The 115,343-nt window shown below is 45.2% G+C and carries 95 protein-coding genes and 1 pseudogene (1 of these 96 only partly in view); 52 read left to right on the top strand and 44 right to left on the bottom strand.

The features are described 5' to 3' along the window. Positions 1 to 1,624 carry the 3' portion of a M14 family metallopeptidase gene (locus ACFPFU_RS02920; RefSeq protein WP_377061319.1) on the top strand. 929 nt of this gene lie to the left of the window's left edge, so only the last 1,624 of its 2,553 coding nucleotides appear in the window; its start codon lies beyond the left edge, outside the window; it ends in the stop codon at positions 1,622 to 1,624. A gap of 206 nt (positions 1,625 to 1,830) precedes the next feature. Here the strand turns inward: ACFPFU_RS02920 and ACFPFU_RS02915 are convergent, their stop codons facing one another. Then, a complete protein-coding gene (locus ACFPFU_RS02915) occupies positions 1,831 to 3,036 on the bottom strand; it encodes an NAD(P)-dependent oxidoreductase (RefSeq protein ID WP_377061317.1) in 1,206 nt (401 codons plus the stop codon). Positions 3,037 to 3,077: 41 nt separating this feature from the next. Between ACFPFU_RS02915 and ACFPFU_RS02910 the strand changes: the two genes are divergently transcribed. Beyond that, positions 3,078 to 3,677, top strand: a complete 600-nt coding sequence (locus ACFPFU_RS02910) for a methyltransferase family protein (protein WP_377061315.1) — start codon at positions 3,078 to 3,080, stop codon at positions 3,675 to 3,677. Next, the gene (locus tag ACFPFU_RS02905; protein ID WP_377061313.1) at positions 3,665 to 3,853 is read left to right on the top strand and encodes a hypothetical protein; all 189 of its coding nucleotides are present in this window, start codon (positions 3,665 to 3,667) and stop codon (positions 3,851 to 3,853) included. Before ACFPFU_RS02910 ends, ACFPFU_RS02905 begins: the two co-directional genes overlap by 13 nt. A gap of 51 nt (positions 3,854 to 3,904) precedes the next feature. Here the strand turns inward: ACFPFU_RS02905 and hemH are convergent, their stop codons facing one another. Further along, positions 3,905 to 4,951: a ferrochelatase gene (gene hemH, locus ACFPFU_RS02900; RefSeq protein WP_377061311.1), complete on the bottom strand. Its 1,047-nt coding sequence runs from the start codon at positions 4,949 to 4,951 to the stop codon at positions 3,905 to 3,907. A 243-nt stretch (positions 4,952 to 5,194) separates the two neighbouring features. Here hemH and ACFPFU_RS02895 point away from each other — a divergent pair, with 243 nt between their 5' ends. Further along, positions 5,195 to 7,348, top strand: a complete 2,154-nt coding sequence (locus ACFPFU_RS02895; RefSeq protein ID WP_377061309.1) for a cation:proton antiporter domain-containing protein — start codon at positions 5,195 to 5,197, stop codon at positions 7,346 to 7,348. Between the two features lie 16 nt (positions 7,349 to 7,364). Here the strand turns inward: ACFPFU_RS02895 and ACFPFU_RS02890 are convergent, their stop codons facing one another. The 3 genes from ACFPFU_RS02890 to ACFPFU_RS02880 all read right to left on the bottom strand — a co-directional run bounded on the left by ACFPFU_RS02890 (position 7,365) and on the right by ACFPFU_RS02880 (position 10,220). Beyond that, positions 7,365 to 7,955 carry a hypothetical protein gene (locus ACFPFU_RS02890; protein ID WP_377061307.1) on the bottom strand — a complete coding sequence of 197 codons (591 nt, stop codon included), beginning with the start codon at positions 7,953 to 7,955 and terminating at the stop codon, positions 7,365 to 7,367. Between the two features lie 170 nt (positions 7,956 to 8,125). Beyond that, positions 8,126 to 9,382: a cation:proton antiporter gene (locus ACFPFU_RS02885; protein ID WP_377061305.1), complete on the bottom strand. Its 1,257-nt coding sequence runs from the start codon at positions 9,380 to 9,382 to the stop codon at positions 8,126 to 8,128. A 10-nt stretch (positions 9,383 to 9,392) separates the two neighbouring features. After that, on the bottom strand, positions 9,393 to 10,220 hold the full coding sequence (locus tag ACFPFU_RS02880; RefSeq protein ID WP_377061303.1) for a universal stress protein: 828 nt from the start codon (positions 10,218 to 10,220) through the stop codon (positions 9,393 to 9,395). A gap of 256 nt (positions 10,221 to 10,476) precedes the next feature. On the opposite strand from ACFPFU_RS02880, the gene ACFPFU_RS02875 reads away from it, so the two are divergent. The 3 genes from ACFPFU_RS02875 to ACFPFU_RS02865 all read left to right on the top strand — a co-directional run bounded on the left by ACFPFU_RS02875 (position 10,477) and on the right by ACFPFU_RS02865 (position 13,575). Then, positions 10,477 to 11,463, top strand: a complete 987-nt coding sequence (locus ACFPFU_RS02875) for a D-alanine--D-alanine ligase (RefSeq protein ID WP_377061403.1) — start codon at positions 10,477 to 10,479, stop codon at positions 11,461 to 11,463. Positions 11,464 to 12,057: 594 nt separating this feature from the next. Next, positions 12,058 to 12,855 carry a polysaccharide deacetylase family protein gene (locus ACFPFU_RS02870; protein WP_377061301.1) on the top strand — a complete coding sequence of 266 codons (798 nt, stop codon included), beginning with the start codon at positions 12,058 to 12,060 and terminating at the stop codon, positions 12,853 to 12,855. 87 nt (positions 12,856 to 12,942) lie between these two features. Continuing rightward, on the top strand, positions 12,943 to 13,575 hold the full coding sequence (locus ACFPFU_RS02865) for a hypothetical protein (protein ID WP_377061299.1): 633 nt from the start codon (positions 12,943 to 12,945) through the stop codon (positions 13,573 to 13,575). Between the two features lie 19 nt (positions 13,576 to 13,594). Here the strand turns inward: ACFPFU_RS02865 and ACFPFU_RS02860 are convergent, their stop codons facing one another. Continuing rightward, entirely contained in the window at positions 13,595 to 14,419 is an 825-nt protein-coding gene (locus ACFPFU_RS02860; RefSeq protein WP_377061297.1) for an ion transporter, read from the bottom strand. A 325-nt stretch (positions 14,420 to 14,744) separates the two neighbouring features. Here ACFPFU_RS02860 and ACFPFU_RS02855 point away from each other — a divergent pair, with 325 nt between their 5' ends. Together ACFPFU_RS02855 and ACFPFU_RS02850 are read left to right on the top strand one after the other, a co-directional pair. Then, the gene (locus tag ACFPFU_RS02855) at positions 14,745 to 24,317 is read left to right on the top strand and encodes a non-ribosomal peptide synthetase (protein ID WP_377061296.1); all 9,573 of its coding nucleotides are present in this window, start codon (positions 14,745 to 14,747) and stop codon (positions 24,315 to 24,317) included. A gap of 56 nt (positions 24,318 to 24,373) precedes the next feature. After that, entirely contained in the window at positions 24,374 to 25,384 is a 1,011-nt protein-coding gene (locus ACFPFU_RS02850) for a hypothetical protein (RefSeq protein ID WP_377061294.1), read from the top strand. 142 nt (positions 25,385 to 25,526) lie between these two features. Here ACFPFU_RS02850 and ACFPFU_RS02845 read toward each other — a convergent pair whose 3' ends face one another. The 4 genes from ACFPFU_RS02845 to ACFPFU_RS02830 all read right to left on the bottom strand — a co-directional run bounded on the left by ACFPFU_RS02845 (position 25,527) and on the right by ACFPFU_RS02830 (position 28,186). Further along, a complete protein-coding gene (locus tag ACFPFU_RS02845) occupies positions 25,527 to 25,811 on the bottom strand; it encodes a hypothetical protein (RefSeq protein WP_377061292.1) in 285 nt (94 codons plus the stop codon). A gap of 11 nt (positions 25,812 to 25,822) precedes the next feature. Then, positions 25,823 to 26,371 carry a TetR/AcrR family transcriptional regulator gene (locus ACFPFU_RS02840; protein WP_377061290.1) on the bottom strand — a complete coding sequence of 183 codons (549 nt, stop codon included), beginning with the start codon at positions 26,369 to 26,371 and terminating at the stop codon, positions 25,823 to 25,825. 139 nt (positions 26,372 to 26,510) lie between these two features. Next, positions 26,511 to 27,749: an RNA polymerase sigma factor gene (locus tag ACFPFU_RS02835; RefSeq protein WP_377061288.1), complete on the bottom strand. Its 1,239-nt coding sequence runs from the start codon at positions 27,747 to 27,749 to the stop codon at positions 26,511 to 26,513. Positions 27,750 to 27,823: 74 nt separating this feature from the next. Next, positions 27,824 to 28,186, bottom strand: a complete 363-nt coding sequence (locus tag ACFPFU_RS02830) for a YciI family protein (protein WP_377061286.1) — start codon at positions 28,184 to 28,186, stop codon at positions 27,824 to 27,826. Between the two features lie 294 nt (positions 28,187 to 28,480). On the opposite strand from ACFPFU_RS02830, the gene ACFPFU_RS02825 reads away from it, so the two are divergent. The 4 genes from ACFPFU_RS02825 to ACFPFU_RS02810 all read left to right on the top strand — a co-directional run bounded on the left by ACFPFU_RS02825 (position 28,481) and on the right by ACFPFU_RS02810 (position 32,073). Then, positions 28,481 to 29,491, top strand: a complete 1,011-nt coding sequence (locus ACFPFU_RS02825) for a hypothetical protein (protein WP_377061284.1) — start codon at positions 28,481 to 28,483, stop codon at positions 29,489 to 29,491. A 215-nt stretch (positions 29,492 to 29,706) separates the two neighbouring features. Further along, on the top strand, positions 29,707 to 30,855 hold the full coding sequence (locus tag ACFPFU_RS02820; RefSeq protein ID WP_377061282.1) for a helix-turn-helix domain-containing protein: 1,149 nt from the start codon (positions 29,707 to 29,709) through the stop codon (positions 30,853 to 30,855). A 70-nt stretch (positions 30,856 to 30,925) separates the two neighbouring features. Beyond that, the gene (locus ACFPFU_RS02815; RefSeq protein WP_377061280.1) at positions 30,926 to 31,585 is read left to right on the top strand and encodes a class I SAM-dependent methyltransferase; all 660 of its coding nucleotides are present in this window, start codon (positions 30,926 to 30,928) and stop codon (positions 31,583 to 31,585) included. 5 nt (positions 31,586 to 31,590) lie between these two features. Next, positions 31,591 to 32,073, top strand: coding sequence for a hypothetical protein (locus ACFPFU_RS02810; RefSeq protein ID WP_377061278.1), 483 nt, complete (start codon positions 31,591 to 31,593; stop codon positions 32,071 to 32,073). A gap of 21 nt (positions 32,074 to 32,094) precedes the next feature. Here ACFPFU_RS02810 and ACFPFU_RS02805 read toward each other — a convergent pair whose 3' ends face one another. From ACFPFU_RS02805 to ACFPFU_RS02745, 13 genes are all read right to left on the bottom strand, one after another. After that, positions 32,095 to 32,628, bottom strand: coding sequence for a macro domain-containing protein (locus ACFPFU_RS02805; protein WP_377061276.1), 534 nt, complete (start codon positions 32,626 to 32,628; stop codon positions 32,095 to 32,097). A 95-nt stretch (positions 32,629 to 32,723) separates the two neighbouring features. Beyond that, positions 32,724 to 33,248, bottom strand: a complete 525-nt coding sequence (locus ACFPFU_RS02800; RefSeq protein WP_377061275.1) for an OsmC family protein — start codon at positions 33,246 to 33,248, stop codon at positions 32,724 to 32,726. 199 nt (positions 33,249 to 33,447) lie between these two features. Continuing rightward, on the bottom strand, positions 33,448 to 35,253 hold the full coding sequence (locus tag ACFPFU_RS02795) for an acyl-CoA dehydrogenase family protein (RefSeq protein WP_377061273.1): 1,806 nt from the start codon (positions 35,251 to 35,253) through the stop codon (positions 33,448 to 33,450). A gap of 285 nt (positions 35,254 to 35,538) precedes the next feature. After that, positions 35,539 to 36,714: a thiolase family protein gene (locus tag ACFPFU_RS02790; protein WP_377061271.1), complete on the bottom strand. Its 1,176-nt coding sequence runs from the start codon at positions 36,712 to 36,714 to the stop codon at positions 35,539 to 35,541. 211 nt (positions 36,715 to 36,925) lie between these two features. Further along, positions 36,926 to 39,331: a 3-hydroxyacyl-CoA dehydrogenase/enoyl-CoA hydratase family protein gene (locus ACFPFU_RS02785; protein WP_377061270.1), complete on the bottom strand. Its 2,406-nt coding sequence runs from the start codon at positions 39,329 to 39,331 to the stop codon at positions 36,926 to 36,928. Then, positions 39,328 to 39,786, bottom strand: coding sequence for a MarR family winged helix-turn-helix transcriptional regulator (locus ACFPFU_RS02780; protein WP_377061268.1), 459 nt, complete (start codon positions 39,784 to 39,786; stop codon positions 39,328 to 39,330). The genes ACFPFU_RS02785 and ACFPFU_RS02780 overlap by 4 nt, the downstream gene beginning before the upstream one ends. A 447-nt stretch (positions 39,787 to 40,233) precedes the next feature. Then, positions 40,234 to 41,994 carry an Ig-like domain-containing domain gene (locus tag ACFPFU_RS02775; RefSeq protein WP_377061266.1) on the bottom strand — a complete coding sequence of 587 codons (1,761 nt, stop codon included), beginning with the start codon at positions 41,992 to 41,994 and terminating at the stop codon, positions 40,234 to 40,236. Beyond that, the gene (locus tag ACFPFU_RS02770) at positions 41,991 to 42,818 is read right to left on the bottom strand and encodes a class I SAM-dependent methyltransferase (protein ID WP_377061264.1); all 828 of its coding nucleotides are present in this window, start codon (positions 42,816 to 42,818) and stop codon (positions 41,991 to 41,993) included. Before ACFPFU_RS02770 ends, ACFPFU_RS02775 begins: the two co-directional genes overlap by 4 nt. A gap of 58 nt (positions 42,819 to 42,876) precedes the next feature. Continuing rightward, positions 42,877 to 44,742, bottom strand: coding sequence for a tRNA uridine-5-carboxymethylaminomethyl(34) synthesis enzyme MnmG (gene mnmG, locus ACFPFU_RS02765; RefSeq protein ID WP_377061262.1), 1,866 nt, complete (start codon positions 44,740 to 44,742; stop codon positions 42,877 to 42,879). 109 nt (positions 44,743 to 44,851) lie between these two features. Then, positions 44,852 to 45,283 (bottom strand): rRNA maturation RNase YbeY, encoded by a 432-nt coding sequence (ybeY, locus tag ACFPFU_RS02760; RefSeq protein ID WP_377061259.1) that lies wholly within the window; start codon positions 45,281 to 45,283, stop codon positions 44,852 to 44,854. 2 nt (positions 45,284 to 45,285) lie between these two features. Next, complete coding sequence (locus tag ACFPFU_RS02755; RefSeq protein WP_377061257.1) at positions 45,286 to 45,687, bottom strand: ATP-binding protein; 402 nt, start codon at positions 45,685 to 45,687, stop codon at positions 45,286 to 45,288. 43 nt (positions 45,688 to 45,730) lie between these two features. Next, positions 45,731 to 46,492: an exodeoxyribonuclease III gene (locus tag ACFPFU_RS02750; protein ID WP_377061255.1), complete on the bottom strand. Its 762-nt coding sequence runs from the start codon at positions 46,490 to 46,492 to the stop codon at positions 45,731 to 45,733. Further along, the gene (locus ACFPFU_RS02745) at positions 46,489 to 46,851 is read right to left on the bottom strand and encodes a hypothetical protein (RefSeq protein WP_377061253.1); all 363 of its coding nucleotides are present in this window, start codon (positions 46,849 to 46,851) and stop codon (positions 46,489 to 46,491) included. The genes ACFPFU_RS02750 and ACFPFU_RS02745 overlap by 4 nt, the downstream gene beginning before the upstream one ends. A 180-nt stretch (positions 46,852 to 47,031) precedes the next feature. On the opposite strand from ACFPFU_RS02745, the gene ACFPFU_RS02740 reads away from it, so the two are divergent. Further along, positions 47,032 to 47,727, top strand: a complete 696-nt coding sequence (locus tag ACFPFU_RS02740) for a ComF family protein (protein WP_377061252.1) — start codon at positions 47,032 to 47,034, stop codon at positions 47,725 to 47,727. 5 nt (positions 47,728 to 47,732) lie between these two features. On the opposite strand, the gene ACFPFU_RS02735 is transcribed toward ACFPFU_RS02740, so the two are convergent. The 5 genes from ACFPFU_RS02735 to dapF are packed head-to-tail and all read right to left on the bottom strand — an operon-like array spanning position 47,733 to position 54,472. Further along, positions 47,733 to 48,503 (bottom strand): S1/P1 nuclease, encoded by a 771-nt coding sequence (locus tag ACFPFU_RS02735; RefSeq protein ID WP_377061250.1) that lies wholly within the window; start codon positions 48,501 to 48,503, stop codon positions 47,733 to 47,735. Positions 48,504 to 48,527: 24 nt separating this feature from the next. Continuing rightward, the gene (locus ACFPFU_RS02730) at positions 48,528 to 49,718 is read right to left on the bottom strand and encodes a M20 metallopeptidase family protein (RefSeq protein WP_377061248.1); all 1,191 of its coding nucleotides are present in this window, start codon (positions 49,716 to 49,718) and stop codon (positions 48,528 to 48,530) included. Continuing rightward, positions 49,705 to 50,247, bottom strand: a complete 543-nt coding sequence (locus tag ACFPFU_RS02725) for a hypothetical protein (RefSeq protein WP_377061246.1) — start codon at positions 50,245 to 50,247, stop codon at positions 49,705 to 49,707. The genes ACFPFU_RS02730 and ACFPFU_RS02725 overlap by 14 nt, the downstream gene beginning before the upstream one ends. A 12-nt stretch (positions 50,248 to 50,259) precedes the next feature. Further along, positions 50,260 to 53,637 carry a preprotein translocase subunit SecA gene (gene secA, locus ACFPFU_RS02720; RefSeq protein WP_377061244.1) on the bottom strand — a complete coding sequence of 1,126 codons (3,378 nt, stop codon included), beginning with the start codon at positions 53,635 to 53,637 and terminating at the stop codon, positions 50,260 to 50,262. Between the two features lie 37 nt (positions 53,638 to 53,674). Then, on the bottom strand, positions 53,675 to 54,472 hold the full coding sequence (gene dapF / locus ACFPFU_RS02715) for a diaminopimelate epimerase (RefSeq protein ID WP_377061242.1): 798 nt from the start codon (positions 54,470 to 54,472) through the stop codon (positions 53,675 to 53,677). A 433-nt stretch (positions 54,473 to 54,905) separates the two neighbouring features. On the opposite strand from dapF, the gene ACFPFU_RS02710 reads away from it, so the two are divergent. The 20 genes and pseudogenes from ACFPFU_RS02710 to ACFPFU_RS02615 all read left to right on the top strand — a co-directional run. After that, on the top strand, positions 54,906 to 55,673 hold the full coding sequence (locus tag ACFPFU_RS02710; protein ID WP_377061240.1) for a superoxide dismutase: 768 nt from the start codon (positions 54,906 to 54,908) through the stop codon (positions 55,671 to 55,673). A 194-nt stretch (positions 55,674 to 55,867) separates the two neighbouring features. Then, positions 55,868 to 56,638 carry a hypothetical protein gene (locus ACFPFU_RS02705; protein ID WP_377061238.1) on the top strand — a complete coding sequence of 257 codons (771 nt, stop codon included), beginning with the start codon at positions 55,868 to 55,870 and terminating at the stop codon, positions 56,636 to 56,638. A 391-nt stretch (positions 56,639 to 57,029) separates the two neighbouring features. Beyond that, positions 57,030 to 57,500 carry a pyrophosphohydrolase domain-containing protein gene (locus ACFPFU_RS02700; RefSeq protein ID WP_377061236.1) on the top strand — a complete coding sequence of 157 codons (471 nt, stop codon included), beginning with the start codon at positions 57,030 to 57,032 and terminating at the stop codon, positions 57,498 to 57,500. 2 nt (positions 57,501 to 57,502) lie between these two features. After that, positions 57,503 to 58,621, top strand: coding sequence for a DmpA family aminopeptidase (locus tag ACFPFU_RS02695; protein ID WP_377061235.1), 1,119 nt, complete (start codon positions 57,503 to 57,505; stop codon positions 58,619 to 58,621). 183 nt (positions 58,622 to 58,804) lie between these two features. After that, complete coding sequence (locus ACFPFU_RS02690; protein WP_377061234.1) at positions 58,805 to 62,275, top strand: PKD domain-containing protein; 3,471 nt, start codon at positions 58,805 to 58,807, stop codon at positions 62,273 to 62,275. 1 nt (position 62,276) lies between these two features. Then, positions 62,277 to 63,299, top strand: a complete 1,023-nt coding sequence (locus tag ACFPFU_RS02685; protein ID WP_377061232.1) for a PorP/SprF family type IX secretion system membrane protein — start codon at positions 62,277 to 62,279, stop codon at positions 63,297 to 63,299. 472 nt (positions 63,300 to 63,771) lie between these two features. Next, positions 63,772 to 64,317 (top strand): LemA family protein, encoded by a 546-nt coding sequence (locus ACFPFU_RS02680; RefSeq protein ID WP_377061231.1) that lies wholly within the window; start codon positions 63,772 to 63,774, stop codon positions 64,315 to 64,317. 3 nt (positions 64,318 to 64,320) lie between these two features. After that, positions 64,321 to 66,249: a DUF2207 domain-containing protein gene (locus tag ACFPFU_RS02675; protein ID WP_377061229.1), complete on the top strand. Its 1,929-nt coding sequence runs from the start codon at positions 64,321 to 64,323 to the stop codon at positions 66,247 to 66,249. Positions 66,250 to 66,974: 725 nt separating this feature from the next. Next, positions 66,975 to 68,099 (top strand): hypothetical protein, encoded by a 1,125-nt coding sequence (locus ACFPFU_RS02670; RefSeq protein ID WP_377061227.1) that lies wholly within the window; start codon positions 66,975 to 66,977, stop codon positions 68,097 to 68,099. Between the two features lie 36 nt (positions 68,100 to 68,135). Next, complete coding sequence (locus ACFPFU_RS02665; RefSeq protein ID WP_377061225.1) at positions 68,136 to 71,549, top strand: hypothetical protein; 3,414 nt, start codon at positions 68,136 to 68,138, stop codon at positions 71,547 to 71,549. 18 nt (positions 71,550 to 71,567) lie between these two features. Next, positions 71,568 to 72,026 carry a hypothetical protein gene (locus ACFPFU_RS02660; protein ID WP_377061223.1) on the top strand — a complete coding sequence of 153 codons (459 nt, stop codon included), beginning with the start codon at positions 71,568 to 71,570 and terminating at the stop codon, positions 72,024 to 72,026. After that, positions 72,023 to 76,621: a DUF6443 domain-containing protein gene (locus tag ACFPFU_RS02655; protein ID WP_377061221.1), complete on the top strand. Its 4,599-nt coding sequence runs from the start codon at positions 72,023 to 72,025 to the stop codon at positions 76,619 to 76,621. The genes ACFPFU_RS02660 and ACFPFU_RS02655 overlap by 4 nt, the downstream gene beginning before the upstream one ends. A gap of 11 nt (positions 76,622 to 76,632) precedes the next feature. Further along, positions 76,633 to 76,869: a hypothetical protein gene (locus tag ACFPFU_RS02650; RefSeq protein ID WP_377061219.1), complete on the top strand. Its 237-nt coding sequence runs from the start codon at positions 76,633 to 76,635 to the stop codon at positions 76,867 to 76,869. A 107-nt stretch (positions 76,870 to 76,976) separates the two neighbouring features. Next, positions 76,977 to 77,702, top strand: coding sequence for a hypothetical protein (locus ACFPFU_RS02645; RefSeq protein WP_377061217.1), 726 nt, complete (start codon positions 76,977 to 76,979; stop codon positions 77,700 to 77,702). Between the two features lie 37 nt (positions 77,703 to 77,739). Beyond that, a complete protein-coding gene (locus ACFPFU_RS02640) occupies positions 77,740 to 78,099 on the top strand; it encodes an RHS repeat domain-containing protein (protein ID WP_377061215.1) in 360 nt (119 codons plus the stop codon). Between the two features lie 741 nt (positions 78,100 to 78,840). Continuing rightward, positions 78,841 to 79,332 carry a hypothetical protein gene (locus tag ACFPFU_RS02635; RefSeq protein ID WP_377061213.1) on the top strand — a complete coding sequence of 164 codons (492 nt, stop codon included), beginning with the start codon at positions 78,841 to 78,843 and terminating at the stop codon, positions 79,330 to 79,332. A gap of 2 nt (positions 79,333 to 79,334) precedes the next feature. Further along, a complete protein-coding gene (locus ACFPFU_RS02630) occupies positions 79,335 to 79,715 on the top strand; it encodes a hypothetical protein (RefSeq protein ID WP_377061212.1) in 381 nt (126 codons plus the stop codon). A gap of 229 nt (positions 79,716 to 79,944) precedes the next feature. Further along, positions 79,945 to 80,814, top strand: coding sequence for a T9SS type A sorting domain-containing protein (locus tag ACFPFU_RS02625; RefSeq protein ID WP_377061210.1), 870 nt, complete (start codon positions 79,945 to 79,947; stop codon positions 80,812 to 80,814). 286 nt (positions 80,815 to 81,100) lie between these two features. Continuing rightward, positions 81,101 to 81,334: a hypothetical protein gene (locus ACFPFU_RS02620; protein ID WP_377061208.1), complete on the top strand. Its 234-nt coding sequence runs from the start codon at positions 81,101 to 81,103 to the stop codon at positions 81,332 to 81,334. 86 nt (positions 81,335 to 81,420) lie between these two features. After that, positions 81,421 to 81,633: pseudogene (locus ACFPFU_RS02615) on the top strand (type II toxin-antitoxin system RelE/ParE family toxin); the annotation flags it as partial. 145 nt (positions 81,634 to 81,778) lie between these two features. Here the strand turns inward: ACFPFU_RS02615 and ACFPFU_RS02610 are convergent. Next, the gene (locus ACFPFU_RS02610) at positions 81,779 to 81,946 is read right to left on the bottom strand and encodes a DNA-binding protein (protein ID WP_377061206.1); all 168 of its coding nucleotides are present in this window, start codon (positions 81,944 to 81,946) and stop codon (positions 81,779 to 81,781) included. Between the two features lie 109 nt (positions 81,947 to 82,055). On the opposite strand from ACFPFU_RS02610, the gene ACFPFU_RS02605 reads away from it, so the two are divergent. The 4 genes from ACFPFU_RS02605 to ACFPFU_RS02590 all read left to right on the top strand — a co-directional run bounded on the left by ACFPFU_RS02605 (position 82,056) and on the right by ACFPFU_RS02590 (position 83,187). After that, positions 82,056 to 82,361 (top strand): hypothetical protein, encoded by a 306-nt coding sequence (locus ACFPFU_RS02605; protein ID WP_377061205.1) that lies wholly within the window; start codon positions 82,056 to 82,058, stop codon positions 82,359 to 82,361. A gap of 108 nt (positions 82,362 to 82,469) precedes the next feature. After that, positions 82,470 to 82,604, top strand: a complete 135-nt coding sequence (locus ACFPFU_RS02600; protein WP_377061203.1) for a hypothetical protein — start codon at positions 82,470 to 82,472, stop codon at positions 82,602 to 82,604. Positions 82,605 to 82,655: 51 nt separating this feature from the next. Next, on the top strand, positions 82,656 to 82,895 hold the full coding sequence (locus ACFPFU_RS02595) for an addiction module protein (protein ID WP_377061201.1): 240 nt from the start codon (positions 82,656 to 82,658) through the stop codon (positions 82,893 to 82,895). Further along, positions 82,876 to 83,187, top strand: coding sequence for a type II toxin-antitoxin system RelE/ParE family toxin (locus tag ACFPFU_RS02590; RefSeq protein WP_377061199.1), 312 nt, complete (start codon positions 82,876 to 82,878; stop codon positions 83,185 to 83,187). Before ACFPFU_RS02595 ends, ACFPFU_RS02590 begins: the two co-directional genes overlap by 20 nt. Positions 83,188 to 83,435: 248 nt before the next feature. Here the strand turns inward: ACFPFU_RS02590 and ACFPFU_RS02585 are convergent, their stop codons facing one another. The 7 genes from ACFPFU_RS02585 to aroQ form a co-directional block, all read right to left on the bottom strand. Then, positions 83,436 to 84,689 (bottom strand): M56 family metallopeptidase, encoded by a 1,254-nt coding sequence (locus ACFPFU_RS02585; RefSeq protein ID WP_377061197.1) that lies wholly within the window; start codon positions 84,687 to 84,689, stop codon positions 83,436 to 83,438. A 252-nt stretch (positions 84,690 to 84,941) separates the two neighbouring features. Next, positions 84,942 to 85,316 carry a BlaI/MecI/CopY family transcriptional regulator gene (locus ACFPFU_RS02580; protein ID WP_377061195.1) on the bottom strand — a complete coding sequence of 125 codons (375 nt, stop codon included), beginning with the start codon at positions 85,314 to 85,316 and terminating at the stop codon, positions 84,942 to 84,944. A 323-nt stretch (positions 85,317 to 85,639) separates the two neighbouring features. After that, a complete protein-coding gene (locus tag ACFPFU_RS02575) occupies positions 85,640 to 86,449 on the bottom strand; it encodes a cyclase family protein (protein WP_377061193.1) in 810 nt (269 codons plus the stop codon). A gap of 207 nt (positions 86,450 to 86,656) precedes the next feature. After that, complete coding sequence (locus ACFPFU_RS02570) at positions 86,657 to 88,780, bottom strand: hypothetical protein (RefSeq protein ID WP_377061191.1); 2,124 nt, start codon at positions 88,778 to 88,780, stop codon at positions 86,657 to 86,659. 506 nt (positions 88,781 to 89,286) lie between these two features. Beyond that, the gene (locus ACFPFU_RS02565; protein ID WP_377061189.1) at positions 89,287 to 89,865 is read right to left on the bottom strand and encodes a MarC family protein; all 579 of its coding nucleotides are present in this window, start codon (positions 89,863 to 89,865) and stop codon (positions 89,287 to 89,289) included. A 265-nt stretch (positions 89,866 to 90,130) separates the two neighbouring features. Beyond that, positions 90,131 to 91,192, bottom strand: coding sequence for an aminotransferase class V-fold PLP-dependent enzyme (locus tag ACFPFU_RS02560; protein ID WP_377061187.1), 1,062 nt, complete (start codon positions 91,190 to 91,192; stop codon positions 90,131 to 90,133). Positions 91,193 to 91,201: 9 nt separating this feature from the next. Then, positions 91,202 to 91,627, bottom strand: a complete 426-nt coding sequence (gene aroQ, locus ACFPFU_RS02555) for a type II 3-dehydroquinate dehydratase (protein ID WP_377061185.1) — start codon at positions 91,625 to 91,627, stop codon at positions 91,202 to 91,204. A 170-nt stretch (positions 91,628 to 91,797) separates the two neighbouring features. Between aroQ and xerD the strand changes: the two genes are divergently transcribed. From xerD to ACFPFU_RS02540, 3 genes are all read left to right on the top strand, one after another. After that, a complete protein-coding gene (xerD, locus tag ACFPFU_RS02550; RefSeq protein ID WP_377061183.1) occupies positions 91,798 to 92,697 on the top strand; it encodes a site-specific tyrosine recombinase XerD in 900 nt (299 codons plus the stop codon). Between the two features lie 65 nt (positions 92,698 to 92,762). Further along, a complete protein-coding gene (locus ACFPFU_RS02545; protein WP_377061181.1) occupies positions 92,763 to 93,305 on the top strand; it encodes a Clp protease ClpB in 543 nt (180 codons plus the stop codon). A gap of 175 nt (positions 93,306 to 93,480) precedes the next feature. Next, positions 93,481 to 93,945 (top strand): MaoC family dehydratase, encoded by a 465-nt coding sequence (locus ACFPFU_RS02540; protein ID WP_377061179.1) that lies wholly within the window; start codon positions 93,481 to 93,483, stop codon positions 93,943 to 93,945. Positions 93,946 to 94,067: 122 nt separating this feature from the next. Here the strand turns inward: ACFPFU_RS02540 and ACFPFU_RS02535 are convergent, their stop codons facing one another. The 4 genes from ACFPFU_RS02535 to ACFPFU_RS02520 form a co-directional block, all read right to left on the bottom strand. Further along, positions 94,068 to 96,503: a TonB-dependent receptor gene (locus ACFPFU_RS02535; protein ID WP_377061177.1), complete on the bottom strand. Its 2,436-nt coding sequence runs from the start codon at positions 96,501 to 96,503 to the stop codon at positions 94,068 to 94,070. 206 nt (positions 96,504 to 96,709) lie between these two features. After that, on the bottom strand, positions 96,710 to 97,318 hold the full coding sequence (locus ACFPFU_RS02530; RefSeq protein ID WP_377061175.1) for a superoxide dismutase: 609 nt from the start codon (positions 97,316 to 97,318) through the stop codon (positions 96,710 to 96,712). Between the two features lie 114 nt (positions 97,319 to 97,432). Then, positions 97,433 to 97,876, bottom strand: a complete 444-nt coding sequence (locus ACFPFU_RS02525) for a nucleoside deaminase (protein WP_377061401.1) — start codon at positions 97,874 to 97,876, stop codon at positions 97,433 to 97,435. A 5-nt stretch (positions 97,877 to 97,881) separates the two neighbouring features. After that, positions 97,882 to 99,012, bottom strand: coding sequence for a hypothetical protein (locus tag ACFPFU_RS02520; protein ID WP_377061173.1), 1,131 nt, complete (start codon positions 99,010 to 99,012; stop codon positions 97,882 to 97,884). 299 nt (positions 99,013 to 99,311) lie between these two features. Between ACFPFU_RS02520 and ACFPFU_RS02515 the strand changes: the two genes are divergently transcribed. After that, positions 99,312 to 100,496, top strand: coding sequence for a Na/Pi symporter (locus ACFPFU_RS02515; RefSeq protein ID WP_377061171.1), 1,185 nt, complete (start codon positions 99,312 to 99,314; stop codon positions 100,494 to 100,496). A 2-nt stretch (positions 100,497 to 100,498) separates the two neighbouring features. Here the strand turns inward: ACFPFU_RS02515 and deoC are convergent, their stop codons facing one another. Then, on the bottom strand, positions 100,499 to 101,161 hold the full coding sequence (gene deoC / locus ACFPFU_RS02510) for a deoxyribose-phosphate aldolase (protein WP_377061169.1): 663 nt from the start codon (positions 101,159 to 101,161) through the stop codon (positions 100,499 to 100,501). A gap of 183 nt (positions 101,162 to 101,344) precedes the next feature. Here deoC and ACFPFU_RS02505 point away from each other — a divergent pair, with 183 nt between their 5' ends. Then, positions 101,345 to 101,851, top strand: coding sequence for a hypothetical protein (locus ACFPFU_RS02505; protein ID WP_377061168.1), 507 nt, complete (start codon positions 101,345 to 101,347; stop codon positions 101,849 to 101,851). Between the two features lie 41 nt (positions 101,852 to 101,892). Here the strand turns inward: ACFPFU_RS02505 and ACFPFU_RS02500 are convergent, their stop codons facing one another. After that, the gene (locus tag ACFPFU_RS02500; RefSeq protein ID WP_377061166.1) at positions 101,893 to 102,198 is read right to left on the bottom strand and encodes a DUF4286 family protein; all 306 of its coding nucleotides are present in this window, start codon (positions 102,196 to 102,198) and stop codon (positions 101,893 to 101,895) included. 141 nt (positions 102,199 to 102,339) lie between these two features. Between ACFPFU_RS02500 and ACFPFU_RS02495 the strand changes: the two genes are divergently transcribed. The 8 genes from ACFPFU_RS02495 to ACFPFU_RS02460 all read left to right on the top strand — a co-directional run bounded on the left by ACFPFU_RS02495 (position 102,340) and on the right by ACFPFU_RS02460 (position 111,022). Continuing rightward, on the top strand, positions 102,340 to 103,005 hold the full coding sequence (locus ACFPFU_RS02495; protein WP_377061164.1) for a carotenoid biosynthesis protein: 666 nt from the start codon (positions 102,340 to 102,342) through the stop codon (positions 103,003 to 103,005). Between the two features lie 41 nt (positions 103,006 to 103,046). Beyond that, positions 103,047 to 103,496 carry a sterol desaturase family protein gene (locus ACFPFU_RS02490; protein WP_377061162.1) on the top strand — a complete coding sequence of 150 codons (450 nt, stop codon included), beginning with the start codon at positions 103,047 to 103,049 and terminating at the stop codon, positions 103,494 to 103,496. Further along, entirely contained in the window at positions 103,493 to 104,380 is an 888-nt protein-coding gene (locus tag ACFPFU_RS02485) for a MerR family transcriptional regulator (protein WP_377061160.1), read from the top strand. Before ACFPFU_RS02490 ends, ACFPFU_RS02485 begins: the two co-directional genes overlap by 4 nt. Before the next feature lie 280 nt (positions 104,381 to 104,660). Beyond that, complete coding sequence (locus tag ACFPFU_RS02480) at positions 104,661 to 106,445, top strand: PQQ-dependent sugar dehydrogenase (RefSeq protein WP_377061159.1); 1,785 nt, start codon at positions 104,661 to 104,663, stop codon at positions 106,443 to 106,445. Between the two features lie 19 nt (positions 106,446 to 106,464). Next, positions 106,465 to 107,220 (top strand): carbohydrate-binding family 9-like protein, encoded by a 756-nt coding sequence (locus ACFPFU_RS02475; RefSeq protein WP_377061157.1) that lies wholly within the window; start codon positions 106,465 to 106,467, stop codon positions 107,218 to 107,220. A 19-nt stretch (positions 107,221 to 107,239) separates the two neighbouring features. Beyond that, positions 107,240 to 108,490 carry an amidohydrolase/deacetylase family metallohydrolase gene (locus ACFPFU_RS02470; RefSeq protein WP_377061155.1) on the top strand — a complete coding sequence of 417 codons (1,251 nt, stop codon included), beginning with the start codon at positions 107,240 to 107,242 and terminating at the stop codon, positions 108,488 to 108,490. A 30-nt stretch (positions 108,491 to 108,520) separates the two neighbouring features. Beyond that, positions 108,521 to 109,744 (top strand): aminotransferase class V-fold PLP-dependent enzyme, encoded by a 1,224-nt coding sequence (locus ACFPFU_RS02465; protein WP_377061153.1) that lies wholly within the window; start codon positions 108,521 to 108,523, stop codon positions 109,742 to 109,744. 12 nt (positions 109,745 to 109,756) lie between these two features. Continuing rightward, positions 109,757 to 111,022, top strand: coding sequence for an amidohydrolase/deacetylase family metallohydrolase (locus tag ACFPFU_RS02460; protein ID WP_377061151.1), 1,266 nt, complete (start codon positions 109,757 to 109,759; stop codon positions 111,020 to 111,022). 123 nt (positions 111,023 to 111,145) lie between these two features. Here the strand turns inward: ACFPFU_RS02460 and ACFPFU_RS02455 are convergent, their stop codons facing one another. Together ACFPFU_RS02455 and ACFPFU_RS02450 are read right to left on the bottom strand one after the other, a co-directional pair. Then, complete coding sequence (locus tag ACFPFU_RS02455; RefSeq protein ID WP_377061149.1) at positions 111,146 to 113,764, bottom strand: ABC transporter permease; 2,619 nt, start codon at positions 113,762 to 113,764, stop codon at positions 111,146 to 111,148. A gap of 3 nt (positions 113,765 to 113,767) precedes the next feature. Then, positions 113,768 to 114,097, bottom strand: a complete 330-nt coding sequence (locus ACFPFU_RS02450) for a PadR family transcriptional regulator (protein WP_377061147.1) — start codon at positions 114,095 to 114,097, stop codon at positions 113,768 to 113,770. 146 nt (positions 114,098 to 114,243) lie between these two features. Between ACFPFU_RS02450 and ACFPFU_RS02445 the strand changes: the two genes are divergently transcribed. Then, complete coding sequence (locus ACFPFU_RS02445; protein WP_377061146.1) at positions 114,244 to 114,843, top strand: FISUMP domain-containing protein; 600 nt, start codon at positions 114,244 to 114,246, stop codon at positions 114,841 to 114,843. Positions 114,844 to 115,343: the final 500 nt, after the last annotated feature.

The raw sequence follows: 115,343 nt of genomic DNA, 5'->3' as shown, positions 1-115,343 counted from the left end.
CACTTATCCCGATGTACAAGGTGCAGTGGGTATTCTTTTTGAACAAGCATCTTCCAGAGGGCATTTGCAGGAAAATATCTTTGGGTCCATTGCTTTTCCCTTTACGATCAAAAACCAGTTTACCACAGCTCTTTCCTCGTTTGAAGCTGCTAAGGATATGCATGATGAGCTGAACCAGTATATGCTGGATTTCTATCAAGAGGCAAAATCAGAATATGAAGCCGACAATAACCGGGCCTATATTTTTGGTTCCAAAGACGACTATGGCCGGGTTTATCATCTGGTGGATATGATTCTTCACCACGATGTCAGGGTGTACAGTCTGGAAGAGGATGTTACTTTGAACGGGGTCCCGTTTGAAGCCAAAAAGGCATTTATCGTACCCCTCAACCAACCCCAATACCGGCTGATCAAGTCCATGTTTGAGACACGGACGGACTTTCAGGACAGCCTTTTTTATGATGTGTCTGCCTGGAACATGCCTATGGCTTTTAATCTGGATTACATGGCGCTTAGCAGCAGTATTTTGAACCTTGCCAAAGTGGAAGAACTGGAAAAAGACCTGGAGAGAGATAAGGGCCAGGTCATCGGGGCTGCCGGTGCCTATGGCTACGCATTCGAGTGGCAGGAATACTATGCCCCTAAAGCCTTGTATTACCTTATGGATAAAGGTTATCAAGTCAGGGTGAGCCATGAGCCTTTCCAGACCGATGTGGGACAGATTTTCAGAAGAGGAACAATTTTGGTAGATAAAGGCGCCTCTGAAAAAAGCGATGCTGTATTTTTTGAAGACCTGCAGGCTGCAGCCGAACAATCCAGCATCACCATCTACGCACTTACTACCGGCTACACTTCCGGCGTTAACCTGGGTTCTCCGAGTATCACCGTACTTGAGCAACCCTCTATCGCCCTCTTGGTGGATGAGGGGGTCGTCAGCAGCGATGCAGGAGAAATCTGGCATCTTTTTGACCAACGGATGGAGATCCCGATTACCCTTCTCCCCACCGGCCGCGTCGCTGCTGCTGACCTGTCCCGCTACAACGTCATTATTCTTCCCTCCGGCTCGTACGGTGTATTTAATAAAGGCGCGGTAGATAAATTAAAGTCATGGGTAGAAAACGGCGGTTCGTTGATAGCCAGAGGAACTGCCTTGAACTGGCTGACCCAGAACGATATGGCACCTTTTTCATTTCAGGTGGTGGAACCGGAAGAAACCGAAGGCCAGAGAAATTATGCCGATATGGCGAGGGAAAGGGGTGCCCGTATCACGGGAGGAGCTATTTTCAAAGGAAAGCTGGACATCAGCCATCCTTTGGGGTATGGATACAACAGTCCCGATATCCATGTGTTCAAGACTGGCAACCAGTTTCTCCACCCTTCCACCAATCCTTATGCCAACCCACTGGTCTACGATGATCAGCCTTTGGCCAGCGGATACATACATCCCACCAATTTGGCCCATATGTCCGGAAAAGGCGTCATACAAGTGGCAAGCAGGGGACGGGGAAGAATCATCGGCTTCGTCGACAACCCCAATTTCAGGGCATTTTGGTTCGGTACCAACAAACTTTTTCTCAACGCAGTTTTTTTCGGGCAGACGATTAACCCCGTGTCGGCCAGGTAATACCCACACACCTGAAGGCGTGGGAAAGCTTGTCAGGCTTTGCTCTGACCGGTATCTTGCCAATTAACAAACGATCTGTTTTTTGTTTGAGGATGTGAGAACATTCCGGGCCGGAAACTGGAAAAAAGGATGGTTGCGCTTTTCATACCTCCGCCACCTGAAAATTTGGGGAAAAGATGGAGCCCGGCGTCCCTGACCCAGAATCCCTATATCCCTCGGACATAATCCGCAAGATATTGAAACGCAGGTTTGAGCAGCCCATTGTCGGCAATGGTGGCATTTTCAATCATCTCCGCATCTCCTTTCAGCAATTCAGGAATGACGCTTTCGCTGAGCTGCCGACCAAAGTCTTCAGAAGCGTCCCGGGGAAGTTCACAAGGCAGATTGTCTATGGCCACCACTGAAATGCTGTTTTGTCTTCCAAAAGCAGGCAATTCTGAAAAACTTTCCCGGTCGATATCATATACAGGATCGTGGATGGTACTCGGTCTGATGGTCGTAGGTACTGATCCATTGATGTCACAGGTAATATCCGATATGACGGAGAGGCAGAAGTCGGGATTTGAAATATCCTCCATTTGGAATAGCCTCGGAGCCTTTGGATCCCAATATGCGGCGGCGATCAAGATGTCACTCACCTCTGCGTACGGCAAGAAGCACCCTTCATATCTTTCCGGATGCCGAAAAAATTCCCCTTTATTAAACCCTCCGTCCGTACGCCGCTGATTGTATTCCTCCACTCCCAGTTGGGTGTACACGGATTCTTCAAAATACCTTTGCAGATAGTCTTCCGGTAGGGTTCTCCGTATTTTTAATGCCTCCAGGATCTCCAGGACACCCGTGGCCACCTTTCCATCACCCGTAATGACCAACTTGATAGGAGGAAGTTCCACTTTTTTTAGCTCCTCAAACAATTCAGCACTGTCCCTGCACTGAAACGCGCGTCTCAGGGAATAAAGCCCCGACTTTTTACCATAAGCCCACAGGCTGTTGTACCCTCCTACTATACCCGCCCATCTGCCAAAACCAGCCGCTCTCCTCCCATCTGTAAGGTGCAACATTTCATAGTCTATAAGCCGTATATTCTTTTTGAGTACCTCCTGTAAAATCTTTCTATTGTAGACCTGTCCTTTGACCGTATGGGAAAAGAAAAAATAGGTTTTATCCGGTATCAGCTTTTCCGTAGGAACTTCTTTGATCCCCATCAACACTTCGCAATCAGAAACGTCCTCCGTCACCTCAATGCCCTTGGCTTCATATTCTTCATCACTGTAACAGCGGATCGGGCTTGGTTCTACTTTAAAGGAAACTCTATTCTCATAATATTCCTGCAACTGAAACAACTGCCTTGGGCTGAACGCCACTCGTTTGTCAGGTGGCAGCTTTTCCTCTCTGATTAAACCTATTTTCATATACGGGCTAAATTTTGGATATTCGCAGACAACATAAGCGGATGATGGAATATTTTGTTTTAAGTATAGGATGGATACTGTTTTACGGGACCCATACTTTACTTGCTGCCCTTAATATAAAAAGAAAATTCCGTGCAATCATGGGCAGGCGATACATATGGTACCGGATGTTATACAGTTTATGGTCCACGATGTTGATTTTAGCCATTTTCATTTATGCAGCCACCCTGTCCCCTGTTTGGCTGTGGCAACAAGGGGACTTGGGCACTTATCTGGGTTTTATGCTGGCCGCTTTCGGAACAATCCTGGCGGTCAAAAGCCTAAAAGGAATCGAATTATTCCGGTTCATAGGGTTCAGGCCCCATGATGATCTGAAGGAAAAGGATTCCCTTACCACCAACGGTCTCTATCATTATATAAGACACCCCTTGTACGCGGGCCTGATATTGATTTTCTTTGGATTTTTTCTTTACATCCCCAACCTGGCCTCTTTGGTACATCTGCTGGCCTTGCTGGTCTATTTGCCTGTGGGCATCTACTTCGAAGAGAAGAAACTTATCCAGCTTTATGGCGAAGAATATTCATCATATCGCCGGCACGTTCCCCCGATATTCCCTAAATTTACCTTATGGAAGAAGTGATCATCTATGGGATACTGTTTTTGGCATTATTGGCCCACCTGGTGTTTGCGGCGAGAATGTACCGAATTGTCCATCGCGACACGGAACTGTCCTTTCATCAGAAGAATGACTGGAAGCTAAAAGCCCTGATTTTCCCGGCTTATTATTGGATCCGATATAAAAACACCAAAAAGTGACCCTGTTCCATGGGTTCCGCAGCATCTCAAAATACCGGCCCTCTGTAATCATTATCCTGCTTGGCCTGTTTTTGCGGTTACCAGTTCCTTCACGCACGCCACCCAGCTGTCTCTGGAATTGAGGCTAGGTACCAGGTCCCATTTTTCGCCTCCCAGCGCTAAAAACTGTTCCTTATATTCCTCACCCACTTCAATGGTCGTTTCCAAACAGTCCGCCACAAAAGCCGGCGAAAAAGCCAGAACTTTCCTAACGCCTTTTGAAGCCAGCTCTTTTACCAAATCTTCCGTGTACGGCCTTATCCAGGGGTCTTTCCCCAATCTGGACTGAAAACAGGTGATGGTTTTTTCCTCAGGAAGCCCAAGTTGCTGCGCAATCAGCCTGGTGGTCAAAAAACATTGTGCCCGGTAGCAAAATTGGTTCTTTTTGGTATAATTGGTGCAACATTTATCATTGAGCTTGCAATAACCGTCCACAGAGGCCTTTTTGATTTGCCGTTCGGGAAGCCCATGATAGGAGAAGAGAAAAACGTCATAATTTTCGCCAGCAAGCATCTCATTTCCCAATTCCTCCCATGCCTTTAAAAAAAGGGGGTGGTCCACAAAATTACTAATGAAAGAGATATTGGGGATAATCTGCCATTTTCTGGCGATTTCCATTACTTTGTCCATGACAGAACCATTGGTAGCCGAGGCATATTGGGGAAAAAGCGGCAAAACGATGATTTCCTTCACATTGGCCTTGTTCAGTGCTGCAAGTCCCTGCTCGATACCCGGTGATTGGTAGCGCATGGCAATTTCAACCTGGAACAAAGCAGGATCCAAGGTTTTTATAAGTTTTCGCTTCAAATCCTCCGTATGGAAAAGTAAAGGGGAGCCCCTGTCGGTCCAAAGTTTACGGTATTCCTGTGCCGACTTAGGAGCCCTGAAGGGAGCAATGATCAGGTTTACAAGAAGCCATCTGGATAAAAAAGGAATGTCAATCACCCTCCGGTCCATCAGAAATTCTCTCAGGTATTTTCTTACATCAGCTGTGGCCGTGCTGTCAGGGGTGCCTAGATTTACCAACAAAACACCGGTTTTGGCTTTATTTTTAGTCATTTTCAATCCCATTCCTATATTTTCACCTGTTTAAAAACCAAAAGTACGGGCTTATGTTAGATAAAAGCAAAAGATTTTGTCATATCAGAAACCGGATTTTGGCGAGTGGGACCGGATGGCTCTGTCTTCCTCACCAAAATTAAAAGGGTTCATGCCATAATTATACGGGCGTAAAAGTTAATTTTGTATTCAAGCAACTTCAGGAAACCAAGGCAACACTGATGACAACTAACCTCCGATGCGATGATTTTACTCTCAGATCTGAACTTTACCCTTCCCCTGGAAAATCCGGTCTTGAAGTTCTCTATCATACTTTTTATCATACTTTTCGCTCCGCTTTTACTCAATAAAATCCGTGTGCCACAACTCATCGGATTGATCATTGCCGGTGCGATCATCGGCCCCAAAGGTGTGCACTTGTTGGAAAGAGACAGCAGCATCATCCTGTTTGGGACGGTAGGACTATTATACATCATGTTTCTTGCAGGCTTGGAAATAGATCTGGCCGATTTCAAGAAAAACCGCAATAAAAGTGTTGTTTTTGGCATGTACACGTTTATTATTCCCATGATATTGGGAAGTCTGTCAGGCCGGTATATCCTCGAATTCAGCTGGATGACCTCTGTCCTGCTCGCCAGCATGTTTGCATCCCATACTTTAATCGCCTATCCCCTGATAAGCAAACTGGGAATTGCCAAAAACAAAGCGGTAAATGTCACGGTAGGCGGTACCATGATCACCGATACCCTGGCCTTGCTGGTGCTGGCGGTGATTGCAGGGATGGCCACCGGCGAGATCACCAACGATTTTTGGATTAGGCTGATTGTTTCTGTATCGATTTTTGCAGCGATAGTCGCGCTTATATTCCCCTTGTTGGGCCGGTGGTTTTTCAAAAACAATGACGACAACATTTCCCAGTACATTTTTGTGCTGGGGTTGGTTTTTCTGGCTTCCTTCTTGGCAGAGGCTGCCGGTATTGAAGCGATCATCGGAGCTTTTCTGGCCGGATTGGCACTCAACCGTTTGATTCCCCATACCTCTCCGCTGATGAACCGGATCGAGTTTGTCGGCAATGCCCTGTTTATCCCATTCTTCCTGATAGGAGTAGGGATGCTGATAGATTTCCGGGTTTTTTTTCTTGATCTGGAAACCATCCTCGTAGCCATCGTGATGTGTGTGGTTGCAACCGGTTCTAAATTTTTGGCAGCTTTCCTAACCCAAAAAACTTACGGTTTCAGTACTGCTCAGCGGGATGTCATCTTTGGATTGAGCAATGCACAGGCTGCAGCCACTCTGGCTGCCGTGCTGGTTGGTTATAATATTATCCTGGGTGAAACGCAAGACGGCCAACCTATTCGCTTGCTCAATGATGTCATACTAAACGGAACCATACTGATGATACTGGTGACCTGTACCATTGCTTCATTTGTGGCACAAAGAGGTGGTGCCCTCATTGCGCTTCAGGAAATCGATGAAACGCCTGAAGGGGATGCGGACAGGGATGCTTCAGAAAAGATTCTCATTCCTATCAATTATCCCGAAAACATTGAGGAACTGATCAACTTAGGGATTACCATCAAATCAGAGAAAGCTAAAAAAGCTTTGATTGCGCTGAACGTGATTCCTACGGACACGGATGACGTAAAATTGGAAAAAGCCGCCCGAAAATTGTTGGAAAAAGCCAGCATCTCTGCAGCAGCCACCGATAACTACCTGACGGAACTCGTGAGGTATGATGCCAATATCATCAACGGGATCATCAACGTGGTTAAAGAACACAAGGTGTCCGACCTGATCCTGGGCCTCCACAAACAATACGGGCTTTCCGATTCTTTCTTGGGCAACCTGACCGAAGGGGTTCTGAACCGCTGCAATGTCACCACCATGATTTACAGGTTTACACAGCCTCTTAACACCATAAAACGTTATTTTATCATTGCCCCCGAAAATGCAGAAAAAGAGATCGGCTTTCCCTTTTGGTTATTGAGAATCTGGAACATCGGTAGAAATACAGGCGCCAAACTGATATTCTACGGGTCGAAAAGCTTCCTCCAATATGTGAAGGATGTGAACAAAACGCATAGTCTGGAAATCGAACTCAGGGAGTTTTCGGAATGGGAAGATTTTCTGATAATCTCCAGGGATATGGTAGAAAACGATGCTTTGTTTATCGTCATGAGCCGCAAAAATGAAATCTCTTACAATCCCATCGTGAAAAATATCCCCAAATACCTCAATAAGTATTTTCAGGATTTCAATTATGTATTGGTGTATCCCATGCAGCAGGGCCTTTCCGACTATCGCGCGGGAAATATCTTCAGCCCCTTTGTAAACAATATTGAAAGGCTGGATGACATTGGTAAGACCATAGGCACCTTGTTTGGCAGAAAAAGGTAACTCATTTCTATAAGGCTTACGGCACCGTATTGATCAATTTAAGTTTGAATTCTCCTTCTGTAATTGACAGTTCGGTATTACCTCTGCCAGTGGTTGGGCTGACAGGCCCGATTATATTGGCAGTAAAACTGCCCGTCACCATATCTTGGGAAATGCCGCTGAACATCAGTTGACCCTCATCTTTAATTTCCAAAGTTGGGAAAGCGCCTTTAAGCAACACGGCATTGTAAAGATCGCCGTTTTCATCCGCCCACGTAAATATAATCCGGGCGAGCGAAGCATTCTGATAAGAAATAGCCTCATGCATCCGGTACGATTTGTTGACTTCAAAAACAGTTTCGTTTCGAGTGATGATATTGATAAAGTTCTTCTTCCCATCGCTTCCCGGACCCAATACCTGCAGTATCGCTTGATAAACCGGACCGTTCTGATCAAAGGTAAAGGTTACCGGATTGAGGGCGTCAGTATTGTACTCCTTCTGCTCCCCGTTTACCTTAAATTTAATGTAATACTCTTCAGTGGGTTTCAGTTCTGTTTCACCGCAGGAAAACAGATGGAGCAAGGCAACAAAAACGGTCAGCGACAAATGGGATAGGGGCTTTTTCATCAGGTCGAGGGTTAACATGAAGAAAGATAAAGCGCATCCCGGTCATGTAAAATCCCCAATGATTATTCGATGTCAGGTATTGATTAACTGTGGAAAAAAGCCCTACGAACGCCGCCTCTCCTTGCTATTGTGCATTGATAAAACCTGTTTTATTTCGACGTTCTTAAGGTTTAATCCACCACCGGGTCCGGTAATTCTTCTGCCTTTTTGACGCTCCATTTCATCAAAGGGCCGCTGGACATGCTGGTTACAATGGCCATCACCACCAAAGCCACAAAGAGTTTCTCGTCGATCAGCCCGTTTTCCAAAGCGATCAAGCCCAGGATGATTTCCATCGCGCCACGGGCGTTCATTCCAAAACCCACCGCCATGGATTCTTTTAGGTCAAATCCTCCCCTTAATGCACCCAAACCGCTGCCGATAATTTTGCCGGTAAAAGAGATGGCCAAAACCGCCAAAACCAGCATGATGTCAAAACTGAGCACAAAGTTTATCTTCAGGCCAATGGAAACAAAAAACAAAGGAGCGAAAATGTTGTTGATAAACTGGTGCACGATTTCCTTGGCCCTTTCAGACATATGCTCGCTGTCCCCCAAGGCCACCCCTAAGAGAAAGGCCCCAAAAATGGCATGGATGCCCAGCCATTCGGTAAATGCCGCGGAAATAAAGCAAAAGACCATGGAAAGTGACAGTACTCCTCCCGGCCAGGCCAATTTTTTGTTGATCCAAGGTAACAGCTTGTTGATCAAGGCTTTTCCCACGGTAAGCATAAAAAAGGTAAACAACAGGGTAATACCCACAGTCTGTAAGAGAGACAGGGAGCTGGATTTTCCCATAAAAGAAAGGATCACAGAAAAGATCAACCAGCCAATGATGTCATTAACCATGGCTGCGGCCACAATCAACATCCCCATTTTTGATTTGAACAGGTTAAGGTCCATCAGGATCCTCACCACCACAGGTAATGCGGTAATCGACATGGCCGTGCCCATAAACAACGAAAAAAGCATCCTGTTGCCGTCCGCTAAACCGAAGAACTCGGGAAAAATATAGGGAAAAATGAATCCCAGGCCAAAGGGAATCACCAAGCCCAGCAAACTGATACTCAGCGCGGCCTTGCCCTGAGACCACACCAGGTGAAGCTCCACTTCCAGGCCGGCTATAAACAACAGCAAAATCACCGCGATCTGCACAAACCCATCCAGGGCCATGGTGGCAGAGGGATTGCTCATGAACAAGGAATTGAAAGTATCCGGAGAGACGGTACCCAAAATGGTGGGTCCCAGGATAATGCCCGCCAAAAGTTCCCCCACTACAGCGGGCTGCCTGAATTTTCTGGCAGCCTCTGCCAATAACCGGGCCAGCAGCAGCATGGCGGCCAGTTGCAGAAGTAAATTGATGACATCTGTATGGGTTAAACTGTTCATGAACCTGCCGTTACTTGATGATCAGAAGATTGCAGGGAAGATTGCCCAGAATGTCCTCAAGGTCATGAGGGAAGAGCCGATCAAAAAAAGTAAGGTTATCCTGACCCCCTACTATCAGCAAGTCAGCTTTGATGTTTTCGGAAAACCTGGCCAGTTCGGTCGCCCATCTTCCCGAAGTCACTTTGACGTTCACATTTAGACCCGCTGTGTCAATATTTTTAAGAATATTCTCCACGTAGCTGATTTCGTCATTCACCATATTCTTTTTCATTTTCGAGACCTCCTCCTCACTGCCCTCGCTGATGGTTGCCATTTTGAGCCCGTACATTTTGATTTCATTGAGGATGAAAATCTGACGGGCACTTTCCATCTTGCAGAATTCTATTCCGCGTTTGATTACATAAGGAGTTTGAGACAGCTGGGTTCCGTTGATCACCACTTTTTGAAAGCTGCCCGGATTGATCATAGGCTCGATCAAGATCAGAACAGAACATTTTGCCTTTCTGATAATCTTTCTGGCAATAGAGCCAATATAGTAGGTTAAAAGAAATTCTTTTTTTAACGCCCCTGCGATCAACAAATCCACCTGTTCTTCATTACATACCTGAAGTATCTTTTTTGCGGGCTTGCCTTCCTGCCAAATAATCTTAACCGCATCAGGGTCCACCATATGCCTCTGCAATAAGGAAAGCAACATTTCTTTATCCTCTGCCGTTTCCTTGCCCACATGGATCAATATCAAACTGGCCTCATGGATATCCTTTAGTCTTTTGGCCTCTTCGATCAAAGCTTCTAATCTGGGTGAAAAGGCAACAGCGAGAGCAATTTTTCTGTACATTCGGATAAGGAGATGGATTCATTTTTAAATAGACAAAAAAATTCGTTAAAAACCTCATTTGGTATGGACAAATTCGTGTTTCTGTTCAAATTAAATCACCGCTTATCATTGATGACTCCACCATGTGACCCGATCTATGGCGAGCGTGTGGTATGGGCAGGCCATCGGGTAATACCATCACTCCTATTTAATTTAGAGGGTTTTTGTCTTTATTTTCAGCAAAAATCATGTAATTCGCAGTTATAAAATTTGCATGATGAAAAAAATCCTTGCCTTGGTAACCGGAGGCTTTACAGGAGAATCCGCGGTTTCTCTTAAAAGCGCCACGGTTGTGGAGCAACATCTTGACAGGAAACGGTATGAGGTTTATAAAATCTATATCTATCCCGGCAATTGGTATTACGAAAGTACCACAGGAGAGAAATTTCCTGTCGATCTCAATGATTTTTCCATCACCGTAAATGAAGAAAAAATACGGTTTGACGGCGTTTTCAATATCATCCATGGCTCGCCGGGAGAGGATGGCAAACTCGCCGGCTACTTTGATATGCTGGGCATTCCTTATACTACCTGCGATGCCCAAACCTCTGCCATCACCATGAACAAAGGCTACACAAAGGCGGTCATCGATGGCATCAAGGACCTGCATGTAGCCAAATCGATCCATCTGTTCGGCAAGCGCCCCCGGCATACAAAAAAAGTTTTGGAGCAACTCCGGTTACCTTATTTTGTTAAGCCCAATAATGGGGGAAGCAGCATTGGCATGAGCAAGGTAAAAGCGGAGGAAGAGCTGGAGGCAGCCCTTGACCGCGCTTTTCAGGAGGATGGCCAGGTATTGGTGGAGGAATTTGTTTCCGGGAGGGAATTTTCTATCGGCATTTATCGGAGTGGCGGAAAAATCACGGTGCTGCCTGCTACGGAAATCATCAGTTCAAAAGAGTTTTTTGACTTTGAGGCCAAATACAGCCCCGGAGTTTCTGAAGAGATCACACCCGGCAGGATGGACGAAAGGGAGGCGGAACGGGTTACTCACATAGCTGAGGAAGTCTACCGGAAGCTTAACTGCAAAGGCGCTGTGAGGATGGATTATTTTTTGGAACATGAAACCGGCCGCTTCTATTTTATCGAGATCAATACCGTCCCCGGTCAGACGGAAACCAGCCTGATCTCCCAGCAGGTAAGGGCCATCGGTAAAACCTTGAAAGAATTTTATACGGAGCTGATCGAAGAAATGTGGCACTGACAAAAAGCCATGTCTTGAAACTGCCGCTTTATCCCCTTTCTTTGCTTCACGCTGCATTTCAAAGCAAAATTTTCTCTTTTCACTATGTTAACTCGGTATTCAGGAAACAGGAAATAGAGAACAGGGAACAGGGAACCGGACGAAAATTGATCCCACCTGCATTGGCGACTCCCGGAGCTCATTGCGGAATCCATATCCGAAGCCCCGTTCGCGAAAGCTGTTTTACATAGTAATCAAATAAATTATGTATTTTTTAAAAATAATGTATTTTTTAAACAATTACATTATATTTTTTTCATAATTAACCCTCCTTTACTAACTTTGTAACATCAAACAAAGACAAATGGTCTTTTATACTGTAGGATGATGAAACTGGCAGACATGCCCTCCTGTCTCGGGGGTGGGGATCACAGGACAAAGCAAATAGCGAGCTCGTATTTTGCCCAACTGCCCCGTGGAGGTTCGACTCCTTCTCCTACAGCTGGTTATTTTGGGTTTATTGTTAATTGACTAAGGCTATGGAACGGTGTTTCATAGCTTTTTTTTATTTTTACCACAACGCTTTCTTTCGCCATCTTTGATCTTTCAGCCCTTATGAACCACATATCCCCCTACCGAACTATTGTCTTACAGATGCTGCTGTTGGGCCTGTACCCTTATTGGGAAGGACAGGTTTGGGCCCAGGAATCCCTTCAAAAAAGCCATGGTGCCATTATTAGAGGTGACGTTTCCAAAAAACAGTTGACATTAATATTCACAGGGCATGAATACGCTGAGGGAGGGGAGAAAATTTTAGAGACCCTGCGCAGCCACAAGGTACCTGCTGCTTTCTTTTTTACCGGCGATTTTTACAGGAACCCTTCTTTTGCTTCACTTATCCGGACTTTGATCCGGGACGGACATTATCTGGGAGCACATTCTGATAAACATTTGCTTTATTGTGATTGGGAGGACCGCAGCCGGCTATTGGTGAGCAGACCGGTTTTTGAAAAGGACTTGATGGACAATTATGCGGAAATGAAAAACTTCGGGGTCAGCAAAGAAGACGCCCCCTATTTTCTTCCCCCCTACGAGTGGTATAATGACAGCATCAGCCAGTGGACCTCCGAATTGGGTTTCCAACTGATCAATCTCACACATGGTACCCGCAGTCATGCGGATTACACCCATCCCGGTATGCCCAATTATGTCGACAGCGACACCATCCTGGAGAGCATTTGGGATTATGAACAAAAGGATCCACACGGGCTCAATGGTTTTATGCTGCTGGTCCACATAGGCGCTGGGCCGGAAAGGTTGGATAAGTTTTATGACCGCTTACCCGATGTGATTACGGTGCTGCGAAACAAGGGTTACAACTGGGTAGCCCTGAAAGAACTAATAGACAAATAGCTCTTCCATAATTGTACCGGCCTGATAAAGAACCCACTTGCAGCTTTCGGATAATTCAACTAAATTTAACTGTGTCATGTCCGGTTGATGAAAAAAGCAATTGCCATAATGCCCATCGTTTTGTTACTGGCTTGTTCAGATGACATCACGCTTCCGGGAGCAGAGCACCCTCCTGAAGAACAGGTTCATCCGGTCGATAAAGATCCGGTATGTCATTTTGACCTTACTTCTGAGGAAGATGATTATGAACTCCTGGGAGAATGGGAATTTGTAGGTTTTCAAGATTTAAAGTCAGGGGAAATTTCCGGATATACATGCCTCGCCCGTTGGGCTCACGCGATTATTTCGGGTTATGAGAACAACCCATGGGATTATGACTATCCGCTCTTTTTGAACTTACGTGATGTTGCCTATTCAGGAAATGACCCGGCGTGCCAGGGCTGGCTGCAGATGGAAACCATTACCCATTCCACCCATTACATCGCATGTTTTCAGATTTTCAATGCAGACTCTTTACATTTTCAAATAGGAGAAGAACATATCAAATCAGATAGGAATATCTATACTTTCCCTGAAATCGATCACCATGACAATTATGTGCATGGACTGGAAAACACAACCCGCTTTGAAACAGAAGCCAACCGGCTCTATTTTTATTATGACAGCGACAAATACCGTATGGTATTTATTTCCATGATGAAAAACAAAGAAGAAGGGTAAACCTTCTGGCCTCAAAAAGCTACAGGATACGTTCCAATTCGCTCCCGCAAAATTTACAATACGCTGCATCCCGGTCGTGGTCCTTCAAATCGCAGGTCGGACATGTTTTTCTGATCGGTGATACGTTCTTGTATTTGGCAGCAGTAAGTTCAGAAGTCACGATACCTGTCGGCACCGCAATGATGGCGTAACCCAAAAGCATGATGACGGAAGCCAGAAATTTACCGAAAGGGGTAAGCGGTGTTATGTCCCCGAATCCAACGGTAGTAAGGGTCACTATGGCCCAATACATAGCCATGGGAATGCTGGTATATCCGCTCTCGGGACCCTCCACGATGTACATGACCGTCCCCATAATCAACACAATGGACAAAACGGAGCCAACAAAAAGCTGGATCTTTGCCTTACTGGCATACAAAGCCTGGGTAAGGAAATCCGCCTCGCTCACATATCTGCCCAATTTAAGAATACGGATGACCCGCAGTAAACGTAGGGAACGGATCACAATCAAATATTGCGTATTTACAATAAAAAGGCTTAGATAGGCCGGTATCGTCGCCAACAAATCCACCAGACCGTAAAAACTGAATACATAGCCTTTTTTATTCCGGCTTAGCCAGATGCGCATCAGGTATTCTATTGTAAACAAAATGGTAACACCCCATTCCAAAAACCAGAAAAGCGTTCCGTACGTCGCTCTGATCTCTCTGACAGAATCCAGAATGGTAACGGCAACACTCCCCAATATCAAAACCAAAAGCACAATGTCAAAAGTTTTTGAAGCTCTATCGTCAGATTCAAAGACAACGTGGGCAAGTCTCGCCTTGGAAGGTAAAAGAGGCATAGTGTTTGGATCAAGGTGGAAAATTAAATAATCAACCAGTAATATACAATCTGACAAGAATGATCTCAAAAAAATTCATGCCTATTGAACGAAGCGGAACTCAAAATATCCGGTTCCTGATAACCCAATGGACGAAAGGATAATTTGGATTCCTCACTTTTTCGCCAGCCATGGCATTTTTAGCATTATTATTGTTAAAAAATTTTACTTGGATCATTTATTAGATTATATTTGTATTTTAAATGCATATTTTTGAATTTCATAACAAACCCTTTCAATAGGTGAAGTTGAAATTCCATAGACCAAGGTAAATTATTCTTTATTGATGAAATATAGAGGCGGACTTAATGCATTATCGGAACATCAATATTTAGAGGCACCCCATACGGATATGCCCTCTTGGGTTTCTTCATATTTTGCCCTGGATAAAAATTTTTACCCAAACGACAGTTCATTGGCTTTATGGAATGAGACCGATGAATGGCTTGTCTATGCCGCTGTTTTCCGCATACTTTTATTCAGGTATGGCTATGAAAAAGGGCTGGGTATTGAAGCAAATGTGAAAACGCAATCTGAAACTGGGCAAAGCACCTCCTCCTCTTTCCTTATCAACCCGGAATTAAATGGTGAGGAGAATTTTCTACAAATTTTAAATCAGGTACAAACCTCCATTTCTTTAAATAAAATCCGGTCGATTTCCCCCAAATCCATCACTTCTTTTACACTCACGGCGGTATCTGTTGCTGAAGAAACAGCGGAAAATGCATCACCCGATGATGGGAATGATATCCATATTGGGCTTCTGTTTACAGCATGCCCCCATTCCAAGGACCAGAATGCAGCTTTCTTTTTCAATGCAGAGAAAAAGAGAAAACACTGGATATCAAGTATGCCCGAAACATTCCTTCAACTAATGGAATCCATAAACCAGCAGCCTGAAACAGCCATTGACCAACTTGGTATTTTACCGCTTCGTGAGAAAAAAATCATTGTTGAAGACTTTAATGCCCCTCTTGAAAAAATTGGACCGGAAAATACCGCCACGGTACTTGACCTATTTAAAGCCCGGGTACAGCAGCAACCCGATGCCACGGCCCTCCAATATGAATCCAATTCGTTGACTTATAGGGAATTGGATGAACTGTCCGACAAAGTCGGTTATGCGCTATTGGCAAAAGGGATCAGGAATGAGGCCCTGGTCCCCCTATGCATGGGACGCTCCATGGAATCGGTTGTGAGTCTATTGGGCGTATTAAAGGCAGGTGCAGCCTATGTGCCCATTGATCCTGCCCTACCGGCTGAAAGGTTACGATCCGTGATCAAACAAACCAACGCCAAGGTGGTGATCACCGATGGAGAGGGCCTTGCAGATATTGATTTTCCTATTGACCTTGAAATAGTCGGTTACCGCGCCCTGGTGGACCAAAATCACGGCCATAACCAGCTTCTCCCCGATATAATGTCGAACGGATTGGCCTATGTGATCTTCACTTCCGGATCAACAGGCGAACCCAAAGGGGTACTTATCGAACATGCCCAGCTACTGTCTTCTACCCTGGCCAGGCATCATTATTATCCCGGCAGCCCTTCGATCCTGCTTATTCCTTCTTTTTCTTTCGATGCTTCTATCGGAGCACTTTTTTGGGCGCTTACCAAGGGCGGTTCCCTGGTCATCAGTAAGCAAGAACATATTCAGGATATCCACTTTTTGCCTGGATTGCTGTCCAGGTCAAACACCTTGCTATGTGTCCCTTCTTATTATAGGTTTTTACTGGAGGAAGGTATTTTGGAAAAATCCACTATTTCGACGGTGATTCTAGGGGGAGAAAGTTTGACAGGGGATTTGGTAAACAGGCATTTTGATTTAAGCAGGAAAATAGACCTGTACAATGAATATGGGCCTACAGAAACTACGGTCTGGACTACAGTGGCCAAAGTCGAATCCAGAGACCAAACCATCACCATTGGAAAGCCCATCCGCAACGTGCAATGTTACATCGTTGATAAATCCGGTGACTTGGCCCCTATTGGTGTTTCGGGGGAATTATGTATAGCCGGAGCCGGTGTAGGCCGCGGCTATCTGAATAACGAGGCGCTGACTTTGGAGAAATTCATTCCGGACCCTTTCTCTGCTTCCGGAAATTCAAAAATGTACAGAACCGGGGATATCTGCCATTGGCTGGAAGATGGCAACATTGTCTTTGAAGGCCGATCAGACGATCAGGTAAAAATCAACGGATACCGGATAGAACTGGCCGAAATAGAAGCAGCCATTCTGCAGGAAAGTTCCGTGGACAACGCCGTGGTTCTGGCAGCAGCACAAAACAATGAAGAAAAAACATTGGTGGCTTACGTGGTGCCCAAAGCCGGATACGCGCAAAGCGCGATGGTTGCCGCACTTCGAAAAAAGCTGCCCCTGTATATGGTTCCCGGTTTCTGGGTGACCCTGGACCATATACCGCTTACCGCCAACGGAAAAATCAACAAAAAGGCTTTGCCCTCCTCCGAAACGGTTTTCACCTCAACAGACCGTTCTCCGGTTCCCTCAGATGAAACGGAGCAGGTGCTTTTTTCTGTTTGGAAAAGGCTGTTGCAAACCCACACCATAGGTATCCATGATAATTTTTTTGAACTGGGCGGCAATTCCCTCTCAGCCATGCGCTTGGTGGCCGCTCTTCAGCGGGAAATCGGCAAAACCGTAAAAATAGAAGAGGTATTCAAGTTCCCCACCATAGCGGGTTTGAAAAAATGCCTTGAAGAAAGCGCGTTCAGCGCTGCGCCGTGGACAAAAGCCATGCGGCCCCAAAGCGTGCCTGCATCATTCAACCAGAAAAGCCTGTGGTTTGTGGACCAGTTGGAAGGCAGCATCGCTTATCATCTTCCTATTGTCTACAAAATAGAGGGGAAGATAAACATCTCTGCCCTTGAATGCAGCCTTCGGGAAATAGTGAGCAGACATGAACCCCTGCGCACGGTCTTTGCAGAAAACCAGGGAGAGATAGAACAAATTATCCTGCCCGCCGATGACTGGTCGCTGGCGGTTCTTGATAAGCGCACTTATGATCTTTCCGAAAATACCCTCCACGAAGATGTGAAGCCGCTTTTCCAAAAGCCCTTTGACCTGAAAGCCGATTACATGCTTAGGGGACGCCTGGTCAGATACAGTGAGGAAAGACAAGTATTGGTTTTGACGGCCCATCATATCGCTTTCGATGCCTGGTCGCTGGCCGTATTTCTTGGAGAACTGGCATCCCTTTATCATTTTCATATCGGCAAAGATGGCCGGAAACCCGAGGCTCTCCCTTTCCAATATGCGGATTTTGCTTTGTATCAGCGGGAATGGGTTAAAAATAAATCCATTGAAGGTAAGATCAGTTATTGGAAAAATAAATTAACCGGTGTCAAGCCTCTTCAGCTGCCCACAGATTATCCCCGCCAACCCGCTCTAAGCCAAGATGGGGCAGTGGTCCGCTTTGTGATAGAAAAAGAAGTAAGGGAAGCTTTGACCCAACTTGGCAGCGGCGAGGGGGCCACTCTTTTTATGACCCTGCTTACTGCCTTTAATTTACTGCTCCATCGCTACACTTCAGAAGAGGACATTTGTGTGGGCACTGCGGTTGCCGGCAGGCAGCTGGCGGAAGCAGAAAGCTTGATAGGCTATTTTATCAACCCTTTGGCCCTTCGGAATGAAATAGATCCTCAGGCTTCCTTCAAAAAGGTTTTGGCGCAGGTAAAACAGTCCACACTGGCTGCTTATGAACACAGTGACGTGCCCTTTGAAGCTGTAGTGCGGGAGGTTTCAAAAGAAAGAAGCTTACAAAACAACCCGCTTTTCCAAATCATGTTTGTTTGGCAAAATATGCCGCCATCCGGGCCGTTGGAACTGACAGGTGTCAAAACCGCCCAGCTTGAGATAGATCCGGGAACTTCAAAATTTGAAATCACTTTTACGCTGGAAGAAACCGAAGAGGGTATAAAAGGTGCTGTAGAATACAGTACAGCACTTTTCCGGAACGCTACCATTGAAAGGATGGTAGATCATTACAGAAGATTGCTGGATGCCATCCTTCGAGAACCCGATAAAAAAACAGGCTTGTTGGATTTTTTGGGTCCTGAGGAAAAGAAATTTTTAATGCCCCAAATGGAGTATTTTATCGCGGACGACTCCTCCATTATAGAAAAATTTGAAATCCAGGCTGAAAAAAATCCGCAAAGCACTGCTTTGGTCTTCGGACACAAAACGCTGACCTACCATGAGCTGGACCAGCAAGCCAATGCGCTCGCCCATTTGCTGGTGAGCAAAGGCGTAAAAAGAGAATCCCTGGTCCTGTTGTGCGCGGAACGGTCACTTGAAATGGTGGTGGGCATGTTGGGTATTTTGAAAGCCGGGGGAGCTTATGTTCCTATAGATCCTCTATATCCGGAAGAAAGAATCCGTTTTATACAAGAAGACACGGAGGCAAAATGGGCAGTAACCACCCCTGCTTCCAGAAAGAAGTTGTTGGAAAAAACGGGTATGGAAATCATAGAGGTTTCTTCAAACGGCGGCTCCAAGGATGTCTCTTCTCCCAAAATCTATCCTTCGGCCAGGCAGCTCGCCTACATCATCTATACCTCCGGTTCCACGGGAAAACCCAAAGGGGTAATGCTCGAACACGGGAATCTGACTGGGTTCATTGACTGGTGCCAGGAAGAATTTTCTTCCAATAGCTTTGATGTTCTTTACGCCACCACCTCCATCTGTTTTGACCTGTCTGTGTTTGAGATTTTCTTCCCGTTAAGTATTGGCAAGCCAATCAGGATAATTGAAAGCGGTTTGTACATCAATGAAAACCTATCCAAGGATAACCGGGTGTTTTTAAACTGCGTCCCCAGTGTAGTTCAAGGTCTTATACATGAGCATGCGGATTTCTCCCGCGTGCGGCTTTTGAATATGGCCGGGGAACCTATTCCATCACAGGTTGTCGACTTTTTGGGTACCGACAACACGGAAATAGAAGTAAGGAACCTTTACGGCCCCACAGAAGATACCACTTATAGTACCTGTTATCAACTGGACGAGGATAAGCAAACGTGGATTGGCAAGCCCATTAAAGGAACATATATTTACATCCTGAGCTCCTTGCAGGCACCTTGCCCCATCGGCGTGCCGGGAGAAATCTGCCTGGGCGGTCAAGGACTGGCTAGAGGTTATTGGAACAGGAGGGAATTGACAGAGGAGAAATTCATTCCTGATCCGTTTTTGCCGGGTAAAAAGATATATAAAACCGGAGACATCGGCAGATGGCTTCCCAACGGCAACATAGAATTCATAGGCAGAAAAGATGCCCAGATAAAAATACGGGGCTATCGTATTGAATTGGGAGAAATCGAGTTTGCCTTGCAACAATGCGCCGGCGTGGAACATGCGGTGGTGCTGGCCAAAACTGATAGAGAGGGCGAAAAACAGCTGGTGACTTACCTTGTTACGGCGTCCTCTTCAGGTAAACAACGTGTCATCACAGAACTTAAGTCCAAATTACCTGCCTATATGGTCCCTAACCATTGGGTAAGTTTGGACAAGATGCCGCTGACGCCAAACGGGAAAACTGACAGACAGGCTTTGGCCAGTTTGGCATTTTCAGAGGATGATACCCATGAGAACGTGGGTTATATTGCCCCCAAGACCCCAGTTGAAACAACGCTTGCAAAAATCTGGGAAACACTTCTCCAAGTTGGACCCATCGGGGTATATGATAATTTTTTTGAGCTTGGCGGTCATTCCTTATTAGGTACCCGGTTGATTGCCGCTATCAAAAATCATTATCATATTGCCATCGGCATACGGGACCTGTTTTTAAATCCTGTCCTGGCTGACCTAGCGAGCTATATACAGCCCAAACTGGATGAAAAAAATCCTCTGCAACCCATTCAAAAGGTTGTTCCCAGACCAGAGCACCTTCCTTTATCCTACGGCCAGGAAAGTCTTTGGCTGATTGATAGACTTCAGGGCTCCACCCAATACCATATTCCTATTATATTGAAGTTCAGAGGGCACTTGGAAAGTACAGCTTTGGAAGATGCGCTGAAGTCCATATTAAAAAGGCATGAAATCCTAAGGACCGTAATCAAGGAAACCGACGGAAAACTTTGGCAGATGGTAAAAAGCCCGGAAAACTGGTACATGGAGCATATGCCGGATTTACCGGAGCCTTTAAATGAAGAGGAAATCATCCGTCATTTCCTTTACAGCCCCTTTAACCTGGAAGAGGATTACATGCTTCGGGCAAAACTTATTGCTATTGATTCTTCTACCAGACTATTGATTTTGGTGGTGCATCATATTTCGTTTGATGGGTGGTCAGTACCTATATTGGTCAAGGAATTGTTTACCCTGTATGAAGCATTTACCCGGCACAAAACACCCGATCTGCCCACACTGAAAATCCAGTATGCAGATTATGCACTCTGGCAAAGACAATTTAGAGATGAGGCTTATCTACAGGAGAAGCTTGACTTTTGGAAAGAAAAACTCAGCGGAATCCAGCCATTGCGTTTGCCGGTGGATTTTCCCAGACCACAGGAAAGGACCTCCAGGGGATTGTCTGTCGATTTTTCAATCGGTCAGGACCTGAGTTCCACCGTAAATCAGTTAGGCAGGAAATATGGTGCTTCTTCGTTCATGGTGCTGCTCGCCGTATCGAAAATCCTGTTTCAGCGGTACAGCGGACAGGAAGACATCTGTATTGGAACTGCTTTGGCCGGCAGGCATCATTTGGAAACAGAGCCGCTTATTGGCTATTTTATCAACCCGCTACCCATTAGGTCTACCATCGGTACACGGGAGTCTTTTGTCCAGATATTGGAGGAAGTAAAAAATAACTGCCTGGAGGCATTTGACTATCAGGAAGTGCCCTTCGAAAAAATAGTAGCCGCCACCGGTTCTCAGCGGGAGCTTGGCAGCAACCCTCTCTTTCAGGTCATGTTTGTGATGCAACATGAACAGGATCTGATACCTGAGGTTTCTGGCACCCTGAAAATCAGTCAGGAATCCTTTAAGCAGAACACCTCCAAGTTTGACCTGACTTTTTTACTGAACGAAAGCAGTGACGGCATTCAAGGTACGATAGAATATGCGACCGACCTCTTCAGGGAAGAAACCATTGACCGGCTGATCACCGACTATCTCACCCTGCTCAACGCAGTAACGGGTGAACCCCATCTGGTTCCTAAAACCCTTTTTCACGATAGCCTACCGCTTCCAAAAGAAGACAAACAGATCACAAAGCGTGAGGAAGCTTCATTGTCTGAGTGGGTGCCGATTCACCAGATGATCGAAGATAATGTATCCAGATTGGGTAATAAAACGGCCCTAATTTTTGGTGAAAAGGAACTTACCTACCAAGAACTGAACGCCAATGCCAACCAGTTGGCGCATTACCTGATTGAAAAAGGGGTAAAGCAAGGGGAGATCGTAGGTATAGTCCTGGACAGGTCGCTGGAAATGGTAGTTTCCGTACTGGCTGTTCTAAAGGCCGGTGCGGCATACCTGCCCGTGGATACGGATTATCCGGTTTCCCGAATCACTTACATGTTGGATGATGCCTGTAAGGTGTACATCACCCATTCCATTTATAAGAGCAGTTTTGACACCCATGCTCAGGCGGTCATCTGGGAAAGTTTCGTAAAAGAAAAAGACGGCTACTCTGAGGAAAACCCCACGGTGCACACTGCTCCTCATGATGCGGCCTATGTCATTTATACTTCCGGGTCTACGGGACGACCCAAAGGGGTAGTGCTGGAGCACTGCAATCTGTACAATTTTCTGCGGACCGTCCAGGATCAGCCGGGAATTTCTGAATCCGACAGAATATTGGCAGTAAGCTCCATTTCATTTGATATTGCCATCTTGGAGACCCTTCTTCCCTACGCATACGGGACAACCTGCATTTTATTGGACAAAATGCAAAGAAGGGATCCTGGCCTAATATTGGACATCATCCCAAAGGAAAACATTACTTTGATGTTTGCCACACCCTCCCATTGGAAGATGATGCTTGCTGCAGGCTGGAGCCAACGCTATGGGAACTTTCGTATCATCAGCGGAGGTGAAGCGCTCACGCCTCAGCTGGCAGAGAGGCTGCTGCCACTATGCAGGGAGCTGTGGAACATCTACGGTCCTACGGAAACCACGGTTTATTCCACGATCAAGCAGATCGTGGAGCCTTCGGAATTCATTACGGTGGGTAAGCCTGTAAGAAACACCCAGGTTTACATTTTGGACGAAAACCTCAAGCCTGTACGGGATGGGGAAAAAGGGGAAATTTGTATTGCGGGTAGTGGGGTTGCCCGGGGCTATCTCAACCAACCCGAACTGAGTGCTGAAAAATTCCTTGACAATTTTTTGGAAAATGCCGACAGTTCCAGGCTGTATCGCACCGGCGACATAGGCCACTATTTGCCCAACGGGGAAATAGTGGTTTCCGGAAGGATTGATCATCAGATAAAAATCAGAGGACACCGGGTAGAATTGGGTGAAATAGAGTTTGCATTGGGTCAGCTTGATGGAATCGAAGATGCAGTGGTGGACTTTCAGGAAACCAACAAAGAAAACCCGGTATTGCTTGCTTACCTGATATTATCTCCGAAACAAAATAACCCCGCTGGAGCGGGGAAAAAGCAGGCAGAAAGTCTCGCGCAGAAAAAACGTTGGAAGCGGGACTTAAGCCTTTTTCTTCCAGATTATATGGTTCCATCGGAATTCATTGTAATGGAAAGTTTTCCGCTTTCTGACAACGGAAAGATTAACAGAAAGGCCCTGCCCAAACCTCCGTCGACCCCATTGCACAAAAAGGTTATCCTAAAGCCCAAAACACCTGAAGAAAAGCTGGTGGCCGGGGTCTGGGAGGAGGCCCTCGGCATTGATCGGGTGGATATCACGGACAACTTCTTTGAGATAGGTGGCCATTCCCTCGTTGCTGTCCAGGTAATGGCCCGTTTGGAGCAGATATATAGGGTAAAACTACCGTTGTCGATCTTATTCAAATATCCGACGGTGCAAAAGCTGGCCTGTGCCTTAAAAACGGGACAATTTGGAGTAAAGGAATGGAATGCGCTGGTGCCTATAAAAACCACCGGCAAAAACACCCCGCTTTACATTGTACATGGAGGAGGTCTTAACATACTTCCCTTTTATACGGTGGCCAAACACATGGATGAAGAACAACCCGTTTATGGGATACAGGCGAAGGGCCTTGATGGTATAGAAAAACCGTCAACGACTGTTGAAGCTATTGCTTCCCAATACGTGGAAGAACTTTTGAAACAAAATCCTGACGGTCCATACATATTGGCCGGATATTCGCTAGGAGGAATCATAGTCTACGAAATGGCAAAGCAATTGGAAGGTTTGGGAAAAAAAGTAGAAGACCTGATCCTTTTTGACGCTTATGCCTACCAAAGCGATCACAGAGAACGCTGGGAGATCAGAATGTTCAACCTTATCAGGCATGAGATCGGAAAACGGATATTTGATATCTCTTTATGGACACGTCACCCCCACATCTTTAAAAGGGTAAAAAAAGGTTCGTTCCGAAGAAAGGTAAACCGGATCAAAAAGCTCCTTCGCATAAAGGTTGAAACCGGGGAAACCGATATGATAAAGACATTTAAAAAAGTGGAGTCTGTGTATAAAGACGCATGTAAGGAGTATATCATCACACGTCGGAATGTGACGGTACACCTGCTTAAAGCCCGTATACAAACAAGCTATTTACCGGATCCTGCGTACATGGGATGGACGCCTTATGTGGACAAAGTACACGTATGGGAAGTAGAAGGAGAGCACATTGATATGCTGTCTCCTCAACATGCGAAGCAGTTTGCCCAAACCTTGCAGAAAGTAATTAAAAACCAATAATTTGTATTTTATTGTGTTTAAAATGTATATTGCAACAATTTTAATAGATTGAACATATGAAAAAATCCCTTTTGTTTATTTTGATGGTGGCCTTTTTTGCTGCATGTTCTGTTGATGACGGGCCAGGCACAGCTCCGATCAATGAAGAGCCGAACGGTGAAAATCCCAGTAACCGGGATCCTGACATTGAGGTTCCTTTTATTGAAGGCACCACTATTGTTTTTGCGCCCAAGGACGAGGCTTCAGAAAGGCTTGGTACTTCAGATACCTACACCAAGTCGCTCAGTAAATTTGACCTGGAATCCCGGACAAAAAATAAGGAAAGTTCGAAAGAAGAAGATTACCTGGAATTTGCCTCACAGCAGGCTCTGGAATGGAACGAAGAAGAAAAAAACGCCTTGCGAGAAAGAATTCTGGGTGTGAAAACCAAGATCGAAAACCTGGGTCTAAAGCTGGAGTTTCCAGAGGAAATTCTTTTGATCAAATCCAGCATGAACGAAGAAGGGGGGGCAATCAGTTATACGCGTGAAAACTACATGGTTGTCAGGGGACTTGTTTCGGAAAATTACCTGATTCATGAGCTGTTCCATATACTTACCCGGCACAAGCCTGAGAGAAGGAATGACCTTTTCGCCACCATTAATTTCCACGAAAGCAACCGGATCGAATATCCCCCAGCCATACGGGACATGATCATTACCAACCCTGACGCTCCGTTCCTTGAGCATACCATCACCGTCAAAATTGATAATCAAGATGAAGAAGTAGTATTCATCCTGATCTCCGAAGAGGAATGGGACGGTGGATCCTTCTTCACCTACATGAAGCAAAGGCTAATGTATGTAGAGGGGGGCAATGAAAACAAAAAGGCTATCTTAGTGAATAATATGCCGGTCCTGAGAAATTTCGCGGCAGCTTCTGACCTCAAGCAAAAGATCGGTAACAATACCACATACACCTTGCATCCCGAAGAAATTCTGGCCGAGCATTTTGTCATGCTGGTGCTTCAAGAAGACGTGCCCGAACCCTCGTTTATAGATGCCATGAAAGAGGTGCTGACCAAATAAGCTTATTTTATTTGTACTACAAATCCCTTGAGAGAAATTTCCTCTTGAGGGATTTTTTATACACCGGAATCCCTTTCGGTATTTTACACCGGAATCCCGAACAACGTCAACTTCCCGTTTCCTAAATTTCCAAACAGCTCATCTAGCCCTTCATTATCCAAAAGAAGTCAAAGAATCCTTTATGGAGAAATTTACGTGCTCGCTGTACTTCGGATAGTATTTTCTTTAACTTAATGGCAAAAATGCCCCCTTTTATGGTAAAAGTATCCTGCTGATAAGGATGAAAATGCACAACGGGAAGTTTTCCCTTTGGTTTTACTTCAAAATCGAATACCAATCTTTTTCCATCGGTATCTTTCGCGGTTTCCATCCAGGTGATTTTTTCCCCTGTTTTGGTGTTTGTGATAGTTTGTCCTTTGGTTGCCATTTTTATAGAAATTATGAGTTAAACAATTCCATCATGGTATCAATGTTTTGCGTGAAAAAAAATTTATCAGAAATCACCTTACTGGTTACCCGGATAGCCGTCATCTGGTGAAAAAGAATTATGGCAAGCCCGCGGGCGTTTTTGTGCAGGCTTATACTGCCCTGTCGCTGTGCTTTTTCAATAAAATCCTGAAAAGCCGTGGCCACTTCATCAATGTTTGCGGTGACAATCTGGTTGATTTCGATATCAGTAGCCGCTAATTGGGTTACGGTGTTCACCAAAAAACAGCCTTTTGGACATGATTTGTTAAGAGATGACTCCACCACCAATTCCATAAGCCTTCGGATACTGGAAGGGTGGGGTTTACTGGCCGATAAAATCTCGAGAAGACCTTTTGACTCCTTATCGATATAATGTCGCAGCGATGCGATAAAAAGCGTCTTCTTGTCCTTGAAAGTATTGTAAATACTGGATCTGCTCAGTTCAATAGTGTCCACAATATCCTGGGCAGAGGTGTCAAAATAGCCCTTGCTCCAAAAGAGGTTCATGGTTTTATCCAATATTTCCTTTTGTCAAATTCAACGGGTCTTGCCATAATGAACAGAAGTAATTTGTAATCAATCAAATAAAATAAATTATGGAATGATCATTCCATAATTGGTGAAAAAAATTTCTGAGTAAAAACCCGGGAAACTACTCTTAGCCTTCTTTTTCTACGCTCAAAATTCTTTGCGCAATGATTTGCTTGTCTTTAGCCGTGCGGGCATAATCCAGGGCTTTTTCCAGATTGGACCTGGCCTTTTTCAGATCCACGTCGATATAAAGCTCGCCCAGTAACCTGTGGTAATAAGGATTGGCTTCTAACTTGAGGGATTCTGCTTGCACAATAGCTGCTTCCTTTCCGCTGACTTTCGAAAGCGCTAAAATTCTGTTGAGTGCTGCGATAGGCATATCCGCAATTTCCAACAGATGATCGTATAATTTGAGAATATTTTTCCATTTCACAGCAGAATCAGGTTTCTGAGTATGCCAATAGGCAATTCCAGCCTCCAGATGGTACCTGGAGAGGGAATTTCCCACGGATGCCAGGTGGAGATAGTAAACGCCCTTAGCAATCAGCTCCTGGTTCCACAAGGAGACGTCCTGATTGTCATAAAGGATCAGTTCTCCCATTTGGTTCTTTCTGGCCGGAAAACGTGAAGCATGGAAACACATCAGGGCCATAAGGGCGTTGATAAAAGGGCGGTTGGTCTTGTGGTTTTCTATTAACATGAGTACAAGCCGCATGGCCTCCAAGCAAAGCTCTTCTCTAAGCACTTCATCGTTGCTTTCGGAATAATAGCCTTCATTAAATAACAGATAAAGCGTGGTCATTACCGTGTCCAGCCTTTTATCCACCTCATCAGCGTCCGGAAACCTTATTTTCACATTTTCCTGTCGGAGTTTCTGTTTGGCTCTGAATAACCGTTTATTGATTGTTTCCTTGTTGGTAAGGAACGCATTGGCAATCTCTTCTATTCCAAAACCACAAAGGATGCGCAGGGCGAGACCAATTTGAGCATCCACCGGAATGGAGGGCCGGCAGATCGCAAATAACATCTGCAACTGGCTGTCAGTGATGTTTTCCGCTGACCATTCCACGTCTTCTTTTACCCTATCAGCGCCATTGGCAAGAACATGCGCCTTTATCTTCTCCGAAAACAACTTCTCCCGGTTCAGGTAATTTTTTGCCTTGTTTTTGGCCACTGCATACAACCATGCCGTGGGATAATCAGGTATTCCTTTATAAGTCCAGTTTTCATAAGCAGCTAAAAATGTTTCACTCGCTATATCCTCTGCAGCTTCTATATGGTCAATACCAAAATTTTTGCAGAGGACAGAAGCGATTTTTCGGTATTCTGTCCTGAATAAATGGGGCAAAAGGTCCGTATGCTTCATCTAAAACTCCAATTGGTTTCTATAGAGTTAAAGGAGACCGGGATGCATTGAGCTGCATCCCGGCGGTTCCCTACCTAATGGTCATCGCCCCCTCTGGCGATTTTTCTTACTTCCACGCTGTTACCTTCCCCTTGCAATACGGGAGAACCTTTGGCAAATGCCACTGCCTCTTCTACAGAATCGGCTTTGACGATAATATATCCTCCCAGCGTTTCCTTGATGTCACCAAAAGGGCCATTGGTAACCACCTTGTCATCTTTTGTGGCCATTACCACATGGGCATCTTCAAAAGGAAGACCGTTGCCTTCAACAAACTTCCCTTGGGCAGCTATGGTGTCAATCCAGTCCATTGTCTGTTTCATCCATACCTGGATCTGTTCCGGAGAAGCGACGGCTTTGCCATCCTGATGCCGGAAAATCAACATGAATTCATTCATATCATTAACTTTTTAAATTGGATTGCCTTTCAGCAAATTAATTAAAATATCTATAGGGATGACAAATGAGCATAGAGCAATTGGACAGACTTTACTAGAAAAAATTGAAACTAATTCCTTATATCGGTGTCTTTTGAGCGGTATGATCGATAAAAAAGTTCTCCCAAAAAAGCGATTCATGGAGTGTCTTGATATTCAATAAATAAAAGATTACATAACGATTTTATATAATTATTTTTGTATCTTAAAGGCTAAAAAACGTATATTGCATGGGTTTAACTTTAGATTTATTTTATGAGAAAATATTTCATATTCCTCGTGATGGCAGCCATGGTGATGGCTTGTTCCGTAGATGATGGGCCCGGCAACCCACCGGTCAATGAGGATCCCGATGATGAGGATCCGGTTGACCGCGATCCGAGTATTGTGGTTCCTTTCATTCCAGGAACAAGAATAGTTTTTGCTCCCCAAGATGAGGCTGGGGAGAGATTGGGTACTTCTGACTCATACTCGAAGGAGTTAAGCAGGTTCGATTTGATTTCCAGAACCAAGAACAAGGCCAGCAACAAAGAGGAGGATTATCTGAATTTTGCCTCTCAGCAGGCCTTGGCATGGACGGACGAGGAGAAGAACACGCTAAGGGAACGGATCTTGGCATTAAAGGCCCGAATCGAAAACATGGGGCTTAAGCTGGAATTCCCTTCTGAAATCCTCCTGGTCAAGTCTACGATGCAGGAAGAGGGTGGTGCCATCACTTACACACGGGAAAATTATATTGTGGCAAGGGGAATTGTCGCGGAAAGTTTTCTCGCGCATGAGCTGTTCCATATCCTTACCCGGCACAAACCCGACCGAAGGAAGGAGCTATATGAAACCATTAACTTTCATGAGAGCAACCGCATCAGCTATCCTGATGCCATTAGGGAGATGGTAATCACCAATCCCGATGCACCCTTTTTGGAACACACCATCACAGTCAAAATTGATAATGTAGATGAAGAAGTAGTATTTATTTTGATTTCTGAAGAAGAGTGGGACGGAGGATCGTTTTTTACCTATATGAAGCAACGGCTCATGTATATAGAAGAGGTCTCTGCAAAAAAACAGGCCAAGCTGGTGGAAAACATGCCGGTCTTAAGGAACTTTGCGGCGGCTACCGACCTGAAGCAAAAAATCGGTACCAACACCACGTACACCTTGCATCCGGAAGAAATACTGGCGGAGCATTTTGTAATGCTGGTATTGGAAAATGAAGTTCCGGAACCTTCTTTTATAGATGCCATGAAGCAAGTGTTAACAAAATGACTCAACCCTTCTAAAACCCCTACTTCCCCTTAAAGATAATCTTTAAGGGTTTTTTTATAAGGAAACCTACGGAAAGTTCCCATAAAAGATCAGATCAATTAGGTGGAGGCAAACCCGGTAAAATTTTTACAATGGGATTACGAAATAGATGCTTACCTTGACAAGAGATTAGGTACCGCATTTTGGGATAAAAAAATATAATTTAATTCGAATCCATGTTCAAACTCGGTCTCTATTTACGAAAAATCAGGGAGCACCGGAGACTTTCTTTAGAAAAGGTAGCAGAATACCTGGAAATCCGTTCCAGTCTTTTAATGGATATTGAATCCGGTAAACAAATTCCATCTAAAAGGCTCCTGTTGCAATGGGGTGGCTTATTCTCCATGGATGAAATCGAACTATTGCAAAACTACCAAAAACAAAGAATCCAGCACGAGCTGAACGGAAAAACCGATGGATTGAGAGCAACGACCGGGATCACTGTCAATGCCCCTCAGGCTTTTCCCACCAGGCATCAAAACATGATACATGAATTAACGGAGTTGACTGAGCGGGATCTGGTCATCAAGGTACATAAACCCCTATATCCGCTCAACCAATATATTGAAAGCATTACTTACTATCATGGAAGGCGGCCTGATTATAGCTGGGAAAGGGTAATACCGGATGGAATGACACAATTGTTAATCCACCTCAACGACGGACAATCCAGATGGGTCTCCCGAAACGAAGCCGATAGGACGGTTTGTGGTGGCACCTCGGTAATGGGCATGCAGAATCAATATTTATCTCACCAAGTTTCTCCGAATGAAAGAACGATCATGGTGAGATTCCGTATTGGCGCGCTTTATGCCTTTACAGGCATCTCCCAATCGGAACTGTCGGATAAAATCACTGACGGGGCAGCCCTCTTTGGGAAAAAAATTGCCCATTTGCGGGAAAAAATCGGAGAGCATGAAGATCCGCAGGAAATATTTTCCCTGATTGACCGATTTCTACTTTTGGAATTGAAAAAGCAGGATTTTCAGAAAAACGCCGTCATAGATTATATGATCGCCAATATAAACCAACCTTATGCTTTTTTGATAAAGAAAACGGGGTATTCGCAGAAACACCTGATCCAACTTTTCAAAAAACACGTGGGTACAACTCCCAAATACCTACAACGCATTATGCGGTTTGCCGGGATTATGGAAAAACTTCAGCTGGCTGACAAAAACCCGGATTGGATGGATGTGGTCTACCGGCATCAGTACCATGATCAGGCCCACTTTATCAAGGACTTTTCTCATTTTATGGGTATGAGCCCCGGCAGATATATGGAGTCCGGTAACACCTGTTCAAGATTTATCCGTATGCGCTGAAACGGTAAATATTTTACAATATCGGGATGAATATCTTGGGGATTTTTGCACCATACCAATTATTCTTCCCATGAGAGAAATACAGCACACCACTGCGGGAAATGGAAGAAAGCATCTTCCCCCTGCAGGCAAAAAATGGCTTTTAGGCCTTTATGACCCTCTTTCCAAATTATTTGGTGTCAATAAAAACCGGAGAAAACTAATTGAATTGGCCCGATTACAGGAAGGTCATAAGGCGTTGGATATCGGTTGTGGCACCGGCACGCTGATTTTAAACATTAAGCAGCGATATCCTGACATAGAGATTATAGGTTTAGACCCTGATTCCCATGCGCTGGCTTTGGCCAGATGGAAGGCGAAAAAAGCCGGCTTTCAGATCTCTTTAGACAAAGGCTTTTCTGATAATCTACCCTATCCTGACTTGAATTTTGACCGGGTTTTTTCATCGTTTATGCTGCATCATCTGGACATGGAACAAAACTTGGCCACCCTGCGCGAAGCCCTCCGGGTATTAAAGCTAAATGGGGTCATGTTACTGGTGGATTTTGACGCGCAGAGTCATGACGCGGGCAAATTTGTAAGGCATGGCCGGAAAGCACAAAGGCCTTCGATTATAGAAGAAGTAATCCGCACTGCCAACGTTCCAAAGTTCGAAAGGCTCTTCGAAAAGCCAACCATTTTTGGAACCATTGGCTATTACCTCATCCACAAAAGTCCAAAAAATCAATGAATAATATGCTCAAAAGGTTTTTTACGATGGCAATGGCCATAATGCTACTGACGGTCATCCATCATCTCTACGGAGCAGCTATATACAGTGCCCCATTCCGATTACATGTCGTATATTTTGCCGCGCCGGTTATGCTGCTGTTATCGGCCTGCCACGTGGTATATCACCGGTATCCAAAAAGTAAACTTGGAACAGCCGCCATATTGCTGCTCCTCTTGATAGGCACCGGCATTCCTATGGTCCTCATAGGAATCATTGAGGGCGGCTATAACCATCTGGTCAAAAACCTGGTCTATTTTGGAGGAGCCTCTGAGGAAACCTTTAGAAGATTATTTCCCGGCCCAAATTATGAAATACCCAGTGACTTTTTGTTTGAGTTTTCGGGTATGCTTCAATTTATAATGGCCATGTACGCCGTCCCTGTTTTGTATTCATCGGTTAAAAAATTAATGGTTTTCCCGTTCATCCAAGCAAACCGGCTAAAATGAAACCTTTTATTTTGAAATGGCTTATTCCGTCAGCTTTTTTAAAACCGAATTATAAATTTGCAAGTCTTCGGTTCTAAAAAGCACAAAACGGATATGTCCCAATGAAGACAGGTTGGTCAATTCATCCAGAATGCTCTTCAACGCCACCTTGGCGGCTGCTTCTACAGGATAACCAAAAACACCGGTGGAAATGGCCGGAAAGGCAACCGATTTTAGCTGGTACTCCTCCGCAAGTCGCAATGCATTTCGATAACAGTCCGCCAACAGCTTGTCGGAGGGTTCATCCTGTCCGTAAACTGGACCCAGGCAGTGAATCACATAGCTGTTGGGGAGACGGTGCCCTCCGGTGATGACCGCCTGGCCCGGTTTTATGGGCGCTTGTCTACGGCTTTCCTCCTCAAGACCTGGTCCTGCTGTCCGGTGGATGGCTCCGGCCACACCCCCTCCCATTCGGAGTTGGGCATTGGCGGCATTCACTACCGCATCCATGTTGGGTTGATTAGCAATGTCTCCCTGGATACACTCAATGGATATGTTATGGATGACTGCTTTCATGGTGAGTATGTTTTTGGGTTGTCATAAAGTTCTAGATCGAGGCAGAGCAGATAGATAATTGTAGTGGCTTAGTTCAATGTCCAAAACTGATCCAATCAGCTGTGTCTTTTGTGCCCGGGCGGGTTGAACCTGGTTTGCACTTCCACGCCATTCACCAATGTTTGGTAGACGACACAATATCTTTCGGTCAATTTGAAAAGGTTATCGATCTGCTCCTGGCCTGCACCGGTATCGAGATCAAATACCAAACGAATGGATTTGAAACCCACCGGTACGTTTTTATCCACGCCCAAGGTTCCCCTAAAATCCAAATCCCCCTCCGCTTTAATGCTGCAATCTTTGATGTCGACCCCGATCGCGGTGGCTACCGCATTCATGGTAACCCCGGCACAGGCCACCAAAGCCTGCAAAAGGAGGTCTCCTGAGCAGGCCATCATGCCTGTTCCACCGGTAGCCGGATGCAACCCCGCCTGAACAAGTGCCTGAGCGGTTTCGACGTTACAGGATATTCCTTCTCCCAGTTTTCCTTCAGCACGCAAAACAATCGTGGCAGACTCCGGATTCTCCCGGTATTTTTTCTTTAATGGTGCTTGAATAAGCTTAAGTTCGGTCCCATTCATGGATTGTCAATATGATTTGGTGTATATACCTTTCTCTCCGGCAAAAGACGATTCAGCATGTTCAATCCCCTGGTTCATCGGTCTTGAATACTGACTGCTTTGTTTTCTTTATGTCAGCCTGGCCAAAGTTTGGTCGTAAGTATCTAAAATCGTGAAAAAGCTTTTCCAAAGGTTAGAACTTTGGAAAAGCCACCATTTTTTATCCATGGAAAAACAGATAACTGCCTTTGTCGATCAGCGCATCTGCCAATTGTCTTCTTAGCGCTTTTGGATTTAGGGTATCCATTTTGGCAAACCGCTTCAAGCCCATGAGCAGTACCTTCTGTTCATCCCCTGAGGTAAAGGAGAGAATCGCCTCCTTGCCCGCGGCCTGGATTTTCTGTACGGCCTCGTACAGGTAAACCCGGGTAGCTGCCAGATGCATGGCCACAGCATCCTCACCTTTCATCTCCAAAAGTTTCTCTGTACGCAGCAGCGTCGACTCCGCGGCATAAATCTCTGTCATGATATCCGCCAGGCTCATCATGATTTCCTGCTCACTTTCCAACTTGTCCTGCAACGATTCGACTGCCCTGCCCCCAATCATGAGAAAAGCTTTTTTCAGTTTTTTCAGTACCTCTTTCTCTGCTGCAAGGAGCAGTGAGGTGTCTGGCTGTTCGAAACTGGGTACAGATTTAAGCTCCTCTCCTACGGCGGTGGCAGGTCCCATTAGGTCTATTTCTCCTTTCAGAGCCCGCCTCAGAAGCATTCCTACCATAAGGATCCGGTTGATTTCATTTGTACCTTCATAAATCCGGGATATCCTTGCATCCCGGTAGGCCCGTTCCATAGGCGCCTCGGCCGAATAGCCCATTCCCCCATATATCTGCACACCTTGGTCAGTTACGAAGTCCAAAACTTCCGAACCATGTACCTTGGCAATGGCACATTCGATGGCGAACTCCTCGACCCCCTTTAACTTGGCTTTCGCCGGATCCATGCCCTCATCCTCCAAGACGGCCATCCTGTCCTCAATATCCTGGCCTGCCCGATAGCAAAGCGACTCACAGGCATAGGTGCGAATTGCCATTTCCGCCAGTTTTGATTTGATGGCACCGAAACTGTTGATAGCCACACCGAATTGTTTCCGCTCCGAGGAATACTGCAGACATTGTTTTAACACCCTTCTGCATCCGCCCAGCACACCGGCACCAAGCTTTATGCGTCCGATGTTGAGAATGTTCACGGCTATTTTAAAACCATTGCCTCTTTCTGAAAGCATATTTTCCACTGGCACCTTGCAATCATTGAAAAACACCTGCCTGGTAGAAGAGCCTTTTATCCCCATTTTCTTTTCCTCTTCATTCATGGTTATGCCACCAAAGGTCCTTTCCACAAGAAAAGCCGACAGGTTTTTGTCATCGTCTACTTTTGCGAAGACAATAAACAGGTCTGCAAAACCGGCATTGGTAATCCACATTTTCTGCCCATTGAGAAGGTAGTGCTTACCATCTTCTGTAAGGGTCGCCTTGGTCTTTCCGCTGTTCGCATCAGATCCCGCATCCGGTTCAGTCAGACAATAGGATGCCGCCCATTCTCCAGTTGCGAGTTTAGGCAGGTATTTTTGCTTTTGTTCCTCCGTTCCATAATACAGGATGGGTAATGTACCAATACCCGATTGGGCACCGTAAGTAGTGGAAAATGAGCCCGCTGCACCAATGATGTCCGCAATCAGCATGGAGGTGTTGAAACTCATGCCCAAGCCACCGTATGTTTCAGGCACCGATATGCCCAGGAGTCCCATCTCTCCCGCTTTCTTGAGAATCCCGGGTACCAAATCAGGATTTTGCATGCTGTCGATCTCCACTATTTTGGGCATGATCTCCGTATCCACGAAGTCCTGACAGGCCTGTGCCATCATCTGCTGCTCTTCCGTAAACATTTCCGGAACGAATATGTTTGCCGCATCCGTTTCCTTGATGAGGTATTCACCTCCGTTGATTGAATTTTTAGATATGGTTGTCATCGTTTTTTAGTTTTGAGTTTTTGATTCCTTTGGGAACCATGGGAAATTTCCGAAAAATGAGCATATTCTTTATAAGACCCACTTTTGTTCTCCTGCACAAGTTGGGAAGAAACCGATAAGGCAACTTCCCTTATTCGGAAAATCGGTCCGGACCTTTCATAGGAAAGAACATTCCCGGAGATCTGACCGACAGGTCTTTTCCAAACATCCAATTCTCTATCTCTGTGCATATGAAAAACTTTTAAGATTTAAAAAAAGAATCTTATTCCTTTAGTCCGGTATGTTTCACTTCAACAACTCAATCACCCCGGCAACCCCCTGACCACCCCCGACACAGGCAGTCACAAGACCATATTTCGCCTGGCGTTTCCGGAGCTCGTTGATGATCTGAACCGTGAGTTTGGCACCTGTACATCCTAAAGGATGGCCGAGGGCCACCGCACCACCATTGACGTTGACGATATCCGGGTTAAGGTCCAGGGCCTTGATCACCGCCAAAGCCTGGGCCGCAAAGGCTTCGTTCAGCTCCACCAAGTCAATGTCATTTTGGGACAGACCTGCCTGCTTGAGGGCTTTTGGGACAGCTTCTTTGGGTCCGATGCCCATGATCCGGGGTTCCACTCCTGCCACACTATAAGAAACCAATCGGGCTATGGGTTCAAGATTAAGCTCTTTGACCATTTTCTCGGACATTACCATCACAAAAGCCGCCCCATCGGAAGTTTGTGAGGAGTTGCCGGCAGTCACCTGACCACCTTGCTTGAAAGCGGGTTTAAGATTGGCCAGTACTTCCGTATTGGTACCCTTCCTGGGGCCCTCATCCGTATCCACTGTAAATTTTCTGGTTTTCCTTTTGAGGTTTTCATCCAAATAGGTTTCCTCTATTTCCACGGGGACGATCTCATCCTTGAACCTACCTTCGGCGATGGCCTTTAAGGCTTTTTCATGGGATCCTACCGAAAAAAGGTCTGAATCCTCCCTGCTGATGTCATAATCTTTTGCCAGTTCCTCGGCAGTGAGCCCCATACTGAGGTAGTAATCGGGCGTTTTTGAAGCTATGTTCCAGTTCAGTGCCGTTTTATATCCCATCATAGGTACCAAAGACATGGATTCGGTCCCGCCGGCGATAATGCAGTCAGCCATGCCGTTTTTGATTTTTGCCGTTGCCAAAGCAATGGCTTCCAGGCCGGATCCGCAATAACGGTTCACAATAAAACCGGGGTTGTCCTCACCTAAAGCCAGCAGGGATATCATCCTTCCCATCTGCATGCCCTGCTCTGCTTCCGGAATGGCGTTGCCTACGATAAGGTCATCCACCATTTTGTTTTCCACACCAGGTGTGTGTTCCATGAGGTATTTGATGACATCTACTGCCAGGTCATCAGGACGGTAAAAGCGAAAACCTCCTTTTTTGGCTTTCCCCACCGCCGATCTATATCCGTTGATTATGTATGCCTCCATAAGTATCTTATATTTCGGTTTATTGAAGAATTATTTTTTTGAGTATCCGGCATCATGATTTGAGTATCAAATAGGCTGAAGGCTTTAAATCGATGGCCAGTTTTGGGTTTCCAATCTCCATCTATTTCTGTGAAAACAGCCTCAGTAATCAATCCGGTCCGTTTTAAACCCAAGCTTTCCTGATGCTTGATACCATATACTATGTACTGATTTAATTTCTAAGGGGTTTTCCTTTGAACAGTATGCTATGTATCCTTTCAAGTGTCTTTTTCTCTCCCGTCAGACTGAGGAATGCTTCCCTTTCCAAATCAAGAAGGTATTGTTCGCTTACTTCTGTTGGTGAAGACAAATCCCCACCGCTCATCACCCAAGCGAGTTTTCGGGCGATTTTGGCATCGTGCTCAGAGATATACGCCCCATAGCGCATGCCGCTGATTCCCGCCTCAAATAGGGCCAAAGCCGTTTTTCCCAACACCCGGATATTGGTCTGCTGGGTAGGTTGGGTATACCCCGCATCATAGAGCCCAATCACTTTTTCCTTGGCTTCGGCCAATTGCCGCTTTCTGTTCAGGGTAACAGCATCCTTCTTTTCCAAGTATCCCAACCCTCTTGCCTCTTCTGCTGACGTGGATACTTTGGCCGTGGCGATATTCATAAAGGTGTCCTGCAAACGATTCAACTCCACATCCCCTTGGATGATCGAATTGGCAAACCTGCGTGTCATTTCCTTGGTCCCTCCCCCAGCTGGAATAAGGCCTACTCCTACTTCCACAAGACCCATATACAGTTCCGCATGTGCCTGTATCGCATCCGCATGCAAAGAAAGCTCGCATCCTCCTCCCAAAGCCATATTATGCGGTGCCACCACCACCGGGACAGAGGAGAACCTCGCCCGCATCATGGTATTTTGGAACTGCGCGATCATCAAATTGATTTCATCGAATTCCTGATCACCTGCATACATATAAAGCATGGCAAGGTTGGCACCTGCGGAAAAATTTGCCCCCTCGTTTCCGATAACCAGTCCTTTGTGGGATTTTTCGGCCATGCTGATCCCGGTGTTGATCCCTTCAATCACCTCAGCTCCCAGGGAGTTCATTTTGGTATGGAATTCCAGTCCAATCACCTCATCTCCCAAATCATACACACTGGCGCCTGCATTGCCCCACAGCTTTTTGTTGGCTGCTTTTAAGGTGTCCAGTAGGATAAAATCCTCCAATCCGGGAATTTCTTTATAGGACTTGCTCTCCACATCATAATAGTGTTTTTTGCCCTTTTGTACCTTATAGAAGGAATGGTGGCCCGCCTCCAACATTTCATAAACCCACTGCGCCGGTTTTTCGCCGGCTTTCTCCATGTTTTCGACAGTCTCTTTCACCCCAAGGATATCCCAATTTTCAAAAGGTCCATATTCCCATCCAAAACCTGCACAAACCGCTTGGTCGATTCGATAAAGTTCATCAGCAATTTCCGGGATCCTGAAGGAACAATAGCGAAAAAGGTCATAAAACGTAGCTCTGTAAAACTCCCCTGCTTTGTCGTCAAAGTTCACCAAAAAACGGATGCGCTCTTTAATATCTTCTATTCCTTTGGAACCTTCCAATGCTTTGAATTTGGGCTTCTCTGCATCCTTATATTCAAAAGTCTTGAAATCTATTTCCTTGAGTTCCTTTCTGCCGTCCTTATGCCTGATCATGTGAAAAAAGCCTTTGCCACTTTTGTCACCATACCAGCCATGCTCATGGAGCACTTGCACGCTCTTGGGAAGCCTGAACTTTTCCCGGGACTCATCATGTTCCAAAACCTTATAAAGGTTGTTGGCGACATTCACCGTGGTATCCAAGCCAACCACGTCCAAGGTCCGGAAAGTTGCTGATTTTGCCCTTCCTATGATGGTGCCGGTAAGCTTGTCTACTTCCGATACCCCCAGCCCCATTTGTTCAATGGTATGAATTCCCGATATAATGGCATAAACACCTATCCGGTTGGCAATAAAAGCCGGTGTATCTTTGCACAGAACGGTTTCCTTTCCCAAAAAACGATCCCCATAATCCATCAAAAAATCAACAATTTCCGGTTTCGTGCTTGGGCCGGGAATAATTTCCAGAAGCCGCAGGTATCTCGGTGGATTAAAAAAATGGGTGCCTGCAAAACAAGCCTGGAAATCCTCGGAACGCCCATTGCACATAAGGTTCATGGGAATCCCAGAGGTATTGGAAGTGATCAAGGTTCCTGGTTTGCGGTGCTGTTCCACTTTTTCAAACAATGATTGCTTGATTTCCAGTTTTTCCACGACCACCTCTATGACCCAATCATAATCTTTAATTTTAGGAAGGTCGTCCTCAAAATTGCCTGTACTGATCCTCTCTGCAAATGAGTTTTCAAAAATGGGTGATGGTTTTGATTTGAGGGTTTGTTGCAATGCTTCATTGACAACCCTGTCGCGCACTTCTTTACTTTCGAGACTAAGATTTTTTCTGCTTTCTTCCTCATTGAGCTCTTTGGGCACGATGTCCAGTAAAAGGACCTGTACCCCGATATTAGCGAAGTGACAGGCTATTCTGGAACCCATTACCCCGGAACCCAAAACGGCTATTTTTCTAATGGTTCGTTTCATAATTGGTTCTGTGGTTTATCGATTTGTTCATGTACATGATTGACGACTTGATTTATTTTTTCGAAAATGACAAAGAAGGCCTTGAATTCGTCCTGGGAGAGCTTGTCTCTTACCTGTTTGTTGAATTGCTTGATGGTTTCTACCGATATGGCCTTTTTTCGCTTCCCTTCCTCTGTTAAAAAGACCCGTACAGAGCGTTTGTCCTGGAGATCCGGCTTTTTCACAATAAGGCCCTTTTCTTCCATGGTTTTGAGCATGCGGGTAAGACTCCTTGATTCCAAGCCCATCATAGGCGCGATTTTGGTAGCCGGCGTCCCCTCACTGGAATTAATATTGATTAAAACGAATCCAATAGAAGTCGTGATGTCTTCCTGCATTGCCTTCTGATTGTACATTCTCGCGATGGAATGCCAACATGCCTTGATATGATAGTCTACGGTTTCTTCCTTTTTCATCACCAGATATAATGCCTTCTCCGAATACTTTAAATTTAATAAAAAAAATTATGCATGCATAATAAAATTGAGATAAGAATAATGAAGGATACTCGCCATGCTTTATCAACAGGGTATTATTTATAGTAATTATTTTTAAAAATTTAAAAGTTATTACAGTTATTATAGCGTGGATATGTGGGTAACTTTTTTGGAAATGTGTTTTGCACCGTCCACGATGTTCCATGCCAGCTTGTTCACGGATAATTCACAAATAATTAACATAAAATAAACTTGTAATCAAATGGTTATGATTTTAAGCGAAAAAATGTGGATAGATACTCGTTATGGAGTTGTTGTTAAATAGCAGTGGGTACTGTTGTGGATAGGGGTCGATAATAGGAGGGTTTTCCCCAGGGAAAGTGGGAATGACAGAAAGTGGAAGTTTTGACGTTTGCGGGATGTGGATTATTGGTCGGTTTTGGGAGCTTTATCCACGGGTGTTTCATTTTTTTCCACAGCTTGTTCTTCTATGGGCGGCAGGTCATCTTCTGGGCTGGGCATGTAGATACCGGAATCCCGCTTGGGTTTAATGATGATATTATTTAAAGTCCAGCCTCCTCTCAGAAGAAATTCGTCTTTCCGGGTTTCTTCATCTATAAAATAATAAACGGGTTCAGGTTGCCGGTTTTCTTCATAATTTCCAGGATCCCATCTTTTGTTTTTATTTCTATCAATGATGGCGCGGAGCTTATAATCTCCTGCTTCAATAAAGGTAAATTCAAATGAATTTGTCTCTTGAAGGTATATTTCCTGAAGGATTTCTTCTTTTTTATTGAGTAGCTGTACGATTATAGGCCGTTCTTCTGTGTCTACGGTTCCGGTGATTCCATCGGCCAGACTTTCTTGTTTTAGCTTTTTGTAATTGGCTTCGAGTTTATTTTTGTTCCATATATTTTGAACATCCTGAAAAGTAGAGTCTGCGGCGAAAACCGTGAAAGTCTCATGTTTTATCGTGTCGGGAACGGTTATATTAATTAATAACTTAGTTCTTTTGGCGCTGTCCGGTAAATGCAGATTTTCTTCGGTGATGGGTATAATGCCAGCAGTGTCGTATTTAACGAATAACGAATCATAGTTTATTTTGAGCAGGGGCTTATTGAATGTAAGTTCTGCTTTGAGGTTTCTAAGGAAACTTTTACCACTGTTACTGGTGATTTCCAGCTCTTCTTTTTTCCTATCACTGGTTTCGAAGTGGGCATAAAGGGTGGTGTCAACCGTAAAGCCTACTGAATCCTTGAGGATGATTTGAACTTGTGTGCTGTCATCTCTCATTTCCGTATGGTATAACCTGAGATTTTTATCCGACAGTCTCGAGAAAAGTTTTTCGTTTTTGTCGGGATGGATAATTTCATAATCTGAGATAGGTTTACTGATAATCACATCGAAATTATTCCCACTGGGTCCGCTTCGGTTTATTTTAAGTTCTGATAAATCTCCTCTAAACAGATTGATATGAACATCTGAAACATCCTGTTGTATGTTTACCGGATCCGGCAGGAATCCATAGGCTTCGTTTCTGAATTCAGCTTTCAGTGAGTTGTTGTCATCGTGCCAGGCATATGCGCGGTATTTTCCTGCCTTTATGTTTGTAATTAGAAACCTGCCAGCCGTGTCTACCTGACTGATATAATAGGGAAGATCGGTGAAAAGATCTGTGGTGTCTTCAAGGTTATATAGACCTATAAGAATATCCTTAAAATCTTTGTTTCTGTCGGGGAAGATGTAGTCCACTCTGCCACTGAAGCGCAGACTGTCTATCTCGTTTCCTGTTGAGAATACCAGACGTAGATTTTCTGTGGGGTTGCTTTCGGTGATATCCTGTATGCTTTTTTGAAAATTAAAAACATATGTGGTACTTTCTTCCAGTTCCTGGTTTAATTTGATATTGACCCTGTTTCTTGTTGCCAGGAACTCCACTTCGTCTCCGTTTATTTTTGGAGTAATGATAATCTGTTTGGTAGGGTTATCCAGTTTTATAAATTCGCTGAAGACGAGGTTGATTTCGCTTGGTTTGATGTTGGTCGATTCACTTTTTGGATCGGATTCCAGGAGTTTTGGGGGTGTTTCATCTTTGGGGCCTCCCATGGGTGAACTCTGCTTCGCGCATGAGGAAACCAGGATCGAAAAAATGATTGCGGAAATAAAAAGATAGCTGGTCTTATTCATTTTTTCTTTAGAATAAACAATAAGCTGGAATAGTCATTAGTTTTCCTGGCTAATTGGTTGAACTTATATCCTTCTAAAGCAGATTTAAATAAATTATTATTCTTGTTAACGATTTTGTTGGATAAAATCGAAATGTAGTATCCATCATATACCATCGGTTTTATCTCTGTTATTTTGAGGTTGTATTTATCCGCGAAGTATTGCATGGAAGTTTTATTGAAATGGTATAAATGCCGGGGCACATCCAAGGCCGCCCAGTTTTCTTTAAATGCCAACGCGTCGGGGGATTGGTTATTAGGCAGTGCAATGAATAAACTTCCTCGTTTTTTCAGCCTCTCCAACAGTATTTTTATGGTTTTATCGAGGTTATGTACGTGTTCCATAACGTGGAACAGGGTGATGGCATCGAATTTTTTGGTTTTAGAGATTTCATCCAAGGTGGAATAAAGGGTAACGTTGTTTTTATTTCTGGCGATTTCCGATGCTTTTTGATTGGGTTCATAGCCTGAAGCCTGCCAGCCATCGGCTTGTGCTGCTTTTAAGAAGTAGCCGGTACCACAGCCGAAATCGAGCAGTTTCCCCTTTTTGCTTGATTTTTCATTTACCCAGTTGACCTTGTTTTTAACAGTAATCTTTCTTACCAGTTTGTATAGGGCATCCGTGACCCCGGTGATTTTATCTTCATGCGAGATATAGGCTTCTGAATTATAATAATCCTGTATATGTTCTTCGTCAGGACGGGGATTAGTAAACCAGAGCCCACAATTGTTGCATTTACAGATGGTAAATGATTCTTGGCTGATGACATGGTCTTTTACGACCATGTGATTAAGAAAAAGCCCACTTTTGCAAAGCGGGCATTTGGTTAATCTTTCGTACATGTTATCTTCCTAAATATACGGTTAGAATAGAAAGATCTGCTGGCGAAACGCCGCTAATCCTTGAAGCCTGTCCCAAAGTTTCGGGTTTGATTTTGGTCAGCTTTTGCCTTCCCTCTGCAGAAAGCGCTTTTATTCCTGCATAATCAAAACCGGTTGGTATTTTGAGATTTTCGAGATTGCCTATTTTTTCAACCATTTGTTTTTCCTTGGCGATATAACTCTCATACTTTATCTGTATCTCTGCCTGTTCCAACACCTCTTTAGGGTATTTTGATAGGTCGGATTTTAGTTGGTTATCCATGTCCATGATGTCCTTCAATCCCATATGAGGTCTTTTTAAAAGCTTGGCCACCGTGATTTTCTCCGCGACAGTGGCAGTGTTTAACTGTTCCAGTTCTTCGTTGATCGTGTCCGGATGCAGTTTTTTTTGTGTCAGTTCTTTGGTCAGCGTTTCAGTTAATTTTCTTTTGAGCAGCATGGCCTGGTATCTTTCTTCTGAGGCCAGACCCTGATCATAACCTAACCCGGTTAACCTAAGATCGGCATTATCCTGTCGAAGGAGAAGCCTGAACTCAGCCCGTGAGGTAAACATCCTATAGGGTTCCTCCGTGCCTTTGTTGATAAGATCATCTATCAGGACTCCTATATAAGCATCGGATCGTTTGAGCAGAAAGGGGGCTTTTTGATGGACTTTGTTATGGGCATTCATGCCCGCGATCAATCCTTGGGAGGCCGCTTCCTCATAGCCGGTAGTCCCGTTGATCTGTCCAGCGAAGAAAAGACCATCGACCAATTGGGTTTCCAAGGTAAGCTTGAGCTGGGTTGGCGGGAAATAATCGTATTCTATCGCATATCCGGGACGGAACATTTTGGCATTTTCAAACCCGGGTATTTTCCGCAACGCTTCGTATTGCACATCTTCGGGGAGGGAGGTGGAGAAGCCGTTTACGTAAATTTCAACTGTATTCCATCCTTCGGGTTCCACAAATATCTGGTGTCTGTCCCTTTCGGCAAAGCGGTTGATTTTGTCTTCAATCGAGGGGCAGTATCTTGGGCCCAGGCCTTTTATCCGGCCGTTAAACATCGGTGAGCGGCTGAAACCTGTTTCCAATGTTTGGTGGACGTCTTTGTTCGTGTAGGTTATCCAGCAATTTTTCTGCTTTGTGAGCGGAGATGTTTCATCGGCATACGAAAACTTTTCAGGTTGCTCATCACCGTACTGTATCTCCATCCTGGTGTAATCCAGACTTCTGCCGTCCACCCTCGGTGGCGTCCCGGTTTTCATCCTTCCTGCTTCAAAGCCAAGGCTGATTAGGTTTTCGGTAATGCCTTTTGCGGCGGCCTCCCCTGTCCTACCGCCTCCAAATTGTTTTTCACCAATATGGATAAGTCCGTTGAGAAATGTACCGTTGGTAAGAACCACCGATTTGGACTTTATTTCCAGACCGATTCCTGTTCTCACCCCATACACCCTGTTTTCCTTCACCAGAATATCGGTCACCATTTCCTGCCAGAAATCAACGTTAGGAGTCTGTTCCAAGGCCAGTCTCCATTCTTCAGCAAACCGCATCCGGTCGTTTTGTGTTCTGGGAGACCACATGGCGGGACCTTTCGACCTGTTGAGCATTCTAAACTGCACCATGGATTTATCGGAAATAATTCCTGATTTCCCTCCCAATGCATCAATTTCTCTCACGATCTGGCCTTTCGCCACCCCTCCCATAGCGGGATTGCAGGACATTTGAGCTATGGTGTTCATGTTCATGGTACATAACAATACCTTTGAACCCATTTTGGCTGCCGCGTGGGCGGCTTCACAGCCGGCATGTCCTGCCCCTACTACTATTACATCATACTCTGGAAACATATATCCTGATTTAGTGTTCCACGTGGAACATTTTCTTCATTTGTTTATCGGACTGTTCCACGTGGAACATCTTACCGTTAATTTTGGTTCGGTGTTCCACGTGGAACACTTATGGGTTTATCTCTTTATATATATCAAGGGCTTTGTCTTCTTCATTACGCATACCCAAGGATTCTGTTTTGGTTTTATCTCTAAAACCGCAAAGATGCAGCAGTCCGTGGATGATTACCCTTAACAATTCTGTCTGGAACTCGGTATCCAATTTCAACGCGTTTTCCTTTACTCTTTCTGTGCTTATATAAATATCCCCTTCTATGGCGTCTTTACTTTCTGACTGATCAAACGTGATGATGTCGGTATACGTGTCATGATTAAGGAATTGTACGTTTAGATCGTACAGGTATTCATCGCTGCAAAACACATAATTCAGATTTTTGATTTTGTAACCCTTTTGTTCTGCAATTGATTTCAGCCACTGCTTTGTTTTGTTCCTGTGCCTTATACCTGAGGAAACTCCTTCTTCAAAGAAATTGATGGCCATTGTCAGTTCATATAAAAAGTAAGAATGATCTTACTACCATCGTTTTCAAATTCGATCTCATCGCATAAATGTCTCATGATGAAGACCCCCCTTCCCCCGGATTTTTGAATGTTTTCCGGCGAAGTAGGATCACTAAGGTGATGATAGTCGTACCCTTCCCCCTGATCTTCTATTATGAATTTTATCTGATCGTCAAGAAAGCGGAGTTCCAGATTAACGGTTTTCTTGCTGTCCTGTTTGTTGCCGTGGATGATGGCATTACTAACACATTCTGTAACCGATATCATGATATTACCATAAATGTCATCATTGATATGAAACTTTTCTTTAGCATTATCAATGAAGCTCTCAATGATATTTATATTTTCAATTAAAGATGGAATAGAAATTTTAATTGATTTCATTGATTATAATTGTCTTTTACCATGAATATTTTTTGTATTCCATTTAATCAATTTCCAATAATATCGGACAATGATCAGAATGTTTTGCAGCTGTCAATATAGCGGCACGCTTTACCCGCCTGCTGATGGAGGGCGTGGTCATATGGTAATCTATACGCCAGCCCTTGTTATTGGCTCTGGCATTTGCCCGATAACTCCACCAGGTATAATGATGGGGATCGGGGTTTACCAGTCTGAAACTGTCATCAAAACCTGAATTGGTGAATTTATCCATCCATGCCCTTTCCTCCGGCAAGAACCCCGATGAGTTTTTATTGGATACAGGATTATGAATATCTATGGGCTTATGACAGATATTGTAATCACCGCTCCAGATAAGGTTGGGTTTCTCCCGGACCATGTCTTGTGAATACCCGTAGATGTCATCAAGAAACCGGTATTTGAATTCCTGACGCACATCTCCGGTCGTCCCCGAAGGAAAATAAGTGTTGATAAAGGAAATGTCACCATAGTCGGCTCTGATGATTCTGCCTTCATCATCATAAAGGGAATACCCCATACCATATTCGACGTGGTCTGGCACTATCTTGCTGAGAATGGCTACCCCGCTGTAACCCTTTTTAACAGCAGGATGCCAAAATACCTGATACCCCATGTCCTCAAATAAAGTCCTGTCGATCTGGTTGTCTAAGCATTTAACCTCCTGCAAACCGATGATGTCGGGATCAGTGGCGGCCAGCCAGTCGGAAAAGCCCTTTTTAAGGGCCGCGCGAATCCCGTTGACATTGTATGACACCACCCTCATCTGATATCTATTTCAAATTCTTTTTCAAAATATTCCAAAACATGCAGTTTTAGCAGTTTTTCCTGATCAGCACTGTCCAAATGTGGCAATGTTTTTTGTAATTTCCAATGTGGCCATCCATCCTGGTCAATAAAATCCAATTCATAGAAGCCCGATAAACTCAATACTTTGCATGTGGCGATATGCATGAGGTCCTGCTTCTCCTCCTTGGAGAAATGCCTGTTCCCCTTGCCCAGTTCCTGTACACCAATGATAAAGAGTACGGCATTAAGGTCAGAGGGTTTCTTCCCGAACAATTCGGCCAGACCCGTGAGCAGTTTCCCCCAGCGCCTTTCCAAATCCAAATCTTTTTTAAACATTATGGATGATAATATAATATATTGAGTAATGTTCTTTTATCGCATAAACGTTTTTTGTGACCGGCATCCCTTTATTTTTTGGATTAACCGACCAAAATCTTTAATTTCCTGACAGCTAACAATAACCTGCAAATATAGCAGTTATTACCGGTCACTGATAATTAACAACCCATTTTCGGTATGCGTTTCACTTTTTGGGAAGATTTTTTGGCTTTGGTGTTTCCCGATACCTGCTGCGTATGTCGCAGGAGCCTTTTTGATTTTGAGGACCACCTTTGTAAAATATGCATTTCGAGATTACCGGTGACTTCTTATCATCTTGTTCCACGTGAAAATGAGTTGAAAACAAAACTGCTTGGATTGTCGGATGTAAACAGCGTGATGGCTTATCTGCGGTTTTCCAAACGGGGAATGAGCCAAAAGATACTTCACCAACTAAAATACAGAAACAAACCCGGATTGGGAAGGGCCATTGGGGTACTGTATGGTGGATTACTCTTACAAAATGGATTTTCGGGAACATGGGACATAATTGTGCCTGTACCTCTGCATCGAACCAAGCTGAAAAGAAGGGGTTACAACCAAAGTGAAATGTTTGCCGAAGGCCTGTCAAAAACCATGCTGATCCCTGTAGGGAGGTTGCTGTATAGAAATACGCACACACAAACACAGACGAAAAAAACCAGACTGCAAAGGTGGGAAAATGTTTCGGAAGTATTTTGCCTGGAAACCGTCGCGATGGACTGCAAGGGAAAGCGAATACTGCTTGTGGATGACGTGATGACCACAGGGGCTACCCTTGCTGCCTGTGCCAATGTTTTGAAGCGCGCTCAGCCATCTAAGGTAGATTTGGCCGTCATTGCCGCGGGTAAATAAGCGGACTAACCGTAAATATCATTAAGTATACCTGCCAGCCTGATGCCGCCGGCCAAAAGCCTTTCTTCCATGACAGGGTAAGTTTTATATACGAATTCATAGGATAATCCGCCGTTTTTTGGCAGGTCATAGATGACCGGTCTTAGCGCTACGGCTTCCTGCAACCAGTCTTCCATCGAGGCGGATTGTAAGGAAAATACCAGTTGCTTAGTTGCCCTCCTATTCAGGTGGGTGCTCAATTCAGTATAACTCAAATTTTTTCCGTCGATTACCTTACTGTCCCAGACGCTGTGCAGATTCGTGTTTTGATCAAAAAAGGTAACCTTAATATCATTCCCTCCCCGGTCATCTCCCTTACCTACATGAAGCGGCTGGTGCAGGTCCCCCACAAGATGGACCAACATTTTCAAATATTCCAGTTCTCTTTTGGGATCTAACTGACCACTTTTAAGCGCCTGGATGATGTCTTTGGTTTTGGCAAATGCGTCCCCATCTTTTTCCTGGATTTCCGGATTGTAGTTTCCATTTTCTTCCACCGTGAGGTAGTGCCAGGTATTGAGATGGTCGTAGCGTCTGTCCGATCTGACTTCATCCATCCAGTTGGCCACCATCGCCAATGATTCGGGACCCAGAATGTTTTCAATTCTCGAGGCAGCCTTATCATTAAGGTGCCATTCTGCAATCTGGCCGATCACCCGGTGGCCGGTTTGTCCCCACCCCATACTATGGGCAATAAAGGCGAGACTGAATACCCATGTGCTATAGAACCGCTTCATAAAGTGACAAAAGCTGATGTAGGCTTATTTGTTTTTTAATTCTTCTAATGCTAACCAGGCCATCAGACCGGTGCTGACTTCCAGTGCATCTTCGTCAATATCAAATGTGGGCGTATGAACGCCTGAAATAATCCCTTTGGCCTCATTCCGCGTACCCAACCTGTAAAAACAGCCGTCAATCTCCTGGGTATAATAGGAAAAATCCTCTGCAGCCATCCATATGTCCAGGTCCAGCACATTTTCCTCTCCCAAGTAAGCTTTTGCTGAAGAAGCGGCTCTTTCTGTGAGTTCAGGGTCGTTTTTTAGAAAAGGGTATCCTTTTCTGACCTCAAAATCCACCTCCCCTCCCATTCCTTCCGCTATACCTTTTGCAATTTTCACCATGAGCGTATGGGCTTTGTTTCGCCACTCCTCGTTTAAGGTTCGAAACGTGCCCTCTATTTTCACTTCATTCGGAATAACATTGGTGGCCCCATCTGCCAGAATTTTTCCAAAAGACAAAACTGAGGGGATTTTGGGACTTGCATTTCTGCTGACTACCTGCTGTAGCGCCACGATAATATGGGAGGTAATCAACACAGGATCCACCAAGGTTTCAGGCATCGCCCCATGACCACCTTTTCCTTTTACGGTTAAGTATAATTCATCAGCGCTGGCCATGTACATGCCCTTTCGGAAACCCACCTTTCCCACAGGTATGAGCGGCATTACATGTTGCCCCAGTATCGCAGAGGGTTTTGGGTTTAATAGCGCCTGATCTTTGATCATGAGGGAGGCTCCTCCAGGTACTTTCTCCTCCCCCGGCTGGAAGATCAGTTTCACAGTACCTTCAAAGTTATCTTTAAGTTCGTTCAGAATTCGCGTCGTTCCCAGCAAAGAAGAAGTATGGACATCGTGGCCACAGGCATGCATCACCCCTGGATTTTTGGAAGCGTATTCGACCTCATTTTGTTCCGTAATGGGAAGGGCATCCATATCGGCTCGAAGCGCAATGACTTTACTGTCAGGATTTTTTCCCTCTATCAAAGCAACCAGCCCGGTTTCGGCCTTTTTTTCTATTTGATGCACACCAAAAGTCCGTAATTGTGCTTCTACAAATGCTACCGTATCGTATTCCTGGAAAGACAATTCTGGATTGGCGTGAAGATGTCTCCGGTTTTGTATGTTGGAAAGTTTTTGTGCCGTGGCGAGTTCTTTGATTCTATTGATCAACATTTTGCGTGTTTTCTGGATTTTCGTCTTGTCTGTTTCTTTGAAATCTGTCCTGAATGATTCTGGATGCGGGGAATTCTTTTTTCAGTTTTTCATACCAGGCCAAAGCTTCAATGCGATGGATGTATTTGCCAACTTTTACCAGGTATCTGGGTTGTTGATATTGCATATCTGTTTGAATATCAGGGAATTCAGAGTACAGTCTGTTTCTGGTCTTAAAGGCCTCATCCCTATCCACGCCGCTATAGATCAGAATGGTGAAACCGTTGTAGAACCACTCCTCCCCATTTTCCCGTGCTATCCTCTGAAGCGCTTGATTCAACTCGGCGTCCACTGGAGGGACAGTGCCTTCTCCGGCTTCAAAGGCAGCGACTTTTGGTAAATCATCAAAACGGATGCGTACATCAGAGAGGTCTTCCGAATAATTGGCGTACAGGTCTGCAGCAGCTCCGCCTTTTTTTATGTTGAAGATGCCGCAACTTGATGTCAGCAGTAAAAGACTTATCCAGAAGCCGGCCTTTTTGTAGATCATAATCATTTGCTTTTAATCCTCAATCACCACACATTTTGCATCTGCAATGTCCTGTTCCACACTTTTATATTTCACATCCTTTTTTACCTTTCCGTCTGCGTATTTTACGGATACCCTGTCATTCCTGCCATAGACTTTTTCGGATTTTCTTGGCATGACAGGTTCCCGGCTGGCGGTTCGGCTTCGGGCTACAGCTGCCCCCTGGCCACCAGGATTACCCAAGCTGCTTCCCGCTTCTTCTTTGGATGCGGTTACCTTAGGTTCCGGGGCTTTTTGGCTTTGAGCAGCTTTTACCTGGTCAGGATCCTGTTTTGGAAGATCGGATTTGCTGATAAATGAAATGATGTCATCATTGAGTTTACCCAGGAAGCGTTTAAACATTTCAAATGCTTCAAATTTGTAAATCAGCAACGGATCTTTTTGTTCATAAACGGCGTTTTGTACCGACTGTTTGAGGTCATCCATATCTCTGAGATGTTCTTTCCAGTTCTGGTCAATGATGGCCAGCGTGACGGTTTTTTCAATAGCCCGGATAAGTTCCCTTCCTTCGTTTTTGATGGTGGATTCAAGATTGATGACCACCCCTATCTGCTTGACACCATCCGAGATGGGGACCATGATTTCTTTCACCGTAGCCCCGCGTTTTTGATACACATCCCGCAAAATGGGCATGGCGCGGTGTAAAATGCTCTGGTTTTTATTTACATAGTTTTGATAGGCGGCATCAAAAAGTTGTTTTGTGAGGACATGGGTGTCCTTTTCTTTGATATCACCTTCACTGAACTGATAATCAAGGCCCAATGAAGCAAATATATTCATCCTGAGGTTTTCCATGTCCTCAGTGGACTTCGCCATTTCGATGATGTCCTGGCAGACATCATACATGATATTCAGAATGTCCAGTTCAAGCTTATCTCCGATGAGGGCATTTTTTCTTCTTTTATATACGACCTCACGCTGGCTGTTCATGACATCATCGTATTCGAGTAGTCTTTTTCGGACGCCGAAATTGTTCTCCTCAACCTTTCTTTGGGCTCTTTCTATTGATTTGGTAATCATGGAATGCTGAATCACCTCACCTTCTTCCAGCCCCATCCGGTCCATAAGTTTAGCGATCCTTTCCGATCCGAAAAGACGCATCAAATTATCCTCAAGAGAAACAAAGAACTGTGAAGAACCCGGGTCGCCCTGACGGCCTGACCTACCCCTCAGCTGCCGGTCCACCCTTCTGGATTCATGCCTTTCCGTACCAATGATCGCCAGACCACCCGCTTCCCTTGATTCCTTGGTCAATTTGATATCGGTACCCCTACCGGCCATATTGGTGGCGATGGTTACCGTCCGGGGTTTACCGGCCTCGGCCACTACGTCTGCCTCGCGGGCGTGGTGTTTGGCGTTCAACACCTGGTGCTTGATTTTGCGTATGGTCAGCATCCGGCTAAGCAGTTCGGAAATTTCAACGGAAGTGGTTCCCACCAGCACCGGTCTGTTGGCTTCCGTGAGCTCGTTGATTTCATCCACTACTGCATTGAATTTTTCCCTAACCGTTTTATAAACCTTATCTTCCCGGTCTTTTCGCTGAATGGATTTATTGGTGGGTATCACCACCACATCCAGTTTGTAGATTTCCCAGAATTCGCCAGCTTCTGTTTCCGCCGTACCGGTCATGCCGGCGAGCTTGTGGTACATCCTGAAATAGTTCTGAAGGGTAATGGTGGCATAAGTTTGGGTGGCGTCTTCCACTTTTACGTTTTCCTTGGCCTCGATCGCCTGATGCAGCCCATCAGAGTACCGTCGGCCCTCCATTACCCGGCCTGTCTGTTCATCCACAATCTTGACTTTGCCTTCTACCAGTATATATTCCGTGTCCCGCTCAAACATGCAGTAGGCTTTTAGGAGCTGGTTTACGGTATGGATGCGCTGGGCCTTTATGCCATAATCCTTGATGATTTCTTCTTTGCGGATAAGTTTTTCTTTATCATCCAGGGATTCATTTTTTTCCAGTTCTGCAATCTCGGTGCCTATGTCAGGCATGATAAAAAAATTGGAATCCTCGTTTTTCTTTGTGATGGATTCGATGCCGTTATCCGTAAGGTCCACACTGTTGGATTTTTCGTCAATGGTAAAAAGCAGCGGTTCATCTGCTTCCGGCATCATCCTCTTGTTGTCCTGTAGGTAATAATTTTCTGTCTTTTGGAGAATTACCCTCATTCCTGGTTCGGAGAGGTACTTGATCAAGGGCTTGTATTTCGGGAGACCGCGAAAAGCACGGAACAAGGCAAGCCCTCCTTCCTTTTCTTTACCTTCTTTGATCAGTCTTTTGGCTTCTGTCAGAAAGTTTTGAACAAGCTTCCTCTGTTCATCGACCAGCATGGATACCCGTGGCTTCATGTCGTCAAATTCGTGCTGGTCTCCTTTAGGCACGGGACCGGATATGATCAACGGGGTTCGGGCATCATCTATCAACACCGAATCCACTTCATCTATCATGGCAAAATGATGTTTGCCTTGAACCAGATCCCTGGAATCCCGGGCCATATTGTCCCGTAGATAATCGAAACCGAACTCATTGTTGGTCCCATACACAATGTCACAATGGTAGGCTTTTCTTCTTCCTTCTGAGTTGGGAGGATATTTATCAATACAGTCTACCTTGAGACCATGAAATTCAAAGAGAGGGGCGTTCCATTCAGAGTCACGTTTTGCCAGATAATCGTTTACGGTGACTATATGTACCCCTCTTCCAGAAAGCGCGTTCAGGTAGGCAGGCAGGGTGGAAACCAACGTTTTTCCCTCACCGGTGGCCATTTCTGCAATTTTCCCCTTATGTAAGGCCACACCGCCTAACAGCTGGACATCATAGTGTACCATGTCCCAGGTGACTTCATTGCCGGCTGCCATCCATCTGTTGTGCCAGACCGCCGTGTCCCCTTCTATCTCTACATAAGGTTTGAGAGCGGCCATTTCCCTGTCTTCCATGGTGGCGGAAACCTTAAGTTGCTGGTTATCTTTGAACCTTCTGGCAGTCTCTTTTACTACAGCAAAAGCCCTTGGCAATACTTTTTCCAGGACCTTCTCCAGCTCTTCATTCCGTTCCTTCTCCGTTTTGTCTATCTCGTTGAATAAAGCATCCTTGGCATGGACCTGTTCGGGAGCCAGATTTTCTATTTCTTCTTTGAGCTGCTGTATTTTGTCATCAAAAGTTTTGAGGTCTTCATTGATCTGCTGTTTGATTTCCAGCGTTTGATTCCTCAACATCTCATCTGACAGACCCTGGAGCTTGTCAAATTCCTGTTTGATGGTTTCTACTACAGGACTGAGAGATTTTATGTCCCTGTCGGATTTGGTTCCGAATACCTTTGCCAGTCCTTTTGCTATAACTTCTAACATATATATGTACCTTGCTTATTTGCTGATTGATTATTCTTTATGCCGTAGCCGATATTTCATTTTCTGTTTTCACTATTCCGGAGAAAACCTGCTTTGCAGGTCCGGACAAAGTGATCCCCTCAAACCGGCCATCCGGGGTGGAGATGAAGGATACTTCGAGCTCCCCGCCACGGGTTTTGATTTTGACGTGGTTGAGGTTTTTGGACTGACCATATACCAACGCGCAGGCCGTCACGCCGGTGCCGCAGGATAAGGTCTCATCTTCCACTCCTCTTTCGTAGGTTCTCACCAGAATGCTGTGATCCGGTTGGGGTGTGACAAAATTCACATTTGTGCCTCCGGGCTGATATGGTTGACTGTAGCGGATATCTCTGCCTACAGTTACCACATCGTGGGTTTCCACCTCATCCACAAACCTTACGTGGTGAGGTGAACCTGTGTTTACAAAATAATCGCCATCCACTTTAGAAATACTTTGGACCGCACCCATTTCCAGCGCCACCCAGTCGTTGTTGATCTTTGCCCGATGGGGGCCATCAATGGCATAGAAGTACGTGTTGTCCGGGACAATCCCTAAAAAAGCGGCAAAAGCGGCTGCGCACCGCGCCCCGTTGCCACACATACTCTGGCTGCCGTCGGCATTGAAGTATACCATCTCGAAATCATATCCACTTTTATTCCGGATCAATATAAGGCCGTCAGCTCCGATCCCGAATCTCCTGTCACAAAGCCTTTGCACCAAAGCAAGGTTCTTGATATCAAAGAATTCTTTTCTGTCATCTATCATGACGAAATCATTGCCTGTACCTTGATATTTATAAAATGATATATTCATTTGAGCACTATCTGTTATGTATAGGACATCTTAATCGGTAATAAGTGATAAGAGAAACGGCAACCGATTTCTACGGGTTGTCGATCTCAAAAACCCCACCAACCAGTGGAAGGATTACAAAAATAATCAACTTGCACGAATATATGGACTAATCCGCGATTTACTGTGGGCTTTCCTACGGTCCTTGATTTTTCTAAAAATACACATTGTTCTATAATCTGACAATGTATGTAATTTAACTGTTTAATATTGGAGCAACATCAGAATATAATTCGGTGTAAGTTCTGATGATGATACATTTTCATTTAAGTGCTTCAGGATATTATCCGGTGTTTCGTGTGGACGTTATTGATTTAATAGTTAAATTAGCGAAAGGTCCAAAGGACTGATACATTCACCATCAGCTGAAATTACTTAAAAACACATCTCAAATATGAAAAACTCTTCATTTGACCCATCAAGAAGAATCTTCTTATCCCAATCTACCAAAGCATCTCTCGCTTTGGGAATAGGGAGCAGTTTAGTGGGTTCATCCCTGTTGTCTGCCTGCGGATCTCCGGCGGGAGATGCAGTAGAAGCGGACATAACCACTGGTTTCAGCCAGACAGATCTCGGTTATGATTTTTCGGCTTTGGAGCCCAACATCGACGCCATGACCATGGAGATTCATTATACCAAACATGCGGCTTCTTATGCCAACAACCTGCAAGAGGCAATCGGTGAAGAAAACGTGGATACGGAAAAGCCACTTGAAGAGGTTTTGAAAAATATTTCCCGGTACTCCACAAAAATGAGGAATAACGGCGGGGGGCATTATAACCATGAACTGTTTTGGAAAATCATGTCTCCTGACGGCGGAGGTGAGCCGGGGGGAGAACTGATGGATGCCATCAACAGTGATTTCGGCAGTTACCAGCAGTTTGTGGATGAATTTGAAGAAGCGGGAAAATCAAGGTTTGGATCGGGATGGGCCTGGCTGGTTTTGGACAACAATAGGCTGAAAATCGGATCCACTCCCAATCAGGATAACCCTTTGATGGATGTATCGGAGTTCAAAGGTGTGCCGCTTATGGGGATTGATGTGTGGGAACATGCGTACTATCTTCTTTACCAAAATGAACGGCCGAGATATATATCCAATTGGTGGAATGTGGTGGATTGGAACAAAGTGAGTGAACGTTATACAGCTTTGAAAAGCTAAAGTAATTCAATAAATTTTACGTTGATTAAAATGAAAAGACTTGGAAATAAATCTTCCAGGTCTTTTCTTATTTGTATGAAAACCAGAACTTTGTTTATATAAAAATACCTTTCATTTCATTACTGCTTCTTTAAGAAAATGTGTTTGGCATGCTGATTGCTTAGTTGGCAGATGAAACCAAACCAACATAAATTATGAAACTGTTTATGGAAAATTTCAAAGGAGTAAGTGTATTATTTGTTTTGCTGTTGGGCTTGGCCTCTTGCCAGGATGAAAATGAACCCGTACCCACCGAAAATCAAGAACATGTTCAACTCCAGTCAACAGCACGGTCTGAAAATGGAACAGATCCACAGGAAAGGACCGTTGTAGGTGCTTTTATCGTTTCTGATTTTGAAGTCGGGACAAAAGATGTTCAGATGAAGTATGCTGCTCAAGCTGATTTGGCAGCGGGAATAGGCCTGGGGGATATCACTCTTAAATCCAATGTAAATACATCACTTGGCACATCCGCCGCTACCCCAAAATCCCTTGTATTGGTTTCCAACGGTGATGCCCAAATAGAAGTAGTCGGTGAAGGGGATACGCCTGAAGGAAAATATACCGAAGTGGAACTGAGTTTGTACAAAAACACAGAAGTGGAAGAAGACCATCATATGTACAACAAATCCTTGTTGGTAAGAGGTGAAGTGCAGGGTACGCCTACTTGGGTGTGGTTGGACGTGGAAAAACAACTCAGAGCTGAAGCGGAAGGAAGCGATGGCTTTGATGTTGAAGAGGAAACCGAGTTGCTGGTAGTGTTCGATATGGTGGAATTGTTTAATGGCGTGAATTTTGAATTGGCCGCAGATGGAAATGCAGATGGAAGGATAGATATCAGTCCCGATAACGAAGATGGCAATATGGAACTTTACAGCCAGATCGAAAGCAACATAGATACAGCAGTAAAATTTGAGAGAAGATAATTTTTTGCCCTATTTTTGTTAGAAAGAGGCTTGCTTTATAGGCAGCCTCTTTTTTTATTTGGGCCTCACTTATATGTTTACGAAATAGGAAACCGAGCATGACGGTAACATTACACACTGGGGTGCCCCGATAGCCCCGATAACTATCGGGGGGGGGAACATGCGAGGTAAGCTATCCCGACCTAAGGTGCGGGATAAGTTATGACCATTGAAAAGAAAATATAAACACATGAAACCAAGCATGACGATGACGTCACACACAGAGATGATTATAATAGGCTTGGTTCCCCCGAAACAAGTTCCCCGAATCGAGTTCGGGGCAGGCAGGGGCAGGCTATCCCGACCTGAGGTGCGGGACAAGTTATGACAATTAAGGAACAATAATAAACATATGAAAGATCCACAGAGTTTAAGTGCCGTTGCCCGGTTTCACCGGACCTTCAAGCACCCTATTCTGCCCAGCCCTTCTATTCCGGACGAAAAACGGTGCAGGTTAAGACTGGCTCTTATTGCGGAAGAACTAAAGGAATTGGAGAAAGCCATCCAGGAAAAAGACTTGGTAGAAGTGGCAGATGCGCTTTGTGATATACAGTATGTATTGTCCGGGGCCGTATTGGAATTTGGATTAGGGGAAAAGTTCAATTCATTATTCGAGGAAGTCCAGCGGTCCAACATGAGCAAGGCATGCAAGTGCGAGGAAGAAGCGGAGGCCACGGTCCAACATTACCAGAAAATGGGAACGGAGTGCTATTATGTGAAAGAGGGGGAAAACTTTTTGGTTTACCGGAAAGAAGACAACAAAACGCTGAAGTCCATCCAATATTCACCGGCGGATTTAAAGACCATCCTTGAAAACCCCTGAGTATGACACCCCGAGGCGCTCTTTTTTTTCTGACATGCATGATGATGGCAACGCACACCTGGGGCCAGGAACGCGCCAGGGATTATGGTATTTCTTTGGGTGTGATGGATCCGGGAGAGCTGAATGCCATTACCGATGTGCAGGGAGTAAAAGTAGGTCATGTCACTTTGATTGAAGATGACCGAATCCGTACGGGCGTTACGGCCATACTGCCGCATAGCGACAATATTTTTCAGTATAAAATTCCCGCTGCTGTTTATGTAGGAAACGGATTCGGAAAATTGGTGGGAAGCAGCCAAATCCAAGAACTGGGGAATTTGGAATCACCAATCGTCCTGACCAATACATTAAGCGTGGCAGCCGGGATAGAGGGAGTGCTGGATTATATCCTGGCCATGAAAGGCAATGAAGGGGTACGTTCCGTTAATGCTGTAGTCGGTGAAACCAATGATGGTTATCTCAATGACATTCGGGCCAGACATATCGATAGGACCCATGTGCTGACGGCCATCGAAAATGTCAGCGAAGGGCCGGTTGAAGAAGGGAACGTGGGAGCAGGTACCGGCACGGTTTGCTTTGGATTCAAAGGGGGCATAGGGACGGCGTCCCGCAGATTACCGGCGTCCCTGGGAAATTATACGGTGGGGGTGCTGGTGCAGACCAACTTTGGCGGGGTTTTGCAGATAGGCGGTGTGCCAGTGGGCGAGCTGTTGGACCAGTACAGTTTCAAAAACCAACTGGAATCCGCCGATGGATCCTGTATGGTTGTTGTGGCCACCGATGCGCCACTGGATCATAGAAACCTCGAAAGAGTGGCAAAAAGGGCTATGATGGGATTGGCCCGGACGGGTGGAATTGCTTCCAATGGAAGCGGGGATTATGTCATTGCCTTCAGTACTGCCGAGGAGGTGAGGGTTCCTTTTGATAAGTCCAAAGCTAATGTGCCGATCACCGGTTTCCTTCATAATGATGATGTGTCCGCTTTGTTTTTAGCGACCATAGAAGCTACAGAAGAAGCCATTATCAATTCCCTTATTGCCGCTGATGATATGTCCGGGAGTGATGGCCATACGGTTAAGGCTTTGCCAAAGGAAAAATTGAGAGAAATTTTTAAGGAATAATTTCTGACATAGAATACATTTCCTGATTTGGTGATGTTCCCCGGCAACTTCTCCAATACCCAATGGGCGTTGGTAACTTTTTTATACCCAACTTTCGCTGACAGGTAGATGAAAATTTTTTAACCACTTTACACAACTAACCCGTTATTTATCAGTATAATGGATAAATAACCTGGCTATGATGTGAAGCTTTACTTTACATATTATTTTGACCGATTTATTTTTAAATCCCTGGTGATGGTGGTGCTGGTGATTGCGGGTATTCACCATGATAACCAAGCCCAGGTAAAAAAATCATTTCAACCCAAGACCCCGGCGAATTCTCCGGACAAAAAAATTTATCATATCAATGGGGACTTTGCCATGGTTGGCAACACCAGCCTGACTTTGGAAGATTACAGTCTGTTCCTTCAAAACAACATGCCCATGATTTATGTGGATGTTGATGATGATGGGGAAACATTTAATTCCTCTTCAGCCACGCTGCTATTTTCCGGGGAGAACGATGCTTCCCATGAATGCACCCATATCCTGTTTGCAGGTCTTTATTGGACGGGCAGGTCTTCTCCCGGGATGACTTTTGAGGTAACCAAAAACGACAAAACAAAAACACTTGACAAGCGCGAAGTCAAGATAAAAGGTCCAGGAAAAGCAGATTATATCCAGTTGAGAGCGCATCCGAATGAAATCTGGTATCCGCAAAGCATGGAAGAGGAGGATGGTATGTTTGTAGGGTATATGGAAATAACCGACTATGTCAGGGAATGCGGAGAGGGAGAATACACCGTGGCGGATCTCGCCCTCTTGGAAGGGGAAGGTGGACCTGTAGGTTATTATGGAGGTTGGGGTATGGTTGTTGTCTATGAAAATCATTTGATGAAACAGCGTGATGTGGTGGTGTTTGATGGCTATGCCTATGTCGCATCTTTTTTGGGTACAGATTATTTGCTTGATCTTGAGGGTTTTGCCGCAGTTGAATCCGGACAGGTCAATGTAAAAATGGGAATAATGGCAGGTGAAGGTGACAGAGGGGGTATTGGGGATTATTTTGAAATAGAAAGAGGCGTAAACAGCAATGATTTTTTGCGGCTAAATCATGAAAACAACGAGCCGAACAATTTTTTCAACGCTACCATCACGACGGGAGATCACCCACGAAACCCTAAATTGGAAAACAACACAGGTATGGATATCGCTGTTTTTGAAGTACCTAACCCGGATAACAGTACCATTGGCAACGGCCAAAGTTCCACCCGGTTCCGTTACGGCGCCACCATTGATACTTATGTGATTTTCAATATCACTTTTGCCATCGATGCGGACAGACCCCATATAGAGGGTATCAATAAACTGGTCAGTCAGCACGATGAAACTTTAGCGGGATATATCATCCAGCCGGGACAGGCGATGGAATTTGAATTGGAAGTAAGAAACAAGGGGCAGGGAGGCATTACCGATGGCAAGATCGTTATCCCGATTCCTATAGCGGCAAAATTCGTTTCCGCAATAGGCGAGGTTTTTTTTCAGCCTTCCGGCGCTGTATCCCCTTATTATGATGAGGATTTAGGCACCGGGGGTGCTCTGGTGTGGGAGATCGGCGATCTTCCCGTGCCGGATGATCCGGAAGACGTATTGGGTATTTTAAGATATACACTGGAGGCGGTAGAGGACTGTTCGGCTTTTGCCGGTTTTAGCTGCGAGACAAAGGTGCCCATAAGTGGTAAAGTCAGTGGTGTCAATGCGATTTCGGGCATTCCCTTTTCGGGTTTGGAACTGATACAGGGCTATCAAAATGAGGGCGGGTGTAACAGCAGCCCGATCACAGATCCCATTGTACTGGAGCTGGATGCGGGTGGCATGACAGGACAAGGCTGTTCCCAGACCCCTCCTCTACTTGAACTGGCCTACTGCAATTATGATAGAGAAGCGTTTCCGGTTTCTGAAATTGAGGACCTGTTTCCAAAAGGCACCCGGTTTTTCAACGGGTTTCCGGTTACTTTTCAAACACAGGAATTTACCCAGACCACCCCAATACCCATAGAAGAAGGCACTGTAACGTATTATGCGGTTCTTTCCAGGGAAAACAGTTGCTTTAAACCCTTCACCATAACCCATAAATCTATGGTGGCTATTCCCACAGTTACCTCCAATTATAAAGGTGCAAATGTGTCCTGTCACGGGGCAGCAGATGGATCCGTATATGCTTTGGTAGAAGGGGGAGTACCCCCTTACCGCTTTTTGTGGGACGATGAGAAAGCATCCACTTCCCGAAGTTTGGACGGTCTCAAGGCGGGTATTTATACGGTCACTGTAACGGATAGCGAAGGCTGTGTTTCTGTTGCTTCAGTTGAGGTGGAACAGCCGCCTCTTTTGCTCATTGATCTGGATGAGAACAAAACCCAGATTAGTCTAGGTTGTCATGGAGCCGAGGACGGTAGGATTGTTTTTCAGGCCCTCGGGGGCAGTCTACCCATCAGAGCATCGTTATCCACCGTAGATGAAAACGGCAATAAGCGGCAGACGCGATTGGTGGATTATCAGGTTAACAGGGATTTTACCATAGACGGATTGGGAGCCGGAGAATATATACTGAAGTTGGACGACACCAACGGTTGCTATGCGGAAACATCTATGGTGATTACTGAACCGGCCCCTTTTACATTGAGCTCAACGGTAACAGAGTCAACCGACTGCTTAGAACCCAATAGCGGAAAATTGGAGATTGTTGCTCATGGCGGGCTCCCGCCCTACTCCTACATGTGGGATCACGGTGCCAACGGTCCGGTGCTGGAAAATCTGCCCGGGGGAGAATACCGGGTACAGGTCACCGATTCACAAGGCTGCATGGTGTCAGAAAACTTTGATTTAGCAAAAAAAGATCCGCTGGAAGTGTATGTTACAAGTTCTATCGAAGTTTCCTGCGACAACAAGACAATGACCAATACCTTCTATCTTTTGGTCAATGGCGGAGCATCACCTTATCAGATCGTTTGGGACGGCGGCACCGTCGAGCAAGACGGTATGGTAATGGTTACAGGCGACCCTGGCAACTATCAGGTATCCGTGGTTGATTCCGAGGGATGTTTGGCTATAGAAAGTGTGGAGGTACTTCCCAATTTCCTGCAAGCAGGGTTTGATTACTTATCGGCGTCTTATGATACCTACCAATCCAACTTGGTCAATTATGAAATCAGTTTCCTAGCCGAAGGAACGGGGGAGATAGAAACGTATCTCTGGGATTTCGGAGACGGTAATCTGGGCAGCGGGAAAGATCCCAGGCACACCTACCAGCAGGGAGGGACCTATCCGGTCTCTCTTACGGTCACTGACCAGTATGGATGCACAGCAAGTAGTATTCAGGAAATTTTGATCGAGGAATCCTTTATCGTGATGCCCAATGCGTTTACTCCGAATGGAGATGGAATCAATGATTTTTTCTTTCCCTCTTTCCGTTATTTTACTTCCCTCGAATTTTGGATATATAACAAATGGGGTGAAACCATTTATCATACGCTTGATTGGCAGGAAAAGGGGTGGGACGGCACCTTGAAAGGCCAAGAAGTACCTGCTGGAAACTATGTATATAAATTGGTTTACGAAACCCCGGATGGCCGGGTTAAAGAAAAGACCGGGGTATTCCTATTAATCAGATGATATGGGGGTAAGGTTGTTCATATGGCTGTTGTTCATAATCCCTCCCTGGGTGAAAGGACAGGATATGCAATATTCCCAGTTTTACGCAGCACCCCTTCAACTGAATCCGGCCATGACAGGAGTAACGGAGTTGACCCGGATGGGAGCTAACTACCGTAAGCAGTGGCCGGGGCTTGATTATGATTTTCAGGCATTTTCTGCCTATATGGATCATTACAGTTTTGACAGGAAAAGCGGCTTTGGGTTATCTCTAAATTCTTTTCAGGAATCCAATCTCCGTATCAGCCTTACGGACTTATCGGCATTTTATGCTTATAACCTCCAGCTGACTGAGGATGCACAACTGCGGTTTGGAGGTCAGGCCGCTGTCGTGCGAAGACATGCGGCCATGGACCATTTGCTTTTGAGCGACCAGATTGATGTTTTTTCGAGGACAATTTCACCCGTCACCAGGGATGACGTCCCGGATTTTGAACCTTATAGTTATCTTGATCTGGGTTTCGGGATGCTGCTGACTGGAGAACACCATTGGATTGGGGGCAGTGCCTATCATCTTAACCGGCCCCATTTGAGCTTTTATACCCCACACTTCGGAGACCGGTTGCCCGTTAAGTACAATTTTCATGGCGGCTATGCTATTCCTCTGAATGCTGCAAGAACAGTCTTTGAAGAAGACGGCCCGGATCTGGTTTTTTTTGCTGGCAATTATAAACAACAGGGCCCCTTCCGGCAACTGGATCTCAGCGGCCAGATTATCTACAGGAGCATGCTGGTAGGACTGGGTTTTAGGGGTATCCCGGGTGTGGCTGAGTTGCCCAACAGGGATTCTGTTATTGCATTGATCGGCATAAGTACCGAGGGAGGGCTGATGGTCGGTTACAGTTTTGATTATATGATTTCGAGTTTGGGAATGCAGACCCACGGCGCACATGAAATATCCATCAGGTACCAGTTTTTTAAAGGGATCCCTCAGTCCAGAGCCCAAAAAAGCCGCATCCTCAGGTGTTTCAAATACATGATGTAAAAACCCTGTCATCCGTTTACGAAAAGAGACTGCCGCACCCTTTTCCAGCCCACCAATCCCCAAAAAGGGTCAAAGCCTGTCCCGGATAGCAAAGCTTATGGGGAACAAAAAGAACAGCAGAGTAAAAAGATAATAGAAAGCAGCTACCTGTCCTTATGCCATAGACATCCCTAGTCTATCCCATGACGATAACCTCCAGGAAGAGCCTGCTTTACCGGTTTGGCGGTGGTAACCTCCTACCGATGACGTGTTGTACAATGCACGGTTATTCAGCTGGTTGAAAAACACTGGTTTTGGCGGTTTTGGACAGCCATACCGGCTGCGCATAGAGGAAACCGTCATCCTGATTGGTACATTTTTTAAATGTTAAGTCTTGCAGTGACGATAGACGGCTTTTTTTAACGTTCATACTCCGACTGACGTTAAAATTATGTATTTTAGTTGGAGATATAGGGGACTTCAATAGTGCATTATGGCTGTAGTATTAATTTTGTTTATTTTTCTGGCCTTATATGTGGCCGCTGTTTATAACCGTTTGGTGAGATTAAGAAACCTGGCCAAAGAAGGCTGGAGTGGTATCGATGTCCAGTTAAAAAGGAGAGCTGATCTGGTCCCCAATTTAGTGGATACCGTTAAAGCCTATGCCCAGCATGAAAAGCAACTTCTGGAAGAAATCACCCGCCTCAGAAGCGAAAGTATAAGGCCCCATTCTGTCAAAGAGCAGGCTGAGACGGAACAAGCTTTGACCATTACCTTGCGTAAATTGATGGTGGTGGCCGAGGCTTATCCGGACCTGAGGGCAGACACCAACTTCCTTAAGTTGCAGAAGCAGTTATCTGAAATAGAAGATACCCTTCAGAAAGCCCGAAGGTATTATAACGGTACTGTCCGCGAGTTGAATACGAAAATTGAATCCTTCCCCTCCAATGTGGTGGCAGGTGTTTTTTCTTATTCCAAATACCCATTCTTTGAACTTTCAGATGCCTCTGCCAGACATGCCCCTGAGATTAACCTGTAGATGATGATGAAAAACACATGGCACATTCTTTTTCTGTTCTTACCTATTTTTTCAGTTTGTACTTTTATTTATGGAGCTGAAGAGATTCTCGATTATCACAGCAGAGTAGAAATTCAGCCGGACGGAACATTGTATGTGGCAGAAACAATCGAAATCCAGGCCTTGGGTGAATCCATCCGGCATGGGATTTTTCGCAGTTTCCCTGTAGTTTACCGGGATAGGTACAATAACACGATGAGGGTTGGTTTTGAGGTGGTCGAAATAACTAAAGGCGGAAAGCCCGAACCTTTTGAGGTAATTCGACAGGGTGATTACAAGGTGATCCGTATTGGCAGCGAACAGGTTTTATTGGAGCCTGGTATATACGTTTATGAAATCAAGTACCAAACCAATCATCAGATTGGCTTTTTTGAGGATTTTGATGAGCTTTATTGGAACGCCATCGGTGGTGAATGGCCATTTGTGATCCAAAATGCCAGTACCCGGGTGAAACTTCCACCTGGAGCTGAAGTGATGCAAATTGATGCCTATTCAGGTCCGATAGGCAGCACGGACTGTGATTGCGAAGTCACTCAGGAAGCAGATGATTTGGTGTATGTAGCAATGAATAAGGGCCTCCAGCCGAAAGAATATCTCACAGTGGCGGTAAGCTGGCAAAAAGGCCTCGTGACCAGACCGGACAAAAAACAAGCGGTGGAAAGGTTTTTCAGCGACAATCAGGACGTCATGACGCTGCTCGTAGGGTTTTTGTTGGTTTTAACCTATTATTGTTTTGCTTGGAGAAAGGTCGGAAGGGACCCGGCCAAAGGAGGGATTTATCCTCGATTTGAGGCACCGGAAGGTATGGACGCCCCAGCCTGTCGGTATCTTTTCAAAATGGGTTTCGATGCTACCGTATTTTCAACTGCCATCATTCAGATGGCCATCAAGCAGTTGCTGAGGATCGTTGAAGAAAAAAGGGGTAGGTATGTTTTACAGCGTTTATCCCATGAAGAAGTGCAGCCTGATGAGATAGAAAGCAAAATGTTGTCGGCATTGTTTCCCCACAACAGTAATGTTCTGGAGCTGAAAAAGAAAGAACACCAAAAGATCAGTGCCGCCCAAACAGTGCTTCAGCAAGATCTTAAATCAAGATACAATAAAAAATATTTCAGAAACAACCATGTATGGCTGTTGCCAGGCATAGGTCTTTCTCTGGTCAGTCTGCTGCTGGCCCTGAACATAACCTTTGAACAGCTTTTCGAGGAAGAAAAAGTCTTTCTTATCATAGGTCTTTTCTTTGCCTTTGTTTGTATACTTTATCTACAGCGCGTATTTGTCACCTTGTTGGAATACCTGGACACAGGATTTATTCAGACAAAAACAATTGCAATAGCGATTTTTGGAGCCATTTTCCTGTTGTCATTTGTCGGTTTTGTTGTTTATTCTTTTAATATAAAATTGCCCTATCTCTTTTTGTCCCTTGTGATCTTGCTGGGCCTGGTTAATGTGGTTTTTTATTATCTGTTAAAGGCACCCACGAAAAAGGGCCGGGAAGCGATGGACGCGATAGAGGGATTTAGGATGTACCTTAACGCTGCGGAAAAACCGCTTATACAGCAATATAACCCGCCGGGGATGACGCCGGAGATATTTGAAAAGTACCTGCCTCATGCCATTGCATTGGGGGTAGGGACGGCATGGGGAAAAGGGTTGGAATACCGCCTTGCCATGTTGTATGGTCAGGAAGACAGTAGGGACCGATATCTACCATCCTGGTACTCCGGGAGAGCTTTTGAAGTGGCTTCTTTGGGTGCTTTTTCCCAAGATCTCGGACAATCATTTGGCTCAGCACTGAGTAATTCCGCAAACCCACCGGGGTCAAAATCCGGAAGCGGGGGCGGAGGTCGTTCCGGTGGCGGGGGAGGTGGAGGCGGCGGAGGCGGCTGGTAAGGAGTCAGCCTGTCTCACCGAAGTAGGGCGTTACGGGAGCTGCGGATGTGCATTGCCAAGGGCATTCCACGTGGTTTCCGTTCTTGTGAGGTATAATAGGGCCGATTGGGCATTTGAATAGATTTTTATTCTACTTTATATACCAGTAAATGTATTTTATATTGCTGTAACACATTTTATGTATTTTTTATTTGGTTTTTTTATTTTCATTCATTTTATTTACAAATGATTATTGGTTTTATAGAAATATGATACCGGAAGTTTAATCCATTTTTAAAACCCGGATCATATCGGAGAAATTTTAATCTGATTCTTTGAAATACCTTTTGGTCTTTCTTTTTGTACGTTTCATAACGTGAAGTCAAAATGGATAAAATCAAGCATGACGGAACCGTCACAAATTGGGATGCCCCGATAGCCCCGATAACTATCGGGGGGGGAACATGCGAGATTCTCCCGAATCGAGTTCCCCGAAACCAGTTCGGGGCAGGCTGGGACAGGCTATGTGGCCGTTAAAAAACAATTATAAACACATGAAATCTTTTTTGAGATAGTTATAAGGTGGGACAAGTGGCTGGTTTTTCCATTTGAGTTGAGATAGCTGTAAAAAGCAGCAATAAGTTTTATTTCCGGGAATACCCCAAGGGCAAGTCAACCGGGCGACAGCCTGTTTGTGTGACTGAGCACGGGTAACCTTTTTTTGATAATTTTTAAAGACAAACCATATGAAGAAGCAATTGATTTTAACGGTTGTATTCATGGCTGCTTTTCTTGAACTGTTTGGCCAAACGAATACTTTTCCGCCCACTGGCAATGTAGGTGCGGGGACCAAGAAACCCAACCCTATCCAAGAAGTAAAGGAAAAAATCCCGACCCCCTCCCTGGATCCGGTTTCCAATCCCAGGGGGAACAGTGAAAATGTAAGGAATGATGTGGATAACCGGGTGGGCCGCACCAATATATTTCCTCCGCGAGGAAATGTAGGCATAGGAACCCTGAATCCCCAGCGCAAACTTGATGTAATCGGAGCGGACACCTGGACCGCAAGATTTCAAAACGGTTTGGGCTACATCGATTTTGGACCGGTCAATGCTGAGGGCGCCCATATTTATACCAATCTTCCCCAATTTATATTTAATCAACCCATCACCTTAGCAGGCGAGACCTCCAGGATCAGCGCCCATGACAGCCATTCCTTGGTATTCAATACCGGCAGCAGTGACCGGCTGACGATTTTGTCTAATGGAAATGTGGGGATAGGTACCCCGGATCCAACGGTCAGCTTCCAGGTGGAAGGAGATACCAAGCTGATGGGTAATCTGGAGATTTTGGGCAGCAATATCCGGATAGATGGTGCAGGAAAATGGACAGGGAATGCGGAAAGCTACACCGAGATCAACTCAAATACCAACGGCCAATTTCTCCGTCAACTCGCCAATGACGGAAATACGGAAAGTTGGGTGATCCGGGGTTATGCGGCTGATGGCGTCCAAGCCCATTTCAACCAGGGAGGCATCAACGTGAACGGAGCGGTAAAATCCAAGGAGGTGAACGTCACGTATTCGGGCTGGGCGGACCATGTTTTCGATCCGGGACATGAGTTGATGAGTCTGGATGCACTGAAGGCTTTTTTGTCCAGGCACCGGCATTTGCCCGGTATACCTACGGAAAAGGAAGTGGAGGAAAACGGCGTCAATCTCGGAGAAATCAATGTGAAGTTATTGGAAAAAATAGAGGAACTGACCTTGTATGTCATTCAGCAAGAGGACAGAATCAATGAGCAACAAAAAGATATAGATTTTCTAAAATCTGTGTTGAATTCATTTATCAACTCCAATGGTGAGGATTAGGTCATTTAATGAGAAAAACCATTAACGCTTTTCGATATGTTTTTTAATCTCAATAAAAGAACAGGGAGGCCGGCATTTATTTTGGCCCTTTATGCTCTGTGCATATTTGTTTTAAATGTACAGGCCCAGGAAGACGCCCTGAACCATGTCACGTTTCCTTCACCTGAAGCCTATTCGCTTGCCAAATTTACGGAAACCCCGGTCAATCTGTATACGGGCATACCGGAGATAAAAGTCCCTCTTTACCATATCAAATCCAAGGGAATTGAGATGGGAATAGACCTTGCGTATCATGCCGGCGGTGTAAAAGTGAATGAGGTTCCCGGGTGGGTAGGCTCGGGCTGGGCTTTAAATGCCGGCGGTGTCATTACCAGATCAGTAAGCGGGATCCATGATGATAAGCCTTCTATAGGGTTTTACTATACCGGAAGTTTGTTGAATGAGGAATGGCCGTATCCGTCGGCCAATTATAAGGAAAGCTACCGGGTAGGCCTCGTAGACGGCACGCCCGACATGTTCTATTTCAATTTTAACGGAAGGTCCGGGAAGTTCTATTTTGACAATAACCAAAAGATTCATACGGTTCCCTATTCCAATTTGAAAATAGAGCTGCTGGAGACAGGAAGCATATATAAAAACTTCGATTCGGTAATTTTTGGAACGAGCGGATTTAAAAAGTGGAAAATAACAGATGAAAACGGAATGGTTTATTTCTTCGAAGAAATGGAACTTTCGAGATCTGAAACTTTTATTTTAGGCCCCAATGGGGGCTATGGAGATGTGTCGGATTTGGTTACAGCCTGGTATTTGACCAAGATCATCACGCCGAACGGTGAAAGTGAAGTCTTGCTGGAATATGATCATACAAGCCATGACACGTCGGTCTCCCAGTACGATTACCATTCCACCGCAATAGGGTACTATACACGCCACGGAGGCCATCTTACCCATATAGGGAGTTTTGCTGAAAACAGATCATCCACCGTCACAAGAAATTATAAACATCAACTCAGGAAAATCAATTTTCTGCACGGAGAAGTGGAGTTTTTTACTTCAGAAAGAAATGATTTAAAACACCCTAAAGCTCAGTCCGGTTTTCCCTCATACAAACTGGATTCGGTTTTGGTAAAGGATAAGGAAGGAAGGTTAAAAGAGAGATTTTACCTGGATTACATCGAAGAACCTTCCCGACGGCTGGCTTTGGCCAAAGTCCGTAAAAATGACCAGAAGACCTATCTTTTTGATTACTATAATATGCACCTTTTGCCTGATTACACCAGTACCAATACGGATCACTGGGGATATTTCAACGGTGCGTCAAACCTTGGGTCTGGATTAATTCCCACTTTCTCATATACTTCACAAACCTACGAGGACATCACTTATCCCGGTATCAACAAGGAACCGGATGGTGAAAAAATGAAATACGGGACGCTAAATAAAATAACCTGGCCTACCGGAGGACAGACTGTTTATAAATATGAACCCAACGACTATAGTTTTGTCAACAATCAGCCCCTTGCCGAACATGGGTGGTCTTCATGGGATTATATTGATTCCTCCACAACCCCGTCGATCACCTTTAATTCCTTGGCTCAGGTAGAACTATGGTATGAATGCAGCACGGATGGTATTGCATATGGTGACAACATAGAACCTTGTAAATCAGTACTGTTACCTTGGAAATTTAACCATACCGGGCCATTTCATCTGACAAATTATATTCCACACAATACGGGTGAGATTGAGGTGATGGTGAAGCTGAGGTACAGGACCCTCGAGCCTGGGTCCGTAACCAAAAAATATGGCGCAGGGATCCGCATTGCCGAAATCCACCAACGGGACACAGAAAACCCACCCATTATTAAACGGTTTGATTATACCCAAGAAGGAGACAGTACTTTATCGTCAGGGGTTTCAGGCACCCATTTTAGCTATCATGTACCATTTGAGGCCGGCAATAAAGAAAAGGGGATTTATGCGCTCGGTGTCAAAGCATATTCCCAATCGGCTTTTCCGTTGGCAACCACACAAGGTAACCATGTGGGCTATCAAAGAGTGGTGGAATATATTGAGGGCAACGGGAAAGAGGTGCATCACTTCACATCATTCTATGAATTTCCGGATGAAATGGGTATTCAGAATAGCGATTACGAAATGCCCCTGATGTCCAAAAAAAGCAATGAACACAAAAGAGGAAAACCTTTAAAAAAAGAAGTAGTTGACGAATCCGGAAACTTACAGCAATGGAGCTTTACCCGGTTTGACGTATTATTTAAAAGAAATCTCATAAAAGTATGGGAATCCAAGGATTTTTTAAAGTTTACAATACAGTTCGTAGGTGATGGGAACTTGCCGGATTCTTACGAAGTCGCTTTGACGGAAACCACAGCTTATCTCATAGATTTGGAATCCTTCCTGCCGGTGTTTGATTTTAATTATTTAACAGGAGATAATGGGGCACATTACCGTACTGAAACAACCTATAGGTACAATGAATTTCATCAACTTAGTTATAAATTTTTTTATGATTCACAACAAAAATCCCACAGTCAGCTATTAAGATATCCGGGGGATTACCATTCCCCATCCGATGCAGTTGCCATGATGGTATACAAAAACATAGTGGGCGTCCCCATTGAATCATTTAAAAGTTTGGGAAATAGCCCATACGAAGGTACAGCAAACAAATGGGCTGTGAAACCGAATGGCGTTTTTCAGGAGGAGATCCTACAGCTGGAAAAAGAAGGATCTTTGTCATCTTTTGCGTTTTCCAAGGATGGGTCCACTTTTTCAGATCTCTTCAAAAGAAAATTAAAATTTGATTACGATGAAAACCACAACATAAGTAAGGTGGAAGGAAAGGGAGGGTCATTTAAAAGTTTTTTATGGGATTATTCCAGTTCAATGCCCGTGGCGGAAATTCAGAACGCGGAACGGACGGCGGTTGCCTACACCTCTTTTGAAACCGGTGAAAAGGGCGGGTGGACCTATACCGGTGAGCCGGTTGCCACGGCTTCCTGGACGGGTATAAAATGCTATGATCTGACTGAGGGCACCATCAGAAGGGATAATATCGAAGCCGGTTCGGAAAACCCCTATAAACTCACCTTTTGGGCAAAGAGTGCTGAGGGAACAAAGACCTGGGATTTTATGGGCCAAACCGAACACCTGGATGCTTCCTGGAAATTTATTGAACGGGAGGTGCTGGATGCCCCGGTAGTCATCAGCGGATCCAATATCCTTATAGACGAACTCCGACTGCATCCGGCAAATGCCCAGATGACAACCTATACCTATGACCCAATGGTGGGGGTTACGGGCATGACCAATGCAAGAAACTATACGGTGCATTATGAATACGATGACACCGGAAGACTCATAAATATCAGGGATGAGGAGGGGGAACTGTTGGAACATTTTGAATATAACTACAGGTCAAGCAATTGATTTTTAAACCTATGACGTATGAAACAATATTTACCTTTTTTGTTGGTCCTCTGTTTATTTTACCTAAACACGGCCAAGGGACAATCCGCCAATGAACTGCCCGCTAAGCTTATTCCAGGTATGTGGGAAACGGACCTGGTGGGCATGAAAAACGCCATCAAAAGGATGGATAAAAGTAATTATGAGTCGCTGCCCAAGCAGGTTAAGGAACGGATTGAACAGTCCATCTCCACCAGGGTATTTGTTTTTTCCGAGGAAGGGGACTTTGAAGCCAGGTGGCAACTTGGAGACAGAAAAAACTCCGTGAAAGGGAATTGGGGTATCAACGCCAAAGGAAAGCTCTTTTTGGAACTGGCTTCTGGGATCTCAGAATACCGGATGAATTTTACCGGCAATAACAAACTGGTGCTGATTCCGGAAAGAGATCAGATCGGGTTGATTCATGAGCTGCACTTTATTAAAAACAAGAAAGAATGAAAGCCGCTATATTTTTTGCTTTTATCATGTGGTCATGCTTTTATGATTTGATGGCCCAGCAGGTGACCAATGTGGAAATAGTGGGCCCTTCTGAGGTGGAATTGGAGGAGATCGAAACCTATTCCATCAATTTTTACAGTGGAACCAATATTACGTATCCATCTGGGGGCACGGGGTATCAATGGACCTATGAAGGGGCCACGCTGCTTCTTGACACTTATAACAGGTCCGAATTGAGGTTCGACACCCCTGGACCCCAGTTTGTGGCTTATGAATTCATGACCTTTGATGGGAATTTCTACGATTACAAGGAGGTCCGCGTCAATGAAAAAAATCCCTGCGCAGATGTAACCGTTTCGGGGAGCGATGCTTCCCGGTTTGGGGAGGGCAGCCTGACGCTGGTAGCAGAAGCTGCTCCTCCCGGGTTTATTTATCAATGGTTTGATAAGGACAGTACCACACTCCTCGGTACTTACCGGGAATTTACCACGCCCGTACTCACTTCAACCAAAACCTATTATCTGGCCTATAAACATTTGGAATCGGGGTGCATAACCGGCCAGGTGCCCGTCAGCGCCTTCATTTCGGACCATAATTATGTAAAAAAGTACAAAGCCAGGGTGGAACAGGCATCCGAGGAAACCATCAAGTCGGGTTCTTCAGAGCTTTCTTATAAAGATTTTACTTATTTCGATGGGTTAGGCAGGCCCATGCAACAGGTAAAAAAGCACGCGTCAACCACAGGCAAGGACATTGTCACTCCCATGATCTATGATGAATATGGCCGTCCATTCAAGGAATATCTGCCCTATTCCGATATGGAGGGAGATGCTGAAGGTCTTTATAAAAAGGATGCCTTGGAAAGCCATTCAGACTTTTACCGCATGAAGCATGGGGATGCTTTGGGGTTTCATGAAAAAATGTTCGAATCTTCACCGCTCAACAGAATTGAAAAACAAGCTGCCCCGGGTGAGTCCTGGAAAATGGGTAGCGGGAAAGAAATCAAATTCGGCCGTAGGCCCAATAGCTCCGAGGATGATGTGCGGGTCTTCGAAGTGGACAGCACCGGACTTCCGGTTTCTTCGGCCACCTATGAGGCCGGTACGCTTTGGGTGGAAGTCACGGACAATGAAGATGACCACAGAACCATGGTTTTTACCGACAAACTGGGACGGACGGTTCTCAAGAAGGTCCAACATAACGCTTCTTCTGAAGATGAGGGTCATCAGGGCTGGCTGTGCACGTATTATGTATATGATGTTTTTGGCAACCTGCGGGTGGTGATTCCTCCGAAAGCGGTGACGATCATGAATACCAAAGGCTGGGCCATGTCTACGGACAGTACATTGGCCGCTGGCCAATATTTTATGTACAAGTATGACGGGGCAAAAAGGATGATTGAAAAACAGGTACCCGGAAAAGCACCCGAACATTTTGTGTACGATAAAAAAGACAGGTTGGTAGCCTCCCAAGATGGAGAGCTCCGTGCCAAAGGCCAGTGGCATTATAGGAAATATGATTACCTGAACAGAGAGGTAGTCACCGGTTTGGCAGAGATCTCCAAATCAAGAAGCGAACTACAGGAAGAACTGGACAGCGTGGAGGATCAGGAAGACAGTGTTCCTGATGAAGACTCCGGAAAAGTGCGGACCGGGAGGGATATTGTATCCAATAAATATGGAGGCCATGAAAAGTACCTTGCCACCCACTCGATTACTTTACAACCGGGGTTTAGGATAATAGCCGCCGAGAACATAAGCTTTTCCGCGGTCATAGATACCACACAGACGGTCAGTGATGGCGATTTTGCGGGTTATGATGGCAACGTTCTCACCCTTTCCTATTATGATGACTACTCCCGGACTCCTGATGGAGCTTTTGAAAAGCCTGAGGGATACAGCGATATAAGCCGACGGACCACCGGTTTGCTGACCGGCAAAAAAGTAAAGGATCTTGTAACCGGAGCGTTTTATTCGACCCTTTACTTTTATGACGAAAAAGCCAGAGTGATCCAGACGCTGGAAGGGCATCAGTTAGGCGGAACCCTCAGGACTTCCACCCGATACAATTTTGAGGACCAGCCCATGGCTTCTCTAATACAATTTCATGATCCGGAAACAATCGATATTACCAGGAGGTATCATTACAACCGTGCAGGCATGTTAACCGGTATCGGCCATAAAATCGGGGAAGGCCCTGAGGTTGTCCTGGCCAGCTATTCCTATGATGAACTTGGGGAAAAGACGGAAACGGTTTTTCCGGAGGCGGATGGTGCCTCACATACCTTCTCTTATAACATCAGGGGCTGGTTGAAGCATATCGGAAGTCCGGTACCCGGTCTTTTTAATATGACTTTGGATTATCAAGAATCCGACGAAAGGTGGGATGGCAACATCATGAAGGCGGAATGGAAGGGCAAAGACGGTACCGATAGGAACTACCACTATAGTTATGACCAGCCGGGAAGGCTGACCGGGGCGGATTACGAAGTGCCATCCACGGTGTCGGAAAATTCAAGGTACACGTTGTCCGGTATCGACTATGATGAAAACGGTAATCTTAAAGCGATGGCGAGAAGAGGGGAAACCACCGCGGGGAATTTTAACCTCATCGATGATCTCAGTTATGAATATGAAGAATACAGCAACCGCCTGAGCAGGGTGAAGGATAAGGATGGCGCTACCGGATACATCTCCAAAGACTTTAAACCCAGCGCTGACTTTGGTACTTATGCTTATGATGCCAACGGCAACCAGACCTCCAATCCCGATAAGCAGATATCCACCATCAGGTACAACCATCTGAACCTGCCTGAAGAGGTGGTTTTTTCAGGTGGGGGTAAAATATGGTATGATTATGATGCCGAAGGCCGCAAAAGAAAACAACGGGTCTATCAGGACGGCAAGCTGTTGAGTACAACGGATTATATGGGTGAGTTGGTGTTCCGTGACGGGGAGCTGGACTACCTGATCCATGAAGAGGGCCGCGTGGCCTATGAGGACGGGCTGATGAAATACGAGTTTTTTCTTAAGGACCATTTGGGCAATGTGCGTCAGGTTATCCGCAAGCCCGAAACACAAACGGTTTTGGCCACCATGGAGATGGCGGTGGCGGAGGAGGAAGAGCAGCATTTCGAGCAGCTTTCTGCCAGCCGGCAACTGGGTCCTGAGCACAATGTGACACCTGGGGGAAACCAAGTGGCCTGGTTGAATGCGGAGAGGGGCAGGATTTTGGGTCCGGCACGGACACAGCGGATTTATCAGGGTGAGAAGATAAGGCTTACCGTCCACGGCAAATACCACAACCCCAACAAAAAGACGGTGAATCCCGGATCGGTGGCGGGCTGGGGGATGAAGTCGCGGCTGGAAAAGGAGCTTTTGGAATTTTCGGCCATCACCACCCGTTCCGCCTCGCCGAATGCCATCGCGGTGCTGAACATCGTGCACCTGATGGTGACCCAACTCCGCAGGAAAGATGCCCCTGAGGCCTATATGATGTATGCGTTATATGATGCCGACAGCATCTTGTATGACCAGGGCAAGCAGGTGTTGACAAAAAACGCCGCCAACAAACATGAAATTTTAGAAGAAGAGTTGTATATTTCACGGGATGGGTATATGGAAGCCTTTCTGGTGAATGAAACCGATGACGACGTATGGTTCGACAATTTTGAGATCATGAGCGAAGGGCCTTTAGTAATTCAGGAGACGCATTATGATCCGTGGGGGCTGGAGCTGAGTGGCCTGGGTTTTCAGTATGAGGGGGTTAAGGAGAATAAGTATCTTTATAACGGGAAGGAACTCTTAGATGATCATAACCTTAACCTATACGACCACGGGGCACGCCTTTTTGATCCGGCCATAGGCCGCTGGATCAGCCCAGACCCGATGGCCTATATGAGGGAATGGGTGTCGCCATACAACTTCGTGCAGAACAACCCTCTGAACAGGATCGATCCCGATGGTGCATTTGACTGGGTGATTAATGAAGAGACCAATGAATATATTTGGATGAATGAAGTTAAATCCCAGGAGGATACCCCTGATGAGTATAGGTATGTCGGTGCAGGTATTCAAGATGTCCAGAATGATTTTGACAAGGATCTCCCATGGTATGACATATTCTCGAAGGCAAATATAAATTTTGAAAGTTGGCCTGGCGAACTGATGAGTTTTGAGCCGAATGCAGCCGGAAAGTTGAAAGAAAAAATCGGTGAGATGCCTTTTCCAGTAAGTATTGTGGGTAACAGTCTTTATGAGACTGTGGATAATGCATATGTTTCAACATTCCAAATGGGGCCAAACAGGACAAATTTGGAGGCTTTTGGTGTAGGGAGAGGCCAAATAACAGATGCGGGAGTTGGTACTTTGACAACTGTCATTCCATATTCTAAAGTGGCAAGAGTGAGTGGGTTGAGTGCTGCTCAGTTTAGCAGTATGCTCAAAGGGACAGGTATAAACAGGGCTTTATACAGAGCTGGGCATCAAATGAGAGGTTGGGCAAACAGAGCCTACAATTATGTGTATTCCAGGCAGATTGACTATTCTATAAAAGCAACATCAGGAGGGACCAAGGCTCTGGAGAAGAAGGATTAATATTCAGAAAAATGATAGACAGTATAATAGGTTCGGTTTTCTTCGAGTTTGTCGGGGCATTAACAAAATGGGTTGTTTATGCGGTACTCCACAAAATAAGGGGGAAAGAGATTATAAGTTTTAGGGAAATGTGGGACGGAAGAAAAGGAAGCGAGAAGTCGGAAATCATCATGCATGGTTTTTCGAATATCATACTTGGCCTTATAGTGGTTGTCGGGCTTTTTGTTTTAATGATAAAATTGACCTGACGACATTATATTCTGTACATGGAAAATGTCCGGCCAACGCCGGGTTTTTTTACAATGCACAGAGCTTGATGATGATCTGTTTCTTCCCGTCTTCAAGCTGGTCTAATATGTTAGGCGACATCGATCTGTTTGAGTTTCTTTGGAACCAGTTGGTATGGCATACACGATTATTACGGAAAAGGAGGAACAGCATTTCGAACAGCTTTCCGCCAGGCCGACAACTGGGTTCCGGGCACAACAGCCTGTCCGCCGTGGCTGATGACACCAGGGGAAACCAAGTGGCCTGGTTGAATGCGGACAGGGAGGGGCCGGGAATGTGGGGGAGTCGGGGCCCGGCACGGACACAGCGGATTTATCAGGGTGAGAAGATAAGGCTTTCCGTCCACGGCAAATACCACAACCCCAACAAAAAGCCTGTGAACCCCGGATCGGTAGCGGGCTGGGGGATGAAATCGCGGCTGGAAAAGGAGCTATTGGAATTTTCGGCCAGCACCACCCGTTCCGCCTCGCCGAATGCCATCGCGGTGCTGAACATCGTGCACCTGATGGTGACCCAACTCCGCAGGAAAGATGCCCCAGAGGCCTATATGATGCCTGTGCGCCGCGGCGTATACGCGTTATATGATGCCGACAGCATTTTATATGACCAGGGCAAGCAGGTGCTGACAAAAAATGCCGCCAACAAACATGAATTTTTGGAAAGTCGAGTCCGTAAAGAAACTGTCCGGTGGACAGTTTTAGGACGAGGCCGGCTTGCAGGGCGGGTAAGAATCTGTATATTTCACATGACGGGAATAGGCCACGGCGCACAAGTATGCCTTTCTGGTAAATGAAACCGATGACGACGTATGGTTCGACAATTTTGAGATCATGAGCGAAGGGCCACTGGTCGTGCAGGAGACCCATTATGATCCTTGGGGGCTGGAATTGAGTGGCCTGGGTTTTCAGTATGAAGGGGTTAAGGAGAACAGGTATCTTTATAACGGGAAGGAACTGAAAGACGACCTGGATTTCGGTTTATACGATTATGGGGCTAGGATGTATGATCCGGCTATTGGGAGGTGGAGTGTAGTGGATCCGTTGGCTGAGCAGATGAGAAGGCACTCGCCCTACAACTATGCCTTCAACAATCCGCTGAGGTTTATTGATCCGGATGGGATGATGCCTTGCGAGAATTGTCCACAATTCCGGATTTTTGCAAATCAGGTTGAAAAAAACTTGGCTCCATGAAGGCTGGAATGGAGGACTTTGTTAGAACTACGGGTGAAATGGCCAGTAAAGTAGGAGAATCTGTAACTGATTTTGTAACATCATCGGACGGTAAGTTTAGCAAAAGGAGGGTCAGGGAATACTCATTCTTCCAGTTTATTCAGCGGGGATGACTCAAAAGTCAGAGAAGGAGAGGTAGAGCATGATATTAATATAGATGCATTTATTTTCCCGTGTTTAAGGAAAAGTTGAGAACGACACGAGGACTTAGGAACGGGAACGAAAATCTCTTTTAAGTGTGGGAAAGAGAGAGGAAAAATGATTGAAGCGGCAGCCCGACTGAACGGAAGTCCAATATCCAGCAAAAGAAAATCACTATCAAAAACCTTCTTCCGGAAAGTATCCAGAAAAGAATCTGTAACGTAACAAAAGGATAAATCGTACTTTTTTCAAAAAAAATTGTCAAAAATTACAACTATTTACTTAATAACATGTAACTTAAGAAACAATAATTGATCATTATTTTATACTCTTTAACCCCAAAAAACATGAAAAAAATCAGATTTTTAGCTGTTTTTTTGTCTTTTACCCCTATTCTCCCAAGAAACGGACTGGGATTATCCGATCCGTCCTGGAAGTGAGGAATGGGCTACATTGCCCACAACCGCAGACAGGGTAAAAGCAATTCAAGTCCCTGAGGACATACTGCCCAAGCTATCGGACAAGCAATTGCTTGAACTTATCCTGGAATATCTTTTTTTTTTGGATTACGGATTAACAGACGATCCATTTTCTGGATTTCAACGATCACTTGAAACATTTAATGCCTATAAGGAATTGAAGTCTCGGGATGAGGGCTTAAATATTATATTTGACCACTACTCAAATTTAGATTTTTCTCAAATCAATCAGCTAAAAGTTAGTGCTGAGATTGGAAAGTTTTCACCTCGCATTTCTGGGCTGGAGCTTATGATGACTGATTTTAGTTTAGGCAGAAACCTTTCAATGGAGGAATCAGAGCAATTTTTGAGAGTAGTATCAAAAAAATACGATGAAAAATTAGTGAATGAACATGAGCTTATGGGACGAGGAAAGCTTACTACCGCATTTCTGGCCGCAAATATAATGAATGGTCAAAATTCGCTTAAAAACAAATTTCAAAGTGAAGAAGAGTTAAATAGGTTTTTGTCAAACATAAGAATTATAAGCAATGATTTTATTGAAGAAATACTAAATCAACTTAAAACAATATAGTTATGAAACTTAAAACAATCCTTGCGATTATCATACTAGCACTGGGTACACAATCTTGCAGTAGTACTGATCAGGATAATCCTGAATTAAATGAACTACTACTTGCATGCCAAACAACTGATCCGATAAACGAACTACAGTGGCTGGCTGATCTTGATGCAAAATACGACGAACAGAGTAATATGTATCGAATAAGAATAGTAGAGTTTGAAAAAACTGGATACATTATGATAGAAGATCCAGCAAGCTCTTCTCCTATGCAAACTATTTTTGACTGTCGGGGAGACGTAGCCTTTGACACAGATCTACTTGATGTTAGCTATAATGATTTCATGAAAAACATTCGAACAATCAAAGTTTTAAAAACCAAAAACTGGCCATGAAAACCTCTTATAAACTTTTCCTCTTTTTCACATTAGTTTCCTTCTCTCTTTTTGGGCAAAACATCTATACTCCAAAAGGCACATTGGTACCTACCTATTCATATTTCCAGTATACTCAAACGCAATCAGACATGGATGCATTTGACGATCTGGTTGAAAGTGGATATTATGGGCCATCAGCAGTGATAATTTCAAATTCAAGTAACGCATATAATTGTCATGGCTATGCATGGAATATGTAAATGGAAGACAAGAATGCCTACGGGAACCCGGATTATATGGCGGTGCAGTTAGTACCTATATAAATGATCAAAGTTTTATGCCAACAGCGAATACTACGCTACCGGGTGTAATAGTACGTTATCAGTACGATCACTCAGCAATCGTAGTAAACGTAACAAACAGGTTTTTCTCAAAATGGGGAGGAGGACCATTGGTAAGACATGCGCCAGGTGATGTTCCACCTGCTTATGGTAATCCATCTAGTTACTATCAGTGCAATTATCCTTCCAAGTTGACGCACGCCCAAATAGACAACGGGACAATATCATATGGGACGTACCCCTCATTCGAAGCAAGTACTGGTGCACATCAAATTGATGTTTATGGAACTCCACATACTACTTATTCATTTGCAACCCAGCCAAGTGTTCCCGGAATATCCATTTATGGTCAATATGCAAACACAGTACTTTTTGATAAGCCAGCATATAATCAGCAAGGCCGATATATATTCGTAACCATGAGTAATGGATGTACCGTCCCTTCTGCCCAAACAAGCATCTATGTATATGATCCGCCTGGGGCATCTATGATGGTTTATCCTGTCCCGACAGATGATAAAGTCACTATCCAATTTGCCGATTTGGAAGAAAAGCTTATAATGGAAGATATGACTTACGGAGGAGAAGGGCCATCGTTACCCGTTTCCATCGAAGTATTCAATGGAAACAACATAAAAGTTGCTGATTTATCTGAAGAGGTAATAGTCAGAAAAAACAATAAGGTGAGTCTTGCTCACTTAGGGAAAGGAACTTACTACATCAAAGCAACATTTAAAGACGGTTTTGTAGAAACAAAAAGAGTCATTGTAAACTAAGTCATTATACGGCAATCAGCAAAAGAATAGACATAAAATTTTACAATAGCAAAAGTCCGGTAATAGTCCGGGCTTTTTTCATTATAAGGCGGCAATACTTTTGAGTTTGGCAGCTTTGATAAAAGGTGTTTGTAGGGCACAAAAACCCGAGTTCAACGGAGAAATACCGTCAGACAAGTCTGGAGGAATTACGTGCGGCGGTACAGAAATACCATCCGCTGGGATAAAGGAAACTTAACTGAACATAAAAATCGTTAACTTTAAGGGACAAATAAAATACCATCAAATGGACATTGCGGTAAAATACAGAATTATATCGGAAATCATCAACAGCAATGACGAGCGGGTTTTGAATGCTATCAAATCACTTTTAAACATTGAGGATGAAGTGGATTTTTGGGAAGAGCTAAGTGCGGAAGACCGGGCTGCCATCGATGAAGGGTTGGAGCAGCTGGATAAAGGCCAGTACGTGTCCCATGAATCCATCCGTGAGGAAATCAAAAAACGGTTCAACTTTTAGGTTTGGCATTGGCGGTTCGCTATTCTCTTCGTGCCAGGCATGAAGAAATAGAATTGTTGGAATAGGTCGTTCGGAAGTTCGGGCAGAAGAAGGCGAAGGAAATCTATGTCTGCATCGAAAAGTCGCTGGACCGGATATCGAAAGCCCCAGAGATGTACCGTAGATCCAACAGACGGAAAGGTCTGAGAAAATGTACTTTCAGTAAACAGACGAGTATTTATTACCGCATCCAAGAAGACCATATAGAGGTTGTGAGCTTTAGGCCCAACCGGAAAGATCCGAAGAAATTTAAAGTATAAACAGCCCCCGCACAGGACCGGCAACCCCGCTCTGAAGCCAGGTTTGGAGTAAAGACAACGGTAACAGGTTAAGCGGTGTTCGTCATCGGTCGTCTGCAAAAAGCCACGCCAGCACTCACGGATGGTTTTATGGAGTGTTTATTTTTTAAAGGCACTTGAACAGGAATGCGTCCATCAGCGCAAAGATGTGTTCCCTCTCCTCGGGCTGCAGTTTTTCGATGTCCTGGAGGCGTTTTACGGTTTTTTTGTCGAAGGAGCTGTTGACTCCCTCGCCGACCAGATAGTCCAGCGACACGACACAAGCATCGTTCATTCGATTCGGGGATTACCCAACCAAGAATCAGTGGTGGCCAGGCAGCAAGATTTAATACCACAACCCCAACAAAAAGACCTTGAATCCCGGATCGGTGGCCGGCTGGGGGATGAAGACGTGGCTGGAAAAGGAGCTTTTGGAATTTTCAGCCAGCACCACCCGTTCCGCCTCGTCGAATGCCATCGCGGCGCTGAACATCGTGCACCTGATGGTGACCCAACTCCGCAGGAAAGACGCCCCTGAGGCCTATATGATGCCTGTGCGCCGTGGCGTATATGCGCTGTACAATGCTGACAGCATCTTATATGACCAGGGCAGGCATGTGCTGACAAAAACGCCGCCAACAAACATGAGTTTTCGGAAAATCCGGCAGGCTGATTTTGCTTGTGCATGGAAATGCCGTCAAAGCCGATGATATCAACTATCTGAACCTTCAAACCGCTTTTTATGCCGGAGGGCGCATACGATCCCGGCCCGGAACCTCAATGCGATCACCATCCGTCAGAACCTGATCGCCAACCTTTTGAAAGAAGGAGGAGGCCTGCGGGTCGTAGAGGTGTTTGCGGTCCATAAAAGCCGGAGTTCAACGGAAAGATACCGGCAGACGGGCCTGGAGGAACTGAACACGGTGGTCCAGAAATACCATCCACTGGTATGAATCAATTACATAAATAAATCGTTAACTTTAAAGTGTAAAATTATGATAAGTATGGATATACAATCTGTCAAAATAGACCTGATACACTGGCTTACCGAACTTCAGGATAAGGCTGTCATTAAACAACTTCAAGGGCTTAAAGAGCAACAGGAACGCTCCTTTGAATTAAATGCGGAACAGAAGGAGGAACTGGACGGCAGGCTTGAGAAGTATGGAAATGGGGAAATGGAGTTTTCCCCATGGGATACGGTAAAGAGCAGGATAAGAAACGGTGCGAAAGAGGCCCTATAATTTCCGGCTGTCCGGAGAAGCCGAAGCGGATGTTTACGAGTCCTATCTTTGGTATGAAAGTCAAAGGAAAGGTTTGGGGGAAGAATTTTTAGATGCACTTGATGCAGCTGGACAAGCAATAGGTGACGATCCTATGACTTATCGGATTCGTTACAAAAAGATAGTCAGGGCTTTTGTAGTAGATCGGTTTCCTTACTTGGTTTTGTATGTTGTAAAGGGAAACGATATTGATGTCATATCTGTATTTAACACCAACCAGCATCCTAGAAGGTGGAAGAAAAGACTTAAATAGCCGACCACATCCCCCAAATGATGCCTGTGCATCGCGGCATATATGCGCTGTACGATGCTGACAGCATCTTAAATGACCAGGGCAAAAATCTGTATAATAGGGAAACTGTCACGGACATACGACCATGTTGTCCAGCAAACCGGGCTACCCTTGGGAAAGGTATGAGGCTGGCACCATAAGCGAATAAAAAAGGCCATAGGATTACCAAATGGCCTTAATGATCACACTGCAAATCAACATCCAAGATTTCAGGAAGGATTGATTCTAAACCTTATGGGAATCCGCATTTTCACGTCTACGGGCTGCCCTTGCTGCTTACCAGGGGTCCAATCAGGGGAATTTCTCAGCACATTCAATGCCTCGGCATCCAAGTGCCTGTCAATTCCTCTCACTACACTGACATCACGGACTTTTCCTGATTTGTCCACTACAAACTCAGCATACACCGTGCCTTCAATGCCTTCTTCCTTGGCGGATGTCGGATAAACCAGGTTGTCATTTAAATAACGGTTCCAGCCTTCCATACCACCCTTCGGTGTAGGCATTTCTTCCACCACGTCAAATACTTCCGCCTTTGTAGGGGTGCTGGATAAAGCAAGAACCTCATCAGTTCCTTGGATATTGAGATCTTCCTCCATTTCACAGGAGAAAACCAGTGCTAGCAGGGCGATACAGGGAAGCACCAATGCATACCTGAGCCTGACACTTTTTGCGGAGCTCGATTTTGTCATCATCATGATTCTTTTTTTGATTTGTAATTGATTAAAGTAATGGATGTAAGCTGGCCCTGAAGCCATGGGGTAAGGGTCTATAAGTAAATGTCCATATTCTTTTAGGTCACTGTGGTGGAGCATCTCCCTGTCCACCTGGAATTCATGTGTTTCTTTTAGACTTTCATGGATGAAGTGAAGCAAGGGGTGAAACCAGAAAAAGATGCGGAAAACCTCCAAAAATAATAGATCCAAACTATGATATTTTTTCACATGGCTTTGCTCATGCGCCAATATAAGGGCTGAAGGCCGGTCGTTGTAAGTATATCCAGGCAAGAATACAAAATGTAAAAAAGAGGAAGGCTTGAAGTCGGGATGTATCAAAACCCTGTGGCCTTCCACCCAATGTTTTTCTGCTTTTCGGATCATGGAAAGCATTCCATATAGGCTGGCTCCAAACCGGAAGAGTCCAAATATCACACCCCCTACGTACACGGATAGCACAAGTAGGATAAGGTCTAATTTGGGAATTGATGAGGAAGCCCCTTTCTGGAAAACAATTACCTCTTCCAAGGTGACCATTATTTTTTCACCATCAAAAAAAGAAGAGGAAGATGGCCAAAGGGTGGGAATACTTACCAGCGGAAGGACGCAGGATATTATCAGCATCCCCAATAGAAAAACCCTGTTCCAGGTAAAATGCGTGGTTTTTGCAAAAAGCCAAATATATAAGCCGTATAAAAGGCAAATACAACTGCTGGCTTCCAGGAGAAATTGAAGGAGGGCTTTCATATGATTATAATTTGTTCTTAATAGGCCATATGGAATCTCGCATGTATTATAATCATCCCTCTGTGTGTCGCTTGCGTCATGCTCGATTTCATCTGTTTATAATTTGTTTTTCAATGGTCATAACTTGTCCCGCACTTCAGGTCGGGATAACCTGCCCAGCCTGTCCCTTACTGGTTTCGGGGAACTTGATTCGGGAGAATCCCGCATGTGTGATAATCATGTCTCCGGGTGACGATTCCGTCATGCTCGATTTCATGGTTTCTTGTTTTTCGCGGCTTCATCGATCATTTTTTTCAATTCCGCCAAATCCTCTCCGGATAATTTTTCCTCTTTTACCAAAAAGGAAAGGAAGTTTTTGGCGGAGCCCTCAAAATGCTGGTTTATTAATCGCCGGGTACTGTTTTGGCGATAGGCTTCCTGTGTCAATAAGGGGAAATATTGGAAGGTGGTCCCAAATGCATGATGATCCAGGTAGCCTTTTTTCTCTAATTGCCGGATATGGGAAGCCAGTGTGGTATAAGGAGGCTTCGGTGCGGGCAAATTGTCCAAAACCTCCCGGATGACCGCTTTTTCCAACTTCCATATGATGTTCATAATCTGTTCTTCTGTAGGTGTCAATCTTTCCATATTCAAATGTAAACTATAAATTTCTAATTTCCTACGAAAAACTCGTAGAATTACGAAAAAAATATATTAACTATTTAATCGTGATCGATTCTCCCCGGTAAAAGATTGATAATAAGACTGCTTGGAGACCAACGTTCTGGCAGTTTTCCATTCTGTTGATTTTATATTTACATACCATTCAGGGGCATGGTCGGGATTGACTGCATAATCCGCAACCATTTCCAACGGCTTTTTATAACAACTGAAGTCAATACATCTACCCTATTTTCTCATTAAGGCAGGTAGTTCTGGATCTCAGTGGAGGTTAAATCCATTCAATAAACTTATGGGACAGGTACCCGCGCAATGATCCGCAAGGGGGCGCCACTCCCACCCTTGATTTTCATGGGAAGGGCTATTACATAGGCTCCTTTTGCGGGAAGCTTTTCCAGATGGGCCACATTCTCAAAAGCCGGGATGTTTTCTTTCATCAATTCCCTATGGGTACGAAAATCCTTGGACTGTCCATAGTCTATACTGGGCGTATCAATCCCCACCGCTTTGATGTTCCTTTCCCTCACCAGCCAGATAGCCGCTTCGGGGGAAAGCCCCGGAAAATGGAGATTGGCCACTCCCTCCTCTCCTTTGAGGCTTGTGCCGAAATATTTCTCCGCATCCGGATAAAATCTCCCATATCCAGTATAAAGCAGCGCAATGGTATTATCCGGGATCCGGTTGTTTGCCCCTTCCCAGCTCAGGAGGTCCTCTACGCTGACCTGATAATCACGGTCCTGTAAAGCGCTTTCAGAAATATTGATGACCACCGCGGGCCCTATCAATTGCTCCGGAGGGAGCTTATCCACCGGATCCTTTCCTTCGGCAAAATGAACCGGTGCATCCAGGTGCGTGCCCCCGTGTTCCGGGGCACAAAAAGAAAAAGCAGCATAATAATAGCCACCGCCTGTCATGCCCACGGCAACGGTATCCAGGCTAAAACCTTCTTTTTCGGCTGGCCAGTACAGGGTTTCCGGTGAAAAATCATAACTGAGATCCACCCATTCACCGTTTTCCGGGAACTCGTTTGCTTGCGGCCCGCTGTTTCCGGTGCAGGAAACGAAGAAACAGACGAAAGTGATACACAAGAAGGCTCTCATGGCCGGAATTAATGAATGGTAGCAAATTCAATAAAAACGGGTAAGCTACAACAGCCATTCAGGCATGTCCATCCGGAAAATGAAATCAAGCGCGTTCATTGGGTTCTTAACGGGCTGCAAGGTTTTTTCTCCAGTTGCTTGGTGACATAGAAACCCAGGGGCCGGGCAGGTAGCTTGTTCCCGGTCCCTGGATCAAAAGGGCTGATTTTATCTTGCCAATGGATCAGGCCGCATCTGGAATTTGTACACCTTGCTGGTGGTGCCCTTTCCTCCTTCCATATGAAAAGGCGTACGGGTACTGATGGTTGCCCATATCCCCCTTCCTTTCCAGCCCGCATCCGGGTCATCTATCCGGCCATCCATCCATTTGGTATAGAAGCCCATGGGATAAGGTACACGCAGTACCACCCATTCACCGTCTTTCAGCACCAGCAGTCCTTCGGATTCATTGCCGGTGTTGATGGGGATATTTTCCCCGAGCCCCAGGGTGTTGAACTGGTCCACCCAGGTATAATAGCTGGATTCTGCACTTCCTGAATAATCCACGCCTTTCATTTGGGGAAGGGGCTCTGTATAGAAAGTCCAGCCTTCCGGGCAATGCTGGCCCGTGGCGTCAGGCCCGTTAAGCGGTCCGTTGCACTTCCGCCTGTCGAAACTGGCAAGGTGGCCGCTGGCCAGTGCCACCCAGGCCACCCCATCCCGGTCAATGTCCATACCCCGGGGGGAGAAGCCTTCTATAGGCTCGTCATTTTCATCCAGGGGCAGTTCATAATATTCCACCAGAGCCGTTTCAACAGGGTTAGGGCCCGGTTCCAGACGGATAACCGCCCCGGGATATCCCAAGTTGGAGCCCCATACCGATCCATCGGGTGCCGGGGAGACGGCATAGAGGCCTCTGGCAATCCGTTTGTCTTTGTTAGGATCAATCGGATCATCCGGTTCCACGTAATCGTCACGCTTGCCATTGCCGTTGGTGTCCAGAATAAGCGGTGTCCAGCCCTGGGAGGCCACTTCATCCCCCGTTTCATCAAATTTTTTTGTATCCAGCCAGCCGATGACCTGTCCCCCGCCACTGGTCCACAAGGTATTGTTTTCATCCTCTGCAAACATCAAATGGTGCGTGCTGAAACCGGTGCTGATATGGGTATATTCTTCAGTTTCAGGATCATATACGCCCAGATGTCTGCCTGCCCTCGAAACAGGGAACGCTTTGGCCGAGGGGTGGTCGGAACCTTCCCGGAAAACAGGGGGGTTGTCCGGCGGCCGTACAGCAGCCGTGATCCAAACCCTCCCTTGGTCATCAAACATGGGATTGTGAACATTGGTCTTGCTGTTCCATATGGGTTCATCTCCCCAGTAAGGGGACGGCTGCGGCATATCTGGCCCCGAAGCCACCGGGGTATTGGGGTCGCGGACGGTTAAAGGCACCTGACTGATGGTGTGATTTACCGGATCCAGTACCGGCAAATAATCAGCGCTGGCTTCCAATGCGCCATAAATAAGGCCATTCGCGTTGACTGTAGGATCCCTCCGGTCGGTAGAGACCAGGTCGTGAAGGTATGCCTTTGGGTCGGCCCAATCCCATTGGGTGATCACCACATTTCTTTCTATACCTTCAGGCCGGGGTGGTGTGGGAGGAACTTCCCCTTCCGCTATGCGGTCAGTCCAGTCAGCAAACATTTCCAGGACTTTGTCCCTGCCCCATTGGTGGACAGCGGAGACCATCATGCCGCCAGCCTGGCCGGATTGCAATCTCCGTTCCCAAGCATCCACTGACGAATCGAAAGTCCCCAGGTTTTCGGGGAGTTCCCGGGTACCTTTGCTTCCCAACTGGTGGCAGGCCAGACAGGTGCCGGATTTTACATCTCTTAAGAACTGGGCTTGGGTTTTGATATGCGGAGCTATTCCATTTCCGTCAGGACCATCTCCGGGAAAATGGCTTTTGTCGGGTACATCCAATAAAGAAAACCAGTAACCTGCTGGATAATATTCCGCTGCTTCACGGGGATCATCCGCGACTATTGCTTCCAGATCTACCTGGCTGCCTGGCTTGACGGTTTTTTTGGGTGAATCCACCAGGCCATATCCCCTTACCCAAACGGAGTAACTGGCATCGGGTAATTCAGGAATCAAATATCTTCCTTCATCGTCCGTCACCACAATTTTGGCGTAGCGGGTAGGAAGGTCATGTGTTTCGGCAATGACCCATACACCGGCTTCCGGTCCGTTGGGACCCCTGACTACGCCCGCGATATCGTCTTCTCCCATGGAAACGGATTCGGTGTCCCGTTCACAGGAGATCAGTCCTGATATCAAGATCAGCAGAAACAAATAAAGTGATGAACGGTTAAGGTAGTCCTTTTTTTTTCGATGAGAAAAGGACATTGGAGGGATAGTGTTATTCGACTGCATGTTAGATTAAGCTTTAGTTTGTCAAATAATTATACTACAAAATGGAAATCCAATATAATCATTTTAATATAAGCAATCAAACATGGGTTTTCTATCAAATTTTCAGTGTTCTTCCTTATAGAATAAATTTTTCAATATTTGTAGTTGCTTAAGCCACATGACAGCAAGGAAGATGGCACCAACCCACTCGATTGCCGCTACTGTATATGATATTCAATTCCGATCCTGTAAAATCCGTCCACAGGATTGAGGATTTCCGTTCCCGGGTATAGTAATTCCACCCGCTGCGCGGGTTTGCCTCTGTTTAAAATCTTCGATAGTTGGAAACTCAGGTACCATTTATTTACGCCCCAAGTCCTGTTTGCAAGCTGAAATACGGAAATAAAATCCAACAACGGAAGTCTTATCCTGTACTATCCGGATTTTTATATTTCGGGGAACACGTTGGTTTTGAAGATCTTGATGGCGATGGATAGCAGAATGATTCCAAAGATCCGGCGAAGCACATCCAAGCCGGTTTGCCCCAATTTCCTTTCCAGCCAGTTGGTACTTTTCAAAACAATATAAATCACAATAAGATTGATTACGATGCCGACGGCAATGTTGGCCTGGGTATATTCTGATTTGAGGGTAAGGATGGTGGTGAGCGTGCCGGCGCCTGCAATTAAGGGGAATGCTATGGGTACAATGGAAGTACTGGTAGAGCTGGCTTCAGGATCCGGTTTGAAAATTTCTATGCCCAGGATCATCTCCGCCCCCAAGGCAAAAATGATCAGGGCACCGGCAATGGCAAAATCATCCACACCGATACCGAATAAGTTCAGGATGGACTTTCCCAATAAGAGAAAGGCTACCATCAGTACCCCGGCGGCAATGGTGGCTTTTTCGGATTGTATATGGCCTACTTTTTTTCTCAGGTTGATGATGATAGGGATGGAACCCAATATATCTATCACAGAAAAAAGGATAAGTGTGACCGATAAAATTTCCCTGAAATCAAACATAATAGAAAATTTTCCACAAAAATAAGTGTATAATTCCGATATATATCAAAAACCAGGAAAGTTTGGTAGACGGATTCCACGGCCTGCCCAACCCAAAAACCATTAAGTTCCCGGCATTATTACAAAAGGGTCTATGGGCTGGAGAATTGAACCGGCCTACCCCTTATTTATTTTCATGTCGATTTCCACCTTCCTCTAAGAATTTTGTTTTTCCAAAATTAAATTCCCTGAAAATCCGGCTAATTGGTAATGAAGTAAACGGTCCTTAATAGGCTTTTAGGAAATTCACCAGTTTTTCATACTCCTCATCGGAAATTGCGGGAAAATTGGCGATGCGGAAACTAGTAGGTTTCAATGGTCCATATCCGCTTCCCAACTGCATGCCTGCTTTTTCCGCGGCTTTTTTGATGTTCTGGATAAAACTTTCTTCTCCCGACACACCCAAAACGGTTCGGCTCCTGGTAGCAGGATTGGTAACCAAAAACGACAGTGATTTAGAAGCCCCGATCACATCCTCAAGTTCCTGCATCCTTTTTTCGGTCTTTTCATTGATTTCCCGGATGCCGGGGATATCCTCCAAGGTCCTTTTCAGCAGGTAGATGCCCAGCACATTGGGGGTATAATGTGTTTGGTAATTGTCCGCATTTTCCAGCATGAAATTGAGGCTGTTATACCTTCCTTTTTCCCCTTTGTTTTTGGCTTTGGCCACGGCTTTGGGCGACAGGACGAGGATACCCAATCCAGCCGGCAAACCGAAGCACTTTTGAACGGAAGCGTACCAGATGTCGGCCAAGGTAAAATCCAGATAGATCCCCGCCATGGAAGAAGTGGTGTCCACAGCGATCATTGTATCCCGATATTTCGATGCGATGGCCGCGATGGTGCTGTTTTTTACCTGGGTGGCATTGGAGGTCTCGTTTTGGGTGATGCCAATGATGTCGAAAGCATCAGAGATGTCCAACTCATCTACATGGATTTCCTGGTTTTTGTCCAGTTGCAGGGCATCGGTTTCGGGGATAATGTGTTTGGCAAACCCATACCATTTTTTTCCAAAAGACCCGGAAAAAATATGATAGGAGGCTTTTTCCACCAAGGACTGGGTGATGATTTCCCAGTTTTCCGTTGCACTGGAGGTAAACAGCAACCGGTAGTCTGAGGGGACGGCCAACTTTTCCTGGATGAGTTTTTCCGTGTCCCTGTACAGGTCCATAAATACAGCGCTGCGGTGGTTGGCACTGAGGATGCCTTGTTGGTACGCATCATGGAAATAATCCGGCAGCCGCTCATAGACCTTTGATGGGCCCGGTGCAAATGTGATTGTAGACATTTTAACCCTTTATTTGGTTTTAGACTTAAAGTATTGTATTCCCAACTCATATCCATCCAGGCCTAAACCGGCAATCATGCCGATGCATTCCTTGGAAATAATGCTTTTATGGCGGAACTCCTCTCTTTTGTAAATATTGGAAATATGAACTTCGATGACCGGAGTGGTCACCCCTGCTATGGCATCGGAAATGGCCACGGAAGTGTGGGTATAGGCGCCGGCATTGAGAAGTATCCCATCATAGGAAAAACCCACTTCATGGATTTTGCTGACCAGTTCCCCTTCCACATTGTTCTGATAATATGCCAGTTCAATGTCCGGATATTTTTCTACCAATGTGGCAAAAAAATCCTCAAAAGATTGGCTGCCGTAAATTTCAGGTTCCCGCTTACCCAGCAGGTTGAGGTTGGGCCCGTTGATGATCAGGATCTTCAATTTCTGTCAATTTTTCAGTTTATCCGTTAAAACCGTCAAAGTTAAGCAATCAGGGATTAAGTACAGGATTTATTGATATACTTTTTGAGCAGAAATTAATTTTGAGGCGCAGCAGAACCAAGGCGTATTTTCCAAAAAATCTTTATCTTCCCAGCAATTTTATAGAAAAAATGTCCTGGAGGAAAGAGATCAAAGCCTTTGAGTATTACCTGAAGATTGAACGTTCGCTCAGTCCCAATTCCATACTGGCTTATATCCAGGACGTGGAAAAACTGGCGGCTTACTTGGAGAAAAGAGATGCGGAGCTTTCCCCCCTTGATGTCAAACTCCAGCATCTGCGGTATTTTGTGAATGATTTGGCCAGCTTGGAAATTTCTGAGTTCACCCAGGCCCGGATTATTTCCGGCATCAAGGCCTTTTACAAATTCCTGATATATGAGGATAAAATGGAGGAAAATCCAGCCATGCTCTTGGAAGCTCCCAAGCTTACCCGTAAACTTCCCGACACGCTGAATTACCTGGAAATAGAAAAGATGCTTGAAACCATAGAGCTGGGCAGTCCTGAAGGCCATAGAAACAGGGCCATGCTGGAGATCCTTTACAGCAGCGGTCTAAGGGTATCTGAGCTGGTCAATCTCAAAATCGGCCACATCTATGCGGACATTGGATTTCTACGGATTTTGGGTAAGGGCAATAAAGAAAGATTGGTGCCTATAGGCAGTGATGCCAAAAAATACCTGAACATCTACCTGGATGATGTGAGAAGGCAACAAACCATTGCCAGGGGCCATGAGGAATATGTGTTTCTCAACCGTCGCGGCAAAAAGCTGACGCGCGTGATGGTCTTTTTGGTCATCAAGAAACTGGCCGGGCAAGCAGGGATCCGGAAAAAAGTGAGTCCCCACACTTTCCGTCACAGTTTTGCTACGCATCTGATTGAAGGGGGGGCGGACCTACGGGCGGTTCAGGAAATGTTGGGCCATGAAAGCATTACTACCACGGAAATTTACACCCATTTGGACCGCGAATACCTCCGCCAGGTCCTGAATACTTTTCACCCCAGAAAATAAGAACGGAGTTTTGGAAGAATAGGCATGTTATTTGAGTAATGGAAATCCGTATACGGAATGTCATCATGGAGAAGTACAATAAATCGCTGCTTGCGAATCGGTCCTGCGGTGTGCTCAAGGCCCGTTTTATAGGGGCGATGGGCTTATTGGTATTTTTATCCTTTATCTCAAATGCAGTGGAAGCTCAGGAGAAACTCCACAAACTGGTGCAGGAAAGGGAGCTGCTTCACCGTCAGTGGCAGGAATCGGAAAGCCAGAAATCCGGCATTTTTGGTAACAGAACAAAAAAGGATATGACGGCTACCAATGAGTGGATGGGTAGAATTATTCAAAAGGATAATCAGATCATACAGGAATTGGAACTGCTCAAAAACATAGAAACCACTGAAATCAGCCACGAGAAGGAAGATTATAAGTACATTGCGCAGAAAGCGGAGGCAGATATTGTCAAGCTCAAAAGAGCGATTCAAAACAAAGATGAAGACATCCGCGAAAAACAGGCTGCCCAGAGGACCTATGAATGGATCAGTTTGATTTTCTTTTTGAGTACAGTGGCTTTGGGGTATCTCTATTACCGTGCCAAACGGCGGACAAAAATATACGGATAACGGCTCTTATTTTTATTTTCGTTCGGTTTCGCGGGTTTACCGAGAACCGGTTTTTTCCGGCAGGGACTTTTCTGACACGGGGGATTCAGCTCCCTCTGAAGGGGAATAGGTGATATTTTTATTTTATTTACCGTACATTTTCAATAATTTCAATTTTTTAACCAAATGCGTATATATGAGTCGATTGATTATCAATAGTTTCGAAGAGTTCAAGGAGTACACAGGGAAGGAATTGGGGGTTTCGGAGTTCCATAAGGTTACCCAGGACCAGATCAATCTTTTTGCGGACGCCACTTTGGACCACCAATGGATTCATACTGACCCCGAGCGTGCCAAAAATGAAGGAGCTTTTGGTTCGACCATCGCCCATGGATACCTCACCCTTTCTCTTGTACCCTATCTTTGGGACCAGATTGTAAGGGTCAATAATCTTAAAATGATGGTCAATTATGGTATTGACGGTCTTCGGTTTGCCAATCCGGTTAAAGTAGATGACGAAATCCGCATGAGAGCTACACTTGCAGGCATCAGCGACCTCCGAGGGACCATCAAAACAGAAATGAAAGTAAAAATCGAAATCAAAGATCAAAAAAAACCGGCGCTGTCAGCCAACCTGATATTTTTATACCATTTTTTATAAAAACATTTCGCTGGACTTCGCAAGGTAGAAATCAGCAGCCAGACTGGGTTTAAGCGGGGATAAAATAAAAACAGCATCCACAGGATGCTGCTTTTATCATTGTTAAAAAACCTTATTTTTGCTTAGTCAAGCCTGTTTTGCTCTTCAGTACTACCGCTTCTCTGCGATACCCTGAAGTTTTCCCCCTGAGCGAATTTCCATCTCAAGGTCACCCGTAACGCTTGTGTGTTGTTGTACTGACGTACATCGGTATTGATCTGGTCAAAATTGATAAACACATTAAACCGCTGGGTTCTGAATAAGTCATTACCGTTGACGGTAAGACTAAATTTGTCGTCGTTAAAGGATTTCGTAACGCCTGCATCCATCCAGGCCAAACCACTTATTTTGATCTGTCCTTCTCTGAAAGGGCTTAGGTACATGCCCACCATTTCTATTTTGAAACCTTTGGGAAGTGTGATGTTGTGCTGGGTCCGGGCCATAAAGGAGAACTGGCTCACATCCAACAATCCACTCTCCAGTTGTGACTGAAACCGTTTTGCATTGAACTGCAGCATGTTTGTGGTGGCATACCAGTCAGCCAGTTCCACTGGCAACATCATTCTCACCCCCATGTGCTGTATTTTATCCAAATTCTGAATCTGTATGGTGGTGATTCTGGTTTCATCATCCTGGATCATGATCTGCCCAAAAGCATTTTCCGTCTGTGAATAGGTCAGCGTAAACTGGTATGAATCCTTTATGATATGGTTCATTTCAAAGTTGTTGGCATACTGCGGTCTCAGCTGGGGATTTCCCTTTTCCATGGTCAGCGGGTCAATGTAAAACACGAAGGGGTTCAACAATCTGTAGTTGGGTCTGGTGATTCTTCTGTTGACATTATAGACGATCTGATAGTTTTTGTTCAGTTTATGCTGTAAGTACATGCTGGGGAACAGATTAAAATATTCCTGCTTGTTGATTTGGTTGGAGGTGATGGAGTTACCGGTGATATCCGAATACTCTCCTCTTAATCCGGCCTGAAAATTCATCTTTTCCCCAATCGAAGACTTGTAAGAAGCATAGGCGGCCAAAACATTCTCGTGGTAGATAAAATGGTTGCTGTTTTGATTGGGCTCAAAAGGGCCTTCCTCCACGCTCCGGGAAATATCAAGATCATTGTCAGAGCGGACCCAACTTCCTTTGATACCGGTTTCCAGCTCTTTTCCTTTTCCCAGCGGTTTGGTAAAATCCGTTTTGGCAGTAAAGATGGTATAGGCCATTTCATTGCCTGTCCTGATCCTGTCCATCGAGGCCAAATCCGTAGCATCATTCAACCAGTAGCTGTTGTTCAACATACTCAGACTGCTGGCGTCCATTTTAGTGAAATCAACATCGGCAGTGATTTTTGTTCCCAAAGTATCGAGCTTTCCGATATAGTGGAAATTTCCAAAAAGCCGACTATTGTCTGATTTACTGTCATTGATGGCATTGAGGTAATTGACATCATTGTTCTCCGGGTTGGAAATGTTGGTAAGGGATTTTCCGTCTTCTTTTCCGTTTTGGGAAGAGGCCTGCAGGTTGATGCCCAAACTATGCTGCTCATTGATTTGGTAATCAGCACCTCCTGAAAAAAAGAGGTTCTTTCTTACCAATTTTAATCTGGCTTCCTGGTCAAATTCGGACAGGCCATTCTCCAGTTGAAAACGCCGAAGGATCTCCAAATCGTTAAATTGCGCCCATTCGTTATAATTCAGGCTGGCATTGGTGGTCCATTTCCCTCTTTTCATATTCACTGTAGCACCGGCAAAAGGTGCATTCAGCCCATTATACCGGCTACCCACGTTGATATTCCCATTGGTGCCGTTAAAGTTGTTTTTCTTGAGTTTGATGTTGATCACCCCCGCAGCACCCTCCGCATCATACCTTGCAGAAGGGTTGTTGATGACCTCGATGCTTTTGATGTTGTCAGCGGGCATGGCCCGGAGGAAATTGGCCAGGTCCGCAGCACTCATATAGGTCTGTCTGTCGTCCAACAAAACAACCACCCCGGATCGGCCATTCAGATTGATGTTGCCATCGGCATCAACGTATACACCTGGTGATCTTCCCAGCACGTCCAAAGCCGTATTGCCTTCGGCCATAACCGTTCCTTCTACGGTGACAATGGTCTTGTCAGCCTCAATGACGATATTTGGTCTGGCTGCATTGACGGTGACTTCATTGAGGGAAGCCACTTCCTCTTGAAGGGAGAGGTTTCCGAAATCTTTTTTTAATCCCGCCTCTAATGTGAAAACATCGCTTTTTTGGGTTACAAAACCTATGGAAGAAACAGCAAGCGTCGCCTTGCCCCCTGCGGCGGTTTGAAGCAAAAAGTGACCTTCTTCGTCAGTTACGGCGCCGGCAATCAATTCTTCGGTTCCTTCTTCCAGCAAAGCTATATTGGCATAAGGTATTGCCTTTCCCTTTACATCACTGACTTTTCCGGAGAGCGTGCTGGATGGGCTTTGTGCCGCCAGGTGGCTGAGGCCTAGAAGAAAAAAGAAAGCAGTGGCAAAAATTTGAGTAGAAATTTTCATGGTTTCAATAGATGTGTGTTCACAACTATTTGAAAAAAGATGCCAAACCGGAAATTAATTTTTAAAACGCTGATTATCAGCAGCTTATGACAAAAAGAGATTTTTCGACTGTATCAAAAACGGACAATTTAACTGTTCGGTAAAGGTACAAAAAAACCCTCGATACCGAGGGTTTTGATGGAGTTCAAATGTCATAGAGCCCGGTTTTATTTGGCAGCAGCGTATCTTTTACTTACCTCATCCCAGTTTACTACATTCCAAAACGCGGCAATGTAATCCGGTCTTCTGTTTTGGTAGTTGAGATAATAGGCATGCTCCCATACGTCCAGGCCAAGAATAGGTGTGCCTTTGGTTTCGGCCACATCCATCAATGGATTATCCTGATTGGGCGTAGAACTTACCTGCAATTCACCTCCGTTGTTCACTGAAAGCCACGCCCAACCTGAACCGAATCTGGTGGCGGCGGCATTGTTGAATTCTTCCTTGAATTTATCGAAAGAACCGAACTTACTCTTGATGGCGTCCGCCAGTTCACCTGAGGGTTCTCCTCCACCATTAGAAGAAAGGACAGTCCAGAAAAGCGAATGGTTATAGTGTCCGCCACCATTGTTTCTTACTGCTGCAGAGGCAGAAGAAACATTTTTCATGATTTCCTCGATGCTTTTGCTTTCCAAATCCGAGCCTTCTATGGCTTTGTTGAGATTGGTTACATAGGCGTTATGGTGCTTGCCATGGTGTATTTCCATGGTCTTGGCATCGATGTGTGGTTCCAAAGCATTGGTGTCGTAGGGTAATTTGGGAAGTTCAAAAGCCATTTTCTCGTGATTTTGAGTTAAACATAAAATTAAGTTGATGGTAATAGGTCCGTTAAAAAACCTATTTTACAAACCAAACATCCACAAAAATGGTTCTAAAAATTTCAGGAATCTCTAATTTCTCAGATTTTTAAAAAAATCATTCAATAATCGCGTGGCATCTGTTTCCATCAGTCCTTGGAAAACTTTGGTTTTCGGATGCAAAAGTGGTTGGGATATGGTATTGTAGCCTCTTTGGGGGTCTGACGCCGCGAAGTGTAACTCTCCTAACTGAGCCCAGAAACAGGCGCCTGCACACATCACACAGGGTTCCAGGGTGACATATAATTTGCATTCGGGCAGGTATTTTGCCCCCAAGGCATTGGATGCGGCAGTCAACGCGAGGATTTCCGCATGCGCTGTCACGTCAGTGAGCTTTTCGGTCTGGTTATATGCCTTTGCGATGATGCGGTTGCGACAGACCATTACCGCCCCTACGGGTATTTCCCCTTCTTCGAAAGCTATTTTCGCTTGTTTTAGAGCTTCCCCCATCCAATGTGCATCGGTATATAATTCCATCACGATTAAAAAATCAATCCCAAAATCTCTTCTCTCACCCCTTCGTTGATGATCAGGGCCAAAATAAGGGAGATGATCAACCCGATGCCCGCTTTGACAAAGTCATTTTTTGCCAGCCGGTAGGCGCGAACCAGGCGGGCTTTCCGTTTTTTAAGCTTTTTGGACTTGGCAAGGGCAATGGAGAGCTCCCTGCCACCCAGCAAACCGATGAATACCCAGGTAGTACTCATGGGCATATTGCTGTAGGATTTGAAGTAAAATAAGATGACCGCATATACCAAATCCACAATGGTAGCCGCCCGCACATCCGTTACACGGGTTTTTTCATTGACGATTCCCTGGATTTTATCACCCTTCAGGTAGAACAGAAACCCGAGGCCCAGAAACACAAAGCCGGTGTAGGCCAAAAATTCATACAACCCCAGTTCCCTGGGGAGGAACACCGCGATGTTGGCAGCGTCCTGCATGATCCAAACTGCCCACAAGGATCCTGAGGTAATCCATTGAAGAAAATACCAGTAGGGCCTTGGTTTTCCCTTGAGGTAGTTTTTGACGAATTTTTCCAGTGAAAACCAAACCAGCACCGCAATGATAAAGGCAAGAATATATCCGACGAAGCTTTTTTGCATCACGCCTATGATGGTGCCGGCTTTGTAGGTGAAAACATTCAGCAGCAAAAATGTCGTGGAGACCGGCATTCTCAAACGGGTCATCACCAGCAATACAATAGGTGCTGCCAATTGAAGGAATACAAAGTTTTGGGGTGCCTGGTCCAGGCCATCTACACGCAGACGCTGATAACTGACATCTCCGCCATAAGTAATCCAACTGTAGGTGACGGTTGCCACGAAAATCAATCCCATAAACAACCATAAAAAATACCATTTCTGTTTTTGATTGGAGGCAATAAATGTACCGATGGTTTGTATGCTGTCATTTGCGATGGCGGAATACGCCGCCAGCGCGAACCCAAACCACATGGCTGCATAGGTGTAAGGCGTAATGATTCCGGCGAAGGAAACCAAAATGCAAATAATCAAAAGAAAGGATTTTTGTTTCTTTGTAAAATCAAAAAGTGAATAAGCTGCCTTGGATAAAGCGTCCTGATTAATATTTTGATCTTTGAGTTTGGCCATATCTGGTTTTGGCGGTAAAATTCAGCGACAAAGTTAAATAAGATTCTTAGAGATGCATATTAACAAATTGTTAAGTGAAGGCAAACCCGGTTTTTTTATAAAAATAAGGGAACTATCGTTGACAGTAAAACATCCTGCAAAAATAATATGATCCGGACAGTTCTTATCCAGGCAGGTTATATGGGTGAAGTCCGTCATATTTATTAATTTTAACATAAGTTTCATATCATTTATGTGCAATTGTCTGGTGCTTGTACGTACTTTGCATCAATTTCATATCCTATCCTAAAGCGCTTTGGATGACGATTAACAGCCCGGCTACCACATACAGGCAAAATATCCTTTTGGTGTTTTCCGTCATATTCGGATTGCTGTTGTTCATGTTTGCTATCGATTTTTTGACGTACTCTCTGGCAAGGCTTAATAATGAAGTGGCCAATAATATTTTCATGGCTACCTATAACCCCTTCGTGGGGCTGTTTATTGGTTTGCTCATGACCGCCCTTATCCAGTCCAGCTCCACGGTTTCTGCCATGGTGGTGGCGGTGGTGGCATCAGGCCAAATCAGTCTTTCCCAAGCGGTTCCCCTGATAATGGGCGCGAATATTGGCACTACCCTTACCAGTACCCTGGTGGCTTTCGGTTATATTATGAAGACAAAAGAGTTCAGGAAAGCCTTGTCGGCAGGTGTGCTGCATGATTTTTTTAATATCATCACCGTGGTTATTTTGTTGCCACTTGAAGTGTATTTTGATGTCCTCAGCCATACGGCCCAGTTCCTTACCCATACATTTTTTATGGATCAAAGCCGGTTTGACAGGGACTATACCTACCACGGCTTCTTTCTAAGGCCCTTAAGCATATATCTTTCAGCTCTGCTGCACCAGGTTTTTTTGGCGCTGGCCGCGGGCATATTGATGCTTATTGCGTCCATCAAGATCCTGTCGTCTTTGGCCTATAAAACGCTTATTACCCCGAACTTCAAAAAGGTAAGCAAACATATATTTAAGGTGCCCTTGCGTTCTTTTACGTATGGCTTGTTCTTTACGGCTGCGGTGCAGTCCAGTACCATTACCACGTCATTAATGGTGACCGCGGTGGCTACAGGTAGAATTGCGCTGAAGAGGGTTTTTCCGTTTATCATGGGCGCCAACATCGGAACCACCATTACAGCGGCCATTGCCGCGCTCTACAAGACAGAAGCGGCCATCAGCGTGGCCGTTGTCCATCTGCTGTTCAATACCATAGGCGCCCTGATATTTCTGCCATTCCCCTCTGTCCGCCGGATTCCCGTCAAATTAGCCAGCATGTTTGGCAAACAGACGGTGAAGACACGTTTTGTAGGATTTGCCTATATCCTCCTGACATTTTTTGTTATCCCTTTTTTTCTTATCTATTTCAACAAGTCTGACCATCCAAAACACACCGATCATCCGCCCTATTCGGCTTCGAAAGAAGTAGTGGTGGAAGAAAAAAAGAAGTAGGATCAGCGTTGATTTTTTAATGCTTCCATGATCAAATGCCCGGAACTGGTACCTATCCTGTCCGCCCCTGCATGAATCATTTCGAGTGCCTGTTCCAGGGTTTTGATGCCGCCGCTCGCCTTTATGCCTACCTGGCTTGGCAAAACGGATCTCATCAGGCGGACGGTATCTGCTTTGGCCCCCTCAGAGGCATAACCCGTAGAGGTCTTAACAAAATCCGCCCCCGCATCGCGGCAGATTTCACAGGCGGTGAGGATCTCATCGTTGCTCAGATAAGCCGTTTCAAGAATCACCTTCATGATCTTTTCATGGTCATGGCAATAACCGGCAAGTTTGGCCAATTCTATTTTTGGCCAGTTCATTCCCGATTTGAAAGCCGTCAAGGACCACACCACGTCCAGTTCATCCGCTCCGTTTTGAATGACATGCTGACATTCGGCAAGCTTGCTTTCGGTGAGGTTGTTGCCGAAAGGAAAACCGATTACCGTCACCACCTGGGTATCGCTTTCTTTTAAGTCCCGCTTTACTTTCTTTACCCAAAAAGGGGGCACGCACAACCCGCGGAACTGATAAATTTTTGCCTGCTGGATAAGCTCCTCAATTTGTGCCTGTGAGACGTCTGCTTTTAACAAAGTGTGTTCCAGGTATAGATGAAGGTTTTTCATGTCTTTTGACTTCTGAAATGGTTTTTTAAAAGCCGGTTTCGCTCAATCAATGTACCAATCACAAATTTTTACCTACAAAATGGAAATATGTCGGGTTTTTTCATCATGTTATACAGCAAATATAGAATATATCATTTTTCCTTTCACGGTGTTTTAGTTAAATTGCAGCCATAAGCAGATACCATGGTTCAGAAATTATTTCCTCTAGATAAAAATTATATCCTGCGGCAAGCCCAACATACCATGGAAAAGCAAATGTTGGTCATGATGGTGACGGAGCTTAAACAATCCTATACGCAAATGTATAACCCTCTGGGATTAAAGGACGACACCTACCTGCAGATTCTCACCAACACCAATTTTCCGCTTGACGGCATTTCCATTGTTTACCGACAGCTTTCGGGGATTTATCGGTATAGATTCGGGTCCAATCAGCTGGAGTTGCTGTTCGATGGCCGCAGCCATTTTGAAAAATACCAGGAAGATTGGCGGAAACAGCTTAGAAGTTGGCTGAAAGCTTTGGGGCATCATGAATCTTATGTGAAATCCCTGCTGAGAATGACTTTATTGTATGACAGCCCTTCCCGGGCGGAGTTTGCAGAAAACCGGTGTAAATCTTTTATCAATGAGTATTTTGATCTTCATATCATCAAGCGGAAAGGGGAGCTGAAACTTCTGAGTACCGGCTGATCCTGGTTGTACACTTTTTTATGGATATCCGGCGGCATGGGTTAATCAACCGACTCAAGAACGGACCGGAAGGAAACATAATGATTTCCGAATTTCTCTTTGATATCGCTCCTCAAAACGTCGGCAAATTGCTCTTGGTATAATTGCAGTTTTTCAAAGGTTTCTGTAAAGTATTGGGCAGAATAATTTACCCCTTCTCCGGTGTTTTCCTGTATTAGCCTGAAAAATTTGCAATCAAAGAACATCCCTGTCTCCATCACCTTAGGCATATGGACATGCTTCATCCAGTCTATGAACTCCTCCTCTTTATCGACGTCTATGTTGATGGTTACATTATATAATATCATACGGTATATGTTTATTTCCTTATTTTTGAAAAAATCCTTTTATAAAATTAAGGGAATTCTTTCAAACAAAACAGGTCCAATCGTCTTTAATAATGAATATGATTAAAAACCGTATAAGGAAGCAGAATAAAGTCCATTTTTATGAGGAAATACACCGCTAAGTTCCAAGCGACGGAACAGGGCAGCAGGATTTTGTGGGGGAAATTAAGCCTGATCATCTTGCATGTGGTAGGGTTCGTCGGCATGTATTTAGAATTTACCCGTCCATTGTTCCAATGGTTGACGCCTTTTCACCTCCTCCTTTGTAGCGCAATCCTGCTGTATTTTCACCGGGATTGGACCATCAGGTTTTGGCTTTTTATGCTGCTGGCTTTTGGTGGGGGCATGATCTCGGAGATAATCGGGGTGCAGACCGGCCTTATTTTTGGAAGCTATTCATATGGAGATCTTTTAGGCCCCAAGATATTCGGTGTCCCTTGGATATTGGGCTTGAATTGGTTCCTGCTGGTGTACATCACCGGGGGTATTATTCACACCGTAATCTGGAACGATTACCTGGCGGCGGTGGCCGGTGCCCTGCTGATGGTCCTGTTGGACCTGAACATGGAACCGGTAGCTTTGGAGTTGGGGTTCTGGCAATGGGAGGATCAGCAGATACCCCTTTCCAATTACCTGGGGTGGTTTGCAATTGCTTTTTTGATTCATCTTTTTTACAGAAAGCTGAATTTTAGAAAATACAATGTACTCAATCCCCTCATGTTTTTGAATTTGATCTTCTTTTTTGGTTTGCTTTCCTTTATTTTATAATGCGTAGAAACATTTTGCGAATGCAATAAGTTAAGTAACGGATGGTGTATTCATTACTATTTATAGGGATAGGATTTATAGGCATGGAGATTTCGGGTGCGGTCATCCATAAGTACCTTATGCATGGGGTTTTCTGGAATATCCATAAAACTCATCATATGCGCCAAACCGGCATTTTTGAAAAAAATGACCTTTTTTCGTTATTTTTTGGAGGGATAGCCATTCTGTTGATAGTAGTTGGAATGGACGGCTATGACTTCAGGTTCTGGACGGGCTGGGGCATGAGCTTATATGGGATAAGTTATTTTTTACTGCATGACCTATTGATCCATAGAAGAATGAAATTATTCAAAGGCCCTCAAAGCGGATATTTGGCGGCGATGATCCGTGCTCACCGGGCACACCATGCTCACAACCAAAAGCATAATGCAGTATCATTCGGGTTGTTTATTGTTCCATTCAGGTTTCTTAAAGCGAAAAAAAGGAGATGAGATATTACTCAATAAAAGATTTAGAGCAACTTTCCGGGATCAAATCCCATACGCTGAGGGTGTGGGAACAAAGGTACAACCTGCTCGCGCCTAAAAGAACGGAGACCAATATAAGGTACTACGAAAATGAGGATCTGAAGTTGATCCTCAACGTGGCTTTACTCAATGACAACGGTTATAAAATCAGTAAAATAGCCAGGATGTCTTCCGATGAAATCAAGAAAGAAGTCCTTACACTGACCGACAAATCGCTTACTTATGGTGACCAGATTCATGCCCTTATTATTTCCATGGTAGAATTGGATGAAGAAAGATTCGAAAAGATCATTTCCACCAATATCCTGAGAATGGGTTTTGAAATGACCATGCTTCAGATCATCTGCCCCTTTTTTTCCAAAATCGGGATCCTTTGGCAGACAGGAAACATCCATCCGGGGCAAGAACATTTTGTGAGTAACCTGGTCAGACAAAAGCTCATTGTGGCGATAGACGGCCAGATATATTCAGGAGGGGGGAAAAAGTTTCTGTTGTTTTTACCGCAGGGGGAATTACATGAAATATCTTTGCTGTTTTCATGTTATTTATTGAAATCCCACGGTCACAAAGTCTTATACCTGGGCCAGGACACTCCTGATGAGGACGTGAACGCGGTGAGTGAAATACACCGGCCTGACTACCTTCTGACCGTGGTCACCAGCTCTCCAGCTGCAGAACATGTGCAGCGCTATCTGAATTCCTTAAGTGAACGCTTTCCGGCGAGCCGTATTTTAATATCGGGGTACCAGGTGTTGAGTCAGGACCTTAAAATACCTTCCAACATGAAAGTGATGCAACGTCTTGAGGACATCAAAGATTATCTGACCACATTGACAAACGTGGCCTGAAATTGAGGTGACGGATGATGGACTGAGTGCCGGGGTTTTTAAATTGCCTGTCCACCCTAATGATTAGTAAGAAAAATAATAATAGGACGAAATACTTCACACTGAATATTTTAACCATTTTAATAATGTAATTTCCACTTAAGTAATTTTTTTTTATAATTAATCCTTTCTTTAAAGGAAATTTTATAGAAACGTGTTATATTTCAAAACATGTATGGTATATCCTCCCATTTCAAAGATACCATTTTAGTTATTTATCTATTCACAATACATTGGCACAATGACAGGTAAATCATTGAGTTTTGCGGGAAAGCTGCGTTTATCCGTTTTGGTTTCCCTTTTTTTAGGCATTTCTTTAATTCTCTCCTGCAGCCCGGGAGATAATTTACCTAACGGCGATCCGGATAACGGGGGATTGTTTCTTCCGGATGGTTTTGAAGCGGTGGTAGTCGTGGACAGCGTAGGCCGTTCCCGGCATCTGGCGGTAAACGACAATGGCGACATTTATGTGAAGCTGCGGGTTCCGAACCAGGCGGGGCAGGGTTTGGTGGCTATCAGAGATACCGATAATGATGGAAAAGCGGATATAGTGGAAGTCTTTGGCGATTATGAGGACACCGGTAATTATGGCACCGGAATGAGGATATACAACGGGTATCTTTATTTTAGTACAGCCGGTGAAGTATACCGGACCAAACTGGAGCCAGACAAGCTCGTTCCTGAAGGAGAAGTGGAGCTTATCGTGAGAGATGATTATAGAAATGCGGAACATGGCTACGAACACATAGCTAAGCCGATTGCTTTTGACAATGAGGGACACCTGTATGTTCCCTTTGGATCTCCAGGCGACGTGTGCCAAGAGTTTAACCGAAGGCCGGGGTCCATGGGCATGTATCCTTGTCCACAACTGGAGTGGCACGGCGGCATCTGGAGATTTGACGCCAATAAACTGAATCAGACCCAACAGGAGCATGGCTACCGGTATGCTACCGGTATAAGGAGTGTGGTGGCCATGTCTTGGAATCAGGAAGAAGATGCGCTCTATGTGGTGCAGCATGGCAGGGACAATATGAACAGAACCTGGCCGGATATGTATTCTCCCTGGGAGAGTGCGGTTTTACCTTCGGAAGAATTTTTCCGGGTGGATGAAGGCACAGATGGGGGCTGGCCATATTATTATTACGACCAGCTTCAGGGTAAAAAGCTTAGAAATCCTGAATATGGCGGGGACAAAAAGATAGAAGCCAACCCTGAAGAGATTACCTATCCACTTATGGGGTTTCCAGGACACTTTGCGCCCAACGACCTACTGTTTTATAGCGGTAACCAGTTTCCCGACAGGTATAAAAACGGCGCTTTTATCGCGTATCATGGTTCTACCATCCGTGGGCCCTATCCTCAGGCCGGCTACTTCGTGGGATTTGTCCCTTTTGAGAATGGCAGGCCCTCGGGGCCTTGGGAGGTCTTTGCGGACGGATTTGCGCAACTGGATACCATTGTGAATACCGGTGACGCTGCCGCCCGTCCCATGGGACTGTCCGTGGGGCCTGATGGATCGCTTTACATCACTGAAAGCGTTCAGGGTAAAATTTGGAGGGTAATGTACAAAGGGAAGAAAGAAGATTTTGGCCAGGCGGCGCTTGACAAGCTGGAAGAGCGAAAGAACACCCGTACCAACATCAAGTATCCCGATCCTGAAAAGGATAACCTGGAGGTGGGTATGCTGGAAACGGGCGCCAAGATATACAACCAGTATTGCAGCACATGCCACCAGCGGGATGGAAAGGGGGATGGTACCCGCTTCCCACCTCTGGTCGAAACAGAATGGGTCACAGGCAATAAGAGAAGACTGATCGAAATCCTGCTCAACGGTATGGAAGGTCCGATCACCGTAAATGGCGTAGAATACAATCAAATCATGCCCGCCCACAACTTTCTGAGCAATGATGACCTGGCATCTGTACTTACCTATATCCGAAGAAGCTTCGGTAACAATGCCAACAGCGTCTCTGCCGGGGAAGTGCAACGGGTAAGGGACCAGTTGGCCGCTGGGAAAGCAAATTAACACACTAAACTAAAAAACGATGCTTTCGATTAGTAACTTAGGTGTTTGGATCGCGGCAATCGCCTCCCTGATGTACACTTCAAAAGATTTTATGAAAGACGATAAAACGCTTGAAAACACTTATCATGTGAATCCCCTTTCGGGGTCCATTACCATCGATGCGGATTGGGACAAGGAGATTTGGAAAAATGTGGATGCTGTAGAACTGACACACTACATGGGGGATAAACCGGCCTTTGCACCGGTTACCCATGCCAAGCTGCTCTATGACCAGGAATACATCTACGGTATATTTCGGGTACAGGACAGGTATGTGCAGAGCAAGGTGACGGAAATCAACGGACACGTGTCCGGAGACTCCTGCGTGGAATTCTTCTTTTCTCCGGATGTCGAAAGTCCCCTCACCTATTTCAACCTGGAAATCAATGCGGGAGGGACCCCTTTGCTCCACTATGTAACCGAGCCAAGGAAAACCTACCGTGTGTTGGATCCGGACCAGATCCGTAAGATAGAGATCGCCCATTCTATGCCCAGAGAGGTGGTTCCCGAACTGGTAAAAGACACCGTGTGGACCATAGAGTACAAGGTGCCGCTGGCCATGCTGTCCCAATACGGCAAGGTGACTATACCCGCACCTGGTGTAAAATGGAAAGCCAATTTTTATAAAACAGGGAGCAGAACAGGTAACCCTCATTATTTTACCTGGAACAAGGTAGACAACCCAAAGCCGGACTTCCATCTGCCCCGGTTTTTTGGGACGATAAAATTTAATTAACTTGTTGAAAATCAATCATATGCTGAAACCGTTACTTATATTGTTGATGCCATTGTGGGCTGTCCTGTCCGCGCAGGCTCAGGAATATGATCTGCTTATCAAACAAGGACAGGTCATTGACCCTAAAAACGGGATTGATGCGGTCATGGACGTGGCCATTACCGGTTCCGTCATTTCGAAGGTAGCAAAGGATATTCCTGCCAGTCAAGCCAAAAAAGTCATCATGGCGGACGGGCTGATTGTGACCCCGGGACTTGTGGACATTCATGGTCACCATTTTTTCGGAACGGTGCCCCACAGGTACCTGAGCAATAGTTTTACCGCCCTTCCACCGGATGGCTTTACCTTCAGGGCGGGCGTCACTACGGTGGCAGATGCAGGAGGTGCCGGCTGGAAAAATTTCCAGCTTTTTAAAGATCAGGTCATTGACCGTTCCGGCACCAGGGTCCTCGCCTTTATCAACATTGTAGGGGATGGCATGCGGGGAGTGGTGCCCTTTGAACAGGACCTTAACGATATGGATGCAAAAATGACGGCCATGGTTGCCAATCAGTTTCCTGAGATAATCGGAGTTAAAATCGCTCACTACCGCGGGCATGATTGGGAGCCTTACAGAAGGGCAGTAGAGGCAGGTAAGCAAGCCGGTATTCCCGTGATGGTGGACTTGGGCGGTGCCGATCCGGCGTTGCCGTTGAAAACCTTGTTTTTTGAGGTGTTAAGACCAGGGGACATACTTACCCACATGTATGGAAGAGACCACTCCGGACACGGGCCCAAGGAATCGGCCTTGGATAACAAGGGGACGGTATGGCCTCATTGGATAGAGGCCCAGAAAAAGGGGTTGATTTTCGATGTTGGACATGGTGGAGGAAGCTTCTTTTATAACGTGGCCGCTCCGGCTACAAAACAGGGGTTGTGGCCCAATACCATCAGTACCGATCTTCACACCGGGAGCATGAATGCAGGAATGAAGGACATGCTCAATGTGGTTTCCAAAATGATGAATCTGGGGATGAGTTTATACGACGTTGTTGAAGCATCTACCTGGAAGCCCGCCCAAGTAATAAAAAGGGAGGATTTAGGACATTTGTCGGAAGGTGCTGAAGCAGACTTGGCCATTTTCAGCTTGCATCAAGGGGAATACGGGTTTCTCGATTCCGCAGGTGAGTCTGATAAAGGCTCCCAAAAACTGGACACAGAGCTCACGCTCAGAGCCGGCAGGGTGGTTTGGGATTTAAATGGGCTTGCCGGAAAACCCTGGGGCAAATAATAAGAAGTAACTAAAAATAAGATTTCAATAATGATTAGCAGGAGAAAATTACTGAAAAGACTGTCAGCGCTTCCCCTGGTGGGCGGGATTATGGGAACCGGGTTTTCCATGGCACCTACCTGGGAGGATGATACTGAATTTGTTCCTAAAAGGGATGTGATCAAAGAATTGGGTTTAAGAACCTTTGTCAATGCTGCGGGTACCTACACTGCGATGACGGCCTCGCTGATGCCCAAGGAAGTGATGGATACGATCGTTTCTTCCTCACAGCATTTTGCGATGCTGGATGAAGTGCAGGATAAGGTGGGCGAAAAAATAGCCAAACTATGTCATGCGGAAGCCGCTACGGTTACGGCAGGGTGCTGGTCGGCGATGGTATTGGGTTTGGCCGGGATACTTACCGGCACAGATAAGAAGAAAATCGCCCAACTGCCTAACCTGGAAGGGATGAAGTCGGAGGTGATCGTTCAAAAAAGCCATAATGTAGGCTATGTCCACGCCCTTACCAACACCGGTGTGCGCATTGTGGAGGTGGAAACCGCCGCGGATGTGGATAGGGCCATCAACAGCAAAACGGCAATGATGTGGTTTCTGAACTACCAAGCTCCTGATGGAAAGATACAACATGAGGAGTGGGTGGCATTGGGCAAAAAACATGGTATCCCCACCATGATCGATATGGCGGCGGACGTTCCTCCTGTGGAAAACCTATGGAAGTACAATGACATGGGATTTGATCTGGTATGTGTATCGGGAGGTAAGGCGATGAAGGGACCCCAAAGTGCCGGCATACTCATGGGTAGAAAAGATTTGATAGAGGCCGCCAGGCTAAGTGCACCCCCCAGGGGCGGAACTATCGGAAGAGGCATGAAAGTAAATAAGGAGGAGATCCTGGGAATGTATGTGGCTTTGGACCTGTATATTAAAAAAGACCACGAAAAGGAATGGAAATCCTGGGAAGACAAAGTCGCGCATATAGCGGAAGCTGCGGAAAAAGTTGAAAGTGTCACAACGGAGGTTTCTGTACCGCCGATAGCCAACCATACCCCATACCTGAAGATTTCCTGGGACCTTCAACGAATTCCGATTACACGAACTGAGCTTCAGGAAAAATTGCGTATGGGTGATCCTTCTATCGAGGTAATGGGGAGTGGAGACAACACGATCAACCTGACTGTATTCATGCTCAGGCCAAAAGAAGAAAGAATAGTTGCCAAAAGAATACAGGAAGAATTGAATGCTGCTAAAGTTTAAAAACCTATAAAGATGATTTGTAAATTGAGATTATTATTAATTGGCTTTTTTTTCGGAATTACCGGAATACTTTCTGCCCAATCCTATGATTTGTTGATAAAAGGGGGAAGATTGATTGACCCCAAAAACAAGATCGACGGTATCATGGACCTGGCCATTAAGGATGGGAAAGTGGCAAAGATTGACAAGGATATCGCTGCCGGTGATGCCAAACAAGTGGTAAATGCAGCGGGTCTGCTGGTTACTCCCGGCCTGATAGATATTCATGGCCATGTTTTCCATGGCACGCAGCCCAATCATTATCTTAGCGACGGCCTGGTAGCCGTGCCGCCGGATGGGTTCACTTTCAGGGTCGGCGTAACCACCATCGTGGATTGTGGAGGCCCCGGATGGAGAAACTTTGATGTTTTTAAAAGAAACATCATTGATCCCAGTAGGACGAGGGTGTTGGCGTTTTTGAATATTGTCGGTGAAGGCATGCGCGGCGGAGCATGGGAGCAAAATACGGGTGACATGGACCCCAAGCTTGCGGCCATGGTAGCCAGACAGAACCGTCAGCATATTGTTGGCTTTAAAGTAGCGCATTATGGCAACAGGGACTGGATTCCCGTAGACAATGCGGTGCAGGCAGGTGAAATAGCCGATATGCCAGTAATCATCGACTTTGGTGGTTCCACGGCGTTTGAGCCACTTTCTATCCGGGAATTGTTCTTTGAAAGGCTGAGACCAGGAGACATATATACCCACGTATATGCGGAATTGAACGGAGCAAGGGAAACGGTGGTAGACCGGGAGACAAGGGAATTTCAACCTTTTGTGCTGGAGGCTCAAAAAAGGGGGATTGTATTTGATGTAGGATATGGAGGAGCAAGTTTTGAGTTGAAACAAGCCATTCCTGCGATCAAAGCCGGTTTATACCCCAACACCATCAGCACGGACCTCCATGGGGGAAGCATGAATGCCGCCATGAAAGACATGCTGAATGTGATGACCACCTTCATGGCTCTTGGAATGGAAGTCCCCCACATCATTGAAGCCAGTACCTGGGAGCCTGCCAGGGTGATCAAAAGAACAGAGTTGGGGCATTTGACGGAAGGTGCCATTGCTGATGTCGCCGTTATTGGTATTAGAGAAGGCAAATTTGGTGTTTGGGACCGGGCCGGAGATAAGGTGGAAACCGACCGGCGCTTTGAATGTGAGATGACCATCAAAGACGGCAGGATTGTCTATGACCTCAACGGCATTGCCGAGCCCGTAGTGGCAGCCAGGTCAAGATAACAAGCATAAACTCCTCCAAGCAATCTGTTCAAATCCTGTAAACCGATCGGAAATCCACGGTTTACAGGATTATTTTTTAAAAACGGATACAATAATGAAAAAGCCCGTTTTATGACCGGCACATTATTCATTCCGCAAGGACACTACGGGATTGGCGAGGGCTGCCTTCAATGAACGGAAGCCGGAAGTGGCGATGGCTATCAGCACAGCTGCCATCGTTGCCAGCACAAACGGCCAGGGTCCGATCGTTGTCCTGTAAATAAAATTTTCAATCCAGCTGCTGATAAAATAATAAGCGACCGGACAGGCCACCAAGCTGGCAATCAGCAGCAGGATAATATATTCCCTGATCAGCAAAAATGTCACCGATCCCACGGAAGCACCAAGTACCTTTCTGATTCCTATTTCTTTTGACTTACGCGATGTGGTAAACGAAATCAGCCCAAAAGTGCCCATACAAGCAATAACAATGGCCAGGAAGGTAAAGATGGTGAATATCTGGGTAAACTTTTCTTCGGCGACATACTGCCGCTCAATGTCTTCCTCCATAAATGAATAGGAGAACTCCCTGTTGGTCACAAATTTGGAATAAACGCTTTCTATATGCGCCAGCGTAGCCGGAACATTTTGTCCATCTATCCTTGCATACACCCAGTTTAGCCAATCCGAAGAAAGTATAAAGATGGTTGGCGGGATTTCCCTGTGCAGCGATTCAAAATGAAAATCCCTAACCAGGCCTACTACACTGAATCTTTGTCCGTTTAACTCCATCCACTTTCCCAAAGGGTCATTCCAGCCCAGTTGGGCTACTGCGGCCTCGTTCAGAACAATAGATGAGGTGGGGTCCGAAGGGAAATCCTTGGAGAAGTTCCTTCCCTGAAGGATTTCCGCTTCAACCACATCAAGAAAATCAAAGTCAACCCTTATGATCTTCATGCTTTTCCCCTCTTCTTCATCTGCTTCCACATCCTCAGCTACATAAGTTGTGCTGTTGGATATCCATCCCGGCATTTTCATATTGGCTGTCCCTGTTTTGATGACAGCGGCGTTTGAAGCTAATTCATGCTTAAAGGCATCCAATTGGTTTCTGTCCATGGTTTGCAGTGGCACCGACAACAGCATCTCCTTATTCACACCCAATTCTTTGCTTTTTAGAAACTCCCATTGCTTGAAGACAATGGCAGAAGAGGCTATCAACCCAATGGCGATGATGAATTGGAAAATCACCAATCCTTTTCTGAATAATACAAGAGGTTTTCCTGAAGCCTCTCCCTTCATGCTGTTTAAGGGTTTGAAGGAGGAAAGCACAAGGGAAGGATAGGTGCCCGAAAAGAATCCGAGAACAATCAGCGCTCCCAAAAGTATGTATAGTACTTTCGCGCTGAAAAGCACGCTCCGGGAGATTTCTTTTCCCGCAAAACGGTTAAATTCGGGTAAAAGGAGAAAGGTAAGTACAAAAGCAATGCAAATAGCCAAAAAGGTAATGACAAAGGATTCGCTCAAAAACTGGCCGACTAGATCGGCTCTTTTGGCGCCTAATACTTTTCGCATACCCACTTCCCTCGCCCTTCTCAAAGACCTGGATGAGGTGAGGTTCATGTAATTCACGCAAGCTATGACAAGTATAAAAACAGCTATGATAGAAAAAATATAAACCTGGTGCATGCTGCCATTAGGTTCTATTTCCAGGCCATTATCGGAATGAAGATGAATAGAGCGTAAGGGCTGGAGGAAAAGTTTGAAATTGCCTGAATTAAAGGGGTCCAGGTTTTGGTTGATGAAATCAGGAAACCGGGAGGCTATGGTTTCAGGATCAGTTCCCGGCGCGGTTTTGATGTACAGGTACTGGGAATCCCAACCCACATGGGTAAAAAGCTGCGGAGGTGCCATTTGCCTGAGCGTCTCGCCGGAGATAAGGAAGTCGAAATGGAAGTGGGAATTGGGCGGCATGTCTTCCATTACGCCGCTTACTTCGAGCTGGAATGCACCATCCCGCACGTCAAAGACTTTTCCGATGGGTTCGTCCTTTCCAAAATATTTTGCGGCCGTGGACGAAGAGATGACCACTTTATTGGGGCCTTTAAGTGCTTCCTCCCTGCTGCCCCTGATCAACGGGAAACTGAATATCTCAAAAAAGTTTTCATCCACGGTAGCCACCCTTTTCTCGTAAATGTGCTTGTCCCCGTAGCTAAAAATCTCTTCACTGTCCCTGATCCTCACAAGCTGCTCTATTTCACCGAAGTTGGCCTGAATCAATTCTCCGGTTCTCCAGGAATTGGAGGAATAGGGTTCCCATTTCCCTTGCCGCATGTAAGCGGAAGCTACCCGGTAAATCCGGTCTCCGTCCTGATGGAAATCATCATAACGCAGTTCATCCCTGATAAAAAGGAAGATCATTAAACAGCAGGCGAACCCCATGGTCAAACCTGACACATTGATAAAGCCATACAGTTTTTCCCTGTTGAATATTCTGTACGCCACTTTCAGATAATTTTTGAACATGCCTGAGCAAATTGTTGGATAATGTAGGGTAACAGGCCGGATCAGGCCTGGTTTCAATAATTTGATTACATCCTTTACGAATTCCCACTTTGCACGCCCCACGCTGCTGTGCTTTAACCGCTTTTCAAATCTTTCCCGCAGATCCCCTTCTATATCCTCCATGTAATCCGGATGGCAGAACCAGCGGAAGAACCGCAGAAATGGCCTAGGTGGTTGTGGATCGGTTCTTTTTGGTTTCATCAGTCAGAATTTGAAAGCGATGCCGGGGATGGCATTCCAAAGTTCCATCCGCTGTTCCTTCACTTCTTCCATGGCCTTCTTGCCATCCTGCGTGACGGTGAAAAAACGCTTCCGTTTACCTCCTCTTACCTGGGTGGCTTCACCGAAAGCAGAAGAAAGGAATCCTTTCTTTTCCAGCCGCCTAAGAACCGTTTGCAAAGAACCTATGCTCACCTTCCTGTTCAGTCTCCGCTCCATTTCCTCCACTATGGCCACGCCATAGGCTTCTCCATGCAGGACGGCTACCGTCAAAAGCACCAGCTCTTCAAATTCTCCAAGTTGATATTTACCCATTGGACATGATATTTTTCTTAAATGTAGTTAATATAGAATTCACTTCAAAGACAAATGAAAAGATATTTATCTTAATTGTAGTTTAAATACTTTTATAAGTATAAAAACGGGTGATATCTGTGTCTAAAAAATGTATATTTAGCGTAATGAAAAGATTCTCCGTCTTGATTTTATTGTTTCTTGCAACGAATTGTTCAAAAAAAACGGACACGGATGAACGCTGTTTGCGGAGTTTGGATAACAAAGGCATTAGTTCCAAGATGATGTCAGACGGTAGGGTTTGGATGACTGAAAATTTGCGTATTGATATGCCTGAATCATATTGCCAACAAGATGATACGCTCCTTTGCAGACGGTACGGGCGCCTGTATACATGGGAAGCTGCCAAAAATGGTTGTAGTAACCTTGGAAATGGATGGCGATTACCCACGAATGAGGAATGGCAAACCCTGGCCCGGTATTACGGCGGTATAATGAGTGACTCGGAGGACAAGGGCAGGTCAGCTTACTTCAATTTATTGGAAGGAGGCAGTGCTGAATTCAATGCTTTATTGGGAGGCAACCGGGAAGCGAATGGAAGTTATGAACGGCTTGAAGCTCATGGATTTTATTGGACCGCAACGGAGTATGACAGTGCCGAAGCATGGTTTTATAATTTTGGGAAAGGCTCTACCCTAATAAATCGGCATACCGGGGATAAAAAACTTGCCGTTTCTGTACGATGTATTAAAGAAATTGCATTGTGAATTGCTTTCAGAAATGCGTCAGCATTCATGAGTGCCGCTGAAAAGCCAACCAGGTCCACGAATAATTGTACCTTAGCTAGGTAATCACTGCTTCGACAGGCTCAGCAGCCGAATAAATACTAAGGGTCATTTTCATATTTTAGGAAAGGGTCTGGCCTATTAAATCGGCATACCGGAGAAAAAAAACGAGCCGTTTCTGTACGATGTATTAAAGAAATTATGTTGTGAATTGCTTTCAGAAATGCGTCAGCATTCATGAGTGCCGTTGAAAAAACCAACCAGGTCCACGAATAATTGTATCTTAGCTAGGAATCACTGCTTCGACAGGCTCAGCAGCCGAATAAATACTAAGGGTCATTTTCATATTTTAGGAAAGGGTCTGGCCTATTAAATCGGCATACCGGAGAAAAAAAACGAGCCGTTTCTGTACGATGTATTAAAGAAATTATGTTGTGAATTGCTTTCAGAAATGCGTCAGCATTCATGAGTGCCGTTGAAAA

The sequence above is a fragment of the Negadavirga shengliensis genome (assembly GCF_042652345.1).
Classification (GTDB): Bacteria; Bacteroidota; Bacteroidia; order Cytophagales; family Cyclobacteriaceae; genus Negadavirga; species Negadavirga shengliensis.
The sequence above is the reverse complement of the archived record's forward strand: the minus strand, read 5'-3'. Positions and strand labels throughout refer to the sequence as shown.

Bases quoted from the DNA above. Each gene is read 5' to 3' on its own strand.
- ACFPFU_RS02915 (WP_377061317.1), bottom strand. From the start codon at position 3,036: ATGAAAATAGGTTTAATCAGAGAGGAAAAGCTGCCACCTGACAAACGA.
- ACFPFU_RS02910 (WP_377061315.1), top strand. From the start codon at position 3,078: ATGATGGAATATTTTGTTTTAAGTATAGGATGGATACTGTTTTACGGG.
- ACFPFU_RS02905 (WP_377061313.1), top strand. From the start codon at position 3,665: ATGGAAGAAGTGATCATCTATGGGATACTGTTTTTGGCATTATTGGCC.
- hemH (WP_377061311.1), bottom strand. From the start codon at position 4,951: ATGACTAAAAATAAAGCCAAAACCGGTGTTTTGTTGGTAAATCTAGGC.
- ACFPFU_RS02895 (WP_377061309.1), top strand. From the start codon at position 5,195: ATGATTTTACTCTCAGATCTGAACTTTACCCTTCCCCTGGAAAATCCG.
- ACFPFU_RS02890 (WP_377061307.1), bottom strand. From the start codon at position 7,955: ATGAAAAAGCCCCTATCCCATTTGTCGCTGACCGTTTTTGTTGCCTTG.
- ACFPFU_RS02885 (WP_377061305.1), bottom strand. From the start codon at position 9,382: ATGAACAGTTTAACCCATACAGATGTCATCAATTTACTTCTGCAACTG.
- ACFPFU_RS02880 (WP_377061303.1), bottom strand. From the start codon at position 10,220: ATGTACAGAAAAATTGCTCTCGCTGTTGCCTTTTCACCCAGATTAGAA.
- ACFPFU_RS02875 (WP_377061403.1), top strand. From the start codon at position 10,477: ATGAAAAAAATCCTTGCCTTGGTAACCGGAGGCTTTACAGGAGAATCC.
- ACFPFU_RS02870 (WP_377061301.1), top strand. From the start codon at position 12,058: ATGAACCACATATCCCCCTACCGAACTATTGTCTTACAGATGCTGCTG.
- ACFPFU_RS02865 (WP_377061299.1), top strand. From the start codon at position 12,943: ATGAAAAAAGCAATTGCCATAATGCCCATCGTTTTGTTACTGGCTTGT.
- ACFPFU_RS02860 (WP_377061297.1), bottom strand. From the start codon at position 14,419: ATGCCTCTTTTACCTTCCAAGGCGAGACTTGCCCACGTTGTCTTTGAA.
- ACFPFU_RS02855 (WP_377061296.1), top strand. From the start codon at position 14,745: ATGAAATATAGAGGCGGACTTAATGCATTATCGGAACATCAATATTTA.
- ACFPFU_RS02850 (WP_377061294.1), top strand. From the start codon at position 24,374: ATGAAAAAATCCCTTTTGTTTATTTTGATGGTGGCCTTTTTTGCTGCA.
- ACFPFU_RS02845 (WP_377061292.1), bottom strand. From the start codon at position 25,811: ATGGCAACCAAAGGACAAACTATCACAAACACCAAAACAGGGGAAAAA.
- ACFPFU_RS02835 (WP_377061288.1), bottom strand. From the start codon at position 27,749: ATGAAGCATACGGACCTTTTGCCCCATTTATTCAGGACAGAATACCGA.
- ACFPFU_RS02830 (WP_377061286.1), bottom strand. From the start codon at position 28,186: ATGAATGAATTCATGTTGATTTTCCGGCATCAGGATGGCAAAGCCGTC.
- ACFPFU_RS02825 (WP_377061284.1), top strand. From the start codon at position 28,481: ATGAGAAAATATTTCATATTCCTCGTGATGGCAGCCATGGTGATGGCT.
- ACFPFU_RS02820 (WP_377061282.1), top strand. From the start codon at position 29,707: ATGTTCAAACTCGGTCTCTATTTACGAAAAATCAGGGAGCACCGGAGA.
- ACFPFU_RS02815 (WP_377061280.1), top strand. From the start codon at position 30,926: ATGAGAGAAATACAGCACACCACTGCGGGAAATGGAAGAAAGCATCTT.
- ACFPFU_RS02810 (WP_377061278.1), top strand. From the start codon at position 31,591: ATGCTCAAAAGGTTTTTTACGATGGCAATGGCCATAATGCTACTGACG.
- ACFPFU_RS02805 (WP_377061276.1), bottom strand. From the start codon at position 32,628: ATGAAAGCAGTCATCCATAACATATCCATTGAGTGTATCCAGGGAGAC.
- ACFPFU_RS02800 (WP_377061275.1), bottom strand. From the start codon at position 33,248: ATGAATGGGACCGAACTTAAGCTTATTCAAGCACCATTAAAGAAAAAA.
- ACFPFU_RS02795 (WP_377061273.1), bottom strand. From the start codon at position 35,253: ATGACAACCATATCTAAAAATTCAATCAACGGAGGTGAATACCTCATC.
- ACFPFU_RS02790 (WP_377061271.1), bottom strand. From the start codon at position 36,714: ATGGAGGCATACATAATCAACGGATATAGATCGGCGGTGGGGAAAGCC.
- ACFPFU_RS02785 (WP_377061270.1), bottom strand. From the start codon at position 39,331: ATGAAACGAACCATTAGAAAAATAGCCGTTTTGGGTTCCGGGGTAATG.
- ACFPFU_RS02780 (WP_377061268.1), bottom strand. From the start codon at position 39,786: ATGAAAAAGGAAGAAACCGTAGACTATCATATCAAGGCATGTTGGCAT.
- ACFPFU_RS02775 (WP_377061266.1), bottom strand. From the start codon at position 41,994: ATGAATAAGACCAGCTATCTTTTTATTTCCGCAATCATTTTTTCGATC.
- ACFPFU_RS02770 (WP_377061264.1), bottom strand. From the start codon at position 42,818: ATGGTCGTAAAAGACCATGTCATCAGCCAAGAATCATTTACCATCTGT.
- mnmG (WP_377061262.1), bottom strand. From the start codon at position 44,742: ATGTTTCCAGAGTATGATGTAATAGTAGTAGGGGCAGGACATGCCGGC.
- ybeY (WP_377061259.1), bottom strand. From the start codon at position 45,283: ATGGCCATCAATTTCTTTGAAGAAGGAGTTTCCTCAGGTATAAGGCAC.
- ACFPFU_RS02755 (WP_377061257.1), bottom strand. From the start codon at position 45,687: ATGAAATCAATTAAAATTTCTATTCCATCTTTAATTGAAAATATAAAT.
- ACFPFU_RS02750 (WP_377061255.1), bottom strand. From the start codon at position 46,492: ATGAGGGTGGTGTCATACAATGTCAACGGGATTCGCGCGGCCCTTAAA.
- ACFPFU_RS02745 (WP_377061253.1), bottom strand. From the start codon at position 46,851: ATGTTTAAAAAAGATTTGGATTTGGAAAGGCGCTGGGGGAAACTGCTC.
- ACFPFU_RS02740 (WP_377061252.1), top strand. From the start codon at position 47,032: ATGCGTTTCACTTTTTGGGAAGATTTTTTGGCTTTGGTGTTTCCCGAT.
- ACFPFU_RS02735 (WP_377061250.1), bottom strand. From the start codon at position 48,503: ATGAAGCGGTTCTATAGCACATGGGTATTCAGTCTCGCCTTTATTGCC.
- ACFPFU_RS02730 (WP_377061248.1), bottom strand. From the start codon at position 49,718: ATGTTGATCAATAGAATCAAAGAACTCGCCACGGCACAAAAACTTTCC.
- ACFPFU_RS02725 (WP_377061246.1), bottom strand. From the start codon at position 50,247: ATGATCTACAAAAAGGCCGGCTTCTGGATAAGTCTTTTACTGCTGACA.
- secA (WP_377061244.1), bottom strand. From the start codon at position 53,637: ATGTTAGAAGTTATAGCAAAAGGACTGGCAAAGGTATTCGGAACCAAA.
- dapF (WP_377061242.1), bottom strand. From the start codon at position 54,472: ATGAATATATCATTTTATAAATATCAAGGTACAGGCAATGATTTCGTC.
- ACFPFU_RS02710 (WP_377061240.1), top strand. From the start codon at position 54,906: ATGAAAAACTCTTCATTTGACCCATCAAGAAGAATCTTCTTATCCCAA.
- ACFPFU_RS02705 (WP_377061238.1), top strand. From the start codon at position 55,868: ATGAAACTGTTTATGGAAAATTTCAAAGGAGTAAGTGTATTATTTGTT.
- ACFPFU_RS02700 (WP_377061236.1), top strand. From the start codon at position 57,030: ATGAAAGATCCACAGAGTTTAAGTGCCGTTGCCCGGTTTCACCGGACC.
- ACFPFU_RS02695 (WP_377061235.1), top strand. From the start codon at position 57,503: ATGACACCCCGAGGCGCTCTTTTTTTTCTGACATGCATGATGATGGCA.
- ACFPFU_RS02685 (WP_377061232.1), top strand. From the start codon at position 62,277: ATGGGGGTAAGGTTGTTCATATGGCTGTTGTTCATAATCCCTCCCTGG.
- ACFPFU_RS02680 (WP_377061231.1), top strand. From the start codon at position 63,772: ATGGCTGTAGTATTAATTTTGTTTATTTTTCTGGCCTTATATGTGGCC.
- ACFPFU_RS02675 (WP_377061229.1), top strand. From the start codon at position 64,321: ATGATGAAAAACACATGGCACATTCTTTTTCTGTTCTTACCTATTTTT.
- ACFPFU_RS02670 (WP_377061227.1), top strand. From the start codon at position 66,975: ATGAAGAAGCAATTGATTTTAACGGTTGTATTCATGGCTGCTTTTCTT.
- ACFPFU_RS02665 (WP_377061225.1), top strand. From the start codon at position 68,136: ATGTTTTTTAATCTCAATAAAAGAACAGGGAGGCCGGCATTTATTTTG.
- ACFPFU_RS02660 (WP_377061223.1), top strand. From the start codon at position 71,568: ATGAAACAATATTTACCTTTTTTGTTGGTCCTCTGTTTATTTTACCTA.
- ACFPFU_RS02655 (WP_377061221.1), top strand. From the start codon at position 72,023: ATGAAAGCCGCTATATTTTTTGCTTTTATCATGTGGTCATGCTTTTAT.
- ACFPFU_RS02650 (WP_377061219.1), top strand. From the start codon at position 76,633: ATGATAGACAGTATAATAGGTTCGGTTTTCTTCGAGTTTGTCGGGGCA.
- ACFPFU_RS02645 (WP_377061217.1), top strand. From the start codon at position 76,977: ATGTTAGGCGACATCGATCTGTTTGAGTTTCTTTGGAACCAGTTGGTA.
- ACFPFU_RS02640 (WP_377061215.1), top strand. From the start codon at position 77,740: ATGAGCGAAGGGCCACTGGTCGTGCAGGAGACCCATTATGATCCTTGG.
- ACFPFU_RS02630 (WP_377061212.1), top strand. From the start codon at position 79,335: ATGAAACTTAAAACAATCCTTGCGATTATCATACTAGCACTGGGTACA.
- ACFPFU_RS02625 (WP_377061210.1), top strand. From the start codon at position 79,945: ATGGAATATGTAAATGGAAGACAAGAATGCCTACGGGAACCCGGATTA.
- ACFPFU_RS02620 (WP_377061208.1), top strand. From the start codon at position 81,101: ATGGACATTGCGGTAAAATACAGAATTATATCGGAAATCATCAACAGC.
- ACFPFU_RS02610 (WP_377061206.1), bottom strand. From the start codon at position 81,946: ATGAACGATGCTTGTGTCGTGTCGCTGGACTATCTGGTCGGCGAGGGA.
- ACFPFU_RS02605 (WP_377061205.1), top strand. From the start codon at position 82,056: ATGAAGACGTGGCTGGAAAAGGAGCTTTTGGAATTTTCAGCCAGCACC.
- ACFPFU_RS02595 (WP_377061201.1), top strand. From the start codon at position 82,656: ATGGATATACAATCTGTCAAAATAGACCTGATACACTGGCTTACCGAA.
- ACFPFU_RS02585 (WP_377061197.1), bottom strand. From the start codon at position 84,689: ATGAAAGCCCTCCTTCAATTTCTCCTGGAAGCCAGCAGTTGTATTTGC.
- ACFPFU_RS02580 (WP_377061195.1), bottom strand. From the start codon at position 85,316: ATGGAAAGATTGACACCTACAGAAGAACAGATTATGAACATCATATGG.
- ACFPFU_RS02575 (WP_377061193.1), bottom strand. From the start codon at position 86,449: ATGAGAGCCTTCTTGTGTATCACTTTCGTCTGTTTCTTCGTTTCCTGC.
- ACFPFU_RS02565 (WP_377061189.1), bottom strand. From the start codon at position 89,865: ATGTTTGATTTCAGGGAAATTTTATCGGTCACACTTATCCTTTTTTCT.
- ACFPFU_RS02560 (WP_377061187.1), bottom strand. From the start codon at position 91,192: ATGTCTACAATCACATTTGCACCGGGCCCATCAAAGGTCTATGAGCGG.
- xerD (WP_377061183.1), top strand. From the start codon at position 91,798: ATGTCCTGGAGGAAAGAGATCAAAGCCTTTGAGTATTACCTGAAGATT.
- ACFPFU_RS02545 (WP_377061181.1), top strand. From the start codon at position 92,763: ATGGAGAAGTACAATAAATCGCTGCTTGCGAATCGGTCCTGCGGTGTG.
- ACFPFU_RS02540 (WP_377061179.1), top strand. From the start codon at position 93,481: ATGAGTCGATTGATTATCAATAGTTTCGAAGAGTTCAAGGAGTACACA.
- ACFPFU_RS02535 (WP_377061177.1), bottom strand. From the start codon at position 96,503: ATGAAAATTTCTACTCAAATTTTTGCCACTGCTTTCTTTTTTCTTCTA.
- ACFPFU_RS02530 (WP_377061175.1), bottom strand. From the start codon at position 97,318: ATGGCTTTTGAACTTCCCAAATTACCCTACGACACCAATGCTTTGGAA.
- ACFPFU_RS02525 (WP_377061401.1), bottom strand. From the start codon at position 97,876: ATGGAATTATATACCGATGCACATTGGATGGGGGAAGCTCTAAAACAA.
- ACFPFU_RS02520 (WP_377061173.1), bottom strand. From the start codon at position 99,012: ATGGCCAAACTCAAAGATCAAAATATTAATCAGGACGCTTTATCCAAG.
- ACFPFU_RS02515 (WP_377061171.1), top strand. From the start codon at position 99,312: ATGACGATTAACAGCCCGGCTACCACATACAGGCAAAATATCCTTTTG.
- deoC (WP_377061169.1), bottom strand. From the start codon at position 101,161: ATGAAAAACCTTCATCTATACCTGGAACACACTTTGTTAAAAGCAGAC.
- ACFPFU_RS02505 (WP_377061168.1), top strand. From the start codon at position 101,345: ATGGTTCAGAAATTATTTCCTCTAGATAAAAATTATATCCTGCGGCAA.
- ACFPFU_RS02500 (WP_377061166.1), bottom strand. From the start codon at position 102,198: ATGATATTATATAATGTAACCATCAACATAGACGTCGATAAAGAGGAG.
- ACFPFU_RS02495 (WP_377061164.1), top strand. From the start codon at position 102,340: ATGAGGAAATACACCGCTAAGTTCCAAGCGACGGAACAGGGCAGCAGG.
- ACFPFU_RS02490 (WP_377061162.1), top strand. From the start codon at position 103,047: ATGGTGTATTCATTACTATTTATAGGGATAGGATTTATAGGCATGGAG.
- ACFPFU_RS02485 (WP_377061160.1), top strand. From the start codon at position 103,493: ATGAGATATTACTCAATAAAAGATTTAGAGCAACTTTCCGGGATCAAA.
- ACFPFU_RS02480 (WP_377061159.1), top strand. From the start codon at position 104,661: ATGACAGGTAAATCATTGAGTTTTGCGGGAAAGCTGCGTTTATCCGTT.
- ACFPFU_RS02475 (WP_377061157.1), top strand. From the start codon at position 106,465: ATGCTTTCGATTAGTAACTTAGGTGTTTGGATCGCGGCAATCGCCTCC.
- ACFPFU_RS02470 (WP_377061155.1), top strand. From the start codon at position 107,240: ATGCTGAAACCGTTACTTATATTGTTGATGCCATTGTGGGCTGTCCTG.
- ACFPFU_RS02465 (WP_377061153.1), top strand. From the start codon at position 108,521: ATGATTAGCAGGAGAAAATTACTGAAAAGACTGTCAGCGCTTCCCCTG.
- ACFPFU_RS02460 (WP_377061151.1), top strand. From the start codon at position 109,757: ATGATTTGTAAATTGAGATTATTATTAATTGGCTTTTTTTTCGGAATT.
- ACFPFU_RS02455 (WP_377061149.1), bottom strand. From the start codon at position 113,764: ATGAAACCAAAAAGAACCGATCCACAACCACCTAGGCCATTTCTGCGG.
- ACFPFU_RS02450 (WP_377061147.1), bottom strand. From the start codon at position 114,097: ATGGGTAAATATCAACTTGGAGAATTTGAAGAGCTGGTGCTTTTGACG.
- ACFPFU_RS02445 (WP_377061146.1), top strand. From the start codon at position 114,244: ATGAAAAGATTCTCCGTCTTGATTTTATTGTTTCTTGCAACGAATTGT.